Below are 112,174 nucleotides of genomic sequence, written 5' to 3' on the forward strand. Positions count from 1 at the left end.
CCAGCATTTCGCTCCAGCCGATCACACGAGAAAGCGGGCCGCTGGCACGCGGCGTGATGAAACTGCCCGAGCCGCGAACGCGCCGGATCAAACCCTGTTCGGCCAGCACCGCGATGGCCTTGCGCGCGGTGATGCGCGATACGCCGACGTATTCGGACAAGCTGCGTTCGGACGGCAGTGCTTCCCCCGCGGACCAGTTGCCGGCGTGAATGGCGGCTTCGATTCGCGATGCCAACTGGAGATAGAGCGGGGTGTCGCTCTGTTCGTCGGGCGTCAACTCCTGCCAGCGTGGGTCCATGGACTGCTCTTAAGTGCTTGAATTGGTGGCTGATTATATATCTGCCCTAATGGGGAGATGGGCAAGGCGCCGATAGCCGAGAACGGGGCGGATGGATGTCGTTCAGCCTGGCTGGGCGAGTCACCGAGCTTCGGCTATTGGCGCCGAGTGGGGCGGATCGTGAGGTGGGGGAGATCGCATCCGGGAGAGGTGAACGCTCCCGGATGAATTGCGGCTACTGCCCGATGATCTTCCTGGAGACGACGTAGACGTCGACACCGCTCATCGAGCACTCTTCAGACGAGGCTTCGCTGGATGTGATGATTTCGATCGTATTACCGGTGCGTTCCCGATACGTGATGTCGTAAACCTGTCGGTACAAATCCTTGCCGACCTTTTCCGATGCGATCAGTTTGGCCTTGGCCCTGGACTCGTCGAGCTTGGCCGGGTCTGTAATCCCGGCGTTTTTTAGATGTACCAATCCCATGTTGATCGGCCAACTCTCGCATCTCGGCGGAGCCGCCAAGGCGACAGCCGGAATCCACGCGGCGATGAGAAGAAGGGTTTTCATGGGATTACCTGCAAGGTGCGATCTCCACTAGTCCAGATGCGACGACGAATTTGTTGATTCTGGACGATGCAGCCGCTAGATGCCTGGCCAGGGTTCTGTATGCTGTCGCCGTGGATGAGCATGCCGGTTCTACCCAAGGTATCGGTGCCCACTTGGGGCGTGAGCCGCATGGTGTAGTTACCCGCATGCGGATGATGGAAGGGTGCGCCAATCGCGTATGTGCCAACAGGAATGGGGCCAATGCTACGGACATTCTGCATTGCATGGTTGTTTTTACCAGCACCCCTACCGGAATAACCGACTCCGACCTGCGTACCGTTACGTGAAATCTGGCCGGTGCTCTGACTATATGTCCAAGCATGTTTTCTCTCGAGATTGTTATTTTTGCCGGACGATATCACTGGGAGGAGGGGCCGCGACTCTTCTGGCGCCCAAGGCACTGCGTTACATCAACCATGAGCGCATGGTGGTCGAGGAGACCAGTGACGGCCTATCAGCTGGACTGGCCAGTACGATGAGCCCGCTGGTCACCACGCCGATCCAACTGAAAAGGGGCGCCAAGCCAGGCGGCATATCACCCCCCGGCAACGGCGCCCCTCAAGCACTACCACCTACTTACTTCTCCCCATCCCCGCCCGAAGCCTTCTTCCTCGACCGAGCCACAATCCCCGCGCCAACGCTCTGCTGAATCGCCCCGCCACGTTCGCGCCGAGCCTTCCCGGCCTGATAAGAAGCCCTGAGCATGGCCAACGGCAGGATATGGTGAAACGACTCACTCCCCATCCCTTTCCCGGCATGCTGAGCCAAGTCCTTCAACGCCGAAATCCCCCCCGCGCCAACCGACCCGATCTTCATCTCGATCTGCAGCAGATTGACGATCAGCGCACTCAACCTCGCATTCCAGGGCCCAGCCTCGCTATTTCCCGCCGTCTCGAACAACTGCCGAATCGACTCATGCCAGGCATTGCGCACCGCTTCCGCGCGCTGCATTTCATGCCCGGTCTCGAACTTCGCCGCAATCGCATCCAGATGGCTGGTGGGCGCCGCCTGCGCCGAAGCCGGCCGCGCGCCGCCGCTCGCTTGAGCATCGGCGCCAGCCTTGCCACCCATCGCCTCGATCTGCGTATCGTCCTGCTGTTCCTGCTCCCTTCCACGGCCGCCGCCACCGCCGCCACGGCCGCCGTTCAGCGCATCCATGTCGTTGTTCTTGACCTCGTCGCCGCCGCCAGCCCCCCGCGCCGCATTCCGCCGCGCCCGATCATTCGCCCGCCGCTTGTTGCGCTGCAAGCTGGCGAACTTCCTCGAACCCTGGTTGTTGTTCTGCGCCTGGTTGGTATTGGTGAACAAGGTGCCGTTATAGGTGGTCGCCCGCTGCGCCTGCCTGGCTCCTTCCTTGGCCGACGCATTCTGCTGCGCATCCCCCGCGCGACGCAGCTGATCCGCCGCCGCCGTGGTCTGCGAGCGAATGGTGGGAGTTCGATTCAAAGCCATGAAACACGTCTCCCGATCAAAGCGGCACGGCCGTGCGCATCATCTGGTTGGCGAAATGCAGCACCGCCGCACAACAAACCGGCGCCGCCACGATGATGGTGATGGTCACCGCGATCAGCTTGATCACCTGCGGCAAGGTCTGGTCCTGCAGCGACGTGATCGCCTGCACGAACGACACCCCCAGCCCGACCACGGCCGCCACGATCACCGGCGGCAGCGAAACCGTGAGACACAACAGCATGCCCTGCGTGGTAAACCGGATCAGCGAATCGACATCCATGTCCGAGACTCCTTACTTGTAGGTCATCACGAGACCGTGGATCAGCGTCGACCAGCCGTCCATCACCACGAACAACAGCAGCTTGAACGGAATCGCGACGTTGGTCGGCGTCACCTGGTTCAGGCCCAGCGCGAGCAGCACGTTGGCGATGATCAGGTCGACCACGATGAAGGCGATATACAGCAGGAAGCCGATCTTGAACGCATCGGTCAGCTCGGAGAGCGTGAACGAGGGCGCCAGCACGATCAGGTCGTTCTCGCTCAACTGCTGCGCCTGCTCCTTCGGCCAGACCACCGCCGCCGAGCGCAGGAAGAAGCGCTTCTCCCGCTCCGCCGTGTGCTTCACGAGAAACGCCCGGAACGGCTCCTTCGCCGCGCCGAACGCCTGTATCAAGGCCTGCGACGGCTGCGAGGCGAGCTGCTGCCCTTCCAGTGCCTTCGAGGCCTGCATCCCGATCGGCGCCATCACGTAGATCGACACCAGGATCGCGATGCCGTTCAGCACCATGTTGGGCGGCACCTGCTGCACGCCCAGCGCGTTGCGCAGCAGGCCCAGCACCACCACGATCTTCGCGTAGGAGGTGACCACCATCGCCACGAAGGGCAGCAGGCTGATCGCGATGACGACCAGCAGCAGCCCGGTAATGTCACTGAATTGAACCATGCCGATGCGCCATGCGAATGATGCGGACCCCGAGATGCTCGCCCACCGTCACGAGCTCGCCGAAACCAACCGTCTGGCCGTGCACCACCAGGCGCAGCTGCGCGTCGGCGGCGGGCACCGGCAGCTCGACGACGTAACCCGGCCCGAGCGCGGAAAGCTGGTCGAGCGGCAGCGCGACGGTATCGATCTCGAACTGCACGGGCAGCTCGATGGCGCCGACCACGATCGGTTCGTCGGGGCGATCCGTCGCCAGGCCGATATCGGCGCGTGTCGAATCGAGTTCGTCGGACATGTACCACTCCTGAGTAAGGGTAAGCGACCGGCCGTCGAGCGCCGCGCCGGCATGCACGCGCGCATGGCCGCGGGCGCCCCAGGCGGCCACCACGCGCGGCGCGGCGCCATCGGGCGCGGCGCCTTGCAACGCGGCGGCGTCGAAGGTCGGGAACAGGCAGCGCAGCAGCACGTCTCCGGGTTCGAGCGCGGCGAGCGTGTCGACCGCGTAGCTTCGCGTGCCGACGATCGCGCTGCCCGGTAGGGTCAGCGCGGGGAACGCCGTGCGCCAGGGCTCGCTCGCCGTGCGCGCGATCAGCGCGTCGAGCGTCGCGAGCACGGCGGTGCCGAGGGCCACGGTGCAATCGATGCGGGTGTCGCCGAAGGCGACCGACAGCGCCACGGGCGGCACGTCGAAACGCGCGTCGGCTCGTGGGTCGTGTCGTGGGTCGTGTCGAGCATCGGGGCGCGGCTCGCGCCGCGCGTCGGCCACGCAGTCGGCCAGCGGCCGGCGCGTCACCGAGACGATGCGCGGTGCGTCGAAGCCGAGCTGGGCCAGCGCGCCAGCCAGCGGATCGAGCAGCACGCCGGCCACGGCCTGGCGCAGCGCCAGCTCGGCGCCGCCGGGCGCGAGCATGGCCGGCGCGCCGGGGGAAAGGGACGAAGCCGCGCGATCGGGCCAGGCGACGATCGCCAGCGCAGGATGCGCATCGAGATCGAGTTCGACGAACACCGGCCGCGGCGCGCCGCCGGGCGCGGCCACCGACAACTCGATCACGGCCGGATCGCGCGCGCCGCTTCGCGCGGGCAAGCCGGCCAGCGGCTCGGCGCGCAGCAGCGCGGCGCCGGTGGCGGCCTGCACGGCGGGGCCCAGGCGCGTGTCGTGCACGGTCTGCGAGAGGCGCGCGAGGCTGGTGTCGATGCGGCGCGGCACGGCGCGCGCGATCGGCGCGGCGGGAGGCACGGCATCGACCTCGGCAGGCGCTCCGCCGCTCGCCGCTTGATCACCGGGCTGTTGCCGCTGCCACGAGGGCTCGACCTGCGCCCCCGCCGTCCCGAACGCGCCGGGCACGGGCGCGCCCGCCACGCGAGCGGAAGGATCGCTCGCGTCGTCGTCGCTGTCCGTCGCGCTGAGAAGGATGTCGGCCATGCGGGGGAAAGGGTTACCAGACGGTGAGTTCGATGTCGCGGACTTCGCCCCAGGCGCGCAGCGTATCGGCGAGTTCGCGCTGGAGCATCGTGCTGTGCGTCAAGAGTAAGTCCCGGGCGACCGGGTCCTGCGCATCGAACCGAAGCAGGAGACTGAAACGCGAAAGCGACAGAGACAGCCTGGTATGCGGCAGCAGCGCGGGATCCAGCGTCATCTGCGCCTCCCAGTTGCCGGCATTTGCGATCGCAGGATCGCCACAGAAGGCGGCGATCTCGCGCGTCAGCACGCCCAGCACCTGCAGGTACTGCTGCTGCTGCATGTAGACGGCCGACACCACCGGCACGGCGGCGCGCTCCACGCGGGCCGACAAGGTATCGAGATCCTCGGCCGCCGCGCCCGCCGCTAGCGGCGGGGCCGCGGCCGGCTCGGGCAGCGCCTCCTCGCCGGTGCCCGGTGCGTAGCGCGGATCGAAGTACAGCGCGATCTCGGCCTGCGGCGCCGCATCCTCGGGGCTGTCCTGCCCGCCGTCGCCCGATTGCGGCTGCTCGCGCGCGGGCAGCCGGTGCGGGGCGCGGCGCGAGGCCAGCGAGGCATAGTCGAAGCGGCGCTCGCGCGGCCGGTTCGGCTCGGCGGGCGCGGCGCCGGGGATGATGCGCGCATTGCGCGAGTCGATGGTGGTCATGCGGTCAGCGTCACGCGGCCCACGGGTTTGAGTTCGACGTGCTCGCCGAGCTCCTGGTACGAGTACACCGCCAGCCAGCCCAGCCGCGCCTCGATCATGCGCCGCACGTAGCGGCGGATATCCATCGAGGTCACCAGCACCACGCCCTCGCGGGGCGCCGCGCCCACGAAGGACTGGATGCGGTCGATCAGGAACGCGGCGTCGTTGGGCGGCAGCGCCAGGAAGTTGCCGGTGGGCGTCTGCTTGATGGCGGCGCGGATATGCTGCTCGGCCTGCATGTCGAACAGCACCGCCGAGAGCGTGCGCTCGCCCTTGGCGGCGCGATGCGCGAGGAAGCGCGAGAGGTCGCCGCGCACGTACTCGGTCAGCATCAGCATGTCCTTTTCCTTGGCGCCCCAGGCGATCAGGCTCTCCATGATGGTGCGCACGTTGCGGATCGAGACCTGCTCCTCCAGCAGCCGGCGCAGCACGTCGGCGATCCGCTGCGGCGGCAGCACCTTCTGCACTTCCGCCACCAGCCCCGGCGCGTCGTGGCCGAGCTGGTCGAGGATCCACTGCACCTCCTGGATGCCGAGGAACAGCGTGGCGTGACGGCGCATCGCCGCCACGCAGGCATGCGGGATGATCTGCTCGGCGCGCCACACCGGCATCTTGGGCGGGATGGTCTTGTCGTCGAGCCAGCGCGTGGGCGTGCCGTCGGCCACGATCGCCGGGCCGGCCTCGGTGCGCTCGGCCACCGACTGCAGCTTCTCGGCGGCGGCCGCGGCCACCTCGGGCGCGAGCAGGGCGGGATCGGGAATCAGCACCTTGCCCGCCGGCAGCGTCACGGTGAGGTGGGGCACGTCGTGCACCAGGATCTCGAAGCTGTTGGCCGGCAGCGGCGCGTGGATCCACATCGTGATGCCGGGGAAGGGCAGGCCGAGCATCTCCTGCAGGGCCGCGCGCTCGGTCTCGAAGGCGATGTCGAGGGTCGGCAGCGAGAGCCGCGCGGCCAGGTCCGGGGCGATGCGCACGCCCACCGCGCAGGCGAACTGCGGCGCGCGCGGCAGGATCGGCGGCACTTCCGTCTTGGCGCCCGAGCGCTGCATCGAGGCCAGCGTCTCGGCGCCGCCGTGCTCGCTGTCGCGCGAGGACGCGGGCTTCTTCGCCAGCTTGTAGCCGGCGAAGGACAGCAGGCCGGCGAGCAGCACGAACAGCAGCGAGGGGAAGCCCGGCACGATCGCGAAGCCCAGCAGCAGCACCGCGGCGAAGAACAGCGCGCGGCTGCTGGAGCCGAGCTGGTGGCCGATCTCGTCGCCCAGCGAGCGCTGCTTGGCCTGGCGCTCGTCGGCCACCCGCGTGATCATCACGCCGGCGGCCACCGACAGCAGCAGCGAGGGGATCTGCGAGACCATCGCGTCACCCACCGACAGCACCGAGAAGCGGTTGGCCGCGTCGCCGGCCGACATGCCGTGGTAGGCCACGCCCACCGCGATGCCGGCCAGGATGTTGATCAGCGTGATGATCAGGCCGGCGATCGCATCGCCCTTCACGAACTTCATCGCGCCGTCCATGCCGCCGTGCAGCTGGCTCTCCACCGCCAGCGTGGCGCGCTTGCGCTTGGCTTCCTCGGGCGTGAGCAGGTTGGCGCGCAGGTCGGCGTCGATGCTCATCTGCTTGCCGGGCAGCGCGTCCAGCGTGAAGCGCGCGCCCACCTCGGCCACCCGTTCCGAGCCCTTGGCGATCACGATGAACTGCACCGTGGTGATGATCGCGAACACCACCAGGCCCACCACCAGGTTGCCGCCCACCACCAGCTTGCCGAAGCTCTCGATGATGGTGCCGGCCTCGGCGTGCAGCAGGATCGACTTGGTGGAGGCGATGTTCAGCGAGAGCCGGAACAGCGTGGTGAACAGCAGCAGCGAGGGGAAGGCCGACAGCGCCGAGATGTCCGGCACGTACATGGTGATCATCAGCAGCGTCACGCTGATGGTGATGTTCAGGGCCAGCAGCCCGTCGATCATCAGCGGCGGCAGCGGCAGGATCATCAGCGAGATGATCGCCACCACCAGCGCGACGATCCCGATTTCGCCGCCGGCGGGGAGTTTCATGGACTTCAGCATCGTGGCTCCGGGTCGGCGCTCAGTGGATCTGCTGCGCCTGGTGCTGCTGTTGCGCCTCGCGGCTCGCGCCGATCGAGTCCACCCAGCGCAGGATCGCGGCGATGGTCTCGAACAGCACCTCGGGAATCGGCTCGTCGACGCCGACCTTGTAGAGCGCGCGCGCCACCGGCGGGTTGCCGACGATCGGCACCTCGGCCTCGGCGGCGGCGCGCCGGATCGCGGCGGCGGCCTCGTCCATGCCCTTGGCGATCACCACCGGCAGCGGATGCTCGTCGGGCGCGTAGCGCAGCGCCACCGCGTAGTGGGTGGGGTTCACCACCACCACGTTGGCGCGCGCCATGCGCGGCGGCGGGGAATTGGCCATCTCGCGCGCGATGCGCTTGCGCTCGCCCTTGATCATCGGGTCTCCCTCGTCGTTCTTGTGCTCGCGCTTGACCTCGTCCTTCGACATCTTCATCTGCTTCATGAACAGCATCTTCTGCAGCTTGACGTCGCCCGCGCCCACCACGATGAAGATCACCGCGGCGATCATCATCAGCTTGACCAGGATCCCCCAGTACATCGCCGAGAGCTCCGCCAGCGGTTGGTAGATCGAGCCCGACACCAGCGGGAACAGGCCGCGGATCACCACCCACATCACGGCGAAGATCAGCGCCGCCTTGACGATCATCTTGGCGGTCTCGATCACGGTCTTGATCGAGAAGATCTTCTTGAGGCCCTCGCCGGGGTTCAGCGAATTGAGGTTGGGCATCACCGGCTTCAAGGCGATCTGCAGGCCGACCTGCATCGCCGAGCCCATCAGCCCGGCCATCGCGGCGGCCAGCGCGAGCGGCACCACCGCCAGCAGCGCGATGCCGCCGAAGCGGTAGAGCCGGTCGAACATGTCGGGAATGCTGTGCTCGGTGGTGACGAAGTCGAGTGCGCTCACCACCAGTTGGCGCATCGAGTCGCGCAGGTGGGCACCGGCGGCCATCACGAAGCCGATCGCCACCGTCATCGAGATCGCGTCCGCCAGGTCCGAGCTCTTCGACACCTGGCCGTCCTTGCGGGCGTCGCGCAGTTTCTTGTCGGTGGGCTCTTCGGTTTTTTCGTCGCTCATCGCTCGCTCGTCGCGTGGTCCGGAGTGGGGTGCTCACGCAGGCGCTCGCCGGGGAGGGCGGGCAGGGGTTGGCGGGCAGGCCCGGCGCGGGAGCGCGCAGCGGGCCGGTCGGACGAAGATAGCCGTGCACCGCTCCGCGCTTTCTGTCCGACGCGAATCGGGCGCTGCGCATGCGAAGTTGGGGAGGCGGGCAAGGCGGATGCGCAGCGATGGGGCCCCGGGAAACGCCGGCCGCGGCCCTGGTCGGCACCTGGAATCCTGCGCGGGACAAGGTTTTCGGCCGGCCGGCCGGCGCTCGGGCGAGCCCTGGCGCGAGCCGCGCCCCGGCTGCGTGGCTCGCGGCGGAGGGAGGGGCCGAGCCGCGTTCGCGCGCCTTCGCTTTCGGCGCGCTGGCTTCGCATCGCCGATCTCGCGGCCCCCGGCCGGTTGCTAAGGTTCCGTCGTGCGTCCGATCGACCCCGAGCGTGGCGCGAAGATATCCGCCAGGAGAATGCGCGATGACCAACGCCACACCCGATTACCTGAACTGCCGCCCGGAGATCGTCGGAGGACTGATCGAGACGGCCTCCGATGCGCTGCTGCAGACCTTCCCGAAGGTGTCGGTGGATCCCTACGACATCGAGCTGATGCTCGACGCGCTGCGCGTGCTGCGTCCCAAGGTGCCCGAGATCCAGATGCTGGACGGCATCCTGCATATGGTCCGCAACCATTGGGACGACGCGATCCTGGTGCTGCGCGAGGTCAGCGAGAGCGCGCCGCGCTTCGCCTACGCCAAGGCGCTGCTGGCCTTCTGCCTGGCCACCAAGGGCGACGGCGACTGGAAGCTGATCGCCAACGAAGTGCTGGAGAACAACCCGACGCGCGACACGCTGGCCCTGGTGAAGGCCCTGCATGCGCGCGAGGAACTGGTCGGCGCGGTGAACGCGAGCCGCAACGGCGGCGCCTTCGTGCCGCCGGCCTCGATCGAGGAACTGAACGAGGAACTGGCGAACCGCGGCGACAAGCCCGATGGCCCCACGGCACCGGTGCCGCCGGTCGCCGGCCTCGAATCCCTGCCGTTCGGCGTCGCGCTGCGCGCGTGAACGTCGTTCGCCCGCTCGACGAAGCACGACGAGGAGCCCGACGATGACTGCGATCGACCATTCCGCGGCGCTGCGCGCCTCACTCGAAGCCTTGTCCAAGCCGGAAACAGCGGCGGGCGGCGGCACCTCGCCCGCGGCCGCCGACAAGTTCAAGGCGATGATGGAGAAACCCTCGATGGCGCCGCCGCATGCGGCCGAGAGCCCGTCGATGGAAGTCGCCTCGAAGCTGGTGGCGGCGCAGGATGCCGAGCTGCAGCGCAGCGTCACCGACGCCGCCGAATTCATGCAGCGCGCGCCCGAGATGAACCTCAACGAGCTCAATGCCGGCTCGATCCGCCTGACTTACGAACTCGCCGCCACCCAGCTCGACATGGAAGCGAAGATGGGCGTGGTGAACTCGTCGAAGTCGTCGATCGAAACGCTGATGAAGAACCAGTGACACGCGGCGCTCCACGGCGCCGCGCGGTCCGCCGCGAGACTTACCTCATGTCACAGACCCGGTCCGGATGGCGGCGCGCATCCGTCGTCGGCGCCTTCGCGCTCTGCGCGCTGCTCGCCGGCTGCAAGAAGGAACTGTACGGAAACCTGTCCGAGCAGGACGTCAACGAGATGGTCGTGGCGCTGCTCGAGAACGGCGTCGACGCCGCCAAGGAAACGCCCGACGGCGGCAAGACCTGGACGCTCGAGGTGGACGGCGACCAGATGGTGCGCGCCATGGAGGCGCTGCGCTCGCGCGGCCTGCCCAAGAGCCGCTTCGACAACCTCGGCGACCTGTTCAAGAAGGACGGCCTGGTATCCACGCCGACCGAGGAACGCGTGCGCTTCATCTACGGCATGTCGCAGGAGCTGTCGTCCACGCTGTCGAAGATCGACGGCGTGCTGGTGGCGCGCGTGCAGATCGTGCTGCCCAACAACGACCCGCTGGCGCAGACCATCAAGCCGTCCTCGGCGGCCGTGTTCATCAAGTACCGCCCGAATTCCGACGTCGGCGCGCTGGTGCCGCAGATCAAGACGCTGGTGATGCACAGCGTCGAGGGCCTCACCTACGACCAGGTCAGCGTGACCGCCGTGCCGGCCGATCCGTCCGACCTGGCGCGCCAGCCGCTGCCTCCGGCGAGCAACGGCGCGCCGCTGGTGTGGATCGTCAGCGGCATCGCCGGGGTGGTGCTGATCGTGGCCGCCGCCTTGCTGGTGGTGCTGCGTCGCAAGCTGCCGCATGGCGCCGACGGCGCGCCCGAGGCGGCTGGCGACAGCGCCGGCGGCCTGCGCGGCAAGCTCGGCGCGCTGACGGCTCGGCTGCGGCCGCGTCCGGCCAACTGAACGCTGGCCCGCACGCATGGCGTCTGCCCAGTTCTATCCCCCGCAACGCGTCGCCGCGGCGCTGAACGGCTATCGCGACAACCTCGATAGCGCGGCGCTGTGGGCCGACGCCTCGTGGTCCGCGCTGCCCGACAACGGCTGGCGCGAGGCGCTGTCGCGCGCCTCGTCGGCGGCGCGGCGCGCCTGCTCGCAGGCCCTGGCGCGCGCCGCCGGGGTGCGCGAGCCGCCGTTCGGCGCCTTCGCCACGCCGGCCGTGCTCGGCACCGGCGGCGCCGGCGTGCAGCCCGCGCCGGGCGGCCCGAAACCGAACCTCGCCCTGCTCGACGCGCTGCCGGTCAGCCAGGCGCTGGCGGTGCTGCGCATGCGCTCGCTGTCGTTCCGCCGCGTCGAGGTGCGCCGCCTGATCGACAAGCAGACGCGCTCGCGCCTGGCCGACTGGACCGGCGTGCATCCCGACGCGATCGCGCAGGACGCCCACGCGGCCGACGCGCCCGACGTCGCGCATCTCGCCATGAAGACCGGGCTGCCGCCGCTGGCGCGGCTCGACGCCACCGCGATGGCCGCCGAGGGCTGGCTGCTGTTCGTGCGCGACGCCGGGGGCGCGGCCGAGGCGGCCGATTCCGCCAACCCGGCCGACCGGCGCCGTCCCTCGCTGACCCGGCTCGCGCTACCGCGCGCCTTCGCGCCGCCGGCCTCGCTGCCGGCCGCCAGCGGCCTGGACGCGGCCGGCTCGATCCGCCTGTTCGCCCGCATGCCCGATTTGCTGCCGGAGGTTGCATGGCTATTTGGTTGAGCCGTCCGCGCGACGCGCAGCACCAACCCGACGAGGAAGCGATGCGTGCGCGGCTGGGCGCGGCGAGCGACGTGCTGCCGCGCGAGCTGTTCGGCTCGCTGGTCACGCTCGAGGACGCCTATGCCGCGCTGGCCGACGATCGCGCCGCGCTGATCGAGGCCGCCCACCAGGAAGCCGCGCATATCGTCGAGGCGGGCCGCGCCGAGGCCGAGGCGATCCTCGACATCGCGCGCCGCGAGCGCGAGGCCGCCGCCCAGGCCGGCTATCGCGACGGCTACGACCGCGCGCTCGGCGACTGGATGGACCGGCTCGCCGACGTGGCCCACGCGCAGAACCAGTTGCAGGTGCGCATGCGCGAGCGGCTGGCCGACATCGTGGCCTCGGCCGTCGAGCAGATCGTCAAGACCGAGAACCGCGCGGCCCTGTTCGAGCGCGCGCTGGCCTCGGTGGAGCGCATCGTCGACGGCGCCACCTACCTGCGCGTGGCCGTGCATCCCGACGATCTCGACAGCGCCAAGGACGTGTTCGACCGGCTCGCCACGCGCTGGCGCGAACTGGGCCGGCCGATCCCCATGTCGGTGGTGGGCGACAAGCGGCTCGCGCCGGGCAGCTGCGTGTGCGAATCCGATTTCGGCGCGGTCGACGCGAGCCTCGACACGCAATTGCGCGCCATGCACGGCGCCGTCTCGCGGGCGCTCAAGCGCACCCTGGTGGACGCCGAGCAGGCACCGCCGGCCGAGGGCGATCCCTATGGCCAGCCGGGCGAGGCGCAATACAACGAGGCGGGCGAAGGCGCCGGCTACCACGACCCGAACGCCGCCCAGCCCGGCCATGATCCCTACGCCGCCCAGCCGCAGTACGAGGCCGCGCCATACGCCGACGCGCCGTATGACCCGAACGCCCACGGCGCCCAGGGAGGCCAGCCCCGATGACGATGAATGTCTCCTGGCTGTCGCGCACCGACGACTTCGAGCGCCTGACCGACGCGATCGAGCGCGAGATCCTCGCCGTGCCGGCGGTGGCGCGCACCGGCAAGGTGATGGAGGTGGTCGGCACGGTGATCAAGGTGTCGGGCCTGGACGTCACGCTCGGCGAGCTCTGCGAACTGCGCTCGCCCGACGGCGTGCTGCTGCAGCGCGCCGAGGTGGTCGGCTTCACGCGCGACGTGGCGCTGCTCTCGCCGTTCGCGCGGCTCGAGCACGTCTCGCGCGCCACTCAGGTGATCGGCCTGGGCCGGCCGCTGTCGATCCAGGTCGGCGACCAGCTGCTCGGCCGCGTGCTGGACGGCCTGGGCGAGCCGATCGACGGCGGCCCGCCGCTGGACAGCGACGACTGGCGCCCGGTGATCGTGCAGCCGCCCGACCCGATGAAGCGGCGCATGGTGGACACGCCGATGCCCACCGGCGTGCGCGTGGTGGACGCCATGATGACGCTTGGCGAAGGGCAGCGGATGGGCATCTTCGCGCCGGCCGGGGTTGGCAAGTCGACCCTGATGGGCATGTTCGCGCGCGGCGCGGCCTGCGATATCAACGTGATCGCGCTGATCGGCGAACGCGGCCGCGAAGTGCGCGAATTCATCGAGCTGATCCTGGGCCCCGAGGGCATGGCGCGCTCGGTGGTGGTCTGCGCCACCTCGGACCGCTCCTCGATGGAGCGCGCCAAGGCCGCCCACACGGCCACCGCGATCGCCGAATATTTCCGCGACCGCGGCCTGCGCGTGCTGCTGATGATGGATTCGCTGACGCGTTTCGCGCGCGCCGGCCGCGAGATCGGCCTGGCCGCGGGCGAACCGCCGGCGCGGCGCGGTTTCCCGCCCTCGGTGTTCGCCGAGCTGCCGCGCCTGCTGGAGCGCACCGGGATGGGCCAGACCGGCTCGATCACCGCGCTCTACACGGTGCTGGCCGAGGACGAGACCGGCGGCGACCCGGTGGCCGAGGAAGTGCGAGGCATCCTCGACGGCCACATGATCCTGTCGCGCGAGATCGCCGCGCGCAACCAGTATCCGGCGATCGACGTGCTCGGCAGCCTGTCGCGCGTGATGTCTCTGGTGGTGCCCGACACGCACAACCGCGCGGCCTCGCGCGTGCGCGAGCTGATGGCCAAGCATCGCGAGGTGGAGGTGCTGTTGCAGGTGGGCGAATACCAGCCGGGCCAGAACCCGGTGGCCGACGAGGCGATCGAGAAGGCCGATGTGATCCGCGAGTTCCTGTGCCAGCGCACCAGCGACTACGCGCCCTACGAGGACACCACGAATTACCTGCATCAACTCGCCGGGGTGGGCGCATGAGCGCCGAGGCGCGTTTGAAACGCGACCGCCGCGCGATCGCGCTGACGCGCGCCAGCGACCGGCGCCGCAAGCACAACGAGCAGTTGCGCATGCACCTGGTGGGCCTGCGCCGCGCGCTGGCCGAGCGCGAGGCCGAGCACGCGGCGGCGCTGGAACGCGTCGAGCAGGAGCGCGCCGCGCTGCAGTCGATCGACGACCAGGTCGAGGCCATGATGACGGGCGTCACGCCCTTCGTGGTGGACGATTTCCAGGCGCTGAAGATCGTGCGCGGGATCGCCGTCGAGCGCCTGCAGGGCGCCGAGGCGCAGGTCGAGACCGCCTGGCAGGCGGTGCAGGAGGCGCAGCAGGCGATCGTCGATACCAATCGTGCGATCGCACGCAACAACGGCAGCGTCGAGGCCTGCGAGCAGCGCGTGGCGAAGATGCGGCTCGGCTACCAGCGCGCCGAGGACGACGCGGCCGACGACGAGGCCGAGGACGGCGTGCTGGCGCGCCGCGCGCGCGACAAGGCAGGGGCGGCCGCATGAACCCGAGCTTGAACGTGCTGCCCGACATCACCCACCTGGTGATGGGCTACCTGACGCTGATCGGCGTGTCCTCGGTGCGCCTGTTCGTGATCATGACGATCTTCCCGCCCTCGGCCGACGGCGTGCTGCAGGGGCCGGTGCGCAACGCGATCGTGATCCTGTTCAGCACCTTCGTCGCCTACGGCCAGCCGCTCGCGTTCGGCGAGCAGCTGCACGGCGCGGCGCTGGTCGAACTGGGCCTGCGCGAGGGCATGATCGGGCTGGTGCTGGGTTTCGCGGCGTCCTCGGTGTTCTGGGTGGCCGAATGCGCCGGCTACTACATCGACGACCTGACCGGCTACAACAGCGTCCAGGTGCAGAACCCGCTGCGCAACGAGCAGGCCACGCCCACCGCCACCCTGCTGCAGCAGGTGGCCACGGTGGCGTTCTGGAGCCTGGGCGGCATGAGCTTCCTGCTCGGCACGCTCTACGAGTCCTATCGGTGGTGGCCGCTGACGGCCCACAGCGTGGACGTATCCAGCGTGCTGGAGGCTTTCGCGCTAAAAGAGACCGACACGCTGATGCAGCAGGTCGCCAAGCTCGCCGCGCCGGCCGTGATGATCCTGCTGCTGATCGACTTCGCCTTCGCGTTCGCCGCCAAGTCGGCCAGCAAGCTCGAGCTGATGGGGCTCTCGCAGCCGGTCAAGGGCGCCGTCGCGGTGCTGCTGCTGGCGCTGTTCGTGGGCGTGTTCGTCGACCAGGTGCGCGACCAGCTCACCCTGTCGGCCTTCACCTCGCAGTTCCGCGCCTGGGCCGACGCCGCGCACGCGGCCGATGCGAACCCGGTGGCGCATCCCGTCTCTCCGCCCGGCTTGCCGCTCTTCGGCCCCGACGCGAAGTGAGGTCGGCCCTGGCGATGTTTGGTGAGATTCATCGCACCGGGTGAGCACGATTCGCGCCTGAGCAATCGTGAGACTCGCGCGAAGCCGCGTCACGCGGGGCGCAATGCTCAAATCGGAATTATTGCTGAAGATTACTCAGTCAAACTGAGGGTTCGAAAACAGGCCGACGACTACATTGCTCGCATGGCGCCGCGCCCCGGTGCCCTGCGCAAATGCAAGGAGAGTCGCTTCATGTTTTCGATGCTCTATTTCCCGGTGGTTTCCGCGCTCGCGGCGTCCGACGAGGATGCCGGCTCCGGCATCGCGGCCCGCGCGGTCGATTCGATCCTCGACGGCGAATTCGCCGCCGCCGTGCAGCAGTCGGGGCGCCGTCTCGACGATTCCGCGGCTGCCGCCACCGCGGCCGACCTGCAGTGGCACGCCGACCTGCAACTGGTGCTGGGCTTCGACGCCGAGGCCGAGGACGCCTACCGCCGCGCCCAGCGACGGATGCGCGGCTCGAAGGCCGAGATTCGCGTCGCCACCTGCCGCAACGCGGCCTGGCAGGCGCTGTTCCGGCATCGCATCGGCACCGCGCTGGCCTGCTTCGCGCGCGCCGCCGAGGAAGCCGACGCGCCGCCGGCGCGCCGCATCGAGGCACGCATCGGCATCGCCTGCGCGCTGCACGAGCTGGGCCGCACCCGCGAGGCGCTCGACGCGCTCGACGAGGTGGTGCCCACCAACGCGCGCTGGCGCGAACTGGTGATCGCGCTGCGCTTCGACCTGATCGCCCAGCACGAGCTGCGCTGCGCCAACGCGCTGCAGGATCATGTCTACTGGCGCTCGGCCGCGCTGGCCAGCCCGGCGGCCTACCTGCCCGCGCCGCGCGTGGGTTTCGCCGAGGCGCTGCAGGCCGCCGCCGGCGTGCGCGCGCCGCTCCTTGCCGCGCGCGTGGCCTACCTGCGCGAGCTGCGCAACGTCACCAGCGGCGAGCGCGACGCGATCGCCAATGTCTGCGCCTACCTGGAGCGCATCCGCGAACAGGGTTTCGCCGACTACCAGCGCGCGGTGCGCCTGGAGATCGCGCTGGCCAGCTTCGTCGGCGACGCGCCGCATGTGGCCCAGACCATCGTCGAGCCGTTGCACCAGGGCGTGCGCGGCTCCGATACCGGCCATCGCCAGCTCGAGTATCTCTACTGCGCAGCCAAGCTGCGCGAAAGCCAGGGCCGCGCCCAGGAATCGCTGCAGTGGTACAGCCGCTACGCGCTGGTGGCGATGCAGTGCCTGCGCGAGGATTCGCACGTGCGCACGCCGGCGCTGGACCGCCAGCCCAAGGCCGCGCCCGACGACGTCAGCGCACGCCTGCCGGCCAAGTACCGCCGCGCCTATCGCTACGTGCTCGACAACCTCGACCGCGCCGATCTCTCGGTGCGCGAGATCGCCACCCAGATCGGCGTGACCGAGCGCGCGCTGCAGAGCGCCTTCAAGAGCTGCCTGGGCCTCTCGCCCAGCGAGCTGATCCGCACCCGGCGCATGGAGCGGATCCGCGAGGCGCTGATCGACCATGCCGACGCGGGCGACCAGCGCGTGCTGGAGACCGCGCGCCGCTGGGGCGTGCAGAGCCGCTCCACGCTGGTGACCGGCTATCGCAAGCAGTTCCGCGAAGCGCCGTCCGAGACGCTCGAGCGCTGAGCCGGCCGATCCCTTCTATCTTCCCGAATCGACATCCATGAGAGCGAAGAAGCTTGTTGCCGCCGCGTGCGTCGCGGCGGCGCTGTCGGGCTGCCTGTCCGATGCCGCGTTCGCGGCCCCCGTGCGCTGGCGCAGCGCCATCGTGCACGTGCAGCTCGACGGCAAGGACCTGAAGGACGTGCTGCGCGATTTCGCGGCCAGCCAGGGGATCGCCGCCTCGATCGCGCAGAACGTGACGGGCACCGTCACCGGCCGGTTCGACCTGTCGCCGCAGCGTTTCCTCGATACGCTGGCCTCCACCTTCGGCTTCGTCTGGTTCTACGACGGCAACGTGCTGTCGATCAGCAGCTCGAACGACGTGACGCGCCAGGTGCTGCAGCTCGACCATAGCGAGATCGGCCAGCTGCGCTCCACGCTCAAGCAGATCGGCCTGGACGATCCGCGCTTCCCGCTCACCTACGATTCGGCCTCGGGCACCGTGCTGGCCAGCGGCCCCGCGCAATACGTGCAGATGATCGCCGACATCGCGCAGCGGCTCGACGCCAGCACCGGGCATCGCAACGGCTCGGTGATCCGCATCTACAAGCTGAAGAACGCCTGGGCCACCGACCACGAAGTGCAGGTCGACGGCAACAAGGTCGCCGTGCCGGGCGTGGCCACCATCCTCGGCAACATGTACAGCGTGAAGTCGGGCTCGACGGGCGGCCAGCCCAGCTCGACGCCGAACATGCAGCGCGTGCAGTCGCTCAACGACGTGTCGGGCTCGTCCAACGGCATGGGCGGGGGCGGCGGCGTGCAGCCCCCGCCGCTGCCGCCCTCGATGATGGGCTCGCAATCGGTCGGGCAGGCCGGGCAGGCGTTCGGCGGCGCCTACGACAACGGCGGCGGTGGCGGCGGTTATACGCGCCGGCGCGGTGGTGGCGGAGGCGGCTCCGGCAACGACGTGGCCGTGACCGACGGCAGCGACGGCCTGCCGGTGATCCAGCCCGACCCGATCACCAACTCGGTGCTGATCCGCGACACGCCCGATCGTGTCGGCCAGTATGGCGAGCTGATCCGTCAGCTCGACGTGCGCCCGCAGATCGTCGAGATCCAGGCGCACATCATCGAGATCGACGACGACACGCTGCAGCAGATCGGCGTCGACTGGCGCGCCCACAACAGCCATGTGGACTTCCAGACCGGCAATGCGCAGCAGGCGCAGAACAGCTTCGACGGCGGCCAACTGAATCCGCTGTTCGGCACCGTGCAGCAGGCCGGGCCGGGCAACACCATCGTCAACGCGACGCCCGGCGGCGCGGCGCTGTCGGCCGTGGTGGGCGGCGCGGGGCGCTACCTGATGGCCCGCGTGAGCGCGCTGCAGTCGACCAACAAGACCAAGATCGACGCCTCGCCGCTGGTGGCCACGCTCGACAACGTCGAGGCGACCATGGACAACACCACGCGCTTCTTCGTGAAGGTGGCGGGCTACACCTCGGCCGATCTCTACAGCGTCTCGACCGGCGTGTCGCTGCGGGTGCTGCCGCTGATCGTGCGCGACCAGGACAAGACGCGCATCAAGCTGAACGTGCATATCGAGGACGGCCAGCTGACCCAGCAGAAGGTGGACGACATTCCGGTGATCACCACCAGCCAGATCAACACGCAGGCCTTCGTCGGGCTCGGCGAAAGTCTGTTGATCGCCGGCTTCACCACCGACACGCAGACCAACGGCGTGACCGGCGTGCCCTTCCTGTCGCGCATCCCGCTGCTGGGCGCGCTGTTCCGGTATCACAGCGACGACCACTCGCACGGCGAGCGCGTGTTCCTGCTGACGCCGCGCATCATCGACGCGGGCGTCTGAGCCGGGGCCCGGCGGCGGCATCGCGCGTGCCGCCGGGCCCGATTCGATGAAGGCGGATCGCGGCTGCCCCCGCCTTCCGGTTCGCTTCGCGAGAGGCAGCTTCGCGCAGCCCATGGAAGCCTTCGACCACTTCCTTATAGTGCAATGAGTCGGCATTGCCGCCGTCCATTCCAGGGGAGTCGTTCATGTCGCTGTCCATCAATTCCTTATCGACGCCGTCGATCGATCCGATGTCGCTCTGCACGGGCGGCAGCAACGGGTCGAACAGCTCGTCGCTGATCCAGATCCTCCAGCAGATCGCGCAAATGATCCAGGAGATCACCCAGGCCCTGAAGATGGCGGCCTCGTCCGATGGCGAGGATGGCCTCGGCGGCGGCGGAGGTGGTGGCGGCGGTGGCGGCATGCCCCAGTCGTTCGCGGCGGCGCCGGCCGGCGGCGGAGGCGGTGGTGCGCCGGCGGCAGGCGCGCCGGCTGCCGGTGTAGGCGACGCAGGTGCCGGCACGCCGGTCGCGGGCAGCACGGATGTGCCGAGCGGTAGTGGCAGCGTGGCGAGCCAGATGGCGGCCGTGCTCAAGCAGGGCGGTTTCAACGACACCGCGATCGCCGGGATTCTCGGCAACACGCAGCAGGAAAGCAATTTCGAGGCGGACGTCAACCAGGGTGGCCTGGGTGGTGGCCCCTCGGCGAACAATGCCGATGACAACCAGCACGGCTTCGGTCTGGAGCAGTGGGGCGGTGACCGCAAGGTGGCGCTTGAACAGTTCGCGGAACAGCAGGGCAAGTCAGCGTCGGATCCGACGGTGCAGGCGCAGTTCATCCTGAAGGAAGTCGCCGAGCGGCCGGGCCTGATGCAGCAGATGAACAATGCCGGATCGGCCGGCAACGCGGCCACCATCTGGTGCCAACAATACGAACAGGCGACCGATCCGGAAATGCAGAATCGCGTCAACTACGCGAACGCCTTCGCGCAGAAGCTCGCGCAGGGAACCGTGTAAACGGCAGATCCCGCCGGCGGCGGGATCGTATTGCTTACTTCTCGACATGGCCGGCATCGCGCCGGCCATGTGTCGTGCTGGATCGGCCGTCAGCCTTCGCCGCGCGAACCCGGCAGCGTCGGCATGCGGATCTGGTCCGAGGTGGCGCCGTCGTCGCGCACCGACTTCGCGATCATGGTCGCGCCGATGTGCCAGGGGTTGGCATACGAGGCCCAGGGCTGCGCCAGCGAGGCCGTGAGGCTGTGCCGGGCATGCACGGTGGCGCCGCCACCTGGCGCGACAACGTTTGCGCGGTCGGCTGGCAAGGGGGCCGCGTTCGGGCGTGATTGCGGCGCGCAGGCCGGCGCGAGCTCCGCCATGGCGCGCAGCGCGGCACCCGGCGCGGCTTCGAGCAGCGCCGACAGCTTGTCGTGCTGCATCTCGTCCTGGGCACTCGCCTCCAGCGCGCTGCCGTCGGTCTGCTCGATCCGGTAGCCGTGCGCGTACATGGTGCGCAGCGCCACGCCCGATTCGCCGGTCAGCTCCAGCTTGCGGCGCAGCTTGTAGATATGCTGCTCGAGCCGCCGGCCGACGATGTCTTCCGTGCTGCCCCAGATCGCGCCGGCCAACTGGCGGCGCGTGACGTATTCGCCGGCTCGCGAGAACAGCAGCCAGGCGATCGCGAATTCGCGCGTGGTGACGCGCACGGTGCGCCCCGCGATCTGCACGGTGCTGGCCTGCTGGTCCAGCGTGTACGCGCCTAGCGTGACGCGCTGCTCGTCGCGCGGGGCCGGCTCGGCCTCCACGCGGCGCATGGCGCGAAACGCGCGCGCCGCGAGTTCGTTGCGATCGAACGGCGCGAGCACCACGTCGTCGGCGCCGGCGTCGAAGGCGCGCTCCAGGCTGTCGCGATCGGTAAACGTGCCGACCACCAGCAGGGGCGCCCGGCGGCCGCCATAGAAGGCGCGTCGCGCGAACACGGTGCGCGTGCCGTCGATGCCGGTGGCGGCATCGACCAGGATCACGCGGTAATCATCGCGATAAAGGCCACGCGCCAGGGCGACGTCGTCGTCGAATTGAATGCATTCGACCGAGGCATCGAGAAAATGCTGGCGCAGTCGTTCGAACATGCTGACGTTGGGCGTTAATACGGCGAACTTCAACCTGACCTCCTCTCTACTTGTCCCGTCGTGAAATGAACCGGCAGGCTACTGGCACGGAGCGAAAGTACAGGCATCGAAAAACCAAGGATGTAACTTATTGTTAACCGGCGGAAAGAAATTGCCAGTTTTTGGGGCTTGCAGGCACATCTTTTTCGAATCATGGAATGTAATGTTTAGTTTTTCACCTAAACATAAACTTTCGATATGAAATTGTAAGCTTCGAGCGCCTGGGATCAGACAAGATCGTAAGGGGATCGTCAGATACCTAGAATCAGGTAAAAATCAGGTAACGCCAGCTTCCTTTCGATTTGTAATGTTCGCTGATATTTGGTGAGTAATTCCCGGCAATCTTTTAAATGAAGCGCGCGAACACTTGTGCAGATGCAATAAAAAATCGCATATCTTAATGGCGCGATTTAATCAAGAAATCAAAAAGATGTGTTAGCGCGCCGCGGCTGCCGGGCGGTAGACGAGATAGGTGGCGAAGTAGGGGACGTAGAGCTGGGTGCCTTCCAGGCGGCAACTGTCGCTGGCGGGGAGGCCGCCGCGCGTGTTGATCCGGATCACCGTGCTGACGCGCGTCATGCGACCGTCGCGGCCGCCGCGCGCGCGCGTGCTCGCGGCGATCGTGTAGCGCACCCAGGGTAGGGCGCTGGCGTCGACGATGGTGGCCGCCTCGGTCTTGCCGACCGCGAAGCTGCCGTCGTGGGCGAGGAAGTAGCGGCCCGGCGTGACCGCGCCGACGCTGCGGCCCCGCGCATCGACGAGGGTGGCTTCGGGACCGTAGGGCAGCCAGCGCAAGGTGTCGCCCGCGCTCGCGCCGGGTGTGTCGGCTGCCTGCGCCGGCACGCGACGGCAGCGGTAGACCTGGTCGCCCACCGCCATCAGCGTTTCCTGCCAGGCCTCGGCATGCGCGCCGCGCAGCGAGTCTGGCACGGTCGCGTCGGGCGGGCCGGGCGGGCGTGTCGCGCAGCCGGCCAGCAGCACGAGCGTCAGGCCCAGCATCAGCGAGGCCCGGCCCGCGTGCGAGGCGGGCTGGATGCCGGCGCGCGATGCGCGATGCGCACCACGACGATCGACGAACGGAAACACGTGCATGGCCGCGCCACGAAGAGTCGGTAAACCAATATCAGACAGGAAGCGGGCCCCGGTCGCGTGCCGCGATACGAAGCCGTGCGCGGCGAGCCGCAGCGACTCACCGCGGCCGTCGCGGACCGCCGACGCGCGGCTTGCATGCGCTTCGCATTTCCGGCATGGGGTTCGGATCGACGAAGTTTCGATATGCAGCGGTTGACTAGTATTGGCAACGGCATAGCGCCTCCTATGAACAGGCGGCGTGTGACGTGACACCTTGAACGTCGTACTCGGTACCCATTCATAGGAGGCCAATCATGAATCTCTCGGGCGGAATCAGCCTGCCGAACACCGCGTCGTCGCTGCTGGGCGGCGCGAACCTGTCGAGCCTCACCTCGCAGATTTCGCAACTCAAGCAGCAGGTCGATCAGCAGATCAGCTCGCTGGCCGGTTCGATCATGCAGCAACTGGTCGGCCAGATCCAGCAGAGCCTGGCGCAAGCGCAGCAGCTTGCCCAGCAGCTCGGCGGCCAGCCGGGCGCGGGCGGCCTGCCCGGCGCGGGCGGCGATGCCGGTGGCGCGGGCGGTGCCGGTGACGTGGGCGGCGACGGCGCGCTCGGCGGCATCGGCGGCGCGGGTGTCGGCGGCGCGGCGGACAGCACCGGCATGACGCCGCAATCGGCGGCCGGCGCGCTGAGCTCCTACATGTCGCAGAACGGTGTCGATCCGATCACGCCGAACCAGCTCTACCAGCTCTCGCAGAACCCGCCGGCCGGTACGCCGCCGGATGTCTCGAAGGCCGCGCAGTTCATGCTGCAGAACCCGGACGTGTTCAAGGCGATCGAGACGCACGACGTGCCGGGCGCGGACGGCAAGGCCGGCATCGGCGACATGCAGTGGGCCGCGCAGGGCGGCGCCGACGGCACGCAGGGCGCGCAGGCGCAACCGACCATGTCGGACGGCTCGCCGGTCACCATGCAGTCGGCTGCCGGCGCGATCGCGGCCTATGGTCAGCAGAACGGCGTCGGCACCACCGATCCGAACTCGCTCTACCAACTGGCGATGAACCCGCCGACCGGCACGCCGCCGGACGTGCAGAGCGCCGCGAAGTTCATGCTGCAGAACCCGAGCGCGTACCAGGCCATCGAGACCGCCGACGTGAAGGGCGCCGACGGCCTGTCGGCGATGGCGAACTTCCAGAAGGCCGCGCAGGGCGGCATCGCCGATCCGACGGCCCGGACCGCCACGGCCGGCGCATCCTCCTCTCCCGATACCAGCAAGGTCGCGTCGCAGATGATGATGCGCATGATGCTGATGAGCAGCGGCATGGGAGGCAACGGCCTGGGCATGCAGATGCCCAAGCCGAGCACCGACGACGACGACGTCTGACGGACGCGGCCTGTTCCTCGCGGAACGGGCCGTTTTGCCGTTGGCGTTCGCGTGGAGCCGCCCGAGGCTGCTCCGCGTTTTCCATTCCTATTCAATCAGCCGCGTGCCATGACATCCCTCAATTCGCTTTCGTATTCCCAGACCATGAACGTGCCGACGACGACGGACCCGAGCAGTTCGTCCGGCGGCGGGATACAGAACGCGCTCCAGATGATGGAGCAGCTCGAGCAGCAATTGCAGGCGATGGTGCGCAACCTGGCGAGCGCGGCGCAGCAGCAGGGCAGTGGTGACGACGGCGGCGACGCCGCGCCGTCCGGGCAGTTGCCGCAGATGAACGCGCCCTCGCCGATGCAGGACCCCTCGATGAGCGGCGCGGGCACGCTCGGCGGCGCCACGGGTGCGGCCGGTGCCTCGGGCGCGGCCACCGACGACGGCAAGTACGCCGCGCTCGACCAGTACAGCCAGAGCAACGACCAGTCCGACCTCGCGAAGTGGTCGGACCTGGCCTCGCCGGAGCAGGGCGTGTCGCTCGAGCGTCCGCTGGCGGCCATGCAGATCCTCAGCGGCAAGGCGGGCCCCGACGGCCAGCCGCCGACCGAGGCGCAGAAGGCCGCCGCGATGCAGTTCGTCAACGACAATCCCTCGCTGAAGACGGCGCTGCAGAACACCGGCGCGCTGAAGTCGGACGGCACGATCGACACCAAGAAGATGCAGGGCTTCATGGGCCAGGTCAGCACCAACCTCGACCAGGCCGATTCGGATATCAAGGACTACATGAAGAAGCATCCCGACGCGGATGCCGATTCGGTCAACGTGGAGCGCTCGGCCGGGCTGATGAAGGCCTACAACGCGATCGCCGGCGAATCCGAGGGCCACAAGTCCAACGGCAAGAACGGCAACAACTACACGCACGGCGGCAAGTCGGGCGGCGGCCTGACCACCCAGCAGCAGGTCGAGGACCTGCAGAAGAACTCGGGCTTCAGCTCGGCGCTGAAGTCGGCCGCGCAGGCCTTCGGCTCGGACGGCGGCTTCGACGACTTGGACCGCAGCGGCGACGACAAGGCCACCCATAAGCGCGACCAGATCTATTCGACCAAGAACCTCGACCACTTCCTCAGCGACGACGCGCCGACCACCCAGGCCGGCTCGCAGCAGTTCCTGCAGGACGCGAGCCTGCAGAACATCACCGGCAACACCGATATCAGCTCGCTGAACGGCGACATCATCCAGAACCCGCAGAACTACACGCCGCAGCAGAAGGCGGCGGTGATGGTGAAGCTGATGGAGACCCTGGTGGACGTGCAGGCCGGCGGCTCGGACAAGCTGCGCAACGTCGACAAGACGGTGGCGGCGCTGCAGCAGGACATCCAGAAGCTGGCCAGCGACCCGGCCACGGCGGCCTACCTGCAGCAGACGGTGCCGCCCGAGATGCAGAAGATGTCGGGCGAGTTCCAGGGCGGCGGCGGCGTGAGCCAGGCCGGCAGCGGCGCGGGCGATGCCGGCGGCGACGGCGCGGGCGCGGTGGGCGGCGGCAATGGCGACCAGCAGGCCGGCAACACCATCGACGACGTGCATCGCGGCCTGAGCGACGCCAAGACGGTCACCCAGACGCTGGGCGACCTTGCCAAGGGCGAGGGCTTCATGGGCATCGGCGGCGATAGCGCGGCGGCCGAGGCGGCCGGCGCGGCCGCCACCGGCGGCGCCGAAGGCGCGGCAGCCGGCGCGGAAGCGGCCGAAGGCGCGGCGGCGGGTGCCGAAGCGGGTGCCGCGGCCGGCGAAGGCGTGCTCGGCGCGGTGGGCGGCGCGATGGCGGCAGCCGCGCCGGTGATGGCGGTGGGCGCGGCCGTGGTGGGCGTGGCCGGCATCATCTTCGCGATCGTCGAGGCGGTGAAGAAGCACAACAACCAGAAGGCCTTCGCCTCCAACGTCAACCCGACGCTGCAGCAGTTCGGCATCCCGCTGCCGTCCTGATCGACGCGGCATCGAGGCAAGGCCAGCCAATAGGAGGCAGCATGCGCCGTCTGGTACTGGACCAGCACGACGAGGTCATGCACTTCGTCGCCTCGCGCACGGGCGAGCATCGCTACGACGATGCGCGCTCGATCGGGCTCGCGAAGAACGGCGAGCTGGTGGCGGGCGTGGTGTTCCAGGGGCATAACGGCCCCAACCTGCTGATGCACTTCGCGCTCGGCGAGGGCGTGTCGCAGCACGTGATCACGCCGGCCTTCGTGGCCGCCGCGTTTCTCTATCCATTCGCGATGCTGGGCTGCCGGCGCGTGACGGGGCTGGTGCGCGTCGACAACCTCGAGGCGCAGCGGCTCGACGAGAACCTCGGCTTCGTGCGCGAGGGCGTGATGCGCGGCGCGGCCGGCGACGGCACCGACTTCATCCTCTACGGGATGCTGCGCGCCGAGTGCCGCTTCATCCACGGACGCTACCTGAAGGCCTTCCTGAAGGAGACCGAATCGATTCCGGACGAGGTCGCGGGCGTGGAAGCGGAACGCGCCGCGGCCTGAGTTCGCCACGGGTTCGCCACCTCGTCGCGGTATCGTTCGATCTTCCAGCGCCCCGGGTCTTCAAGCGGCCCGGGCGCTTGCCGCCGCCTGCGCGGCGAATTCCCCCAGCATCCACTCGCGCAGCCGGCGCAAGGCCGCGCTGGTCTCGAAGCGCTCGGCCGTGTAGCAGAGATAGTGCCCCTGGTTGTCCACCTCGATCGGGGCGGCCACCGGCTGCACCAGGCTGCCCGCCTCGAGCGGCGCGCGGATCAGGAAGGCCGGCACCAGCGCCAGGCCCAGCCCCGCCTGCGCCGCCTGGATCAGCACCGCGTACTGCTCGAAGCGCGGCCCCGAGAAGGCGTTCATGCTGGTGACGCGATGGCGCTCCGCCCATTCGAACCAGACGTTCTCGGCCTGCTCGTGCACCAGCCGCGGCGCGGCCGCCAGGTCGGCCGGCGTGCGCAGGGCATGCCTGGCCGCGAATTCGGGCGAGCAGACCGGCACGAAGGTGCGCCCCGCCAGGTAATCGCAGCGCACCCCTTCCCAGCGGCCGTCGCCATAGCGGATCGCCGCGTCCAGCCCGAACGGGAACGGATCGCCGTGCGCCAGGTGGCGCCGGAAGCTCAGCGTCACGTTCGGCGCGGCGGCCAGGAACGACGGCAGGCGCGGCACCAGCCACTTGGTGGTGAAGGTCGGCACGCTGGCGATGGTCAGCAGGTCGCTGTCCTCGCGCACGCTCAGCAGCTCCAGCGAGGCATTGCCGATTTCGCGCAGCGGGCCTGTGACGCGCGCGTGATAGACCTGCCCGGCGCGCGTCAGCGACAGGTTGCGCCCCTCCCGCACGAACAGCTTCACGCCGAACAGCGTCTCCAGGTTGGCGATCTGCCGGCTCACCGCGCTCGGCGTCAGGCCCAGCTCGCGCGCCGCGTAGGAAAAGTTCAGATGTTTGGCCGAGCTCGCGAACGCATGCAGTTCGGCGATGTTCGGATACAGGTGCTTCATCGCGTGGTGTTCCGGATTCGCAAAGGACGATGCGCACTTTGTACGTTTTTTTCATGACGCTGCCATGTCGCCGCCCCACACTGGCGGCCGTCATCGCGATGCCAAGTTCCTGATTCGACTCGGTTTCGCGCCGTTCCTCCCGCTCGTTCACGGATTCGCCGATGTCTTCCTCCGCCGCCGGGGCCCAGGCCGCTGGTGTTCCCATTCGTCGTGGCAATCGCGCGCCCTCGGCCGGGCGCGTGCTGGTGCGCGCGGTGGTGGTGCTGTTCGCGCTCTACCTGCTGCTGCCGATCGCGCTGCTGCTGATCGGCTCGACCGGGCAGAGCTGGACCAACACGCTGCTGCCCAGCGGGCTGACCGGCCATTGGTATGCCGACCTGGCGGCCGACCGGAGCTTTCGCCGCGCCTTCTTCACCAGCCTCACGGTGGCGCTGGCCTGCTGCGCGCTGAACGCGCTGCTCGGCGTGCCGCTCGCCTATGCGCTGCACCACCGTGCGCGCAGCGGTCGTGGATGGGTGGCGCGGCTGGTGATGCTGCTGCCGATCGCCGTGCCGGCGCTCACGCTCGGCTTCGGCTATATCGCCGTGTTCGGCGGCGACACGCTGCCCTGGCTCGGCACGCTGTGGCTGATGATCGCCGCGCACGCGGTGCTGACCCTGCCCTACCTGCTGCAGACCCTGCTGGCCGACCTGCGCCACCTCGACCTGGCCACCCTGGAAGCCTGCGCGGCCACGCTCGGCGCCACCCCGGCGCGCCAGTTCCTCGGCGTGGTGCTGCCCAACCTGCGCCACAGCCTGTTCGCCGGGCTGGTGATGGTGGCGGCGCTGTCGATCGGCGAATTCCAGATCTCGAACCTGATCGCGGGCTTCCGCTACCGCAACTACCCGGTGGTGCTGCTGCAGGCCTTCTACGGCGCCTCGGGCTTCGCCTGCGCCGCCACCGTGGTGCTGCTGGTGCTGGCGGTGGCCGCCACGCTGACCTCGATCGCCACCGTGCAACGACTGAAGTAAGACCATGAGCCTCGAATTCGATACCGTCAGCTACACCTACCCGGGCGCCGCGCACGGCATCTCGGAGATCTCGCTGAAGGCGGCTCCCGGCGAGCTGCTGGCCGTGATCGGCCAGAGCGGCTCGGGCAAGTCCACCCTGCTGCGCCTCACGGCGGGCCTGTTGACCGGCTATCACGGCCGGATCGCGATCGGCGGCCAGGACGTGGCCGCGCAGCCGGTGTGGAAGCGCGGCGTCGGCATGGTGTTCCAGCAATACGCGCTGTTCCCGCACCTGGACGTGGCCGACAACGTCGCCTACGGCCTGAAGATGCGGGGCTTGGGCGCGGCCGAGCGGCGCCGCCAGGCGCTTGCGATGCTCGAGCGCGTCGGCCTGGCCAGCCATGCCGGGCGGCGCCCGGCGCAGCTTTCGGGCGGCCAGCAGCAGCGCGTCGCGCTGGCTCGCGCGCTGGTGATCGAGCCGCGCGTGCTGCTGCTCGACGAGCCGCTGGCCGCGCTCGATGCCGGCATCCGCCATCAACTGCGCGACCAGATCCGCACCTTGCAGCGCGCCTGCGGCGCGACCACGCTGTTCGTCACCCACGACCAGGACGAGGCGCTCAGCATGGCCGACCGCGTGGCGATCGTGGAGGGCGGGCGCGTGCTGCAGGTGGGCACGCCGCGCGAGCTCTACGAGCAGCCGGCCTCGACGCGCGTGGCGCGCTTCATCGGCCATTCGACGATCCTGCCGGGACGCGTGATCGCCACCGATCGCGTCGACGTCGGCTTCACCACCTTGTGCGCGCCCACCGGCGCGGCGCGCGAGGGCGAGGCCGTCGAGCTGCTGCTGCGTCCCGAGCACGTGCAGGCCGACCCGGAGCAGGGCTGCGCCAATCGCATCCACGGCGCGCGCGGCGAGGTGCGCTACTTCGGCTCGACCCATCGCTACGACTTCTTCCCGCATGGCGCGGCCACGCCGCTGCTCGGCGAGGGGCGCGTGGTGGCCAGCCACAGCATCGCGATCGAGCCGCGCCACCTGCGCGTGCTGCCGGCTTCGCCGGGCGCGTGACATGAAGCCGTTCCGATTCGACTCGATGGCGCGGCATGAACCGGCGCCGCTTCGCACTACCGATCAACCCACGCTCGTCCGCCTCGGCGGAACACAGCCAGCACCCCGGAGAACCACGATGTCCGCAGGTCCCACCCTGATCCAACGCCTGCGCGCCGGCGCGCTGGCCCTCGCGCTCGGCACGCTCGCCGCCGGCGCCGCGCACGCGGCCCCGGCCGCGCCGCTCTACCCCGGCGAGGACGCGCTCTACGAGCAGGCCGCCGACGAAGGCCTGGTGGTGTCGTTCGACACCGGCCCCGAGTGGGCCAACTGGAAGGCGCTGTTCGCCGAATTCCGCAAGCGCTACCCGAAGGTCGAGATCACCTACAACGACATCGGCTCGGCCGCCACGGTGGTGGCGCTCGACAAGTCGCGCCGCCGCCCGCAGGCCGATACCGCCTACTACTTCGCGGCTTCGGCGCTGGACGCCAAGGCCAAGGACGTGGTCGCGCCGTTCAAGCCGATCAACTTCGACAGGCTGCCGCCGGTGTTCCGCGATGCCGATGCGCGCTGGTTCACGGTCCACTCGCTGAACATCGCCTTCCTGGTCAACCGCAAGCTGGTGAAGGAGGTGCCCAGGCGCTGGGCGGACCTGCTCAAGCCGGAATACCGGAACGCGGTGGTCTACCTCGATCCGCGCTCGACCGGCCAGGGCCAGGTGGACGTGTTCGCGGCCGCCTACGCGATGGGCGGCAGCGTCGACGATCCGAAGCCGGGCGCCGACTTCTTCGGCAAGCTCAAGAACGCCGGCAACGTGCTGCGCGTGGAGGGCACCACGCCCTACGCGAAGTTCGTGAAGGGCGAGATCCCGATCCTGATCGGCTACGAGAACGACGGCCTGAAGGCCAAGTACAGCGACGGCATGGGCGACGCGGCCGAGGTGGTGATCCCGCAGGACGGCAGCGTCTCGGCGCCTTACGCGATGAGCCTGGTGAAGAACGCGCCGAACCCGTCGGCGGCCCGGCTGTGGCTGAACTTCGTGATGAGCGACGCGGGCCAGGCGCTGTTCGCGCAGGGTTACGTGCGGCCCGCCGTGCCCGGCGTGACGCTGGCGCCGGAGGTCGCCGCGAAGATGCCGAACGCGCCGCAGGTGCATCCGCTCGACGTGGCCAAGGCGGCCGCGAAGAAGGCCCAGGTCGACCAGCTGTGGTCGCAGGCCACGCTCGGCCAGTGATGCTCGCGATCCTGCGCCACGCTCCGAGCCGCCCGCGATGAATCCGCGCTCGACTCCCGCCGCCCGCGACGCGGGCCTGCTGCGCCGCTTCGGCGCGCTGCCGGCCGGCCTGCTGTTCGCGATCGCCTTCGCGCTGCCGCTGGCGGCCCTGGTCGGCGCCGCCTTCGACGGCGGCGGCCATGCCTTCGCCGCCGTGTTCGGCGATCCACTGGTGGCCGACGCGATCGGCCGCTCGCTGGGCCTGGCCGCGGCCACCGGCACGCTGTCCACGGCGATCGGCACCGTGCTGGCGATCGCGCTGGCCGGGCAGGCGCCGGCCCGGCGCCGCCTGTCGCTGGCCGTGCTGGGCGTGCCGCTGGCCTTCTCGGGACTGGTGATCGCCTACGGCTTCATCCTGAGCTTCGGGCGCGCCGGCTTCGTCACCATGCTTCTGGCGAAGCTCGGCGCCGACCCGGCGCGGCTCGGCGGGCTGATCTACACCAGCGCGGGCCTGGCGATCGCCTATGCGTATTACCTGATCCCGCGCGTGGCGCTGATGCTGTACCCGGCCTTCGCCAACTTCGACCGGCGCCCGCTGGACGCCGCGCTCACGCTCGGCGCACGGCCGTGGCGGGCCTGGCTCGACGTGGCCTGGCGCGAGCTGTGGCCCTCGGTGGCGGCGGCCTGGTGCCTGGTGGCGGCGATCGCGCTGGGCACCTACGGCACGGCGGTGGCGCTGGTCGGCACGCAGATCAACATCCTGCCGCTCCTGATGTACCTGAAGCTGTCCGACGGACAGACCGATTTCTCGCAGGCAGCCGTGCTGTCGATCCTGCTGACGGCGCTCTGCACCTGCGTTCTTGCAATGGGGGAATGGATTGTCAGACCAAGGCAACACTGAAGGCGCGTCGCTGGTCGAGCGCTCGCTCGCGGATCTCGCCGCGCGCCAGCGAGGCGCGAACCGGCACCTGATGCCGGTCGGCGTGATCGGCCCGCGCGCGGCCACCGACGAGCAACTGCGCGCGGCCGAGCAGGTCGCGCATGCGCTGGCCCGGGCCGGCATGGCGATCGTCGGCGGCGGCAAGGGCGGCGTGATGGAGGCCGCCGCGCGCGGCGCGCATCGCGCCGGCGGCATCGCCATCGGCCTGCTGCCCGAGGACGACGCGGAAGGCGCGAACCCCTACCTGAGCGTGGCCCTGCCCACCGGGCTGGGCATCACCCGCAACGCGCTGATCGCGCGCGCCTCGCTGTGCCTGGTGGCGGTGGGCGGCGGCCTGGGCACGCTGTCCGAGATCGCGCTCGGGCTGCAATGGGGCAAGCCGGTGTTCGCGGTATGCGATGCGCCGCAGGTGGCGGGCATCGAGAGTTTCGATTCGGCGGACGTGCTGCTCGTTCGCGCGGCGCGCTGGCTGACCACGCTCGCCTGACACGGGGAAGGCGAAGCAGCGACCCTTTCGTTTTTCAAATTAATAGGATTACTGAAAATGAACCAGACCATCATCGCCGCCTGCGTGCTGGGCGGAGCCTGCGCGGCAGCGCAGGCGCAGAGCAGCGTGACGCTGTACGGGATCGTCGACAACGGCATCGCCTGGCAGAACAGCGCCGCCTCGCTGGGCTCGACCGCGGGCGGCCATTCGCTGGTGAAGATGACCTCGGGCGTGTGGGCCGGCAGCCGCTTCGGCCTGAAGGGCAGCGAGGACCTGGGCGGCGGCACCAAGGCGATCTTCACGCTCGAGGCCGGCGTGAACAGCGCCAACGGCAGCTCGCAGTTCAGCGGCGGGATGTTCACGCGCCAATCCTGGGTGGGCCTCGCCAACAACCGCTTCGGCACCTTGACGGCGGGCCGCCAGTACACGGCCTACTACACGATCCTCTCGCCCTGGAGCCCGACCACCTGGCTGACCGGCTTTTTCGGCGCGCATCCGGGCGATATCGATTCGCTCGACAACATCTACCGCGCCAACAACTCGCTGGTCTACCAGTCGCCGACGCTGGGCGGTTTCAGCTTCGGCGCGTCCTATGCGTTCGGCGGCGTGCCGGGCAGCGTCGATGCCGGCTCCACCTGGAGCGCGGGCCTGCAATACAGCAACGGGCCGTTCGGGATCGGCGCGGCCGTCCAGCGCGTCAACAACTCGACGCCGGGCGGCGGCGCCTGGGGCGCGTCCTCCACCACCTCGAACGGCGGCGCGCAAACGGCGGTCTCGGCGATCAACAACGGCTACCAGAGCGCGCAGGCGCAGCAGCGCTTCGCCGTGACGGGCGGTTATCGCTTCTCGGATGCCTGGGACGTTTCGGCATCCTATTCGAACGTGCAGTACATTCCCGGCACGGGTTCCAGCTTCCGCAACACGGCCACCTTCAACACGGCCGGCGCGGTGCTGCATTACCACCCGGCCGCGTCCTGGGACTTCGCCGGCGGCTACAGCTACACGCGCGCCACGCTGTCCAACGGCATCAGCCATGCCGCGCAGTACCAGCAGTTCACGCTCTCGCAGTACTACAGCCTGTCCAAGCGCACCGGGCTGTACGCGGTCGAGTCCTGGCAGCGCGCCAACGGCGACACGCTGTCGAGCAACGGCAAGGTGATCGTCGCCACGCCTTCGCTGGGCGACGGCTTCAGCGGCACGCCCTCGTCATCGCGCAGCCAGGTGGCGCTCGGGGTGGGCGTGGTGCACCGTTTCTGAGCATCGGGGCGGAGTGCGGCAGGGGCGGGGGCTGGGGGCGGGGCGCGCGTCGCGGCGTCCGCCTCGCTCCGGGCTCGCCCCGGCCGGATCGGCTTCGCCCCGGCGCAGCCGATTGCCGGGCTGCGTTCCAAAGACCGGCCGAAGCTGCTAGATTGCGGGTTCGGCGACGTTGCACGGTGCGGGCAACGTCCTTCATACGCCTGTCAAAAAGAGAACGCAGCATGACCCACATCCCCTCTTCGCCTTCTTGCGCGGCGGCAGCCGCGGTCCATCCGTCACGACATGACTGACAGGCAGGCCGCGATGCAGACACGTCCCCCGCTTTCCCAGGCCGTCCACGCCACGGTCACGCGCAGCGCGATCTTCCTCGTGGCGACGATCAATCCCGGCGCGGCCCACGCCGATACGATCCGTTCATGGTGCGGCGACATCGCGGCGCTGGTGCGCTCGGTCGGCAAGCGCGTGCCGGCCGGCAATCTCAGCTGCGTGTGCGGCTTCGGCGCCGAGGCATGGGATGCGCTGTTCGGCGCGCCGCGCCCGGCGTCCCTGCATCCGTTCCGGGAGTTCGGCGCCGGCCAGCGCCTGGCGGTGGCCACCCCGGGCGACATCCTGCTGCACATCCGCGCCGAGGCGATGGACCTGTGCTTCGAACTGGCGACGCAGTTGCTGAACGCGCTCGGCGATGCCGTCACGGTGGTCGACGAGGTGCATGGCTTCCGCAATTTCGACCAGCGAGCGATGATCGGCTTCGTCGACGGCACCGAGAACCCGGAAGGCCGCGAGGCGGTCGACTTCACCGTGATCGGCGACGAGGACGCGGCCTTCGCGGGCGGCAGCTACGTGATCGTGCAGAAGTACCTGCACGACATGGCCGGCTGGAATGCGCTGGCCGTCGAGACGCAGGAGCGCATCATCGGCCGCACCAAACTGTCCGACATCGAGCTGGCGGCGGACGTGAAGCCTTCGTGCTCGCACAGCTCGCTGACCACGCTCGACGAGGACGGCCAGGAAGTGAAGATCCTGCGCGACAACATGCCGTTCGGGCGCCCGGGCGCCGGCGAGTTCGGCACCTACTTCATCGGCTACGCGCGCTCGCCGCGGCCGATCGAGCAGATGCTCGAGAACATGTTCGTCGGCCGCCCGCCCGGCAACTACGACCGCCTGCTCGACTACAGCCGCGCGGTCACCGGCTCGCTGTTCTTCGTGCCGTCGGCCGACCTGCTCGAGGCGCTTGCCGAGCGCGCGGCACCGGCCGACGCCGCTGCCTTGCCCGAATCCTCGCCGCCCGCGCCCCGTCGCGACGGCTCGCTCAATATCGGCTCGTTGAAAGGAACCCCATCCCATGAATAACCTGCATCGTGAACTCGCCCCGATCTCGTCGTCCGCCTGGGCCCAGATCGAGGAGGAAGTGGCGCGCACCTTCAAGCGCTCGGTGGCCGGCCGCCGCGTGGTCGACGTCGAAGGCCCCGCCGGCTCCGAGCTATCGGCCGTCGGCACCGGCCACTTGCGCGAGGTCGCCGCGCCGCGTGAGCACGTGAACGCGCGGCTGCGCGAGGTGCGGACCATCGTCGAGTTGACCGTGCCTTTCGAGCTGAGCCGCGAGGCGATCGACAGCGTCGAGCGCGGTGCGCGCGACGCCGACTGGCAGCCGGCGAAGGAGGCGGCGCAGCGGCTCGCCTTCGCCGAGGACAACGCGATCTTCGACGGTTACCCGGCCGCCGGCATCGTCGGCATCAGCGAGGGCACCTCGAACCGCAAGCTCGGCCTGCCGAGCGACGTCGCGGCCTACCCGGACGCGATCAGCGATGCGCTCGAGGCGCTGCGCCTGGCCGGCGTCGACGGCCCGTATTCGGTGGTACTCGGCTCGCACGCCTACACCGCGCTGAGCGAGGCGCGCGACCAGGGCTACCCGATCCTCGACCATATCAAGCGCATCGTCAGCGGCGAGATCATCTGGGCACCGGCGATCGCCGGCGGCTGCGTGCTGTCCACGCGCGGCGGCGACTACGAGCTGCATCTTGGCGAGGACGTCTCGATCGGCTACACCAGCCATGACGACCAGGTCGTGCGCCTGTACCTGCGCGAGACCTTCACCTTCCTGATGCTGACCAGCGAGGCCTCGGTGGCCGTGGTGCCGCAAGGCGACACGGCGGCCTGAACGCGCTGGCCACCGCGCGCGGCGGTGTCGTCGCGCGCGGGTCGGGTTGCCCGTTGCCGCATCCATCTCGCCGTGCCGCCCGCCGGCAGGCTTCGTCGAATTCGGCTACAGTCGTCGCGCCCGGCCGCGACTCGCACGAGCGCGGCCGGCCGACCTTTCGACACATGAATGCAAGGAGACGGTAATGCGGATTCTGGTAGTGGGCGCGGGCGCGACCGGCGGTTATTTCGGCGGGCGGCTGGCCGCGGCCGGGCGCGATGTGAGCTTCCTGGTGCGCGAGGGCCGGGCCCGCGCGCTGGCGCGCGACGGCCTGGTGATCCGCAGCCCGCATGCGGGCGACCTGACGCTGCCCGGCGTGAAGACCGTGCAGGCCGGCGACGCCGACCGCGCCGGCGGCTTCGACCTGGTGTTCCTGAGCTGCAAGTCCTACGGCCTGGACGACGCGATCGCCTCGTTCGCGCCCTTCGTCGGCCCGCGCACGCTGATCCTGCCGGTGCTCAACGGCATGCGCCACCTGGACGTGCTGAAGGCGCGCTTCGGCGACGCCAACGTGCTGGGCGGCCTGTGCATGATCGCGGCCACGCTCGACGACCAGCAGCACATCGTCCATCTCAACGATGCGCAGGCGGTCGGCTTCGGCGACCTGGCGGGCGGGCTCACGCCGCGCGTGCAGGCGATCGCCGACACCTTCTCGGGCGCCGGCTTCGACGTGCTGCCGGCCGAGAACATCGTCGCGAAGATGTGGGACAAGTGGGTGTTCCTGGCCACGCTGGCGGCGGCCACCTCGCTGTTCCGCGGCTCGGTGGGCGACATCCTCGCCGCGCCGGACGGCCATCGGCTGCTGGAGACGCTCTATGGCGAGACCAGCGCGATCGCCGCGCACCACGGCTACGCGCCCGGCGAGGCGATGAACGAACGTTCGCGCCGGATCCTGTTCACGCCCTCGGGCATGACGGCCTCGATGCTGCGCGATGTCGAGAACCGCTCGCGCGTCGAGGCCGACCACGTGATCGGCGACCTGCTGGCGCGCGCGCCAGCGGACGTCGACGGCCAGCCGTCCCTGCTGCGCATCGCCTACAACCACCTGAAGGCCTACGAGGCGCGGCTCGCGCGCGAAACCGCGAGCGCCTGACCCTCATCCCCGGCCGTTGCCCGACACGGCGGCGGCTTGCCTTGCCGGCTTCCTGCGATCGCACGGAAGCCGGCATTTCATTTTCCGGGCGACGTTCCTACCGCGCATGCCCGGCCGTTTCCGCGCGGTTTTCCCGCAGCCGTGCGCCGAGGTCGACCGTCCCTGGACGATACCGGCTCGGCCATCACGCAATTTCTCACACCATTTTCCGGTGACTCGATTGGGTTTCGCGCATTCGATTCGCGCCGGACGCGGGATTTGCTCGTCGCCTTTGATAAAAAATGGGATTTTGGCGTGGCTGAAAATCGACGCGAATAATCGTCTGGAAAACCGCCCTCGCGTGCCGCGAGGCCTGCTGCAGCGGCCGGCCGGGATTCCCTTCCGGCCCCGCGTGCATTGCTTTTCCGGGCGATCGCGCTGATCGGAAAAACCACTTTGTGGCGATATTCTCCACTTCAATAACACCGCCCGCGATTTTTGAAAATCGGGGCGATTCCCGCTCTATCTCGGCGCCTGCCGAATTGATACGATCACCGTCGAAGCGTGCGACAAAATCAAACGTGGAGATAAGCGAAATGAGCCAATACGGGCCATTGAAATTGCATGTACCGGAGCCAACCGGGCGACCGGGCTGTAAAACCGATTTTTCCTACCTGCTGCTGTCCCCGGCGGGCAAGCTGCGCAAACCTCCGATCGACGTCGCGCCGGTCGATACCAGCGACCTCGCCTATGGCCTGGTGCGGGTGATCGACGACGACGGCCGCGCGGTCGGCCCCTGGGCTCCCGAGCTCGATCGCGACCGGCTGCGCGCCGGCATGCGCGCGATGCTCAAGACGCGCGTGTTCGACGCGCGCATGCTGATCGCCCAGCGCCAGAAGAAGATTTCCTTCTACGTGCAGAGCCTCGGCGAGGAGGCCATCGGCACCGCGCATTCGTTCGCCCTCGACAACGGCGACATGTGCTTCCCGACCTATCGCCAGCAGAGCATCCTGCTCACGCGCGAGGTGCCGCTGGTCGACCTGATGTGCCAGTTGATGTCCAACGAGCGCGATCCGCTCAAGGGCCGCCAGTTGCCGGTGATGTATTCGAACCGCGCGGCCGGCTTCTTCACCATCTCGGGCAATCTCGCCACCCAGTTCATCCAGGCGGTGGGCTGGGCGATGGCCTCGGCCATCAAGGGCGACACGCGCATCGCCTCGGCCTGGATCGGCGACGGCGCCACCGCCGAGGCCGACTTCCATACCGCGCTGACCTTCGCGCACGTCTACCGCGCGCCGGTGATCCTCAACGTGGTCAACAACCAGTGGGCGATCTCGACCTTCCAGGCGATCGCCGGCGGCGAGGGCTCGACCTTCGCGGGCCGCGGCGTGGGCTGCGGGATCGCCTCGCTGCGGGTGGACGGCAACGACTTCCTGGCGGTCTACTCGGCCTCGCGCTGGGCCGCCGAGCGGGCGCGCCGCAACCTCGGCCCGACCCTCATCGAGTGGGTCACCTATCGCGCCGGCCCGCACTCGACCTCGGACGATCCGTCGAAATACCGTCCCGGCGACGACTGGGCGCATTTCCCGCTGGGCGACCCGATCGAGCGCTTCAAGCGCCACCTGATCCGCGAGGGCCACTGGTCCGAGCAGGAGCACGCCGACCTGAAGGGCGAGCTCGAGGCCGAGGTGATCGCGGCGCAGAAGGAGGCCGAGCGCTACGGCACGCTCGGCGACGACCGCGTGAACGTCGCGAGCTTCTTCGAGGACGTCTACAAGGACATGCCGGAACACCTGCGGCGCCAGCGCCAGCAACTGGGAGTCTGAGCGATGACCACCGCACAACCCAAGGGCCAGTCGGCCGCCACCATGACCATGATCCAGGCCCTGCGCTCGGCCATGGACGTGATGCTGGAGCGCGACGGCAACGTCGTGGTGTTCGGCCAGGACGTGGGCTATTTCGGCGGCGTGTTCCGCTGCACCGAAGGCCTGCAGGCCAAGTTCGGCAGCTCGCGCGTGTTCGACGCGCCGATCTCCGAAGGCGGCATCGTCGGCGTGGCGGTCGGGATGGGCGCTTACGGGCTGCGGCCCGTGGCCGAGATCCAGTTCGCCGATTATTTCTACCCGGCTTCCGACCAGATCGTCTCGGAAGCCGCGCGGCTGCGCTACCGCTCGGCCGCCGAGTTCACCGCGCCGCTGACCATCCGCATGCCCTGCGGCGGCGGCATCTACGGCGGGCAGACCCACAGCCAGAGCCCCGAGGCGATGTTCACGCAGGTCTGCGGGCTGCGCACGGTGATGCCGTCGAACCCCTACGACGCCAAGGGCCTGCTGATCGCCTCGATCGAGAACGACGATCCGGTGATCTTCCTGGAGCCCAAGCGGCTCTACAACGGCCCCTTCGACGGCCACCACGAGCGCCCCGTCACGCCCTGGAGCCAGCACCCTGCCAGCCTGGTGCCGGAGGGCTACTACACGGTGCCGCTCGATTCGGCCGCCGTGGTGCGGCCCGGCAGCGAGCTGACGGTGCTGACCTACGGCACCACGGTGCACGTCTCGCTGGCCGCCGCCGAGGAAACCGGCCTCGACGCCGAGGTGATCGACCTGCGCAGCCTGTGGCCGCTCGACCTCGACACCATCGTCGCCTCGGTGCGCAAGACCGGGCGCTGCGTGGTGGTGCACGAGGCGACCCGCACCTGCGGCTTCGGCGCCGAGCTGATCTCGCTGGTCCAGGAGCATTGCTTCCACTGGCTCGAAGCCCCCGTCGAACGCGTGACGGGCTGGGACACGCCGTATCCGCATGCGCAGGAGTGGGCGTATTTTCCGGGGCCGAGCCGGGTGGGCGAGGCGATGCGGCGTGTGATGGAGAGCTGAGATGGGTATTCATGTGATCAAGATGCCGGACATCGGCGAAGGCATCGCCGAGGTCGAGCTGGGGCTCTGGCATGTGCAGGTGGGCGACCAGGTCAAGGAGGACCAGGCGCTGGCCGACGTGATGACCGACAAGGCCTCGGTCGAGATTCCCTCGCCGGTGACGGGCACCGTGGTGGCGCTGGGCGGCAAGGCCGGCGACATGATGGTGGTGGGCTCGGAGCTGATCCGCCTGGAGGTGGCGGGCAGCGGCAATCATCGCGGCGAGGCGCCGGCAACGCAGGCCGCGCCGGCGAAGGCGACGGTCGATGCGGCCGCAACCAAGGCCGCCGAACCGGCGCCGGTTGAAAAGAGCGCGCCGCGCGAGGCGCCCGCCGAGGCACAGCCGCGCAAGCAGGCGGCAGCCGGGCCCGCCGAGGCGCCGGGCCGCCGCGAAGCCGCGCATTCGACATCGAGCGCCGCCGCGGCGCCGGTCGCGCGCCAGCCCGGCGAGCGGCCGCTGGCCTCGCCGGCGGTGCGCAAGCGCGCCTGGGATCTCGGCATCGAGCTGCGCTTCGTGCGCGGCTCGGGCGAGGCGGGCCGGATCCTGCACGAGGATCTCGATGCCTGGCTGCAGGGTAGCGGCGCCGCCGCGGCGCCGGCCGGCGCGCGCGCGGCCTATGCCGAGCGCCACGACGAGGAGGCGGTGCCGGTGATCGGCCTGCGCCGCAAAATCGCCGAGAAGATGCAGGAAGCCAAGCGCCGCATCCCGCATTTCAGCTACGTCGAGGAGATCGACGTGACCGAGCTGGAGACGCTGCGCGCCGAGCTGAACCGCCGTCACGGCGAGACGCGCGGCAAGCTCACCATGCTGCCCTTCATCGCGCGCGCGATGGTGGTCGCGCTGCGCGACTTCCCGCAGATCAACGCGCGCTACGACGACGAGGCCGGCGTGGTGACGCGCCACGGCGCCGTGCACCTGGGCGTGGCCACCCAGAGCAAGGGCGGGCTGATGGTGCCGGTGGTGCGCCATGCCGAGGCGCGCGACGTCTGGGCGCTGGCCGCCGAGGTGGCGCGGCTGGCCGAGGCGGCGCGCGCCGGCAAGGCCTCGCGCGAGGAGCTGAGCGGCTCGACCATCACGCTGAGCAGCCTGGGGCCGCTGGGCGGGGTGGTATCCACGCCCGTCATCAACCATCCCGAGGTGGGCATCGTCGGCGTGAACCGCATCGTCGAGCGGCCGATGATCCGCAACGGCCTGGTGGTGGCGCGCAAGCTGATGAACCTGTCGTCCTCGTTCGACCATCGCGTGGTGGATGGCATGGACGCGGCCGAGTTCATCCAGTCGGTGCGCGCGCTGCTCGAACAACCCGCCCTGCTATTCGTGGACTGAGCCGATGAGCGAACCCATCAACACCACCTTGCTGGTGATCGGCGGCGGGCCCGGCGGCTACGTGGCCGCGATCCGCGCCGCGCAACTGGGCGTGCCGACCGTGCTGGTCGAGCGCGCGCGGCTGGGCGGCACCTGCCTGAACATCGGCTGCATCCCCTCCAAGGCGCTGATCCACGCGGCCGAGGAATTCGACAAGGCCCGCCATTACGCGAAGGAATCGCCGCTGGGCATCAGCGTGGCCTCGCCGGCGATCGACATCGGCCGCACCGTGGCCTGGAAGGACGGCATCGTCAGCCAGGCTGACCGGCGGCATCGGCACGCTGATGAAGCGCCACGGCGTGGAGGTGCTGCAGGGCGAGGCGCGGGTGATCGACGGCAAGACCGTCGAGGTCGCGCGCGAGGGCGGCGAGCCGCTGCGCGTGCGCGGCGAGCACCTGCTGCTGGCGGCCGGCTCCGAGCCGGTCGCGCTGCCCTCGATGCCGTTCGGCGGCATCGTGCAATCGTCCACCGAGGCGCTCTCGCCGAGTAGCCTGCCCCGGCGCCTGGTGGTGGTGGGCGCCGGTTATATCGGCCTGGAGCTGGCGATCGCCTATCGCAAGCTCGGCGTCGAGGTGGCCGTGGTCGAGGCCCGGGCGCGCATCCTGCCGGCCTGGGACGAGGCGCTGACCAAGCCGGTCGCCGCCTCGCTCGGCAAGCTCGGCATCGCGCTGCACCTGGAGCGCAAGGTACTGGGCCTGAATGCGGGCGGCGACGCCGTGCGCATCCAGGACGCGGCCGGCGCGGAACACGCGCTGCCGGCCGATTGCGTGCTGGTGGCGGTCGGCCGCCGGCCCCGCACCCAGGGCTGGGGGCTGGAGGCGCTGCAGCTCGATCGCGAGGGCCATGCCCTGAAAATCGACGACCAGTGCCGTACCTCGATGCGCAACGTCTGGGCGATCGGCGACCTGACCGGCGAGCCGATGCTCGCCCATCGCGCCATGGCGCAGGGCGAGATGGTGGCCGAGATCGTCTCGGGCAAGCGGCGGCGCTTCATGCCGGCGGCGATCCCGGCGGTCTGCTTCACCGATCCCGAGGTGGTGTCGGTCGGCCTCGCGCCGCACGACGCGGCCACGCCCGAGGACGCGCTGGTGGCCAGCTTCCCGCTGTCGGTCAACAGCCGCGCCATGACGCTGGAGAGCAGCGACGGTTTCGTGCGCGTGGTGGCGCGCCGCGACGATCACCTGATCCTCGGCTGGCAGGCCGTGGGCCGCGGTGTCTCGGAGCTGTCCGCCGCCTTCGCGCAGTCGCTGGAGATGGGCGCGCGGCTGGAGGACGTGGGCGGCACCATTCACGCCCATCCGACGCTCGGCGAGGCGGTGATGGAGGCCGCCTTGCGGGCGCTCGGCCACGCCCTGCATATCTGAAACGAACCGGTCGTCGCGCGCGACGGCGCGTGACGACCGGCCGCGGCAAGCCTTGAACAACAAGGCCGGGACGCCTGGCGGACCCGGCGATCAGGCATTCGACGACGAGAGAGTGCGAAGTCTGAACTGACGACCAAGGAACGGCGGGGCGAGCAGGCTGGCGCGGGCAACCGCGCTCACGGCCGGGCTCGCACCCGCCGTCATCGTCTCTGCAATCCGGCCCGAGTCCAGGAGACGCCTCGGGCCGCCCGAGCGAACCGGCACCGTGTGCCGCGGCCCCAGGCTGCGGCCGCGCGTGTCGCGCGCGGCGCCGTGCCGCCGCGTTCCATTGGTTCGCCGCCTGACGTTCGCCGCATGCGGGCCGCCCTGGCCATCCATGCGGCGGCGGTGCCCGGCCTCGGCCGCGGCGCCGCTGCGTCGCGTGCCGCCTTCCCGGCGGCCCACCAGTGCGTTTCGATCGGCTCGCATCCCGGCCAGGACGAGGCAGCGCCTCGCCCGCGCCGGTTTCGCGATCCGCCTTTTCTCGTCGCCCGAGATCCCCTGCGCGCGTCGGCACGCCCGCCGCGCGGTTGATCCCACCGATGGCCGTCGGTGCGTGTGACGCGGAGCGAGGCTTGCCGACCCACCTATTCGTCCCCGTCGTTCGAGGCGTTCACGCCCGTACGCAAACCGCTCCCGCCGCGATGCCGGCGGGACGGCCCGCCATCGCCTTCCACTCCCTGCACAGGTGGTCCGGCGCTCATGGCTCGACACTCCGCTTTGCCTTCCTATCTCTCCCCTGATCCCGATTACGACGATGCCCTGCAGATCCGGCACGGCGTGGTGGGCGGGGTTCGTCTCTCGCTGGTCGCGCGCGGCGACGCCGAACGCGGCTTCGTGTTCGAGCGGCATCGCCGCGCGCCCGGCGAACCGGTCTCGATCCAGCGTCTCGACGCGGGCGAGCGCGCGGCGCTGGCCGCCTTCGTCGCGCATGACCCGTTCGCCGCGCCGCTGGCCAACGAATATCGCGCGGTGCTCGACGCGCTCGAGACGGCTCTCGCGCGGGCCGGCGCCGCGCCGCGCCTGGACGAGCCCGCCTACGCCTCCGAATGCGAGAGCGACGCCGAGCTGATCGCGCTGATGCGGCGCGTCACGGCCGCCTGCGATGCCGCGCAATGCTTCTTCCACTGGTTCGTGTTCGACGAGCCGAGCGGCGAACCCGCCGTCCATCACCTGCTGGTGGGCGGCGATCCGGCCTGGGCGCAGCGCTACACGGGCGGCCACTGGTACCTGAACGACCCGGCGCTGGCGGCCGCGCGCGAGGACACGCGGCCGATGCGCGGCAGCGCGCTGGCGCTGCCGGCCGGCCACTGGCTGCCGCGTCACGGCGCGGCGCACGGCATGGGCAGCCACCAGTTCCACCCGGCGCACCGCCGCGACGTGGCCACCGTGGGCGTGCTGCACGTAAGCACGCCGCATCCGCCACCGGCCGGCGAGGACCGGCTGTGTGCGCATCGCCGCCAGTTGCGCGGGCTGGCCAACGAGCTGCTCGAATGGCAGGTGCTGCGCCGCCGCCGCGAGCTGGCCGACACGCTGGCGCTGGAGCCGCGCGAGGTGCAGGCGCTGCGGCTGGTGGCGCGCGGCGGCAATGCGCGTCACGTGGCCGAGGAGCTCGGCGTGGGCGAGCGCGCGGTCTATCAGCTGTTCAGCGCGATCAACCGCAAGCTCGACAGCGAGCACATCCGCGTCAGCGCCAACAAGGCGCGCCAGCTCGGCCTGCTCGGCGACGGTTATATCGCGGAGCGATAACAAAATGCATGCATATGCAGTAAACGATCTAAGTCCTTACGCACGGCAATCCCGTTACTGTTCGTCTCAGCAGTCGAACACCAGAAACGCGATAGACACGAGAGATACGACCCCGCCGCGAGGGGCCGCCAGGAGAGAGGCGGCCGAGGCTCGTGGCGGGGGCGACACGACAAACCGAGGGGCCGGTCGCGGCCGCGAGCCATGGCGCATGCAATCCAGCCTGCGCGCTCGTAGCGAACCGGCGCGCGTTGCCGCCCGCCTTGCTGCCGAAGGTGCCCGCAGAGACACATCGGAGAAGGCTATATGGAGCAGCCAGGACACATCGTTCACGCGATCCAGACCCACGCGCTCGGCACGCCGTATCGACCGGCGCTGACCGACAGCCGCGACGATTTCAGCTATGCCGAACTCGACAGCTTCAGCACGCGTTTCGCGCTGCGCCTGCAGTCCTACGGCTGCGCGCCGGGCGATCGCGTGGTGATGGCGGCGAGCCGCCGTGCGCTGCTGGTGGCGGCCATCGTCGGCAGCTTCAAGGCCGGCTGCGTGCACGTGCCGCTCGATCCCAAGATGCCCGCCGAGCGGCTGCGCTACATTCTCAACGACATCGCGCCGGCATTGGTGATCGTCGACGACGAGCTGGAGGCCGAGGCGCGCGCGGTGCTGCCCGGCGCCATTCCGGTGCTGCGCCTGGCCGACCTGGAGCGGCTGCGCGACCACGACGAGGCCACCCCCAGCGACGCCTGCGTGCGCGCGCTGCCGCTGCCCGAGCTGGACGGCTCGGCCACCGCCTACTGCATCTACACCTCGGGCTCGACCGGGCGGCCCAAGGGCGTGCTGATCAATCATCGCAGCATCGTCGATTTCTTCGAGGGTACGCGCGAGGTGTACGACGTGAAGATGGCCTCGCGCTGCGCCAGCTTCTCGCCGCTGCACTTCGACGTCTACCTGATGGACATGCTGTTCCCGCTCGCGCAGGGGGCCCACCTGTACGTGCACGACGACGTGATCGTGCCGGACATCATGCTCGACGCGCTGGTGGCGCACGACGTCACCCACTTCTCGGCCTGGGGCATGATGCTGGGCCTGATCGCCCAGGCCGAGGGTTTCGAGGCGGCGCGCCTGCCGGCCTTGCGCCGGATCCTGACCGGCACCGACGTGCCCGACATCAAGACCATCCAGCGCTGGCTGCGCAAGACGCCCGGCATGCAGGTGATCAACGCCTACGGGCCCACCGAGGTGACCTGCGCGTCCACCGCCCACCTGATCGGCGAGATCGAGCCCGAGCGCCGCACGCTCTACCCGATCGGCAAGCCGCTGGCCCACGTGCGCGTGCTGCTGGTGGGCGAGGACGGCCGCGCGATCGACGCGCCCCACGTGCCCGGCGAGCTGCTGATCGGCGGCAGCCAGGTGATGGAGGGCTACTGGCACCTGCCCGAGGAAACCGCCGCGCGGCTGCTGCGCATCGACGGCGTGCCCTTCTATCGCACCGGCGACCTCTGCCACTGGCTCGAGGACGGCAGCCTGTTCTACCAGGGCCGCCGCGACAACGAGATCAAGCTCGGCGGCTATCGCATCCATCTCAACGAAATCCAGCGGGTCATCAACAGCGTGCCGCACGTGCACGCCAGCGAGATCGTGCTGCTCGACACGCGCCACGGCGAGAAGGTGCTGGCCGCCGGCGTGCTGTTCGAGCAGGGCAGGCCGGTCGACGCCGAGCGGCAGACCGACACGATCCGGCAGCGCCTCGCGGGCGAGCTGCCGGCCTACATGGTGCCGCGCCATCTGGCGGTTCTCGACCGGTTTCCGCAGCTCTCGTCGGGAAAGACGGATCGCAAGGCGCTTCTGTCGATATTGCAGCAACGCATCAACGCAAGCCACCAGGAGGAAGTCAATTCATGAAGACCGTAGATATCTTGATCCAAGTGCTGGAGAACGTGATCGGCGCGAAGCACGTGACGCCCGAGACGCGCTTTCTCGACATCGGCGGCAATTCGCTGAACCTCGTCGAAGTGCTCAAGCAGCTCAAGGCGAAGCTCGGCATCACGCCGCCGCCGCGGCTGTTCTTCGACCGCACGCGCTCGACCGTCGCCGAGCTGGCCGCGGCCACCGACGCGCTGCGCGAGGCCAGCCGCAGCCCCGCCGAGGCGGCCGGCTGAGCTGCGCCGGCCGCGGCTCCCGGCATCGATACCCAGCAACCCGTAGCGACACGTAACGAAACACGCCAGGGCGCGAGCCCCGACCCCATGCAGTGAGCCGTGACGACCCGAGCGAGCCCGCGACGGTCTTCCCTATTGATCAGGAGAACTGAGATGCAGAAGCGTTTCCATCTGTCCGAGGAAGAAAAGAAGTTCTTTTACGAGAACGGTTATGCCGGCCCGTTCACGCTCTACGAGCCGGAGGAGATGACGCGCGTGTGGGAGGAGGTCCGCATGGACCTGCTGGACACCACCAACGCCGCCTTCCCGAACAGCAAGCTGAACTACGACCGGCACCTCGACATGCCGAACCTGAATCGCATGATCAGCCACCCGGCGATCGTCGACCGGATCTCCAGCATCCTCGGGCCGGACGTGCTGAGCTGGCGCACCGAGTGGTTTCCGAAGTACCCCGGCGACGAGGGCACCGACTGGCACCAGGCCGAGAGCTTCGTCGAGTTCGAGGGCACCGAGAAGCTGGAGCCCACCGCGGCCGAGGAAGGCCGGCCCTGGGAGCTGACCGCCTGGGTGGCGATGAGCGAGGCCACCAAGGCCAACGGCTGCCTGAAGCTGATGCCGGGCAGCCACCGCACCTGGTACTTCGACGAGAAGCGCAACATCCCCTTCGAGCCGGAGAACTTCAACCAGCGGGTGCTCGACGACGGCCAGAAGTCCGGCTTCTACGGCTACGACTACGAGAAGCTCAAGCTCGACCCGAAGTGGAAGCCCGACGAGGCGCGCGCCGTGCACATGGAGGTCAAGCCGGGCCAGTTCTTCATCTTCACCTCGCGCTGCATGCACGGCTCGAACCCGAACTCGACCAAGGATTCGGTGCGCTTCGGCTGGGCCACGCGCTTCGTGCCGACCCACGTGAAGGTGTACTCGGGCCAGGACTCGTTCCACCACTTCGGCGAGGTGCTGCCGCTCGATCGCTACTCCACGGTGCTGGTGGCCGGCGAGGATCGCTACGGCCATAACCGCGTGACCCGGCCGCTCGCCGCGAAAGCGGCGGCCACGGCCTGAGCGATGGCCGGCGCCGAGATGGCCAGGCCCCGTTCCGACTGGCTGCTGCCCGGCGCCGGCCAGCCCCGGCCGGCCGGGGGCCCCGCGCCGCGCGCGCGGCTGGTGTGCTTCCACTACGCGGGCAGCGGCGCCTCGATGTTCGCGCCGTGGGCGGCGGCCCTTCCCGACGAGGTGGAGCTGCTGGCCGTGCAGCTGCCGGGCCGCGAGACCCGGCTCGACGAGCCGCTGCGCCACGCGATGGAGGAGGTCGCGCCGCCGCTGGCCGAGGCGCTCGCGCCCTGGCTGGACCTGCCCTACGCGATGTTCGGGCACAGCACCGGCGCGCTGATCGCCTTCGACGTGGCGCGGCGCCTGCGCCGGCGCGCGCTGCCGCTGCCGCGCGTGCTGATCGCCTCGGCGCAGAACGCGCCGGACGTGAAGCCGCCGGTGATCCGCCACGTGCTCGACGACGCGGCCTTCGTGGAGGTGCTGCGCGGCTGCCGCGGCACCCCCGAGGCGATCCTCGACGATCCGGTGCTGCTCGACCTGCTGCTGCCGCGCATCCGCGCCGACGGCGCGGTGTTCGAGACCTACCGCTACCTCGAGGAGGCGCCGCTCGACTGCCCGATCGTGCTGTTCCACGGCACGCGCGACGCGATGGTCGACGAGGCGGGGCTGGCACGCTGGGCCCGCGAGACGCGCGGCGGGTTCCGGCGCCGCGAGTTCGGCGGCGGCCACTTCTTCGTCCACGAGCAGCAGGCGGCGGTGCTGGACGAGATCAACCGGGAGCTGGCCGTGCTGCTCGACGAGCCCAGCGCCCTTCCTATCGGATGAGACACACCATGACGCAATGGAATACGGATGAGGAGCTGTTCGCGCTGCTGCGCGCCGAGCTGGCCACCTGCCCCTTGAGCGACGTGCTCGAGCAGCTGGGCTTCGGCCATCCGATGCTGCCGCCCGAGATCCGGCCGCTGTCGCCCGGGATGGTGATGGTGGGCCGCGCGATGCCGGTGCAGGACGATCCGCCGGTGCCGCATGGCGGCCTCAGGCGCTTCGACGCCAAGCCCTTCGGCCTGCTGTTCGAGTCGATCGAGGCGCTGCGCCCCGGCGAGGTCTATATCGCCAGCGGCGGCCCGGTGGACGCGGCGCGCATCGGCGACCTGCTCAGCGCGCGCGTGAAGAAGATCGGCGCGGCCGGCGTGGTGCTCAACGCCCGCGTGCGCGACGCCAACGCGATCGGCGAGCTGGGGCTGCCGGTGTTCTCGCGCGGCACCTATGCCTACGGGCTGCAGGGGCGCCACAACGTGGTCGACTACCGCTGCTCGATCCAGGTCGGCCAGGTGCGGGTGCGCCCCGGCGACCTGCTGTTCGGCGACAACGACGGAGTTTGCGTGATCCCGCGCGAGGTCGAGCGCGAGGCGGTGACGCGCGCGCTGGCCAAGAACCGCCTGGAGCGCAAGGTGCGCGAGGCGGTGGGCGCCGGGCGCAGCGTGGTGGATGCCTTCAACGAATACAGCGTGATGTGAGGAGACGGCCCGTGAGCCAAACCAGCAAGCAGGCAGGCATGATCTGGAAGAACGGCGAGATGCTGCCGTGGGAGCGCGCGCAGGTGCACGTGATGAGCCATGCGCTGCATTACGGCACCAGCGTGTTCGAGGGGATCCGCGCCTACGCGATCGGCGACAAGGCGGCGATCCTGTGCGGCCGCGAGCATTACGAGCGGCTGCTTTTCAGCTGCAAGGTGGCGCGCATTCCCTCGCCGCTGACGGTCGAGCAGTGGATGGCGGTGAGCGCCGACACGCTGCGCGCCAACGGGTTGCGCAGCGCCTATCTGCGCCCGCTGGTGTATCGCGGCGCGGGGCCCTCGCTCGGGCTCGACGCGCGCCAGCACCCGGCCGAGGCGCTGCTGGCCGCCACGCCCTGGGGCGCCTACCTGGGCGAGGAGGCGCTCACGCTGGGCGTTGACGTGCAGGTCAGCAGCTGGCGCCGCAACGGCCCCGGCGCGGCCAGCACCATGGCCAAGATCGGCGGCCAGTACATCAACGGCCAGGCGATCGTGATGGAGGCGCGCGAGAACGGCATGAGCGAGGGCATCGCGCTCGACGGCAACGGCTTCGTCAGCGAGGGCAGCGGCGAGAACGTGTTCCTGGTGCATCGCGGCGAGATCTTCACGCCCTCGGTGGGCAGCAGCATCCTGAGCGGGATCACGCGGCAGTGCGTGATGCGCATCGCGCGCGACCTCGGCTACACCGTCACCGAAGCCAGCATTCCGCGCGAGATGCTCTACCTGGCCGACGAGATCTTCTTCACCGGCACCGCCGTCGAGATCTGTCCGGTGCGCTCGGTCGATCGCATGCCCGTGAGCAACGGCGTGCGCGGGCCGGTGACGCGCGCGATCCAGGACCGCTACTTCGGCATCGTGCGCGGCACCCATGCCGACAAGTGGAACTGGCTTACCACCGTGCCGGTGCCGCTGGCCGGCGAGGCGGCCGCCGGCCAGCCGGCACGCGCCGGGGTGGCCTCATGAGCGCGCCGCGCGAGACGCCCTGGCTGATTCCCCAGCCCGCGCCGAACGGCCGGCCGGCGCGCTTGCGGCTGTTCTGCTTCCACTACGCGGGCGCCACGGCCTCGATCTTCCGCAACTGGCGCGCGGGGCTGCCGGACTGGGTCGAGCCGGTGGCGGTGCAACTGCCGGGCCGCGAATACCGGCTCGCCGAGCCGCTGGTGGAGGACGCGCAGCCGATCGCCGCCGCGCTGGCCGAGGAGATCGAAAGCTGGCTCGACCTGCCGTTCGCCTTCTTCGGCCACAGCATGGGCGCGCTGATCGCCTTCGACCTGGCGCGGCGGCTGCGCGAGCGCGGCCACGGCGAGCCGGCGCTGTTCGTTGCCTCGGGCCGCAACGCGCCGCGTTTCCGCTGGCGCGACGCGGGCATCCAGGCGCTGCCCGACGAGCCCTTCATCGCGGCGGTGCGCGACTACAACGGCACGCCCGACGCGCTGATCGACGAGCCGGCGATGCGCGATCTGTGGCTGCCCCGGCTGCGCGCCGACCTGACCATCTCGGCCTGCTACCGCTACACGGATGCGCCGCCGCTGGCCTGCCCGCTGCTGGTGCTGCACGGCACCGACGATGGCCTGGTCAGCGACGAGGGGCTGGCCGGCTGGCGCGAGGAGAGCCGCGGGCCGATCCGCTACGTGTCTTATCCCGGCAACCACTTTTTCCTGCACGGCGACGAGGCGCGCGTGCTGGCCGAACTCGGCCGCGCGCTGGCCGAGCTGGTGCCGTCCGGATCGTCCGGATCGCCGGCATCGCCCGCGCAGGACGCGCAGGACGCGCAGGACGCGCAGGACGCGCAGGACGCGCAGGACGCGGCTCGCGCTCCGGCGCGCGTCGCCCAAATGATGGAGGAGAACGGCAGATGAAGCAGCGAACCCCACGCACCCGCGTCGCCATCCTCGGCTCGGGCAGCATCGGCATCGACCTGATGTTCAAGGTGAAGGCGTGCGAGCAGTTCGAGCTGGCCTGGGTGGTCGGCCGCAACGCCGACAGCGACGGCCTGCGCCTGGCGCGCGAATGCGGCGTCGCCACCTCGAGCGACGGGCTCGATTTCATGAAGGACCAGGTCGACGGCTACGACCTGGTGTTCGACGCCACCTCGGCCGCGGCCCACACGATCCACAACCGCTTCTTCGCCGAAGCCGGCAAGTTCGCGATCGACCTCACGCCGGCCAAGCTCGGGCGGCTCTGCGTGCCCTGCATCAACCTGCCCGACACGCAGGCGGTGCAGAACGTCAACCTGATCACCTGCGGCGGGCAGGCCAGCCTGCCGCTGGCCTGGGCGCTGCGCCAGGCGGTCGATTCGATCGACTACCTGGAGGTGGTGTCGGCGATCGCCTCGCGCAGCGCCGGCATGGCCACCCGCGAGAACATCAGCGAGTACCAGGCCACCACCGAGTACGCGCTGGCGAAGTTCAGCGGCGCCAAGCGCACCAAGGCGATCCTCAACATCAACCCGGCCGAGCCCGGCATCCGCATGCAGACCACGCTCTATGCGCAGGCGCGCTACCGGGATTTCGAGCGGGTGCGCGAGCGCGTCGAGGCGATGGCGGCCCGGGTGCGCGAATACGTGCCGGGCTACCAGCTGGTGGTGGCGCCGCTCGAGAGCCAGGGGCGCATCACCATGAGCCTGACCGTGCGCGGACGCGGCGACTACCTGCCCGAATACGCCGGCAATCTCGACATCATCAACTGCGCGGCGCTGGCGGTGGCCACGCATCGGCATGCAACCCTCAGCACGGGAGTCCCATCATGAACCTGATCAGCGACGCCACCCTGCGCGACGGCAATCACGCGATTCGCCACCAGCTCGGCCGCGAGCAGATCGCCGACTACGCGCGCGCGGCCAACGCGGCCGGCATCGACATCGTCGAGGTCGGCCACGGCAACGGGCTGGGCGGCTCGTCCTGCCTGCTCGGCCAGACTCCGATCGACGATGTCCTGATGCTGGAGACGGCGCGCGCGGCGCTCACCACCAGCTGGCTCGGCGTGCATTTCATCCCGGGGCTGGGCAAGGCCACCGACATCGAGTTGGCGATCGAGGCCGGCGTGGACGTGGTGCGGGTGGCCACCCACTGCACCGAGGCCAATGTCTCGCGGCGCTTCATCGAGCAGACGCGGCGCGCGGGGCGGGTGGCCTACGGCGTGCTGATGATGTCGCACATGGCGCCGCCCGAGGTGCTGCTGGCCCAGGCGCGGCTGATGCAGGACTACGGCGCGCAGGCGGTGATCCTGATGGACAGCGCCGGTTATTCGACGCCGAACCTGGTGCGCGAGAAGGTGCGCCTGCTGGTAGAGGCGCTACGCGTCGACGTGGGTTTCCACGCGCACAACAACCTCGGCCTGGCGGTGGCCAACAGCCTGGTGGCGCTGGAGCAGGGCGCGCGCATCGTCGACGCCTGCGTGAAGGGCTTCGGCGCCGGCGCCGGCAATACCCAGTTGGAGACGCTGGTGGCCGCGATGGAGCGCGAGGGGCATGCCGCGAACACCAGCTTCGAGCGCGTGACGGCGCTGGCGAGCGAGAGCGAGGCCTTCCTGAGCCCGAAGACGCCGCATATCGCCGCCGCCAACATCGCCAGCGGCTTGTACGGGCTGTTCTCCGGCTACGTGCCGCATATCCAGAAGGCCGCGCTCGAATTCGGCGTGAACGAGTTCGAGCTGTACCGGCGGCTGGCCGAGCGGCGGCTGGTGGCGGGGCAGGAGGACATCATCACCGAGGAGGCGAGCCGGCTGGCGCGCTCGCCGGAGGCAGGCGGGGCGAGTGGGGCGGGTGGTGGGGCGGCGGCCGGCGAGGTGGCAGCAGCGACAGCGAGCGGGGCCGCCGGCGCAGCCGGCGCCGGTCCGGCCGCCCGGCGCCGCGAGACGGCCGGCGAGCTGTCGGCCTGAGCCGCGCGCTCGCCGCGCATCGACACAAGACGAACAGCATGGAGACAGGCACATGACAGGACTCAATCCGCAAGGCCAGGGCCACTGGGAGGGCATCGAGCGCGAGGTGCTGACGCCCGACATCGAGCGGCAGGTGGTGAACGGCGACGCGCTGATGATGGCCCGGCTGTTCCTGAAGAAGGGCGCCTTCGTGGCCACCCATTCGCATCCGAACGAGCAGTTCACGCTGATCCTCTCGGGGCGCCTGCTGTTCCGCTACGGCGAGCGGCTCGAACACGAGGCCGAGGTGGGCCCCGGCGGCATCCTGCACCTGCCGGCCAACCTGCCCCACAACGCGCTGTGCCTGGAGGATGCCGTCGATCTCGACATCTTCACGCCGCCGCGCGCCGATTGGCTGGAGCCCGACGGCAACCGCTACTTCGCGGGCGCCAGGGCCTGAGCCTCGCGCCCCCGGGCGAACCCGAACGAACCTGAGAGAGAAAACAAGGAGAGACATCGTGCTGCTCGAAGCCGCGCTGATGAAGATGGTGATGTACGTGTCCCTGGTGCTGGTGGTGCCGGGGCCGACCAATACGCTGCTGCTGTCCTCGGGGCTGAAGGTGGGCCTGCGCGGAACCTGGCCGCTGGTGATCGCCGAGGCGCTCGGCTATACCGTGGCGATCTCGGTGTGGGGCTTCTTCCTCTGCACCTTCGCGGCCACCCGGCCCTGGCTCTACGACGCGGTGAAGCTGGCCAGCTCGGCCTACATCTTCTACCTGGCCGTGAAGATGTGGACCCGCAGCCGCGTGATGGAGGACCTGTCGATCCGCCCGATCAGCTTCCGCGACCAGTTCGTGGCCACGCTGATGAACCCCAAGGCGCTGCTGTTCGCCAGCACGCTGTTCCCGATCGAGGCCTTCCGTTCCTCGCAGGTCTACTTCACCGCGTTCGCGCTGTTCCTGGTGGTGCTGGCGCCGATCGGCCTGGGCTGGTCCTGCCTGGGCGGGCTGATCACCTCGCGGCGCGCCTGGGCCGAGCGCACCTCCACCCTGCTGCGCGGCGCCTCGCTGGTGCTGCTGATGTTCTCGGGGACGCTGATGTACTCGATCCTCAAGAGCTGAGCCCGACGAATCGACACGACAAGGAGAGATGATGGCAAGCCCCTGGATGGATGACACGGCGCTGGCCGCGCGTGCGAGACGCGCGGCGGGTGGCGAGGCGAAGGCCGCCGTCGAGGCCGAGGTTGCGGCTCGTGACGTCGATCGCGATGCCGCCGCCGGCCGCGAACTCGCGCAGCAGTTCCGCCACGCAATGCGGCGGCTGACGGCCTCGGTGGCGATCGTGGCGACGCGCGAGCACGGTTCGCGCTATGGCATGACGGCCACCGCGCTCAGCGCGCTGTGCACCGAGCCGCCCTCGATCGTGGTCTGCATCAACCGCAACGCGAGCCTGTACTTGCCGCTGTCGCGCACGCGGCGCTTCGCGGTCAGCCTGCTGAACGCAGGGCAGCACGAACTGGTGGCGCCGTTCAGCGGCAAGCTCGAGCACGCGGCGCGCTTCGGCTTCGGCGATTGGCGCGAGGCACGCGGGCTGCCGGTGCTGGCCGGCGCGCAAGCCACCTTGCTGTGTCGCGTCGATGCGCTGCACGCCTATGGCAGCCACGACCTGGTGATCGGGCGCGTCGAGGCGGTGACGGCCGCGCAGGCGGTGGCGCCGTTGCTCTGGCAGGACGGCGCGCCGGCCGCCGCGCGGGCGATCGGCGCATGAGCGGCGGCGCGCGAGGGTTCGGGCTGGGGCGCGAGGCGGCGGCCGGGCGGCGTGGCGCGCGTTGGTCGTCGCGTCGGCATCTCGATCGCGTCGACGTGCCCGTCGAGGCGAGCTCGCCGACGCGCCGATATGCCGGCGGCATCGAACGCTTCTCGCTGGCCGTCGATCGATCCCGGCCCGTGCCGCTGCCCGATAACGAAGCTCATATCTGGATCGCGCGTGCCGCCGGCAGCGATACACCGCGTCGCCGCGCGCGCTACCTCGCGCTGCTCGACGCGGCCGAGGCCGAGCGCCACGCGCGGCTCGCCACCGACGCGCTGCGCTTCGAATACCTGCTCACGCGCGCGCTGTGCCGCTCGGTATTGTCGGCCTACCAACCCGCCGTCGCGCCGGCTGCCTGGCGCTTTCGCACGGGCGAGCACGGCCGCCCCGAACTGGCCGGCACGGGCGAGCCGCCGCTGCGTTTCAACCTGTCGAACGCGGGCGGGTTGGTCGCCTGCGTGATCACGCGCCGCGTCGATGCCGGTATCGACATCGAGGACAGCCATCGTCGCGTGGATATCGACGGCATCGCCGCCGCCTTCTTCACACGCGACGAACGACGCGCCCTGCGCGCGTTGCCGCCGCCGCTGCGCCGCGAGCGTTTCTTCGCGCTCTGGACGCTCAAGGAGGCGTATCTGAAGGCGCGCGGCGTCGGCCTGTCGGCGCCGCTCGACGCTTGTTCCTTCAGCTTGCCGCGCCACGCGCGCGGCACCTCGCGCCCGCGCTTTGCGGCAGCAACCGGCGATACCGCGTGCGACTGGCAGTTCGAACGCTTCGCACTCGACTCGCGCTACCGGCTCGCGCTCGGGCTGCGTCGCGGCCCGGCGCCGCCGATGCGCCTGCGCTGGCGCGAGTGCGTGCCCGAGCCGGGCCGCTGAATCGATCATCCGCGCCCGCCGGCTCCGCGTCGGTCGCGCGCGGCCCATTCCCATCCCGCGAGGAAGCATGGCCATGCAGAACAAACGCAAGATCAACTTCGGCGTCCTGATCCAGGGGCCCGGCGCCAACATGAACGCCTGGAAGCACCCGAGCGTGCCGCCCGATGCCAGCGTCAACTTCGATTTCTACGTCGATCGCGCGCGCCGCGCCGAAGCCGCCGGCATCGCCTTCGCCTTCATCGCCGACGGCCTGTTCATCACCGAGAAATCGGCGCCGCACTTCCTGAACCGCTTCGAGCCGATCGCGCTGCTCTCGGCGCTGGCCGCGCTGACCACCAAGATCGGCCTGGTCGGCACGGTGTCCTCGCCCTACAGCGAGCCCTACAACGTGGCGCGCCAGTTCGCCTCGCTGGACCTGATCAGCCGTGGCCGCGCCGGCTGGAACGTGGTGACCTCCTCGCTGGAGGGCACCGCGCGCAACTACGGCCGCGCGCATCCCGACCACGCCGAGCGCTACGAGATCGCCGCCGAGCATCTCGACGTGGTGCAGGGCCTGTGGGACAGCTGGGACGACGACGCGCTGATCCGCGATCGCGCCAGCGGCCGTTTCTTCGACCCGGCCAAGCTGCATCGGCTCGATCATCGCGGGCGCCATTACACGGTCGACGGCCCGCTCAACATCCGCCGCTCGCAGCAGGGCCAGCCGGTGATCTTCCAGGCCGGCTCCTCGGGCGACGGCGTGGCCTTCGCGGGCCGCTACGCCGACGCGGTGTTCTCCAACGGCGGCAGCTTCGAGGACGCGCGCAACTTCTATCGGCGCGTCAAGGCGGCCGCGGCGGCGGCCGGGCGCGATCCGGACCACGTCAAGGTGTTTCCCGGCATCGGCCCGATCGTCGGCGCGAGCCAGGCCGAGGCCGACGACAAGTATCGCCAGGTGCGGGACCTTCTCTCGCCGCAGGAGGCGCTGGCCTATCTCGGGCACTTCTTCCAGCAGCACGACTTCAGCGTCTATCCGCTCGACGGGCCGTTCCCCGAGATCGGCGAGCTCGGCAACGACGGCTTCCGCTCCACCACCGACAACATCAAGAAGCTCGCGCGCGAGCGCGGCCTGACGCTGCGCGAGGTGGCCTACGAGGTGGCCACGCGGCGCTCCAACATCGGCACCTCGGAAGCCTTCATCGGCACGCCAGGCCAGGTGGCCGACGAGATGATCCGCTGGGTGGAGGAGGGCGCCGCCGACGGCTTCATGCTGGGGCTGCCGGTGGTCGGCTTCGGGCTCGACGACATGATCCGCCACGTGCTGCCGGTGCTGACCGAGCGCGGGTATTTCGACCCGGTGCTGCGCGGGCGCACGCTGCGCGACCACCTCGGCCTGCCGTATCGCGAGAGCCGCCACGCGGCGGCCGCACAGGTGGCGGCGATTTAGATACACTGGGCGGCGCGCGCGGCCGATCGCCGCCGCCCGAGCGGGGAGGCAAAGCGGGGACACACCGGGCCGTACCCGGGGCAACCCGCCCGCGCTCGACCGCTTCCCGCCGTTCCCCGCCATCACCACCTGAGCGCCGCCACGAGCGGCGCGCATGATACGGAGACATTCCATGAAAGTCGGATTCATCGGCATCGGCGTGATGGGACAGCCGATGGCGCTCAACCTCGCCCGCGCCGGCATCGAACTCGTGATCTGGAACCGCTCGCCCGAGCGCTGCGCGCCCTTGCGCGAAGCCGGCGCGCAGGTGGCCGACACGCTCGACGAGGTGTATCGGCAGGCGCGCATCGTGATCCTGATGATGGCCACCGACGAGGCGCTCGATGCCGTGCTCGGCCGCGGCACGCCGGCCTTCGCCGCGCGCGTGGCCGATCACCTGATCGTGCACATGGGCACCGTGTCCGCCGAGTATTCGCGCGGGCTCGATGCCGATATCCGCGCCGCCGGCGGCCGTTACGTGGAAGCGCCCGTGTCGGGCTCGCGCAAGCCGGCCGAGGCGGGCCAGTTGGTGGCGATGCTGGCCGGCGAGCCGGCCGACGTGGAGGAAGTGCGGCCGCTGCTCAAGCCGATGTGCCACGAGTCGGTGGTTTGCGGGCCGGTGCCGACGGGCCTCTTGATGAAGCTCTCGGTCAATACCTTCCTGATCCCGATGGTCACCGCGGTGGCCGAGGCCTCGCACCTGGCGCGCCGCTACGGGCTCGACATGCAGCAGTTCCAGAAGGTGCTCGACGCGGGCCCGATGGCCAGCGCGGTGTCGCGCGTGAAGATCGACAAGCTGGTGAGGGAGGATTTCGAGGTGCAGGCCTCGATCGCCGACGTGCTGAAGAACAACCGGCTGGCCGCCGAGGCCGCGCGCAACGCGAACCTGGCCTCGCCGCTGCTCGATACCTGCTTCGAGCTCTATACCGAGACGCTGAAGCTCGGGCACGGCGGCGAGGACATGGCCGCCGTGGTGCGCGCGATCGAGGCGCGCACGGACAAGCGGCAGGGCTGAGTCGGCAGGCGGCGCCGGCTGTGCATGAGCAGCCGGCGGGGGCGGCTTCGCGGGGTGAGCGCTGTCGCCGCCGAGCCGTGGCGTGGTGGCCCTCAGCGCGCCGCGCCGCCGGCCGTCTCGCTTTCGCGCCAGGCCGCGTCGAACGCGGCCATGTCGGTCCACACCGGAATCTCCGGCGGGAACGGGTTCTCCTCGCCGGGCGCGACGATGCCCGCGAAGGGCATGCCCAGCTCGCGCGCCGCGTCGTATTCCGTGAACGAATCGCCGATCGCCAGCACTTGATCGCTGGTCCAGTCGCCATGGCGCAGCACCTTGGCGAAGGCCACCGGCTTGGTGGTCGGCGAGCCGGTGATGGTCTGGAAGTAGCGCGCGAAATCGCGTTCGCGCGTGATGCGCCGCAGGTCGTCGTCGGTGGTGCCCGAGATCAGGTGCAGCGACAACCGCGCCTGCATCCGCTCCAGGAAGGCGCGCGCGCCGGGCAGCTCGGGGCAGTCACCGATGCGCGCCATCAGCAGCTCGCTGTAGCGGCGCGCCCGCGCCTCCACCACCGCCGGATCCGGCTCGCGATTGAAGATCGCGCGCTCGTAGTAGGCCATCTTCGCGACGCGGCCGACGCCGCCGTGATGCGTCAGGTGCGCCAGCATCTCGGCCTTCTGCGCCTCGCTGATCGGCTCGTCGTAGCACTCGAAGAACAGGTGGACCTTCATCCACACCGAATCGAGGATCACGCCATCGAAATCGAAGGCGATCGCGCGGATCGTGTCGAACGGGATCGGGGTAGACATCGGCGGGCTCCGGAAACGAGAAGGTCAAATGCGGGTGGGACGGGGGACTGCATGGCGCGTGGCGCCGGCAAGGCGGGACAGCGGGGAAGGACGGCGCGGCAGCCCGGCTTTCAGGCTCCCGACAGGGTCATGGTCTCGAGCTGGCGCACGATCTCGTCGCGCAGCCCGCTCGGCAGGTTCTGGTAGCCGAGCAGCTCCGAGATCCACAGCCCGTCGGCGGCGAGCCGGCAGATCATCAGCCGCGCGGCCTGCTCGAGCGGCAGCGGGTCGGGCCGCGCGATCTCGCGCATCGGCTGGGCCCAGCGTTCGCGCGCCTCGGGATCGGTCATCATCGACGAGACCAGCACGCGCAGCAGGTTGGTGCTGGCGGCCGGCGAGGTTTCGGTCATCGCCGCGTGCAAATAGGCGCGCGCGTTCGCGCCTTGCGGATGCGGATCGCCCGCGAGGTGCGCCTGCATGGTCTGCTCGAAGCGCTCCAGGGTCTGGCCGAACAGCGCGTCGAACAGCGCCTGCTTGCTGCGGAAATGGTATTGCAGCCCGCCCTTGCTGACGCCGGCCCGCTCGGCCACCGCGTCGAGCGTGACGGCCTGCACGCCCAGCTCGGTGGCGATCTCGGCGGCGGCCTGCAGCAGTTGCGCGCGCACGTGCGCCGGGGCTTTCTTGCGGCGGTTGCCGCGCGCGTCGTCGCCGGCGGCCGCGCGCGGGTCGGCGGCGCAGGCAGCGGCTGCGCTGGCGGAAGCGGCGGGGCTGGAGGCGGAAGCCGGGGCGAAGACGGCGTCGTCGGACGCGGCGGCGGATGCAGGACCCGGCGCTGGCGAGGAGGAGGCGGGCGCGGCGGCGCGGCTGTCGGGCGGCGTGCCGGGCGCGGAAGGCCGGATGGGATTCATCCGCGCATCTTAGCATCGTCGTTCCCATCCAAACAATCCGGCCGGATGGTATGATCCGGCCGATGAAAAATTCCGATCTTCCCCTTCCATCGATGCTCGATGCCGCGATCCTGCGCGGCCGGGATGCGCTCGCGCAGCGCCAGAATGCCGACGGTAGCTGGTGCTTCGAGCTCGAATCCGACGCGACGATCACCGCCGAATACATCCTGATGATGCATTTCATGGGGAAGATCGACGATGCGCGCCAGGCCCGCATGGCGCGCTACCTGCGCGAGATCCAGCGGCTGGCCACGCACGGCGGCTGGGACCTGTACGTGGACGGCGCGCCCGACGTGTCGGCCAGCGTCAAGGCCTATTTCGCGCTGAAGGCGGCCGGCGACAGCGAGGACGCGCCGCACATGGCGCGTGCTCGCGACACCATCCTGCGCCTGGGCGGCGCCGCCAAATGCAATGTGTTCACGCGCATCCTGCTGGCCACCTTCGGCCAGGTGCCGTGGCGCGCCACGCCCTTCATGCCGATCGAATTCGTGCTGTTCCCGAAGTGGGTGCCGATCTCGATGTACAAGGTCGCCTACTGGGCGCGCACGACCATGGTACCGCTGCTGGTGCTCTGCTCGTTGAAGGCGCGCGCGAAGAATCCGCGCGGGATCTCGATCCGCGAGCTGTTCGTGACCGCGCCCGAGCACGAGCGCAACTACTTCGCGCGCGGCGGTTTCGTGCGCAACCTGTTCCTCGGCATCGACCGCACGCTGCGCCCGCTCGACGCGCTGATCCCGAAGGCGCTGCGCCGCCGCGCGATCCGCCATGCCGAGGCCTGGTGCGCCGAACGCATGAACGGCGAGGACGGCATGGGCGGCATCTTCCCGCCGATCGTCTACAGCTACCAGATGATGGAGGTGCTCGGCTACGCCGAGGACCATCCGCTGCGCCGCGATTGCGAGGACGCGCTGGAGAAGCTGCTGGTCGAGCGCCCCGACGGCAGCATGTACTGCCAGCCCTGCCTGTCGCCGGTCTGGGACACGGCCTGGGCCACCATGGCGCTCGAGCAGGCGCGTGCGGTGCCCGACACGCGCGATCGGCCGGCCGTCTCCGAGGCGGACTTGCAGGCCGGCATCACGCGCGCCTACGACTGGATGGCCGGCAAGCAGGTGACCGAGCTCAAGGGCGACTGGATCGAGAACGCGCCGGCCGAGACGCCGGCGGGCGGCTGGGCCTTCCAGTACGAGAACCCCTATTACCCCGACATCGACGACAGCGCCGTGGTGGCCGCGATGCTGCACCAGCGCGGCCGCGCGATGGCGCGCCTGACCGGCACCGATCCCTATGCCGAGGTGGTCACGCGGGGCTTGGACTGGATTCGCGGGCTGCAGTCGCGCAACGGCGGCTTCGGCGCCTTCGATGCCGATTGCGATCGCCTCTACCTGAACCTGATCCCCTTCGCCGATCACGGCGCGCTGCTCGACCCGCCCACCGAGGACGTCTCGGGCCGCGTGCTGCTGTGCTTCGGCGTGACCGGCCGCGCCGAGGACCGGCCGGCGCTGGCGCGCGCGATCGACTACGTGAAGCGCACCCAGCGCGAGGACGGCAGCTGGTGGGGCCGCTGGGGCACCAACTACATCTACGGCACCTGGAGCGTGCTGGCCGGGCTCGCGCTGGCCGGCGAGGATCGCTCGCAGCCCTACATCGCGCGCGCGATCGACTGGCTGCGCGCGCGCCAGAACGCCGACGGCGGTTGGGGCGAGACCAACGACAGCTATGTCGACCCGGCGCTGGCCGGCACCAATGGCGGCGAGAGCGCCTCCAATTTCACGGCCTGGGCGCTGCTGGCGCAGATGGCCTTCGGCGACTGGCAATCGGAATCGGTGCAGCGCGGGATACGCTACCTGCTGTCGGTGCAGCAGGGCGACGGCTTCTGGTGGCACCGCTCGCACAATGCGCCGGGTTTCCCGCGCATCTATTACCTCAAGTACCACGGCTATACCGCCTACTTCCCGCTGTGGGCGCTGGCGCGTTACCGGCGCCTGTCGCAGGCGCGCGTGGCGGCCAGCGATGCGCCTGCCGCCGCGGCGGCGTTGCATTGAGCCGGCCTTAGGCGGCACTGCGCCTCGAATTGAAAATCGGGCATCCAGCTCAGGCTGGATGCCCGATTTTCATTTGGGCTGCGAACGATGGCGCGAGGGTGCCGCGAGCCTCAGCTCGATGCCGGGCGCGTGGCCGGTTTGACCGGCACCGCGCAGGGCCGGTAGCGCGGCTTGGTGCTCGCCACCGCCACGCAGGCCGTGACGTTCGAGGCGGGGCCGGCGCGATGGCCCGTCACCTGCACGGTGCCGTCCAGGCGGTTCCAGCGCAGCTCCGGCTTCGGATCGCCGGCGAAGGTGACGCTGCCCACGCCGACATCGCCGTCCACCGCCAGCGTGCCCTGCCATGACTGCAGCGCGTGGGCCTGGTCGTAGTCGGCCGACATCGAATCGACGTCGAAGGAGAAGCCCTTGGCGCGCTCGACCTGCGAGAACGTGCCGCGATACCAGAGCAGCGACCAGCCGCGCGAATCGGCGGCGCGCGTGACCACCGTGGCGGGCGGCCAGGCGATGTCGCCGATCGTCACCGTCTTCGCGAGGCGGCACTGGATCAGGTGCGGGGTGGGCGCATGCGCGTCGCCGATGTCGATGCGCGTGCCGATGTCGGTGACGGCCGCGCAGGGCCAGCCGTCGATGCTCTGTTCATAGGCCAGCGCGACATCGAAGGTGCTGTCGTCGTCGCTGTCGCGATGCTCGATGCCGCGGATCGACAGCGTGCCGAGCGCGACCGGCTGGTCGCTGCTGATCGCGCTGGGCTGCGAGGCCTCGCCGTGATCGTCGACCGGCGCGTACTGCACGTGGCTGCCGGCGGGGAAGGTCGCGCCGCCCATCAGCACCGGTGCCTCGGCCGTGCGCGTGGTGGCCGAGCCCTGCGGGGTGAGGCCGCGCGGCTCGGTCATCATGAACCAGCCGAAGGTGACGGCGAGCCAGAGGAAGGGCGCGGCCAGGAACAGGCCGCTGGCCAGATAGCGCGTGCGCGGCCGCACGCGCCGCAGCATCGTGAACAGGAATAGCGTCAACAGCACCCAGCCTGCCGCCAGCGCGACGATCGCGACCATGCCGACGCCGCCCAGTTCGCCGGCTTCGGCACGACAGAGCAGCGGCGTGGCGCCGGTCGCGAGCGCGACGGCCGCGCGCGCGGCATGGCGCCGGAAGGCGCGACGCGGGATGGCGTGGGCCGGATTCGATCTGCTCAGGTTCGTGCTGGATACCGCTTCGGACAGCTTGGAATGGGTCGTCGATGTCGTATCGATCTTTGTCATCGGTGTTCCGGAATGGCCTGTTACGTCGCCACGATACACGAGCGGGGCTCCGGCATATACGTGAGGCGGGCCCGCGATTCGCATGCGAGGCGGCCGGCGCCGCCGCGACGGCCCGCGTAAACGATACCGACCGCGGCGATTGTTGCGGCCCGCGATTCGCTGTCCCGCCTGAAGTTGGCGAATTGCGCGAATTAGCGGGAAATTCACGCATCACGGGCGTGAATCGGCGCGCGGGCACGAGTGTGTTACTGAAAATTACCCGTGGCCCTGTTGCGGTATGAAATTCCGCCATCTGTGCAGGTCGGCGAGAAATCTTCGCGAGCGGCGGGCCGTTTGTCCCGGTATCGCGGGTCAGGCGGCGAGCCAGTCGCGCAAGGCCGCGTTGACCGCTTCGGGACGTTCGAGCGGCGAGGTGTGGCCGCACTCGGGCACGATCACGAGCTTCGCACCGGGAATCGCCTCGGCCATCTCGCGCGCGAACTCGGGCGGCGTGACGGGATCGCTGTCGCCCACCAGCACCAGGCTCGGCACCGCGATCGAAGGCAGCTCGCGTCGCGAGTCGGGCCGGCCGATCACGGCCGCGGTCTGGCGCGCGAAGGCCGCGCGTCCGATGTCGGCCGCCATGCGCCGCTTGGTGGCCGCGAACACCGGATCGCGGCGTAGCGAGACATGGGCGGTGTTGAGCGTGGCGTTGGCCAGCACGGTGTCGTAATCGCCATGCGTGGCGGCTTCCAGCAGCGCCTGGCGCATCTCGACCTGGATCGGCTGGTCGGCGCGCGCCGAGGTGCTGAGCAGCGCGAGGCGCGTCACGCGCTCGGGCGCGCGGCGCAGGATCTCGTGCGCGAGATAGCCGCCCATCGAGAAGCCGGCCAGGGCGAAGCGCGGCGGGGCGCTCGCCAGGATCGCGGCGGCCATCGCGGCGATGCTGTCGCCCTCCAGCGTCGAGGCGACCGTCACCGGGCCATATGGCCAGAGCGCGGGAATCTGCGGCGCGAACACCTCGGCCGTGCAGAGCAGGCCGGGGATGAGGACGATCGGGGTCATGCGGGGCTCCGGGGCGGGTTCGGGGAAGGAGGATTATCGCGCGGCCGGCTTCGCCGCGTCTTCCGATCGCGCCGGCAGGTTCATCGCCCCGACGAACAGCAACGCGTACATCGCCGCCAGCATCGCGAAGCCCCAGGCATAGGCGGGCGCATGCGCGCCCGACGATAGCGCCGAGACACCCGCCAGGCGCCACGCGACCAGCGTGGTGCAGAGCGTGGTCAGCACCGGGCCGCCCAGCCGCTGCACGATGTTGAGCGCGGTGGTGGCCATCGGCAGCGATTCGCGCGGCACGGCGGCATAGGCGGCCGTGATGGTCGGCACGCCGATCGCGCTCTGTCCCATTCCGCGCAGGAACTGCGTGACCAGCAGCAGGCCGAGCTGGAAGCCTTGCAGCGGCATCCAGATCATCGGCAGCGTGGCCGCCAGCGCGAGCAGCGCGCCGCTGGCCGAGACGCGGCGCAGCCCGAAGCGCGAGGTCAGCGCGCCCATCGCGGGATAGGTGACCAGCATGCCGAGCCCCGTCGGCGCGAGCAGCCAGCCCATCTCGCCCGGCGTGCGGCCGACGCCGTCGATCAGGTAGAGCGGCACCAGCATCTGGCCGACGAACAGCGCGCCGTTCCAGACGAATTGCGTGACGGACGCGGTGGCGAACACGCGTCGGCGGAACAGCGCGAGATCGATCAGGGCACGTTGACCGATGCGCCGCGCGCGCCAGAGGAAAGCAGCCAGCATCACGGCACCGGCCGCGATCGAGGCGATGCCTTCAGGGCGCGCCAGGCGCTCGCAGCCGAACAGCAGCAGGGCCAGCGAGGGCGACAGCAGCGCGAAGCCGATCCAGTCGAGCCTTCGCGGTTCGGCGCCGCGCACGTCGATGGGCAGGAAGCGCACCGCCAGCGCCAGGCCGAGCAGGCCGATCGGCAGGTTCATCAGGAACAGCCAGCGCCACGAGGCGTAGTCGAGCAGCGCGCCGGCCAGCACCGGCCCGACGATCGGCGCGAACAGCACCGGCACCGCCGTGTAGCCGACCACGCGTGCCATCTGCTTGCCGGCCACGCGCGCGATCGTCATCTGCGCCATCGGCGCGAGCAGGCCGCCGCTCACGCCCTGCAGCACGCGGAACGCGATCAGCGAGCCGGCCGACCAGGCCAGGCCGCACAAGGCGGAAGTGAGCGTGAAGGCCGCGAAGCAGCCGAGATAGACGCGCTTCGTGCCGAGCCGGTCGACCAGCCAGCCGCTCAGCGGCAGGGCCAGCGTGAGCGCCAGCAGGTAGGCGCTGGTGACCCACTGGATGGTCGACAGGCTGGTGTGCATCACACCGGCCAGGCTCGACAGCGAGACGTTGACGATGGTCGCGTCGAGCTGCGCGAGCAGGCCGCCGAGCATCGCCACCGCGCAGATGCGCCAGACCGAGGGATCCAGGCGCTCGGGCGGTTCGCGCCGCGCGGGCGAGGCGGCGGCGCGCGACGGCCTTGCCGTGTCGGCGGAGCCGCCGCCGGAAGCGCGATCAGGCACGACGGGCGTCGAGCAGGGCGACGATTTCCTGCGCGGTGGCGGTTTCGCCGAGGCGCGGGAAGATGCGCTCGAGGCTGTTGGCATGCGCCTCGGGCTTCAGGTCGGTCATCGCGTCGACGGCCAGCGTGACGTTGTAGCCGAGCGCATGCGCGACGCGCGCGGTCGATTCCACGCCGATGCTGGTGGCGATGCCGCACAGCACCACCTGGGTGACGCCGGCCTGCTTCAGTTGCGCGTCGAGATCGGTACCGGTGAAGGCGCACCAGCTGCGCTTGGTGACCAGCAGGTCGTCGGGCTGCTGCTTCAGCTCGGGCAGCAGCTCGGCCCAGTCGGCCGGCAGCGCGCCGCCGCTGTGCGGCTGCTCGTTGCGGCCCGGCGCCATGCCGGCGACGTTGACCAGCACCACCGGCAGGTGGTGCGCGCGGAACGCATCGATCAGCTTGACCGATTGCTCGACCACGCCGGCCGGCGAGTGCGCGACGGGCAGCGCGACGATGCCCTTCTGCAGGTCGACGACGATCAGCGCGGTCTTGGAATCGAGGACGGTGGCGGTCATGGGGAAGCTCCTTCGGCCTGGGGCCGTTGACGGGGCGAGCCGGCGGCTCGGGGGAACGACGCGGCGTGCATGCGCCGCGCCTCGGGGGGATAGGTGGCGCGATTGGCGCGCCGTGCGTGTGGCTGCGTCAGCGTTCGGCGAGCCGGCGCAGTAGCGGAGTGGCCGCGCGCAGCGCGCTGCGCTCCTCGTCGCTCAGCTGGCGCACCGCTTCCAGCAGCCAGGCGCGCTTGGCGCTGCGCCGCTGCTGCGAGACGGCCGCGCCGGCGGGCGTGAGCGCGATCAGCCACTGGCGGCCGTCGCTCGGATGCGGCTGGCGTTCGACCAGCCCCGCCTGTTCGAGCCCGACCACCAGCGCGCCCATCGACTGCGGCTTCATCGATTCGGCGCGCGCGAGATCGGCGGTGGTCAGCGCGCCATGCCGCTCGATGCGCGAGAGCACGCTGAGCTGGGACAGGTTGTAGTCGCTCGGGTCGACTTCGGAACGCACGCGGCGCACCAACTGACCGATCGCCAGCGTGAGATCGGCGACGGCGGCTTCGAGCGAGCGTTCGGATTCGGCGGAGGTCGTCATGGGCGGTATCGTATAAAAAGGAAGGCAAACTTGCAAGGTGGACTTCTAATATTTCATGGGGAAAGGTTTTGTATGGGAAATCGAAGGTGACGGAAGGGGAAACGAAGGAGGGAACGGTGCGCTGGGAACAGTGTGAGTCGGGGGCAGGCCTACGGCGGGATATCCAGGTTGGCGAGCCGCTGGCTGGCCGGCGCTGGCTGCCTAGCCGCAGTGCCTGTCTACTGGATGTTCACCTGTTCATGCCGGCGCTGCAGGGCTCATTACGCGGCGCGTCGGCGAATCGGAGGATAGGGCGGCTGCAGCGGCTGACCGGGCGCGCTTCGCTGTTTGGGCTGTTTGTCCATGGGCTCGGCTTCGCGTGGTCGATCGACCAGCGCGTGTCGCGGCCGCTGGTGGTGCGAACCGCTGCGGTACTCACCGCGTCCGCGTCCGCACCCCGCCGCCGTCGCTCAGTCCGCGGCCGCCGCGCTGGCGGCACGCGAGCGCCCGTGCAGCCAATTCATGCAACTGAACAGCGCGATCGCGAACGCGATCAGCACGGTGGCTACGGCCAGGATCGACGGATCGATCTGGTCGCGGATGCCGCTCCACATCTGGCGCGGCACGGTACGTTGGTCGGGGCCGCCGATGAAAAGAATCACGATCACCTCGTCGAACGAGGTGGCGAACGCGAACACGCCGCCAGTGGCCACGGCCGGCGCGATGAGCGGCAGCGTCACGCGCCGGAACGTGGTCCACGGCCTCGCGCCGAGCCCGGCCGAGGCGCGCAGCAGGCTCTGGTCGAACGACAGCAGCGAGGCCGTCACGGTGATCACCACGAACGGCGTGCCGAGCGCCGCGTGCGCGAGCACCACGCCCAGGTAGGAATTGACGAGCCCGAGCGGCGCGAAGATCAGGTAGAAGCCGGCCGCCACCACCACGATCGGGATGATCATCGGCGAGATCAGCAGCGGCATGATCAGCGAGCGGTACGGAAAGTTCTCGCGCGCGAGGCCGAGCGCGGCGAGCGTGCCGAGGCTGGTGGCGATCAGCGTGGAGACCGCGCCGATGCCGAGGCTGTTGGCGAACGCGCGCTGCCAGTCGGGGCTGCCGAACGCCTGCGCGTACCAGCGCAGAGAGAAACCCTCCATCGGATACGAGAAGTACGATCCCGAGTTGAACGAGAGCGGAATGATGACGAGGATCGGCGCGACCAGGAAGGCCAGCACGAGCGTGCAATGCACGCGCAGGCCGAGCTTGGCGAGCCGGATCGACGGAATGCTGTTCGTCAGTTGCACGGTGGGGCTCCCGGGTGGCGCGCTCAGCCGAAGCGCAGCCGGTCGACGCCGACCAGCCGGTTGAAGATGAAATAGAACACGGCCGTGAAGATCACGAGATAGGCCGACAGCGCGCCGGCCAGCCCCCAGTTCAGCAGTTCGTTGGTCTGCGCGGCGATCAGCTGGCTGATCATCTCGTCGCCGGCGCCGCCGAGCAGCGCGGGCGTGATGTAGTAGCCGAGCGCGAGCACGAACACGAGGAAGCAGCCGGCTCCCACGCCGGGCAGTGTCTGCGGCATGTACACGCGCACGAACGCCACCGCCGGATGCGCGCCGAGCGACTGCGCCGCGCGCAGGTAGATCGGCGGCACGCCCTTCATCACCGAATAGATCGCGAGGATCATGTACGGCAGCAGCACGTGCGTCATGCCGATCAGCACGCCGGCGCGGTTGAAGATCAGCGGCAGCGGCGCGTCGACGAGGTGCAGCGACAGCAGCAGGCGGTTGATCACGCCGCCCGGCTGCAGCAGCACGTACCAGGCGGTGGTGCGCACCAGCAGCGAGGTCCAGAACGGGATGATCACGAACAGCATCAGCCGGTTGCCCTGCTTGGGCGGCAGGTTCGCGAGCAGCCATGCCACCGGGTAGGCGAGCACGAGGCACAGCAGCGTGACCGTCGCGCTGATCGACACGGTGCGCGCGAACGCGGCGCGATAGACCGCGCTGTCGGGCGGCACCGCGGCCACCCGGCCATCCGGCGTGACCCGCGCGTCGATGCCGTTGAGCAGATAGTCGGGCGTCCAGGCCGACGAGGCGCGCTTGAGTAGCCGCCAGGTATCGGGCTGGTCCCAGCGTGCGTCGGCCTGCACGAGCAGCGGCCGCCATGGGCCGCCGTCGTCGTGGGCGCGCACCGTGCGTGCCGTCTTGAGCAGGAGGCTGCGGAATTCGGACTGGTAGAAGTTCATGCGCCGCGCCGCCTCGCCGAGGCTGCCGGCCTCGGCGGACGCGCGCAGGCCGGCGGCGAGCGCCGCGAAAGCGGCCTCGTCGGGCACGCCCCGGCCGTCCCACTGGCGCAGCACGCGTGCCAGTTCGGGCATCGCGCCCGGCACCTCCGGGTTGCGCACGCTGCGCGCGAGCAGGATCGCGATCGGCGCGATGAAGGTGGCGAGCAGGAACACCAGCAGCGGCAGCGCGAGCAGCAGCGCCTGGATGGCGGCCTTGCGGCGCGCGCGCCGATAGTTGGCCGCCTGGGCCGCGAGCCGGTGTGCCCTGGGTGCGGCCTGCGCCGCTGGCGCCGGTTGCGGAAGGATCGTCATGAGGCGGAACTCCTGCGCGCCGCTGCCGGGCGGATCGACCGCCCAGGCCGCCGGCGCGCGTGATGGCGTGGCACGCGGCTTACTTGGTCAGCCAGACCTGGAAGCGCTTGCTGATCTCGTCGCCGTTGTCGGCCCAGAAGCCCGCGTTGATCTGCAGCGGCCGCTTGAAGTTGGCCGGCGCGGTCGGCAGATCGGCCAGGCGCTCCTTCGCGACGAGCGGCAGCGAGTCCTTGCGTGGCGGCGCGTACGCGATGTACTTCGTCAGGTCCGCGTAGGCCTTCGGCTGCGCGGCGAACGCGATGAACTGCTTGGCCGCGTCGGCATGCTTTGCGCCCTTGGGCACGGCCCACCATTCGTAGTCGTAGAGCTGGCCGTCCCAGACGATGCGGAACGGCTTCTTGTCCTGGTGCACGGCGCTGTCGATGCGGCCGTTGTAGGCCTGCACCATCGTCACCGCGCCGTCGGCGAGCAGCTGCGGCGCCTGCGCGCCGGCCTCCCACCAGACGATGCTCGACTTGATGGTGTCGAGCTTGCGGAACGCGCGGTCGAGCCCGGCCGGCGTGGCGAGCGTCTTGTAGACGTCGGCGGGCGCGACGCCGTCGGCGATCAGCGCCCATTCGAGCGTCACCTTCGGCGACTTGCGCAGGCCGCGCTTGCCGGGGAATTTCTTCAGGTCGAAGAAGTCGGCGATGGTGGTGGGCGGCGTCTTCAGCTTGGTGGTGTCGTAGGCGTAGACGGTCGACCAGACCATCGCCGCCACCGAGCAGTCGCGCAGCGCGCCGGGCAGGAAGTCGCTGGTCTTGCCGATCGCCTTGGGGTCGAGCTTTTCGAGCAGGCCCTCGTCGCAGGCGTTGATCGCGTCGTTGGTCTCCATGTCGACCAGATCCCAGGTCGGATTCTTGGCCTGCTCCATCGCCTGCAGCTTGGCGAGGCCGCCGTCGTAGGACTCGGTCGCGAACTTCGCGCCGGTCTGCGCGCTGAACGGCTCGAACCAGGCCTGGCGGGCGGCCGTCTCGTAGGCGCCGCCGAAGGTGATGACGGACAGCGTGTCGGCCGCGTGCGAGAGCGCGGGCAACAGGGCCAGGGCCGCGACAGCCGCGGCGGCGATGCGTGGGGTGGACGTTTTCATCGGGTGACTCCGGAAGCGAGAGGCGGGGCGGAAGGGGAAAGGGGCGAGGCGCCGGGTTCGGACGGCGCGGGCGCGGCGGACGAGCTGGCCGCGGCCGATTGAGCGGATGCGCTCGAGTCGGTGGCGCGCGGCGCGGTGGCGGCCAGCACCTTGCAGTCGTCGCGGCGCCAGATCACGTGGGCCGTCGCGCCCACCGGCGGCAGCTCGACGAGCCGCGTGTTGGCGACCTTGACGACCATCGGCTGCCCGTCGGGCAGGCGCAGGTGGACGCGATGATGGTCGCCGCAGTAGACGAGTTCGTGGACGCTCGCCGCGAGCGTGTTGAAGTCGGCCGGCGCGCTGCCCGCGTTCGGCGCGGCCACGCCGGCGCGCTCGGGGCGCAGCGCGAGCGTGGCGGCGTCGCCGACGCGCAGCCCGGGGCCGAGCCGGCCGACCACGGTCGCGCCCGCCGTGCCGACGGCGAGCGTGGCCAGCTCGCCGTCGATCGCCGCGACGCGGCCGGCGAGGCCGTTGTTCTCGCCGACGAAGTTCGCCACGAACGCGTTCTGCGCGTTCTCGTAGAGTTCGGTGGGCGTGGCGGCCTGCTGGATGCGTCCGTCCGAGAACACGGCGACGCGGTTCGACATGGTCAGCGCCTCGTTCTGGTCGTGCGTGACGTAGACGATGGTCAGCGCCAGCTCGCGGTGCAGCCGCATGATCTCGTACTGCATGGTTTCGCGCAGCCGCTTGTCGAGCGCGCCGAGCGGCTCGTCCATCAGCACCACGCTCGGCTCGAACACCAGCGCGCGCGCCAGCGCCACGCGCTGCTGCTGGCCGCCCGAGAGCTGGGCCGGACGCCGCGCGGCCAGGTGCGAGAGCTCGACCATCTCGAGCGCGCGCGCGACGCGCCGCTTCTGGTCGGCACGCGAAACCTTGCGCACCGACAGCGGGAACGCCACGTTCTGCGCGATCGTCATGTGCGGGAACAGGGCGTAGTTCTGGAACACCATGCCGATGTCGCGCTGGTGGGGCAGCTTGTCGTCGAGGCGCCGGCCATCGAGCAGGATGGTGCCGTCGGTCGGCGTCTCGAAGCCGGCCAGCATCATCAGCGTGGTGGTCTTGCCGGAGCCGGACGGCCCGAGCAGCGAGACGAACTCGCCGCGCGCGATCTCGAGGTCGAGGCCGTCGACCACGGCGTGCCGGCCGTCGTAGGACTTGCTGACGCCGACGAACGAAATGAAGGGTGGGCTGGCCATCGTGGTGCGCTTGCGGGAACGGTGAATCGGGAACGGGCGCGGGCTCAGTCGCCCACGCGCGCGGCGAGGTAACGCGCGAAGTCGTAGTTGGGCCGCTCGAGGTGGCTCAGGTGGCCGGGCGCCGCGAGCGGCGCGTGCACGCCGCGGAACACCGCCTCCACGCCGCGCCGGTCCTCGGCGTTGACCTCGTCGAGCAGCGCCTTGAGCGTGGCCATGTGGCCGGCCGCGTCGGCGTCGTCGATGAACTCGGGCGAGAGCCCGCCGCCGAAGCGGATCGCGACGCGATCGACGCCGAGCGGCTGCAGCACGAGATACCAGAAATAGCCGGGCGTGAGCGTGACGAGGTGGTTCGGGTAGATCGCGAGCAGCGCGGTGGTGCGGCGCCAGTGGCCCTCCAGGCGACGGTTGTCGGGATGCGCGTTGCCGATCGGCAGCGTCGCTTCCTTGGTGATCCAGTGATAGTTGAAGGCGGGCAGGCCGGGCGGGCATTCCATCTCGTCGAGCTTCGAGTGCGGGCCGACCGTGGCCCGGTGCAGCATCGGCAGGTGGTAGCTCTCCATGAAGTTCTCGGCGAGCAGTTTCCAGTTGGTGTTCCAGACGTGTTCCTCGTGGAAGGTCTCCACGTAGTCGCCCATGCCGTAGCGGTCGATCAGCGCGTCCAGCTCGGCCAGCCGGGTGGCCACCGGCGGCGCGGCCTGGTTCAGCGTCAGATAGATCCAGCCCTGCCAGACCTCGCAGCGCACCGCCGGCAATGCATAGCTATCCTTACAGAAGCCGGCCTGCCGATCCATCATGGGGGCGCCTTGCAGCCGGCCGTCCAGCGAATAGTTCCAGGCGTGATAGGGACAGACGATGCGGCGCACGTTGCCGCGTCCTTCCAGCAGGACCGACATGCGGTGCAGGCAGACGTTCGAGAACGCGCGCAGCGTGCCGTCCTCGGCCCGCAGCACCGCCACCGGCTGGCCGCCGAGGTCGGCCGTCAGATAGTCGCCCGGGTTGGCGAGCGCGCCGGCGCGGCCCACGCAGAGCCATTCGTCGCGGAAGATCGTCTGCTGCTCGCGCTCGAGGAAGGCCGGCGAGGTGTAGACGGCGGGCGGCATCGCGCGCGCGTCGTCGAACTCGCGTGCGCAGTTCGACTGCAGTTGCCGGACGATTTCGTCGATGCCGGACGCAGTGGGGTGGGAACGGCTCATCGGACCTCCGAAGCAACTGCGCTATGCAATGGTCACGAATCTAACAAGTCAAATTACCAGTCAAAATATTCTTTTCGGATGTAACGGCCAGTTTTTTCCTATGCAGTCGCGGGTACCTGGCCGTGCAGTTCCGGGATGCTCTGTTCGCAGAACTTCGCGAAGCGCGTGACGAGCTGGCGCGGCTTCATGCTGCGCGACATGGCGATGCCGAGCGTGGTCGCCGTCACGCTGCCGCGGAACGGCCGGATCACGAAGGTCGCGCCGTCGACGGTGCTGGTCGAGCGCAGCGGGAAGTTCAGGATGCTGAAGCCCAGGCCGTTCGCCACCATCCCGCGCACCACCTCGGGCTGCGAGGAGCGGAACGTCGGCACGGGGCGCCGGCCCAGCGGATCGAACAGCGCGGCGAAGTATTCGCGGCTGTGTGGCAGGTCGAGTTGCACGTAGGGTTCGTCGAGCAGGTCGGCCAGTGCCACCTGCTTGCCGCGCGCGAGCCGGTGTTGCGGCGGCAGGATCGCGTAGGGCGGTAGCGAGACGAGCGGCGTGAACGCGACGTCGTCGGTCAGGTCGAGGCTGTAGGTCAGCGCGATGTCGAGCGTGCCGTCGGCCAGCGCGGTCAGCAGGTCGTCCTGGTGCGCCTCCGAGGTGCGAAAGCCGACGCCGGCGTGGCCGGCCACGAAGCGGCTCATGATCGCCGGCAGCAGCGGCGGCGCGAGCGACACCAGGCAGCCGAGCGAAATCGTGCCGGACATGCCGCCGTCGATCTCGCGCGCGGCCGCCTGCAACTCCTCGGCGTTCTTCAGGAGATTGCGCGCCTGGCCGAGCATGTCGCGGCCGGCCGGCGTCAGCGACAGGCCGCTCGCGTGATGGCGGATGAACAGCTGCACGCCGAACGAGGCTTCGAGTTCGGCGATCGAGGTCGAGATCGACGGCTGCGAGATATGCAGCTGCCGCGCGGCCGCCGTAAACGACAGCGTTTCCGCCGTGACGACGAAATAGCGCAACTGGCGCAGCGAATATCGCAGCGGGATGGTTTCCATGACGCCGGCTCCGGTCGGGAAAGCGGGAGGAGGGCGCGCCGACCGAGCGGCGACAGCGTCATTCTGCATAGCCAAAAACCATGCGGTGCATATTTGAAATGTGTTTTTCGCCGGGCCGCGCGCGACGTACATTTTTCGGGGGGCGGCGGCCGGTAGTTCGGGAGGTCGAATTCAGCCGACGAATGGAAACAGCGGTTCCGGCAGCGGATCGCCGTGCCGGAGCGTGGCCGCCAGCTCCGGATACGGCGGCGAGGTTTCGCCGCCGCGCTCGACGTAGACTGCCTCGTCGCCGAGCCAGCGCCATGACACCACGCGTCGCGAGCGCTGCGACGAGGCATTGCCGGGGGCGCCATGCACGGTGTGGAAATCGAAGGCGATCGCGTCGCCCGGCTCGAGATCCCAGCCGAGGATGGTGTAGGCCGCGCGGTTGCCGTCAATGTCGGGCATCGGTTCGAGCTGCGCCGAATCGTGGTCGTAGTCGACGCCGCTGAACTTGCGCGGCCGGAACAGCTTGCCCCAGCGATGCGAGCCGGCGACGAATTCCACGCAGGTGTCGCGCGGCACCGGGTCCAGCGGAATCCACAGGCTGACCGACTGCGCGGCGCTCACGCAGTAATAGGGTTCGTCGTGGTGCCACGGCGTGACGCGCTCCGCGCCGGCTTCCTTGACGAGCACGTGCTCGTGGAAGATCCGCGCGCGGCGCGAGCCCATCAGCGTGCGCGCCACGGCCGCCGCCGGGCCTTGCTCGACGAAGCGGCGGAACGGCGCGATGCGCTGCCAGTTGGCGTAGTCGCCGAAGAAGCGGCCCTGCTCGCGGCCCGGCGAATAGTTGCGGAAGTAGGGGCCGGGTTCGCGTTCGTTTTGCGCCACGCCGTCGCGCAAGGTGTCGATCCAGTCGGCAAAGGCGCCACGCACCACCACGGCGCCGTCGCGCGCGAAGGCCTGGCGGGTGTCATCGGTCAGCATCGGATTCGCTCCGCGGAAGAAAGGTGATCGGTGAGAGGATCGTGGCACGGAACATTCGGGAGGACCGACGATGAAATTTATCGACGATGACGACGAAAATCATGGCTTGCCGATCGATGCGTCGGCCGGCCCGTGGGTGGCGGCCGGCGCGAAGTTCACGCTGCGCCAGCTCCGCTACTTCGTGGCGGCGGTGGCGCACGGCGGCGCCGCGCAGGCGTCGCGGCGGCTGTTCATCGCGCAGCCGTCGATCGCCAGCGCGATTCGCGGGCTCGAGGAGCACTTCGGCGTGCAACTCTGCATCCGCCACCACGCGCAGGGCATCACGCTGACGCCGGCCGGCGAGCGCTTCCATCGCGACGCGGTGGCGCTGCTGCGCCGCGTGCATGCGTTCGAGCAGAGCGCGCTGGCCGGCCACGAACTGGCGGGCGGCGAGATCAGCGTCGGGTGCTACGAGCCGATGGCGCCATGGCTGCTGCCGCGCCTGATCACCGGATTTCGCGCGCGCCATCCCGGCGTGCGGTTCCGGATCGGCGACGGCGAACAGCCCGAACTCGTCGACGGATTGCGCCGGGGCCGATACGACCTCGCGATCGTCTACGACCAGGCGCTCGGCGACGATCTCGACCGCACGCCGCTGCGTGCGAGCGCGCAGCCTCACGTGTTGCTCGCGGCCGGGCACCCGCTCGCCGCGTGTCCCACGCTGACGCTCGCGCAGCTGAGCGCCGCGCCGATGATCCTGCTCGACGTGGAGCCGAGTCGCCGCTATTTCCTCGGCCTGTTCGAGGCGGCCGGGCTCACGCCGTCGGTGGCGTTCGCCTCGCCCTCGATCGAGATGGTGCGCGGCCTGGTCGGGCACGGCGCGGGCTTCGCGCTGCTCGTCACTCGCCCGGCCGCGGACCTGACCTACGACGGCATGCGTGTGGTGGCCCGGCCGCTGGCCGGCCGGCTCGCGACCACCACGATCGTGGCCGCGACGCTGGCCGGCGCGCAGCCGACGCCGCTTACGCGCGCCTTCGTGGACCACTGCGTGGCGGCGCTGGCCGAGGACGGCGACGCCGGTGATGGCGAGGGGGTGGGCGAGGCCGTGGCCGGCCCGCGCGCTGCATAGCCAAAAACTTGCGCCTGCATCGGAAAACCATATTTTTCTCGGGATATTGGCCGAATAGATTGGTTTCGCGGCCGGCACGCGGCCGCGCTTCGGCGCGGCGCGGCACGGCTTTCGCCCATTCATCCGGAGAGCGTCCATGTTTCGTTTCAGTCATTGGAAGTCGATGTTGCTCGCGCTGGCGCTGAGCGTCGGCGCGGCCGCCGCGCACGCGGACGATCTGCTGGCGCGCGTGAAGCAGCACGGCGAGCTGGTGGTCGGCACGGAGATGCAGTTCGCGCCGTTCGACTTCCTCGAGAACGGCCAGCAGGCCGGCTTCAACAAGGACCTGTTCGCCGAGGTCGGCAAGCTGCTGGCCGTGAAGGTGCGCTTCGTCGACCTGCCCTGGGAAAGCGTGTTGCCGGGCCTCGACGCCGGCAAGTTCGACATGGTGGCCGGGCCGTTGACCGTAACGAAGGCGCGCATGGGCCGCTACGCGTTCACGCTGCCGATCGCCGACGGCACCGACGCGCTGCTCAAGCGCGCCGGCGACGCGAGCCTGAAGCAGCCCGCCGACATCGCCGGCAAGGTGGTGGGCGCGGGCAAGGGCAGCGCGCAGCTCGACCAGTTGAAGGCCTATGTGGCGACGCTGCCGAAACCGCCGACCGTGCGCGAATACGTCGACAACAACCAGGCCTACGCGGATCTCGCCGCCGGGCGGCTGGCCGCGGTCGCCAACTCGCTGACCAACGTCGCCTACGTGGCCAAGCAGCGCCCGGCGATGTTCGCGCTGGTGCAGCCGGCGTTCGGCGCGAAGGTCTACTTCGCCTACTGCATGCGCAAGGATGCCGACAGCGCGTCGCTGAACGCCGCCTTCAATGCGGCGCTGGTCAAGCTGAACCAGAGCGGCACGCTCGCGACGCTGCAGAAGAAGTGGTTCGGCGTGGCGGTGGACTTGCCGCCGGCGATGCCGACGCCGAATTTCTGAGCGTGACGGGCAGCCGGCCATGTTCAGCCTGAGCGCCTTCCTTGCGGGGCTGCCGCTGCTCACCCACGCCGCGTCGATGACGCTCGCCGTGTCGGCGGCGGGCCTCGTGCTCGGCTTCTTCATCGGGCTCGCCGTGTGCTGCGCGCGGCGCGCGCCGTGGGCCGCGCCGCGCGTGGCGGGCACGCTCTACGTGCGGTTCTTCCGCGGTGTGCCCTTGCTGGTGCAACTGCTGCTGGTGTTCTACCTGCTGCCGTTCGTCGGCATCAACGTGTCGCCGGTCGTGGCGGCCGTCAGCGCGGTGTCGCTGTGCTCGGCCGCGTACGTGGCCGAGATCCTGCGCGGCGGCTTCGAGAACCTGCCGCCTGGCCAGATCGAGGCCGCCCGCATGCTCGGGCTGTCGGCCGCCGATCGGCTCTGGCGCATCCAGGTGCCCCAGGTGCTGCGTCTCACGCTGCCGTCGCTCGCCAACGAGATGGTGTTGCTGATCAAGGCCTCCTCGCTGATCTCGGTGGTCGGCGTCGCCGAGATCACGCGCACCGCGCAGAACCTCGCCGCGAGCACCTATCAGCCGCTGGAAGCGTACGCGGCGGCCGGCCTGATCTACTTCATCCTGTGCGGCGCGCTCGCGCTGGTCGCGCATGGCGCCGAGCGGCGCCTGCGCGCCGGTTGAGCGCCGCGCCCCGTCCGGAAGCCCGCGCATGTCGAATTTCGATCCCGCCGTCATTACCCACAACCTGCCGCAGATCGGCGGCGGCCTCGCGCTCACGGTCGGCAGCTGGGTCGCGAGCGTCGCGCTCGGCCTCGCGATCGGCTTCGCCGCCGCGTTGGCGCAGCAACTGGGCGGGCGGGGCGCCCGGGCCGCGATCCGGGTGTACATCGAACTGTTTCGCGGCACGCCGTTTCTGGTACAGCTGTTCCTGCTGTATTACGGCGGCCCGGCGTTCGGGCTGACGCTCGATCCGCTGCCGGCCGGCATCGCGAGCCTGTCGCTGTACGCGGGCGCGTATTTCACCGAGGCGTTTCGCTCGGGCTTCGCCGCGATCCCGGCGGGCCACCTGGAGGCCGCGGCCTGTCTCGGCCTGACGCGCTGGCAGACGATCGCGCGGATCCAGCTGCCGCAGATGCTGGCGCTGATCCTGCCGGCGCTGACCAACCTGACGATCGTCTTGAGCAAGGAGACGGCGGTGCTGTCGATCGTGACGGTGCCGGAGCTGACCTTCGTGCTGACCGGGATCGGCTCGGCGAGCTTCGCGTTCGTCGAGACGCTGCTCGCGCTGTCGGTCTGTTATCTGTTGCTGGTCGAACTCGCGACGTGGGCCGGCGCGCTCGCCGAGCGGCGCGTCGGCCGGCTGTTCGCCTGACCCCGGAGCCACGCATGGGCATACCCGATTCCTCCCGACCCGCCAGCGCGCCGCTGATCGCCGTCGAGGGGCTCTACAAGCGCTTCGGCCACACCGACGTGCTGCGCGGCGTGGATCTGTGCATCGCGAAGTCGGAGGTGGTCTGCATCGTCGGGCCGTCCGGTTCGGGCAAGAGCACGCTGCTGCGCTGCCTGGCCGGGCTCGAGACCTACGATCACGGCGCGGTGCGCATCGAAGGCGAGCTGCTCGGCTATACCGAGCGCGGCGGGGGGCGCGTGCGTGCCTCGCAGGCCGAGATCAACCGCGTGCGCCGCAACGTCGGCATGGTGTTCCAGCAATTCAACCTGTGGCCGCACATGAGCGCGCTCGGCAACGTGCATGAAGCGCTGCTGCGCGTGCGCCGGCTCTCGCGCGACGAGGCCGCGCGCCGGGCCGGCGCCATGCTCGAGATGGTGGGGCTGTCGCATCGCGCCGACGCGCGCCCGGCGCGGATGTCGGGCGGCCAGCAGCAGCGCGTGGCGATCGCGCGCGCGCTCGCGATGGAGCCGACCATCATGTTGTTCGACGAGCCCACCTCGGCGCTCGATCCCGAGCTGGTGGGCGAGGTGCTGCAGGTGATGAAGCAGCTCGCGCGCGACGGCATGACGATGGCCGTCGTCACGCACGAGATGGGCTTCGCCGCGCAGATGGCCGATACCGTGGTGTTCATCGACCAGGGGCGTATCGCCGCGCAGGGCGCGCCGCGCGAGCTGTTCCGCCGCTCGGAGAACCCGCGGCTGCGTCAGTTCCTGCAGAACTATCTCGACCGCAACGCGTTCTGGGCGGCCGACGATGCCGATTCTGCCGTACAGGCCGTGGCCGGCGGCGCATGAGCGCCGCACCGCCGATTCTTCCGTTTCCCTACCGTTCCCCGCCATGACCGAAACCCAGCTTCGTATCGATCTCGCCGCCGCGTTCCGCTGCTTTGCCCGCCTGGACATGCACGAGGCGGTCGCCAATCATTTCAGCGTCGCCGTCTCCGACGATGGCCGCCGCTTCCTGATGAACCGAAAATGGCAGCACTTCTCGCGGATCAGGGCCAGCGACCTGGTGCTGCTCGACGCCGACGATCCGTCCTGCGTGGCCGACGGCAGCGTCGATCCGACCGCCTGGGCGATCCACGGCCAGTTGCACCGGCGCCTGCCGCAGGTACGCGTGGCGATGCACCTGCATCCGATCCATGCGACCACGATCGCCACGCTGGCCGATCCGACCATCCTGCCGATCGAACAGAACACCGCGCGCTACTTCCGGCGCGTCGCGCTCGACACCTCGTTCTCGGGCATGGCCGATTCGGACGACGAGGGCGCGCGCCTCGTCGCGCTGCTCGATGGCAAGTCGCGGCTGATGATGGGCAATCACGGCGTGCTGGTCACGGCGGAAACCATCGGCGAGGCATTCGACGACATGTACACGCTGGAGCGCGCCTGCCAGATCCTCGTCAACGCCTATGCCACCGGCAAGCCGATCAACGTCTTGTCGGATCAGGTGGCCGAGCGCACCGCGCGCGACTGGGAGGGGATTCGCGATTTCTCGATCGCGCATTTCGAGGAGATGAAGCGTGTTCTTGACGAGGCGTCGCCGTCTTATCGCGACTGAGGCAGGGCGGCCGAGGCGGCACGCATCAAGTACGGAGATCGGCTCAGGCGACCGGCAGCGCGATGCTGCGAGCTGGCCGTCCCCGAGTCGTCGCCTTGCCAGCAGCCTTCGTGTTCGCCCCGACGGTCTCTTCCACGATCAGGAGCCGGCCGGTTCGGCACGAAATACGAATTCAGCCCCCCAGTGGTGGGTCGGTTTATTCGCGTATGAAAAACCGCGCCTCTCCCCGTGAGCGGCAGGTTCCGCGCATCGGCGGCGCCCACGCTTTACTACCGGACGGCGTGTGAGCTTGCGCGGAAAAAACAAGGCGCGAATCGAAAATCGGACCGATCGCGATCAATGCCACATGCCCAGGATCTCGCGCACGGCGCTCATGTCTCGACCTTCCCGAGCCCCCGCAGCGACGCAGTCCTGAAGCAGAAGCTTGTCCGCCGCCTTTACCCGTTTGCCGTGCTGGTAAGCGTTGAACTGCTGCCAGTTCAAAGGCAGGGACGTCTGTTCCATATGCTTCCACATCGCGATCAGCGTCTGCCCGGTCAGTTCGGCCGCCGCTTTTTTTCCCGCCTCGCCATGCTCGTTCAAGCCTTGAATCGCTCGCACCGCTTCTACAGTGAGCGACCATAGCTCGACGTTTTTGGTCAGTGCATCGGCCGCTGGCCATCCAAGAATTTCACTGAGCGCGAACAGCGGAAATATCGCCCGGCTCTGGAGGCCAAACTGCTCAGGCGTCACGACGATGCATCTGGCGATGGCCGATCGATCGAAAAGCCTCGCAAATTCGTGCGCCACGGCGTTGCGATCTTCCATAGCAAAACAAACGTCGCTGAGATGACGCATTGCGAAATCTGCTCCGGCGATGTCTGGTCGTGAAATGGCGTCGTGCGCGGGCACGAAGTCGGGAGAGACCCTGTGGCAAAGCAGGCCTAGTCGACCACAGAGTACTTTTTCAGCGTCGAGACAACTCGCGTCGCTTACGAGTTCACGCATGCCGAAGCCAATGCCGCCGACGATCAGCGCCGTATCGCGTTGCCGAACAGCGTCTCCGGTCTTCGCCAGCAACAGGCGGCCTTCGTCGCTCGATAGCGATGCGCCATCGAGCGCGAGCACGACAAACGAGTAGTCCTTCCTTGAAAGCTGCTCGGGTTCCGTCAGCACGCCGAACCGGTCGAGCGTGTGGATTGCTCCATCGTCGTAGGAGTAAATTTGATAGGCGGAAGGGATGTCGGGAGCACGCTCAGGACGGACGAGCAGATCGATGTCGATTGACTCGTGGCTGAGATGATAGGCGGTCGTGACGCCCATCGCGCCTGCGCCGATTATGGCGACGCGCTGCCGTGTAGTCGAGGTCATATTGGAAGACAGTGAACGTTAAGCGTTGATTCTATGGCGCGAGACCGGCAATTCGGTAGACACATACTCGCAAATCATTGCCTGATCTTCTCGCGAGAACGATGAGAAGATCCGTTGTTATCATTGGCGACATCGCCGCATCCAGGCGGCGGGCCTTCATCCAGAGGAGTTCCGTGAAACAGCTCGATCGACGCCTGCGGGAACTGCATGCGCGTATCGCGCGAGGCGTCGCCGCTTACCAGCACCTCCGCGAGGACGGCGCCACGCATGTACCTCATCTTAGGGTCGGACGTATCACGCAGCCGCTGGTCGCCAGGCCTTACCTCTACGAGCCGAGCATCTGCGTTTGCGCGGAGGGCGAGAAGCATGTGCTGCTCGGCAATCAACGGTACACCTACGATCCAGGTCGCTTCCTGTTTACGTCGATCGGCCTGCCAACGATCATTGAAGTGCCTGATGCGAGTGCGCACGCGCCCTATACGGCGTTGCAGGTTCGCCTTGATCTCGCCGTGGCTCGTCAAGTACTCGCCGAGATGGAAAACACGGCGCGTGACGCAGGGTCCGTGAGATCGGGGTTCGCGATCGCGCCGTTGGACGAAGGTTTGCTCGACGCGTTGGCGAGGTTGGTCGCGCTTCTCGCGCAGCCGGACGATGTGCGCGTTCTCGCACCGCTGTTGCATAAGGAGATCGTGTACCGGCTGCTGGCGGGACCGGCTGGTGACTATCTGCGGCACACGCTGCGGGACGGATCGCCATCGAACAAGGTCTCGGAGGCGGTCGCCTGGCTGAGGATTCACTATGCAAAAGCGTGCCGGGTGGAAGAGCTGGCCCGAATCTGCGGTGTCGGTGTGGCAACGCTTTATCGTCAGTTTCGCGACATGACGACGATGACACCGATCCAGTATCAGAAGCTGCTTCGGCTGCACGCGGCCCGTCGGCTGATGCTAAGCGAGGAACTGGACGCCGCTAGCGCGGCCATGCGGGTTGGTTATGAAAGTCCGACGCAATTTAGCAGGGAATACCGGCGCCTGTTCGGCCAGCCCCCGGGGCGTGATATCTCAGCCATGAGAAACGGCAGACTAATGGCCGCCGCGCGTCTCCATGGGAACAGGTCGTGAAGTGTCGATGCTCGGCGCAGCCGGGGCAACTCTTACATATCGCCAACGCGTCGGCATCAACTTAAACCAACAAGCCGGCGAAATTCCCGGCGCGGTTCAGCGTGATTGGCCTCACCGCTGGCGCAGCACGGTGCCGATCCGACTCGAACCTCGTCACGACAGGTTCCACCTGTACTTGCCATCGAGTCGCCGCGCGGATATTCCACCGCTACGAAGGCTCCTATAAGATTACCTATTCGACAACAAGCAGCCCTTGCGGACGCGCGCCATGGACGTCTTGAATGCGATGCGGGCTTTCGAACGGGTGGCCGAGGCAGGAAGCTTCAGCCGCGCGGCCGAACAACTCAACAGCTCGGTCCCAACCATTACGCGTTTAATCGGCCAGTTGGAGGAGCGCCTGAATATCAGGCTTTTCCAGCGGACGACGCGACGCATTTCATTGACTGACGCCGGCGCGACGTATCTGGAAGGATGCAAACGCGCGCTCGAGCTGATAGACGACACCGAGAACCAGGTCACGTCGGCCAACGATGCCCTGCGCGGCCGCCTCAAGGTGATGTCCGGAAGTGCCGTCGCGTTCTCTCACATGGCGCCTGTCGTCGCGGACTTCGTGCATCGCTACCCGTTGATCCAGTTGGATTTCTTCACGATGGACGACGGTTTCAACCTCGTCGACGAAGCCGTCGAAGTCGCCCTCCTTGCCGACTACCTGATTCCGACGGAAACGGTCGTCGCCCGTCAATTGATCACATACTCGTACGTGATCGCCGCCGCGCCTCGTTACCTGTCCAATGCAGGCCGGATATCGACGCCTTCCGATCTCCAGAAATTGGTGTTTCTCGGCCGGCCTGGTGATCGTCGAGGCATGAGCCTTCGCCTCGCCGCGGCGGAGGGCGCAGAGGACGACGAGATCATCGATCTCGTACCCCAGGTCATCTGCAACAACGCACAGATGCTCCACGAACTCACGTTGTCCGGATGCGGCTTCTCCGTGCTCCCTCAGCGGCTCGCGCAGACAGCCATCGCCGGCGGCAAACTGATCCAGTTACTTCCCGAATATCGACTGCGCGATCTCAATGTCGACGTCTGTCTCGTCTACCCGACCAGAAAGAGAAACAGCCGCATCGCCACGGCTTTTATCGATCACGTTATCCAATGGTTCGATTCGCCGGACGGTCCCGCAAAAACCTGAAACAATCTTTTAGGATTTCTTCCGTGGTTGGGCGCCCGCTCAAAAGCTAGACTGGCCTCACTCTTAGCGCCCAAGGGCTCCAACCAAGGAGAAGAACATGCAAACCGCCAGCGGCCTTCCCCAGCCGACCTACACGACGATGGCCGAGTCGACGCTGTCCGACGTGGAACGCATCGTGCAAGGCCTCAATCACTATACGGATCCGGAATACCTGACGAATCTGTACAGCAATTTTCTTGTCCAGCTTCGGCATAGCACCGAAGGCTTTCCGATCGATCGGCTGGAGCACTCGCTTCAGTCGGCGTCTCTGGCATTGCGAGACGGCCGCGACCACGAATACGTCGTCTGTGCCCTGCTGCACGATGTCGGCGAACTCTTCGATCCATTCAGTCACGATGCCGTAATCGCGAGCCTTCTGAAGAACTACATTTCCCCCAGCAACCACTTTATCCTGCAACACCACACCACGTTCCAGGGCTACTACTACTGGGACAAGATCGGTCTCGACAAGAATACGCGAGAGAAATTCATCGAAAGTCCGTACTACGACGATGCCATCCAGTTCGTCGATCTCTACGACGACAAGGCCTTCAACACTTCATACGAAAGCCTCACGCTGGAAGCGTTCAAACCGCTGATGCGGGAATTCTTCGCGAACCGTAGGAAGAACCCTGCCGTCTTCGCTTAGCGTGGCTGACCCAACCTGGACAGGATGCTGTCGACGTCGCATCGCCGTGCTGCATGGCAAGACGCAAAATCGGTAAGGAGTCGATGATGGCGCCGGAACCGCTGATTCCGCGGTTCACGCCATCGCCCGAGGGCGGACGGCGGCGCACGCTCAATCCGCGTTGCAAAACAATTGCACGACCAGGCTCCGCAGCCAGCGGTTTCCCGCTTCGTGATGATACCGGGCGTGCCAGTGCTGCCTTACCGCGAAGCCGTCCACCGGAACCGGACAGGCATGAACCGCCAGATCATTGAGTTTCGCCAGGGTTTCGCCGATGTGCCGCGGCAGCGTCGCTATCAGGTCGGTGCCCTTGATGATCGCCCCAAGTCCGAGGAATCCCGGCAATTCCAACACCACGTCGCGCTCGATGTGCTCACGCACCAAGGCCTGCTCCAGAAGCTGCGCGCCTGTTCCCGCCGCGATGGCGACATGCCCCTCGGCGCGGTATTGCTTGAGGCCGAGCTTGTCTTTCAACCGCGGATGACGACGATTCGCCAGACAGATCCAGTCTTGCATATAGAGCTGCTGTTGATAGATTCCGCCTCCAAGCCAGGGCACATGACCGATTGCAAGGTCCGCCTCGCCTGATTCGAGCGCCCGTTCGGTGTTGCCGTCTATGCGTGTGGCTTCCAGGCGTAGGCCAGGCGCCCGCATGCGCACGTGCGCCAGCATGCGTGGCAATAGCGTGATATGGCTGGCGTCGGTCATGCAGATCCGGAAACGCCGCTTGGCCGTGGCGGGATCGAATGCGATTTCCCAGGCAGTGAAGCGTCGCAGCGACTCCAGGATTTCGCGGCAAGGCCCGATCAATGCGTCGGCTTGCGGCGTCGGCGCCATGCCGGCAGGAGTCCGGACGAATAGCGGGTCCTGCAGATGCTCCCGCAAGCGCCCCAACCAGATGCTGATCGTCGGCTGACTCTGGCCAAGCTGCTCGGCCACGCGGGTGACGCTGCGGACGTCGTAAAGAAGATCGAACAGCTGCAGCAGCTTCAGATCGGGTAGTTCGGTCGGGTTCATGGAGCTATTGTGCAGTGCAATGACGTGATGGAAATCATAGCATCGCGCGAATGAGGGCCGGCTCGTCGCTTGCGTTCCAGGCCGGGACGAAATCGCCGTCGATCGACGCTCGCTTTCCCCAGCCCGCAGCTCGTGGTTGCGACGCTGCGCAACTGGGTGCGCCCTGCCAAGAGCCCCGATCGGCGACCCATAAAAAGGTTTCGGTGGATGCACCGTTATTGCGCCAAGCAATGACGCTATTTATTCCATTGAATTGCCGGCATGGTTTGCGACTTGTATCGTGATCTCCCTGTCAAGGAGGTGGCGGTGAAGATTGCAATTCTGGGTGCGGGGGCGCTGGGCTGCGCGATTGGCGCGGCGCTGAGCGAAGGCGGCAACGAGGTCTGGCTGCTGAATCGCTCGGCGGCCCATGTCGACGCAATGGTGCGTGACGGTCTGCAGGTCGACGATGCGAGCGGTTCCCGTCGCGTGAAAGTCCACGCCACGACGCGCGCCGCCGAGGCCGGTGTTGTCGATCTGGTCATCGTGCTGGTCAAGTCGTTCGACACCGACGCGGCGATGCGCGGCTCACTCGCCCTGCTGGGTCCCGACACGCTGGTCCTGTCATTGCAGAACGGGCTGGGACACGAAGACATGCTGGCCGACATCGTCGGGCGCGAACGGGTGCTGGCCGGCAAGACCTATGTCGGCGGCGTGATGCGCGGCCCGGGGCATATCGAGTCCGGGGTCGTCGGAAAGGCCACCCATATCGGCGAGCTGGACGGGCGGATCAGCGCTCGCGTGAATGCCATCGCCGCAACGTTCAACGCATCGGGACTGGACACGAGCGTCAGCGCCAATATCGTCGGCACGATGTGGGACAAGTTGCTGGTCAACGTCGCCACCGGCGCACTGACGGGCACCACTGGGCTCACCTATGGGCAGCTCTACGACGAACCGCTGCTGAAGAAGGTCGCGCTCGCGGCGGTAGCCGAAGCGATGACGGTCGCCGATGCCGCTGGCGTCAAGCTCTCGACCACCGAACCCGAGCGTGCCTGGACGCTGGCCGGCGCGGGGCTTTCGTCGGGCTTCAAGACATCGATGCTGCAAAGCCTCGAAAAAGGATCCATCACCGAAATCGACTTCATCAACGGTGCGGTGGTGCGCTGGGGGCAACGTCACGGCGTGCCGACTCCGGTCAACGCGACCCTCGTTGCCTGTATCAAGGGCATCGAACGCTGCATGGCCGATCGAAAAAGAAGGGAGACAAGCGCATGAACGGCAGCAAGGCTTATCTGGAACACGTGGCCATCTGGGTGAAGGACATCCACTGGCATATCCGGTTTTTCGAGGACGTGCTGGGCATGACGATGCGCGAGGTCGACGGCACGCTCGACGCACCTCGCCAGTATTGGACGCTCGGCGGCCTGCAATTCATGCACGACCCGAACCATGATGCGCCCGAGGGGCGGCTCGGCCACCTCGGCGTGATGTGCGAAGACATGGAGGCCGCGCTGGCCGCGGCGCAGCGCTACCAGGTCAGCGAGATGCCGCAGGGCCGCAACTGGTTGCGCCTGCCCGACGGCCTGGCTGTCGAACTGATCCAGGCTAGGCCCGCCTCCTGCGTGGCGCGTGCACTGGATATCAACCCGCGCGCGGAGGCCTGAGATGACGATTGTCGATAAATACTGGGACGACGCCCGCGAGGGCGACGCGTGCACGAGTCCGACTTATACGGTGACCAGGGAGCGCATTCTCGCCTATGCCGACCTGACTGGCGATCACACGCCCGTCCATGTCGATGAGGAGTATGCCAATGCCAGCCATTTCGGTTCGATCGTCGCGCACGGCCTGTTCGGCCTGTCGATTGCGGACGGCCTCAAAACCCAGAGCGAATACCGTTTCTTGCCGGGCATGTCGCTCGGGTGGACGTGGGACTTCAACCTGCCGATCAAGGTGAACGACGTGTTGCACGTGAAGTTTCGCGTCGGCATGATGCGGGCAAGCAAGAGCCGCCCGGATTGGGGCATCGTCGTGCTGCCATCGGAGTTGATCAACCAGGACGGCCAGGTCGTCCAGCATGGCGAGCATCGTCTGATGGTGCCGCGCCGCCCGGGAGCATTGTGATGCAGGCACGTCCCCTCGAGGGTATTCGCGTTGTCGACTACAGCCATTTTCTCGCTGCTCCCTACGTCGGACGTTGCCTCGCGGCGCTCGGCGCCGACGTGATCAAGGTGGAGCGCCCAGGCAGCGGCGATCCGGGGCGCCAGCACGCCACCATATTGGACGACGAGCAAAGTGCTTATTTCCTGCAGTTGAACATGGGCAAGCGCGGCGTCAGCGTCAACATGCGCGATCCTCGTGGAAAGGACTTCATGCTGCGCCTGTGCGACTCGGCCGATGTATTCGTGGAGAATTACCGCCCGGGTGCACTGGCCAGGCTCGGGCTCGGTTACGAGGAACTGTCGGCGCGCAATCCCAAGCTCGTCTACTGCTCCATCTCCGCCTACGGCCATACGGGACCCGACGCGCATCGGGCCGGCTTCGGCCTGATCGCCGAAGCGAAGAGCGGCATCATGCAGATGATCGGCAACCCGGGGGAGCCGCCGCCGCTGATGCGCATTTCCCTCGGCGACATGTACACCGGCATTCACGCGGTGGCCGCGATCAACGCCGCGTTGCTGGGGCGCATGAGGAGCGGTCGTGGCCAGCATATCGACATGGCCTTGTACGACACCCTGGTGTCGATGCACGAGTACGCCGTGCAGTGCTACACGATGCAGGGCATCGTCCCCGAGCAGACCGGTCACGACATGCCCTCGTCCACGCTTTACGGCGTGTTCCGGGCCGCGGACGGCGACCTGGTCATCGCCGCGCAGGTGGACGACGCGTGGAAGCGCTTTGCCGCGCTTGTCGAGGCACACGGCGGACCTGCCGGTTTCGGCACGGACGCGCGGTTCCACAGCCTGAACGGCCGCAACGCCAACCGCCTGGACATCCTGTCGGTCGTGAAGCCGTGGGTGGCGGGGCGCCCAGTTGCCGAGGTGCTCGAACTGCTCGACGGCATCGACGTGCCTTGCGCGAAAGTGCAGCGCATCGACGAGGTGCTGGCGGACCCGCAGATCGTCGCGCGAGGCATGGTGATCGAGCAGGAGCATCCGCGCTTCGGCAAGCTGCGCCTGCCTGACCTGCCGTTTCGCTTCTCCGACTGCGACACGAGCATCCGCGATGTCGGACCGGACCTCGGTCAACATAACGCGGAGGTGGCCGCGTCGCTCGGGTTCGGCGCGGCCGAGATCGATGCGATGCAGGCCGATGGCGTGCTGTATTCGAAAGCGAGGCCTTGATGAGCGACCAGTACGCCGTGATCGGCAATCCGATCGGCCATACAAAGTCCCCGTTGATTCATGGACTGTTCGCCGAAGCATCGAAACAGGACATGGTGTACACGGCCATCGAAGGACCCTTGCATCCGGACGGCGCGTTCGAGGCCACCGTCCGGTCGTTCATTGCCGGCGGGGGCAAGGGCTTGAACGTGACCGCCCCGTTCAAGCTGAAGGCGTTCGCGATGGCCGACGAACGCAGTGAACGGGCAATGCTCGCCGGCGCGGCGAATGCTCTGAGTTTCAGGGACGGCCGGATCATCGCCGAGAACTTCGACGGCGTTGGCCTCGTCCGCGATATCGAAGTCAACCTTGAGCTGCCGATGGCCGGCAAGCGCGTGCTGCTGCTCGGCGCGGGAGGCGCGGTGCGGGGTGCCTTGCTGCCGTTCATCGCCGCGCGGCCCGCCGAGCTGGTCGTCGCGAACCGCGACGTCGGGAAGGTCGAAGGGCTCCTGGCGCAAGTCGAGACGCAGGACTCGCTCGTCGCCTGCGGGTATGGCGAGCTCGCCGCGATGGGCGGCTTCGACCTGGTGGTCAACGCGACATCGGCGAGTCTCACGGGCGAACTGCCGCCTGTACCGCCGAGCGTGTTCGGTGCAGGCAGCACGGCTTACGAACTCGCCTATGGAAAGCGCCTCACGCCTTTCCTGCGACTCGCACGCGATGCCGGTGTCCTGGGTATCGCCGACGGCGTCGGCATGCTCGTCGAACAGGCAGCCGAGGCGTTCTCGTGGTGGCGCGGCGTGCGTCCTCGAACCCGGGCGGTGATCGACCGGCTCACCTTTCCTCTCGATTGACGCATTGGGAAGCTGTCGGCGTGATGGGGGGAGCTCGAGTGGAGCGCGGATGTTTAGCACAGACGCCCTCCGCCGAGAGACGCTCTTTTCGAGCGTCTTCGACCCTGCACTCGATGAACTGTTCGTCGCGGTCGCCAATGAGGGCGCAACGCTCAATGGCCGTCCCGTTCGGGTCTCGCTGAAAGCGGAATTGCCGGCGGCCGTGGTCGGTACCGCTGTCGCGCCGCGCATTCAGGTCGGCCCGGAAGCACAGGAAGCGGCCATTCGGTTGTTTGGAGCGCTCGCTCGCGAAGTGTTCGTGATGCGGCCGATGGCGGCCACCTCGTTGCAGCTCGCCTACGTGGCGGCGGGACGGCTGGATGCCTACCTTGAAACGGGCGATGACGCCGCCGACTGGCTTGCGGGAGCCTTGCTGATCCGCGAAGCCGGGGGAACCGTGACCGATCTTCGAAACGAACGATTCGGTTGGTCGGGAGACGGCGTGCTCGGCACCAACGCGAAGTTGCATCGCGCGCTAGTTGCAATGATCGCGCGCGCCACCGCGGCCGAAGGCGATGCGGCCACGTCGGCGGCTTGAAACGCTCGGTCTCGCCGCGCTCGACGTGGTCGATTGCGGTTTTTACCTTCGCCACGCATGGTCGTGCTGACGATCACTTTCCGTTAGCGGCAGCCAAGTAGCTATTCGACCGCCGGGGCAGGATTTGTCCGGAAACCCTCCGTCATGCTGGGCCGTTCCGACCTGTTATCGCCGCTTGCCGGGTTCGGTACTTCCGTGCGATGCCGGCAGGATTCGGCGCATCGCCTGCAGTGTTCGTGTTGATGCTCGTTGCATTCGGAAGCGCACCCAAAATCCTGAGCGCGGCGTGGAGCGAGGAGAATCTACATTTTTTCCTTCATTCCCGAATGGATCAGCCACCAGTTAACCGGATAGCTGGTGGCGAACCCTGCCAGCATCCCCAACTGCATGGCGAACCAGAATTCAGGGCTCGCAACGTTCGCGATACCTCCGTAGGCCGGCTTGAACCATAGGAACTGGATGATGGCCATGAGGCCGTACATGCCCACCTGCCAGGCCGCAATCGACGCGATATCCGCCTTGACGGCCGCAATCACACCCGCGCCTGCCGAGAGTCCCCGCATCGGTTTGATGGTGAAGTACTGAAAAATTATGCCGAACAGAAAAGCAAGGAGGAAATCGGCGATCCAGACGGCGAACGTTTTTTCATTAAACACGGTATGCCACCCGAACCAGACCGCCAAGGCGGGGAAGGCGAAAGCCAGCCATTCGACAAGGATGTCTCCCAGCGTACAGCCCGCGCCGCAGTGGCTCGTGCCTTTCATCACCATTGCGACGAACGGCTGCTCGTCGGTCTCGTGTCCCGCGTCAGTAACATTCCGTCCCCACACGTAGTAGGCGGCGACCCAGAAAATCGTTCCAAACAATGCGGTCAGGGGCCAGACGAGGTTCATGATCCACATTTTTTGTGGGCGGCGAACTTCGTCAAAGACGATCACAAGGGCACAGAACGCCCCCAAGACGATCCATGCGGCCGATAGCTTGTCCAACCAGGCAGGGAAGGTTCCGTAGGTCATCGCTGCTCCTGTCGGCGAGTCCAATACCAGGCAGCCAGCAAGACACGTTCCATTCGGAGAACCGATTTTTTGTCGTTCGATCGGTCGATTCATCTGGCCGAGTGTTGCCTTCAGGCTAGCCGCGTCACTGACCGAACCGGTACCGCCGCGACTGGGCACGGCTTCAGGTAGGCGTCAGCGCAAACACGAATCCATCATTCCCATTCGATGGGAATCGTATTTTTGTCCAGCGGGAGCGTTGTGGCATTCTGAGTCATCGGAATCGCATCTCTTCGGGCAAGGCTCAGGGTGAAACAGGAATCCAGCGTCATCGGCGCCGAGCGCCTGCTGCTCGTGCTTACCGCGCTCGCGAGCCACGGTAAGGCCATGTCCGTGAAGGACATGCTCGGCGTGACGGGCCTCGCGCAAAGCACGCTCTATCGCCAGATCACGCTGCTCAAGCGCTGGGGCTTCGTGACGGAGGACGCGGGCTGCTATGCCCCCGGCCCCGTGAGCCTGCAGCTCGCGCTCGGCTTCGACATCAATTCGATGCTGGTCGAGGCGAGCCGCGACGGCATGGCGGAGCTCTCGCGCGCGACGCAGGAGAGCGTCGGGCTGATCGTCGCCGTGAACGACCAGGTGATCTGCCTCGAGATGGTCGAGAGCACGCACTCGCTGCGTTGCTCGTTCGAAAAGGGCCGCGCGGTGCCGTTGCGCGCGGGCGCGTCCGCCAAGTCGCTGCTCGCCTTCATGGCGGAGAAAACGCGCAACGAAGCGCTGGAGCGCCAGTTCGCCGGCGACGACACGGCGCGGGCCGCCCTTGAAATGGAACTCGAGCGCATTCGCGCGCGCGGTTACGCCGTGAGCGACAGCGAGGTCGACCCCGGCGTGTGGGGCGTGAGCGCGCCGGTGTTCAGGCGGATGTCGCGTGGCGCCGGCGCGAGCGCGTCGATCACGCTGATGGCCCCGTCCTCGCGCGCGGCGGGGCGCGAACGACAACTCGCCGACTGGACCGTGCGAACGGCCAACAGCATTTCGGGCCGACTGCAATCCGCCTGAGCCTCACCCACTCAACGACGACCACACCCTCTGGAGCCCACACCATGAAACTGAAAGCCCTTCTCTGCGTGGCAAGCCTCGGCATGACGCTGCTGACGGCGATCGCACCCGGCACGGCGTCCGCGCAGGCTTCGAACGTGCTCGACGTTGCCACCGACGCGACCTTCCCGCCGATGGAATTCGTCGACAAGGGGCAGCGCACCGGCTTCGACATCGACATCATGAACGCGCTGGCCAAGGCGATGGGCAAGCAGGTCCAGTGGACGGACATCGACTTCAAGGGGCTCGTCCCGGGGCTCGTGGCACGGCGGTTCGACGCGGCGATCTCGGGCATCTACATCACGCCGGAACGCGCGCAGGTGGTGGATTTCACTCAGTCGTACTTCGCGGGCGGCCTGTCCGTGCTCGTCAAGGCGGACTCGCCGATCAAGACCCTCGCCGATCTCAACGGCAAGAAAGTAAGCGTTCAGGTCGGCACGAAGTCGGTCAACTTCCTGCGCGACAACTATCCCCAGGTGCAGCGTGTGGAGGTGGAAAAGAACCAGGAGATGTTCGATCTCGTCGGTATCGGCCGTGCCGACGCGGCCGTCACCGGCAAGCCCGCGGCGTACCAGTTCGCGCGAACGCGCCCAGGTTTTCGCGTGCTCGACAAGGAGCTGACGACCGAGGCGTACGGCATCGCGGTGCGCAAGGACGAACCACAACTGCGCGACCAGATGAACGCCGCGCTCGCGAAGATCAAGGCGGACGGCACCTACGACGCCATCGTGAAGAAGTGGTTCGGCGCGAGCGCCAGCAACACCGCGAACGCGAAGTAATCCGGCGGACCTGACTCATGCAACTCGACTTCACGCCGGCGTTCGCCGGTTGGGCCGATATCGCGCACGGCGCGGCAGTCACGGTGGAAGTGACCGCCGCCGCGCTCGTGCTCTCGTGCCTGCTCGGCCTGCTGATCGGCATCGGCCGGCTTTATCCGCATCGGCGGCTCGTCTACGGCTTTTGCACCGGCTACCTGATCTTCTTTCGCGGCACGCCGCTGCTCGTGCAACTGTTCCTGCTGTTCTTCGGCCTGCCGCAGTTCGGCATCCTGCTGCCTGCGTTCGTTTGCGGCGTGCTCGGGCTCGGCCTGTATTCCGCGGCCTATGTGTCGGAAATCGTTCGCGGCGCGATCCAGTCCGTGGATCGCGGACAGATGGAAGCGGCGCGTTCCATCGGCATGTCGTCGGGACAGGCCATGCGCGCGATCATTCTGCCGCAGGCCATCGTGCGCATGATTCCGCCGCTCGGCAACGAGTTCATCGCGCTGATCAAGAACTCGGCCTTGGTGTCGCTGCTGACGATCGACGACCTCATGCACGAAGGCCAGAAGATTATCAGCGTGTCCTACAGATCGCTCGAAGTGTATATCGTGATCGCTCTCGTGTATCTCGTGCTTACGCAAACGACCAACTTCATTCTTCATCGCGTCGAGCGTCGGTTACGCGCAGGAGGCATGGTGCAATGAGCAACGCCCAAGCTATCGTCAGCATTCGCGAGCTTACCAAGTCGTTCGGCGCGCATCGCGTATTGAACGGTATCGACTTCGACATCCGGCCGAGCCAGGTGGTGGTCGTGATCGGGCCGAGCGGTTCCGGCAAGAGTACGTTTCTGCGCTGCTGCAATGGGCTGGAGCAGCCCGAGCGCGGCACGATCGATATCTGCGGCCAACGGCTCGTCGAGCACGGCACGATGCTCGAGGACCGTCGACTCAACGCGCTTCGCACCGAAGTGGGCATGGTGTTCCAGTCGTTCAACCTGTTCCCGCATCTGTCGGTACTGCACAACATCACGGTGGGTCCGCGCATGCTGCGCGGTGCCTCGAAAGCCGACGCCGAAACCGCTGCGCTTGCCCTGCTCAAGAAGGTCGGGCTCGAGCACAAGGCGGATGCGATGCCCGCGAGCCTCTCGGGCGGCCAGAAGCAGCGCGTCGCCATCGCCCGGGCTTTGGCGATGCAGCCGCGTGTCATGCTCTTCGACGAACCGACTTCCGCGCTCGACCCCGAACTCGTGGGCGAAGTGCTGCAGGTGATGAAGCTGCTCGCGGCCGAAGGCATGACCATGCTCGTCGTCACGCACGAGATGGGCTTCGCGAAGGAAGTGGCGGATGTCGTGGTCGTGATGGACGGCGGCGAGATCGTCGAAGCGGGGCCGCCCGCGCAGATTTTCTCGGCCCCCACGCAAGCCCGCACGCGCTCGTTCCTGCAGGCGGTGCTCTCGCGCGCGTGACCCCGACCTTGCTGCCTTGCGCGCAGGGATCGATCGCGGTGCGGGCTGGTCTGGCGCGCACCGCGCTGACGCCACTCGACACGCCGCGCATCGTCCGGGCGAATCCCGTCGAGATCGCCTTGGAAGAAGACGGCGTGCTGATGTGCGCGTCGCTGGATACGGAAGCTGACTCTTGAATTCATCCCCGAAATCGCTCTTCGCGGCGCATGCGCTGCTGCCGGGCGGCTGGCGCACCAATGTGCTGATCGAGTGGAACGACGCGGGTGCCATCGTCTCCGTTACGCCGGACACGACTGCCGCGCCGGCGGATGCCGGGCTGGCGGCGGGACCGGTCATGCCAGGCATGCCCAACCTGCATTCGCACGCGTTTCAGCGAGCCATGGCCGGCCTCACGGAATACCGCGCCAATCCCACGGACAGCTTCTGGAGCTGGCGCGAGCTGATGTACCGCTTCGCCGCACGCATCACGCCCGACACGCTCGGTGCGATAGCGCGCTGGCTGTATGTCGAGATGCTCAAGGCGGGCTATACGTCCGTCTGCGAATTCCACTACGTGCACCACGCGCGGGACGGCGGCCCTCACTCGCATCCGGCCGAACTCGCGCAGCGCGTCGTGGATGCCGCCAGCGAGACCGGCATCGGCATGACGATGCTGCCGGTGCTCTACCAGTACAGCGGCTTCGGCGCACAACCGCCGCGCGCCGACCAGCGCCGCTTCATCAACGCGACCGATGCCTTTCTGGCGCTGCTCGACACCTTGCGCGCCGCCCGTCCGGAACACGGCGCGCTGCGTTATGGAATCGCGCCGCACTCGCTGCGCGCGGTATCGGAGGATTCATTGCGAGCCGCGCTGGAAGGGCTCGACGCGATGTCGCCAGGCGCGCCGGTGCATATCCATGTTGCGGAGCAGACGGAGGAAGTCGATGCCTGCGTCGCGGCGCTCGGCGCGCGCCCCGTGCAATGGCTGCTCGAGCGTTTCGACGTCGACGCGCGCTGGTGCCTCGTGCATGCGACGCACGTCGACGAACGCGAAACGCTCGCACTCGCGAGGAGCGGCGCGATCGCGGGCCTATGTCTGACGACCGAGGCAAATCTCGGCGACGGCTTGTTCCCCGCGAGCGACTACCTCGATGCGGGCGGTGCGTTCGGCGTCGGCTCGGATAGCCATATCGGCGTGGACTGGCGCGCGGAACTGCGCCTGCTCGAATATGGCCAGCGGCTCGCGCGGCGTCAGCGCAACGTGCTGGCTTCGCCGCGGGCACCGCATGTCGCCGATCGCCTGTTCCAAGCCGCGCTCGCGGGCGGCGCCCGTGCGACCGGCCGCGCGGCCGGCGCTCTCGAGCAGGGCGCGCGCGCGGACTGGATCGTGCTCGATCCGGACCATCCGGATCTCGCCGAGCAGACCAGCGCGACGTGGCTGTCGTCCGCCGTCTTCTGCGAGCATGGCGAGACGCCGGTGCGGGACGTCTTCGTCGGCGGCGAGCGCGTGATCCACGCGCGCCGTCATCGTGACGAAGCCCGGCATTACGCCGACTATCGTCGGGCGCTGGCGCAGCTACTCGCCGACGCCTGAGCGCAGCCGCCAACCGATCGCGGTGACCATGAACGATCTCTTCTCACTCGAACGCGGCGATGCGCCGCTGATGATTTCCCTTCCCCACCTGGGCACGCACATCCCGGATGCGCTGCGCGACCGGTACACCGACATCGCCTTGACGGTCGCGGACACCGACTGGCATCTGGACCGCCTCTACGGATTCGCCCGCGCGCTGGGCGCGACGATACTCGGTGCGCGCGTGTCGCGTTACGTGATCGACCTGAACCGGCCGCCGAACGACGCAAGCCTGTATCCGGGGCAGACCACCACCTCGCTGTGCCCGACCGAAAGCTTTCGCGGTGAGCCGCTGTATCGCGAGGGGCGCGCGCCGGACGAGGCCGAGCGCAACCGCCGCGTGGCAACCTACTGGCAGCCGTATCACGACGCCTTGCGTGAAGAATTGGCGCGCCTGCGCCGCCGGCATCGCAACGTGCTGCTGTGGGAAGCGCACTCGATCGCGAGCGTCCTGCCACGGCTTTTCGACGGCAAGCTGCCGGACTTGAACATCGGCACGCAGGATGGCCGCACCGTCGCGCCTTCCGTGCAGGAAGCGGTACAGCGCGCCGCCGCGGCAAGTCCGTTCAGCTGGGTCGCGAATGGCCGTTTCAAGGGTGGCTTCATCACGCGGCACGCCGGCGCGCCGCGGGACGGCTTGCATGCGGTGCAACTCGAGATGTGCCAATCCACCTACATGAGCGAAGACGCGCCGTTCACCTACCTGCCTGAATTGGCGGAGAAAGTGGAACCGGTGGTACGCGGCATGGTGAAGGGTGCGCTCGACGCAGTCGTCGAGCTGACCCGGGAAGACTCGCGGGCACGATGAGCTCGATACTGCCCTTGTCGTGAGCGCCGGGAACGCGTCCTCACGACGCGCGTGTGGAGGTGATCCAGCGCTCGGAGCAGGCGCGGGGATTCCCGATATGCAAAATGGATGCCCCGGCAGCGTCGAGGCGAGTGACGCGCATTGAAGCGTGCCGCGACGCCTGACCGGGTTGGCTCGGGCCGGCGGCGCCGGTCCCCCTGGCGCCCCGAGGTCACATCGCGACGCCTCAGCGATCGAGTTCGAGATAGTGACGGAAGATCCCTTCCTGGTTGAACGCAATACGCCGATCCGATCCCAGATAGCGGGCAATCGGCGGATGCCCGGCAACCCGATCACGAATCTCCACCAGCCCCGGATACTTCTTTTCCGCCCGCGCCATCGCCTTCGGAAACGCGTAGCGCAATCCCTCGATCAACTGAAAGATCGACAGATCGACATAACTGAGCTGCCCACCCACCATGAAGCCGCCTTTATGCGGATTCTGTTCGCGCACGCGCTCGAAATAACCGAGAAACTTCGGCAGGCGATGGCGGATGAAGTCTTCCGAGCGCATCGCGGCCTCGGCCTTCTGGTCCTCGTAGTAGAGGTTGGAAGCGATCGGGTGATGCGTGTCGTGGATCTCGGTGACGAAGTCGGCCACCGTCAGTTGCAATTGATGTGCCCACAGGCGGCCGGCTTCGTCCTTTGGCGCGAGGTGCAGCTTGGGGCCGAGGAATAGCAGGATGTTCGCGGTCTGGCCGATGATCTGCTCGCCGGCCTTCAGGAAAGGCGGCGCGAACGGCGGCGTGGGCAGCTCGGCGTCGAGCAGTTCCATCATCGCCGACATGCCGTCGCCCTGGCGGCCGTGCTGGCGGGCCACGTCGGTGTAGTCGGCCTCGGCGGCCTCGAGGGCCAGGCGGACGTATTCGCCCCGGCCCTGGATGCTGGGCCAGTAATAGAGTTCGTAATGCATCGTGTGCGTCTCCGTCGAGTGAGAACCTCGACAGTGTAGGGCGGGATGCGGATCGCCGTCGCGTTCGTGTCGCTGCATTTGCGCAGGACAACGTGACGATCCCGCCTCAGCGCCCCTTGATCGGCAGCTCGATCTCGAACACGGCCCCGCCTTGCGCGGAGGTGCGGTACTGCACCCAGCCGCCGTGCGCCATCGCGATGGCGCGCACCACCGACAGCCCCAGCCCCGAGCCGCCGAGCTGCCGCGAGCGCGAGGCGTCGGCGCGCGTGAAGGGCGCGAAGGCCTGCTTGGCGAATTCCGCGGCAAGGCCCGGCCCCGCATCCTCCACCGACAGCACCACCAGCTCGCCGGCCCGCGCCACGGCCACCCGCAGCGGCCCCGGCGTGGCGTAGCGACGGGCATTGTCGAGCAGGGCGATCAGGGCCTGGCGCACGCGCGCGCCATCGCAGCGCGCCACCGCCGAGGCCAGCCGCAGCTCCAGCACGAAGCCGGCTTCCTCCAGCGCGGGCCGGATCGATTCCACCGCGCGGCGCGCCTCCTCGCCAAGGTCCGTGCTCGCGCTTCGGAGCTCGAAATGTCCGCTGTCCTGCAGGGTCACGATGCGCAGGTCGTCGACCAGCCGCGAGAGCCCTTCGACATGCGAGAGCAGCCCGCGGATCAGTGCGTCGTCGGGCTTGAATACACCGTCGGCGAGGCCCTGCAGGCGCCCCTGCAGGATCGTCAGCGGGGTGCGCAGCTCGTGCGCGATCGCGGCGTTCCATTGCGCCATGTCGGCCGCCATGGTCTGCAGCTTGCCGGCCATCGAGTTGAAGTCGTCCACCAGGTGGGCGGTCTCGCCGAGCGTGCGATCGCCGGGGATGGCGCGCGCGGCCAGGTCGCCGGCCGCGATGGCGCGCGCGCTCTCGGCCAGCGAATTGAGCGGCGCCAGGATGCGCCGCGCCAGGCGCAGCGCGATCACGATCGCGGCCACCAGCGCCACCAGCAGCGTGCCGGCGAAGATCAGGTAGTCGGGCGTGCGCGGCACCCAGGAATCCTCGGGCTGCTGCAGTTGCGGCAGGTAGGTGAACAGCAGGCCGTAGATCAGGTACGAGCCGACGAAGGCGATCAGGGTGGTGATCACCGACACCAGCCCCATCGACCAGACGATCTGGCGGCCGAGGCGCCGGCGCGGGTTCATGCGCCGTTCTCGAGCCGGTAGCCCACGCCGCGCACCACCGCCAGCAGCCCGCAGGCGCCGGCCTGTTCGAGTTTCTTGCGCAGGTTGCTGACGTGGCTGTCGACGGTGCGCTCCAGCGCGTCGCCGCCGGGCAGGCAGGCATCGACCAGCTCGCCGCGGCTGAACACGCGTTGCGGCGACTTCGCCATGTGCGCGAGCAGGCGGAACTCGGTCAGCGTCAGCGCCAGCGTGACGTCGCCCGCGTTCGCGGCGGCCCCGGCTTCCGCTGCGCCCGCGCCGAGCACGCGCGCCACGTAGCTCTCGGTGTCGATCTCGATGCGCCCGGCGCGGATCACCTGCGAGCGGCCCTGCGTGCCGGCGCGGCGCAGCACGGCCTGGGTGCGCGCCACCACCTCCACCGGGTTGAAGGGCTTGACGATGTAGTCGTCGGCGCCAAAGCGCAGGCCTTGCAGGCGGTCGATGTCCTGGTCCATCGCGGTCAGCATGATCACCGGCGTGGCGCCGCGCCGACGCAGCTCGGTCAGCACCGCCCAGCCGTCCAGGCCCGGCATCTTCACGTCGAGCAGCACCAGGTCGGGCTTGAGCACCGGTTGGACATCGAGCGCGGTCTGGCCGTCGGCCACCCGGTAGGTGCGAAAGCCCTCGCGCGTCAGGTAGGCATCGAGGATCTCGGCGATTTCGGGTTCGTCTTCGGCGATCAGGATCAGCGCGTTCATGGTGGTCGTGCGGGGGCGGGAAGCCATGGGAGGATGGCCGGCACATGATAGCGCGGCCCGTCGCGGCCTCGCGCGGGCGCGAGGCGCGGGTCCATCGAACCTCCATCGCTTCTCCACAAACGCTGAATCGTGGGGCCCGATGATCGGCAGCCTGGCGGCATCGCCTCCTTGCGCCCGACGCGGCGCAGCCGGCGGCCAGCGTGGCCAGCCCGCCTCACCCACCGTGTCCCGATCATCATGAATCGCCTGCGTTTCCTTTTTCTCGCCGCGCCCGCGCTGGCCCTGCTGCTGGGCGCCGCCGCCTGCCGCGACCGGCATCCCGCCGCCGGCGCCGCCGCCGCGCCGGCCACCCCGGTCAGCGTGATCGCGCTGCACCGCCAGAGCGTGCCGCTCAGCACCGAGCTGGCGGGCCGCGTGGTGGCCTCGCTCGAATCCGAGGTGCGCCCGCAGATCTCGGGCGTGGTGCGCGAGCGCCTGTTCGTCGAGGGCAGCGACGTGCAGGCCGGCCAGCCGCTCTACCGGATCGATCCGGCGCCCTACCAGGCCGCCTACGACAGCGCGAAGGCCGCGCTGCAGCGCGCCGAGGCGGCCGTGCCGACGGCCCTGGCCCGCGCCGATCGCAACGCGATCCTGTCGCGCGCCCAGGCGATGAGCAAGCAGGAGTACGAAACCTCGGTGGAAACGCTGGCGCAGGCGCGCGCGAGCGTGGCGTTGGAGCGCGCAGCGCTGGAGACGGCGCGCATCAACCTCGCCTACACGACGATCCGCGCGCCGATCTCGGGCCGCATCGACAAGTCCTCGCTGACGCCGGGCGCGCTCGTCACCGAGAGCCAGGGCACCGCGCTGACCACCATCCGCCTGATCGACCCGATCAACGTGGACCTGACCGAATCCAGCGCGAACCTGCTGAACCTGCGCCAGGCGATCGACGCGGGCCGCGTGAGCCCCTCGGGCGGCAAGGTTCGGGTGCGCCTGCGGCTGGAGAACGGCGCGAGCTACCCGCTGGAAGGCACGCTGCAGTTCTCGGAATCGAGCGTCAACGCGGCCACCGGCACGGTCACGCTGCGCGCGGTGTTCCCGAACCCGCAGCGGCTGCTGCTGCCCGGCATGTACGCGCGCGCGGTGCTGGAGACCGGCGCGGTGCGCGACGCCTTCCTGGTGCCGCAGCGCGCGATCGGCCGCAATCCGCGCGGCGAGGCCACCGCGCTGTTCGTGCGCGACGGCAAGGTGGTCGAGCAGGTGCTGGAAGGCGCGCGCGAGCACGGCAACGACCTGATCGTCGAGCGCGGCGTGCATGACGGCGACCAGGTGATCGTCGAGGGCAGCCTGGCGGTGCGCGACGGCGACGCGGTGAAGGCCAGCCTGGTGGCGATCGACCCGGCCACGGGGCGCGTCACGGCGGTGGCGCAGGCCGAGACGGCGGGCATCAAGCCGGCGGTGGCCACGGTGCCGGCCGCCGCCGAGCCGGCCAGGCCCTTGCCGAGTCCGAGCGCGAGCCCCGGCGCGAACCCGGGCGAGCAGCCCGTGCCGCGGGCCGGCACGACAGCCCCGCCCGTCGCGCATGCGCCGTCGGCGGCACCGGCCGCCACGGCCACGGCCGCCGACGAGAAGCTTTATCACCCGGTGCCCACGCGCCAGATGATGACCCTGCTGCCGTTGCCGTTACCCTACGCGATGGCGCGCGGTACCTCGGCCATCGCCGTCAGCTGAGGCCGCGTTGATGTCGGAATTCTTCATCCGCCGCCCGATCTTCGCCTGGGTGCTGGCGATCACGGTGATGCTGGGCGGGCTGCTCGCGCTGCGCACGCTGCCGGTGGCGCAGTACCCCGAGATCGCGCCCACCACCATCTCGATCTTCGCCACCTATCCGGGCGCCGATGCGCGCACGGTCGAGAACTCGGTCACGCGCGTGATCGAGCAGGGCATGACCGGGGTGGACAACCTGCAATACATGTCGGCCTCGTCGGAATCGACCGGCGAGGTCGAGATCCGCCTGACCTTCACCAACCGCGCCGACCCGGATGTCGCGCAGATGCAGGTGCAGAACAAGCTGCAGCTGGTCACCTCGCAGTTGCCGACCATCGTGCAGACCTCGGGCCTGACCGTCACCAAGTCCTCGGCGAGCTTCCTGATGGTGGTGGGCTTCGCCTCGACCGACGGCAAGCTCGATTCGGCCGACCTCGACGACTTCGTGGTCAGCGCGATGAACGACACCATCAAGCGCGTGCCGGGCGTGGGCAACACGCAGTTGTTCGGCGCCGCCTACGCGATGCGGATCTGGCTCGACCCCGCGAAGCTGCATCGCTACGCGCTGATGCCGGGCGACATCGAGGACGCGCTGCGCGCGCAGAACGCGCAGGTGGCGGTCGGCCAGCTCGGCGCGCAGCCGGCCGTGCCGGGCCAGCAGCTCAATGCCACCGTCACCGCGCAGAGCCGCCTGCAGACGCCGGCGCAGTTCGGCAACGTGATCGTCAAGAGCGGCGCGGATGGCGCGATCGTGCGGCTGCGCGACGTGGCGCGCATCGAGCTGGGCGCGGAAACCTACACCTACGAATCGCGCTACAACGGCATGCCGGCCTCGGGCCTGGGCGTCAATCTCGCGCCCGGCGCCAACGCGATCGACACCGCGCGCGCCGTGAAGGCCGCCATCGCCTCGCTCTCGGGCACCATGCCCAAGGGCGTGCAGGTGTTCTATCCCTACGACACCACGCCCTTCGTCACGCTGTCGATCGAGGAGGTCGTCAAGACCCTGATCGAGGCCGTGGTGCTGGTGTTCATCGTGATGTTCGTGTTCCTGCAGAGCGTGCGCGCCACGCTGATCCCGGCGCTGGCGATCCCGGTGGTGCTGCTCGGCACGCTCGGCGTGCTGGCGCTGGCCGGCTACTCGATCAACACGCTCACCATGTTCGCGATGGTGCTGGCGATCGGCCTGCTGGTGGACGACGCGATCGTGGTGGTGGAGAACGTCGAGCGCGTGATGCACGAGGAAGGGCTCTCGCCGCGCGAGGCCACCCGCAAGTCGATGCGCGAGATCACCGGCGCGCTGGTGGGCATCGCCACCGTGCTGTCGGCGGTGTTCGTGCCGATGGCCCTCTTCTCGGGCTCGACCGGCATCATCTACCGGCAGTTCTCGGTGACCATCGTCACCGCGATGCTGCTGTCGGTGCTGGTGGCGATGGTGCTCACGCCGGCGCTCTGCGCGACCCTGCTCAGGCGCGGCGAGGACCATGCCGCCAAGCGCGGCCTGGCCGGCTGGTTCAACCGCAGTTTCGACCGCGGCGCGCTGGCCTACCGGCACGGCGTGCAGGGCGTGCTCGCGCGCGGCCGGCGCTTCCTGCTGCTGTTCGTGCTGCTGGTGGCCGTGACCGGCTGGATGTTCGTGCGCCTGCCCGGCTCGTTCCTGCCGGTCGAGGACCAGGGCACCCTGATCACCGCCGTGCAGCTGCCGGCCGGCGCGATGCGCGATCGCACCGAGCAGGTGCTCTCGCGGGTCACCGATTACTACCTGAAGGACGAGAAGCATGCCGTGGAAGGGGTGATGACGGTGGCCGGCTACGGCTTCGGCGGCTCGGGGCAGAACGTCGGCATTGCCTTCATCCGCATGAAGGACTTCAAGGATCGGCGTAAGGCGGATTGGTCCGCGCAGGCCGTGGCGCAGCGCGCGCAGGCCGCGTTCTCGGCGATCCGCGACGCGCAGGTCTATGCGCTGCTGCCGCCCGCGATCGACGGCATGGGCACCTCGAACGGCTTCGACTTCTTCCTGCAGGACGTGAACGGCGCCGGCCACGAGCGGCTCAACACGATCCGCGACCGGCTGCTGGCCGCCGCCGGCAAGAGCCCGCTGCTGGCCAACACGCGGCCCAACGGGCAGGAGGACACGCCGCAGTTCGCCGTCGAGGTGGACCAGTCGAAGGCCAGCACGCTGGGCCTGAACCTGGCCGACGTGAACACCACGCTGTCGGTGGCCTGGGGCAGCGACTACGTCAACGACTTCATCGACCGCGGCCGCGTCAAGCGCGTCTACGTGCAGTCCGACGCGGGCTTCCGCATGCACCCGGGCGATCTCGATCACTGGTACGTGCGCGGCTCGGGCGGCGAGATGGTGCCGTTCTCCTCGTTCGCGGCGGGTCGCTGGAGCTTCGGCGCGACGCGCCTGGAGCGCTACAACGGCATGTCGGCGCTGGAGATCCAGGGCGAGGCCGCGCCGGGCGTGAGCTCCGGCGACGCGATGCGCGAGATCGACCGGCTGGTGGCCTCGCTGCCGGCGGGCTTCCGCCACGAGTGGACCGGCTTGTCCTTCGAGGAGCGGCTGTCGGGCAACCAGGCCACGGCGCTGTACGCGATCTCGGTGCTGGTGGTGTTCCTGTGCCTGGCCGCCTTGTACGAGAGCTGGTCGATCCCGTTCGCGGTGATGCTGTCGGTGCCGGTGGGCATCGCCGGCGCGCTGGCGGGGGCCTTCCTGTTCGGGCAGACCAACGACGTCTATTTCAAGGTCGGCCTGTTGACCACCATCGGCCTGGCGGCCAAGAACGCGATCCTGATCGTCGAGTTCGCGCTGGAACGCGAGGCGCGCGGCGCGAGCCTGCTGGAAGCCACGCTCGACGCCGCGCGGCAGCGCCTGCGGCCGATCCTGATGACCTCGTTCGCCTTCATCCTCGGCGTGCTGCCGCTGGCGCTCGCGAGGGGCGCGGGCTCGGGCGCGCAGAACGCGATCGGGGTGGGCGTGCTGGGCGGGATGATCGCGGCCACGGTGCTGGGGATCTTCTTCGTGCCGCTGCTGTTCGTGAGCGTGCGGAGGGTGTTCAGGGGGCAGGCGCGGGAGGAATGAGCGGCGCGCGCAGCAATCAGAAGCGCCAATCCTGCTGGTGCATGAACTCCTCGAGATCGATGCAGGGAATGCGGAAGTAGGCACAGACGTTGGGAATCTTGGCGGCGTGCTGCTTCGGCATCAATGGGCCGCCGGGCCGTGCCCATCCCTCTTCGGTCACGAGGGTTCCATCACGAACTTTCGCGCATGCGATGAGAAACGGATCGGCGACCGGCATGCCTTTCAGGCTCTGCTGCTGCCCGATCAACGCTTGAAAATGGCGCACCCTAAAAATCTCCGCGACGAAGCGGAGTTCGTCGGCACTGGGCGTCGTGAAGATCGCGGCGTGATCCTTGACCCATTTCAGCACGTCGTCGCTGACGGCTTGACGTTCGAGTTCGCGCTGCACCTCGCGCGTCGAAATCAGCCGGCGCTGCGATACGAGTTCTTCCAGTCCATCCCAGATGCTCCTGAACACGCGCGGGTAGAAGTGTTGCAGCGATCGGATGGAACTCGTGTCGAACACATAGATCATGTCTCCGCCCCTTGAAGAACACGTTCTTCAAGGCCGGCGAAGCGCTTCGGTTTGATATCGAGGAAATTCGCGGCTTGTTCCAGCGTCAATTGCTGACGGTAATGGCGGCCGACCACTTCGCGGGCAAAACGATCGCTCAGGTAGACGCCCTGGTTCAGGTAGTAGTTGCCGCCGGCGCCTTTCCTTTGCTGCGACGCCCATCGCGCGGCCTGCTCGCGGTAGAACGTCGGCGTGACGCGGCCCTGGTCGAGCAGGCGGCGCAGCACGGCTTCCCGGCTCACGCCATAGCGGCTGGCAAGCTCGGAGAACGCCTGCTCCGGCGCCGATTCCGCATTGCGCGGCAGACGCGCCGCGTGTTGCCCGAAGTCCGCGGCGGGGATCAGCACCTCGGCGGCGACGGCGTTGCAGAATCGCTCGATGTTCTGTTCGGCCTGCGGCAGGTGCTCGATGTAGTCCGGATCGAACTTGCTGAGCCCGTTCATGCCGAGCAGGATGTGAGCCAGTTCGTGCAGCATGCTGAAGGTCTGCCGCGTCTTGGTCGTGCCGTTGTTCAGGTAGATCAGCGGGAAGGTTTCGTCGACCAGGCAGAAGCCCGAGATATCCGCTTGCTTGAACGAGGACTTGAACACGAATACGCCGAGCTCCTCGATGGCCTTGCGCCAATGCTTCAAGGCCAGCTCGTCGTTTTTCCATGTGGATTGCGCGTGCAGGCTGATGCCGAGGGCGTCGCGCATGCGCCGGGCCTGCTCAGTGACCGGCACCGGCAGCGACAGCGCCAGTTGTTTCCAGATACGGATGTCGGCGGGATTGCGGCCGGCGAATACCTCGGCGAGCGAGAGCTGGAACGCGTGCGCGCGACGAATCTGGAGGTAGGTGTCGCGCGAGAGGGCGCGCATGTCGCGATCCGGAAGCGTGCGGAATTCGCGTTGCGGTACGTGTTCCTCGGGCGGCGCCGGCAGGAAGAATACGGCTAGCGGGCGCTTGTAGACCTGATACGCGAGTTTTTCCAGCTGGGCATAGCTTGGCGCGTCGCTGCCGGCTTCCCAGGCCGCGAGGTCGGCCGCCGTGAGCTTGCCGATATGGGCGGCGTCCTCGATCGACAGGCCGACGGTCTGCCTGGCCCATCGAAGCAGTTCCGGTTGCACGCCCGCCACGGGCTCGCGTTTCGTCATGTTTCCTCCAGCGCCCGGGGAGCCGCATTGCCCGCTTCGGCGCGAAGCAGCCATCTTACTCGCGGCGCCGAGCGATCGGAACCTGATGCGCCCGCGTCGCTTTGACCGTGCGATCGAGTCGATTGCCAGGCGGAACGGCGCCATTTTCCACCTGCATGCGCGTTTTGTTTCGCACCACGCAACAACCCCCGCCAAAGCCAGCACCCACTTACCTCACTCGTCCGATCACTCAGGGTATCCGCCGATGCCCGGAGCCTCCACGGCGCTCCCCGGATTCGTGTACGCTGCGACCACCCGCAGCCTCCGCCCGCCGAGGAGCCTCGCATGAACGGAATCGAGACCATCGCCCGCTACGAAGCGGCATTGCGCGACGCGATGCTGGCCAACGACGTCGTGACGCTGTCCGAGCTGATCGACGACGACCTGGTGTTCACGGCGCCCGACGGGCAGGTGCTGTCGAAGGACGACGACCTGGACGCGCATCGCGCGCGGCTGCTGCGCCTGCATCGGCTCGACATCATCGAGACCCGCTCGCGGCGCGTCGGCGAGATGGTGGTGACGGTCACCAAGGCCGATCTGGCGGGACATTTCGGCTCCACGCCGATCGACGGGCAGTTCGCCTATACGCGGCTCTGGCGTGCCTCGGGGGCGCGCTGGCGGGTGATCGCGGGGCACGCCTCGCGGATCGGCTGAAGCGCGTGCCGGTGCCGCCGCCGAGGCGGCAGCCCGAGGATGTCGGCCATTGCCGAATGTGGATCGGGATCAGGCCGCAAGCGCGTTGCGGATTGCCGCGGAAAGCTCGGCCGGCGAAAACTTGGCGATATAGCCGTTCGCACCGGTATTTCGAGCATGGGTCTCGTTCGCTTCCCCGGTCAGGGAGGAATGGATCAGCACCGGAATATGTCTCAGACGGTCATCGGCCTTGATTTTCCGCGTCAAGGTAAAGCCGTCCATCTCGGGCATCTCGAGATCGGTGACCACCAGGGAAACCTTGTCGCGTACCGGCACGCCTTCCTGCTCGGCCTGCTCCGTCAGCTTGAGCAGCATCTGCCAGGCCATTTCCCCGTTCGACGCCATCATGTGAGGCGCCTGCAGGGCGGTCAGCGCCTGGTCGAGCAAGGCCCGCGCGAAGCCCGAATCGTCCACCGCGAGAATGCTCCCGCTCGATGCGCGCACGGCCGCACCCACGTCCGCCGGCTTGACGTCCTCGTGCTGCTCGGGGAACACGTCGCGCATCACCTGCTCGACATCGAGGATCTGCGCGAGCCGGCTTTGTCCGTCCGCGCCGCCGAGTCGCGCGATGCCGGTCACGTAGCCGGAAGTGCCGCTCGATTCCGCGCTCAGCACCTGGTTCCATTCGAGGCGCACGATGTCCTCGACCTCCTCGACGGCAAATGCCTGCGTGCCGCGCGAGAATTCCGTGACCAGCAGGATGGCTGGCGCATTCTCGGTCCGGGTGCCGATCAGGGAGGCCAGATCGATGACGGGGATGATCTGACCACGAATGTCGACCGCGCCGAGGATGTGAGCGGCCGAGCCCGCGATCGGCGTGACCTCGGGCATGGTCGCGATCTCGCGGATCTTGAACACGTTGATGCCGTACAGGGCGCGTGGCGCATTGGGGCGCACGCTCCCCAGGCGAAACAGCAGGAGTTCGAGCCGATTGTTGCTCGTCAGCGTCGTGCGTTCGTCAATGTTGCCGTCGATGGTCTTCATGAGATCTCCTGGTTTCGCGGATCGAGTCCGATCTGGGGGGAGCGGGGTCAGCGCCTGGCATGCCGCGCTGGCGAAGGGCTGCCTGGGCGTTCACGTCATGGTCCTCGCGGCGGGAACGATCAGCCCAGGGCCGGCACGCAATCGCCCGGCGAGAAGGACTGTTCCAGTTTCGTCGCCGCGATCAGCGCGTTGCCGAGCAGCCCTTCCTGCAGTACGAGGGCGCGCTTGATTTCCGGTTCGAACGAAATCGGGCGCCACAGCTCGGCGGCGGAAACACCCTGGCTGATATGGAGCAGGGACAGCAGTCCCACCAACCGGCCCTTGTTGCACGTTTGGGCCGTGGCGCCCCGGGAAGCCAGCCAGTCGCTTATCCGGTCGGCGCGTTGCCGAGCCAGGTCGGTAAGCGGGTCGGCCGTCGCGTCGGCCCCGCCTTGATACAGTTGCAGCGCGCACCACGTGAGCAGCATCTGGGTGCCGGCCAGCGAGACGGCATGCGCGATCGACGAGATTCTTAACCTCGACGGGTTGCCGACGATGCAACTGTTCGCCAGATGCAGCAATTGCACGCATAACCCAGGGCTTCGCTCGATCTTCTCCGCCAGTTGAGGCAGGCTTGCCTCGTCGAGCAGAGCCTGTATCAACTGGGTGACGACCTCGAGGTCCGGCAGGACCTTCTTCTTCGATATGACTTGAGGTCGGCTGAAATAGAACCCTTGCATCAGCGCGCAGCCGGATGCCAGGGCGCATGCCCGCTCGGCGACCGTTTCGATTTTCTCCGCGAGCGCCATCTTGCCGTGCTCGACGACGGTATCGATCAGCCGGTCGCGCTGCTCGGGATCGGTATAGGGCCAATCCACTTTCACGATGTCGATCAAGGGAAGGATGTTCAGCAGGTCGGGCGACACCGTGCGCACGTCGTCGAGCGCCAAGCGGAAGCCGAGCGATTTCAGCTGCTCGCAACGGCGTATGAGCTGTCGGTCCAGCTCGCATGTCTCGAGAATCTCGAGCACGAAGCGGCGCACGGGTAAGGTGTGGATCACCGGCGACATCAGAAAGGCCGCCGAGCAATTCAGGAAAAAGGTACGGACCGGCGAGACATTGTTGAGACCGACGTGGCCCATCGCGGCCTCGATCACGGTCATCGTTGCGCGGGAGTGGTCGGTGACGGATGTCACGGAGCCCGCCGCGTCACGAAACAGCAACTCGTGGCCGTATATCTTTCCAGCGCGATCGACGATCGCCTGCTTGGCGAAGATCGCCAGGCCGTGCTCGCGATCGGCAGTGCCGGCTTGCATCTCAACCATCCTCCACGCGAATTGAAAACCATCGAGCCGGCCGGCATCGCCGAAGTGGCGAGCGCCCGCGCTTTCATCCCATCGCTCTTTTGTCGGCCCGATATCCTTGCGGGCGGGCGAGCGGCAACATTCTCCAATGGCGTTCGGCATCGCCGATGCCGCCTTCAATCCTCAGACCGATTGATTTCGGCACGGCGCGTTCCTCATATGGCAATGCAGGGCACGACAATGAAAATGTAATAACGACACCGGCTCGATTTGCTTGAGTGGTTCGGGTGTTTATCCCGATGCCGCATCGGGGAAAATCGCGTCGCGGCGCCCGTGACTGGCGGGTGTCGATGGCGAGCCGTCGGGCCCGGCCTTGCCCGTGGCGGGACGGCAAGCGGCTTCACGGCCCGGACAGTTCGACGAATAGTGCTTGCAGCACCTGGATTTCGTGCTCCGCATTACCCAGCAGTTTCGACAGGGCGACGGCATTTTCGTCGCAATGGTGGACGAGATCCGCCATGGCCGAGCCCACGATCCGGCATGACGATTCGCGAGAGGTGTCCGCGTCCGGCAACTCGCGCAGGCTGGCGATGGCCTGTTCCAGGATGCATCGCATCTCGACGGCCAGGCGGCGCGCCATGCTCAGGTGGGCAGGGGCCGTCAGCGCGAACGTCGCCTCCAGCAAGTGCGCCACCTCCGTCATGTGCGGTCGCCGTTTGCCGAGGGCGCGAGCCGACTCGCACACCGCCCGGCGCAGGGCGATGATTTCACCGTACTGCTTGTCGATGGCGACAAGCGCCCCGCAAAGCGAATCCAGGGCCGTGCCCAGGCGGGCGATCTGACCGGATTTCCAGGCCGGGCCGCTGCCGTGCTGCGTGGGGATAGCGCTCATCTTGGTGTTTTCGTGCATGGCGGGTGGCGGAGGTTCGCTCGCAGATGGCACCGCCTCGGGACTGGACGAGGCATGCCGCGACAACGGTTCTCGTCTGGACAATGGAATCGTCCATCGCCAGGCGCCCGATTTTCATTCGGGCAGGTTTTGCCTGTTGGCGGAAGCATCGCGAATGTAGCGTCCGTGCTCGAGCCCCAACGATTGCAAGCGGTGCAGTTGTTCCTGGCTCCACTTGGAGCCGTCGGAAGGCGGCGACGATGCGAAGCTCCGCCGCGCTTCGACACCATAGAAGCCGATCGCCACCCCCGTAGCGTACGAGCGCAGTGCTTGCGCATCGTCCGAGCCGGGGGCATCGTCCCAGTCCGCACGACCGATCATCCCCGCCGCCTGCGCGATGCAGCGATGCGCCCAAGCGAGCGGATCGAACGATCGGCAATGACGCGGATGTTGCCGCGCCAACTGCCGCAGTCGATTTTCCGTGTTCGAAAAGACGACCGACCGGATCCCCATCACCAACCCGCGCCAATATTTCTCGATGCTGCTCATGTCCGTCCCATGTTCGTTGCGCGGCTGCCCCAAGCGACTCCGATTCGCCCGCGCTCAGGCGGCGCTCGGGCGATGATCCGTGCCCGGCCCGCGATGGGTTTCGCCGGCCACCTGCCTGGCAAGCCGGCAAGTCCACCCGGCTAGACGCGAAACGATGCGACCGCACCATGCAACTCGCGTCCCTGGCGTTCCAGGGAACTCGATGCAGCCGCGGCCTGTTCGACGAGCGCCGCGTTCTGCTGTGTCACCTGGTCCATCTGGACGATGGCCTGGTTGACTTGCTCGATGCCGCGGCTTTGCTCGTCCGACGCGGCCGCGATCTCGCTGGTGATGTCGGTGACGCGCGCCACCGCGTGCACGACCTCGGCGATGGTGTCGCCGGCGTCGTTTGCCTGCTGTGCGCCGTCACGGATCTTCTGTACCGACGCGCCGATCAAGTCCTTGATCTCCCTTGCCGCGCTCGATGAACGCTGGGCGAGACCGCGGACCTCGCCCGCCACCACTGCGAAGCCTCGTCCCTGCTCGCCGGCGCGGGCCGCCTCCACTGCCGCGTTCAGTGCCAGGATGTTGGTCTGGAACGCGATGTCTTCGATGATGCCCGTGATGTCGGCGACCTTCGTGGAGCTCTGGCTGATGTCGTTCATCGTTTCAACCACACGGCCGACCACCTCGGTTCCCTTGCGGGCGACATCGGACGCGTTGGCCGCCATGGCGCTGGCTTGCCTGGCGCTCTGCGCGTTCTGCTTCACCGTGGCGGTGAGTTCTTCCATGCTCGAGGCGGTTTGCTGCAGGGAGGACGCCTGCTGTTCCGTCCTCGAGGACAGATCCTGGTTTCCGGAGGCGATCTCGCTCGTCCCGGTGGCGATGAATCCCGCCGAGACCTTGACTTGCCCGATCAAGCTCACGAGGTTCGACTGCATGGCGCTCATCGCGGCGAATACGCTTCCGGCCGGGGCTTGCGCGGCGCCGGCAACCGGGCTCAGGTCGCCGCCCGCGATCCGCCGGGACACCTCCCTCAAGGCGGCGGGTTCGGCGCCGAGGGCGCGCAGGAGGCCGCGCGTGATCAGCAGCCCCGACACCGTCGCCGTCGCGACAGCGAGCAGGCAGATGACGACCAGCAAGGCACGCTGCCGCGCGAATCGATCCTCCGACTCCCGCACCATGTCGTCGGCACGCGCGCGATTGGCGCGTGCATAGTCGTTCGACGCCTTGATCAGGGCCGCAAGCAGCGGCCTGCACTGGCTGACGATCTCGGCGCCGGCGGCGTCGTTGCGATGGTCGATGGCCAGCCTGGTGATTTCCAGGGCGACCGGGCGATAGCGTGTTTCGACTCGTCCTATTTCGGCCGCCAGGCTCCGCTCCTCGTCGGAAGCATCCTGGGCGGCGGCCACCATGGCATTGAAACGGGCGAGAGTCGTCTCGACGCGGCGCTCGGCATCGAACACGGCATTCCGTTCGAGTTCGATATCGGCCGGGGACGAGACCAGCACCAGGTTGCGTACCGCCATGGCCCGGTCGTCGACCGCCGCCCGTATCGCCTGTGCCATCGCCGCGCGCTCCTGGACGCCCGAGACAAAGCTCGAGAAACGGGTGTTCGCGTTGTTCAGTGCATGGATCGAAATGGCCGATGCAATCAGCACGATCGCCGTGAGCGCACCGAAGGTCGTGGAAAACCTGGTGCGCATGCTCAGGCTGTCAAAACTCATATCTAGCTCCGTCGTTGAATCGCGATCCGGGCCCTTCGGCCTGGCTCTTGCCGAGGGGTTTCGGATGGGTTGCCCGGGTTCGGCACGACACGTCTCTCGGAATGCGGAAATATGTCGTATTCCTAATCAGGCGAATGGTGGCGATGAATTGTTTTCCCTGTCTCGGTCGATACTTCTTCGGGATGCCTCGGCGGCTGGCGGCCTAAGGCAATCGAGGCGCCGCTTCGATTCGCTTGCCGAGCCAGTCCTCGTGGGGCGCGCGCTCGCGCAGTGCCCCACGCGGCTGGGCGGGCTGAGGTCCGCTGTCGATGGAGGGCGCGCGCGGGTCCGCTTCCGCGTCGCCGAGATCCCCGTCGATCAGCTTGTGAGTCAGCGCATAACGCGTCAGGTCGGT

At 68.5% G+C, this 112,174-nt stretch carries 110 protein-coding genes and 1 pseudogene (2 of these 111 running past the window's edge); 69 read left to right on the top strand and 42 right to left on the bottom strand.

The genetic code is table 11. The features are described 5' to 3' along the window. From BM43_RS15495 to sctU, 10 genes are all read right to left on the bottom strand, one after another. Nucleotides 1-298: the beginning of a GntR family transcriptional regulator gene (locus tag BM43_RS15495; protein WP_036054817.1), read on the bottom strand. Its footprint begins 440 nt before the window's first position; 298 of the gene's 738 nt are visible here — the first part of the coding sequence; its start codon is at nucleotides 296-298; its stop codon lies off the left edge, out of view. A 214-nt stretch (nucleotides 299-512) separates the two neighbouring features. Beyond that, entirely contained in the window at nucleotides 513-848 is a 336-nt protein-coding gene (locus BM43_RS15500; protein WP_036054815.1) for a hypothetical protein, read from the bottom strand. Beyond that, nucleotides 845-1,288, bottom strand: a complete 444-nt coding sequence (locus tag BM43_RS38920; protein ID WP_308729317.1) for a tlde1 domain-containing protein — start codon at nucleotides 1,286-1,288, stop codon at nucleotides 845-847. The genes BM43_RS15500 and BM43_RS38920 overlap by 4 nt, the downstream gene beginning before the upstream one ends. Nucleotides 1,289-1,463: 175 nt before the next feature. Next, on the bottom strand, nucleotides 1,464-2,339 hold the full coding sequence (locus BM43_RS15505) for a hypothetical protein (protein ID WP_036054812.1): 876 nt from the start codon (nucleotides 2,337-2,339) through the stop codon (nucleotides 1,464-1,466). A gap of 16 nt (nucleotides 2,340-2,355) precedes the next feature. Continuing rightward, a complete protein-coding gene (sctS, locus tag BM43_RS15510) occupies nucleotides 2,356-2,619 on the bottom strand; it encodes a type III secretion system export apparatus subunit SctS (protein WP_013689080.1) in 264 nt (87 codons plus the stop codon). Between the two features lie 12 nt (nucleotides 2,620-2,631). Next, complete coding sequence (gene sctR / locus BM43_RS15515; protein WP_013689081.1) at nucleotides 2,632-3,282, bottom strand: type III secretion system export apparatus subunit SctR; 651 nt, start codon at nucleotides 3,280-3,282, stop codon at nucleotides 2,632-2,634. Continuing rightward, the gene (gene sctQ / locus BM43_RS15520; RefSeq protein ID WP_052409176.1) at nucleotides 3,266-4,702 is read right to left on the bottom strand and encodes a type III secretion system cytoplasmic ring protein SctQ; all 1,437 of its coding nucleotides are present in this window, start codon (nucleotides 4,700-4,702) and stop codon (nucleotides 3,266-3,268) included. Before sctQ ends, sctR begins: the two co-directional genes overlap by 17 nt. A 13-nt stretch (nucleotides 4,703-4,715) precedes the next feature. Continuing rightward, a complete protein-coding gene (gene sctP / locus BM43_RS15525) occupies nucleotides 4,716-5,384 on the bottom strand; it encodes a type III secretion system protein SctP (protein ID WP_036054808.1) in 669 nt (222 codons plus the stop codon). Then, on the bottom strand, nucleotides 5,381-7,486 hold the full coding sequence (gene sctV, locus BM43_RS15530) for a type III secretion system export apparatus subunit SctV (protein WP_036029544.1): 2,106 nt from the start codon (nucleotides 7,484-7,486) through the stop codon (nucleotides 5,381-5,383). Before sctV ends, sctP begins: the two co-directional genes overlap by 4 nt. A gap of 19 nt (nucleotides 7,487-7,505) precedes the next feature. Further along, nucleotides 7,506-8,585, bottom strand: coding sequence for a type III secretion system export apparatus subunit SctU (gene sctU / locus BM43_RS15535; RefSeq protein WP_017921746.1), 1,080 nt, complete (start codon nucleotides 8,583-8,585; stop codon nucleotides 7,506-7,508). Nucleotides 8,586-9,082: 497 nt separating this feature from the next. On the opposite strand from sctU, the gene BM43_RS15540 reads away from it, so the two are divergent. From BM43_RS15540 to BM43_RS41360, 11 genes are all read left to right on the top strand, one after another. Next, nucleotides 9,083-9,667: an HrpB1 family type III secretion system apparatus protein gene (locus tag BM43_RS15540; RefSeq protein WP_013689086.1), complete on the top strand. Its 585-nt coding sequence runs from the start codon at nucleotides 9,083-9,085 to the stop codon at nucleotides 9,665-9,667. Between the two features lie 43 nt (nucleotides 9,668-9,710). Further along, nucleotides 9,711-10,106 carry a type III secretion protein HrpB2 gene (locus BM43_RS15545; RefSeq protein WP_036054806.1) on the top strand — a complete coding sequence of 132 codons (396 nt, stop codon included), beginning with the start codon at nucleotides 9,711-9,713 and terminating at the stop codon, nucleotides 10,104-10,106. 47 nt (nucleotides 10,107-10,153) lie between these two features. After that, nucleotides 10,154-10,987, top strand: a complete 834-nt coding sequence (gene sctJ / locus BM43_RS15550; RefSeq protein WP_025097507.1) for a type III secretion system inner membrane ring lipoprotein SctJ — start codon at nucleotides 10,154-10,156, stop codon at nucleotides 10,985-10,987. Between the two features lie 16 nt (nucleotides 10,988-11,003). Then, nucleotides 11,004-11,780, top strand: a complete 777-nt coding sequence (locus BM43_RS15555; RefSeq protein ID WP_036054805.1) for a type III secretion protein HrpB4 — start codon at nucleotides 11,004-11,006, stop codon at nucleotides 11,778-11,780. A gap of 41 nt (nucleotides 11,781-11,821) precedes the next feature. Continuing rightward, nucleotides 11,822-12,712: a type III secretion system stator protein SctL gene (gene sctL / locus BM43_RS15560; RefSeq protein ID WP_230676458.1), complete on the top strand. Its 891-nt coding sequence runs from the start codon at nucleotides 11,822-11,824 to the stop codon at nucleotides 12,710-12,712. 2 nt (nucleotides 12,713-12,714) lie between these two features. Then, a complete protein-coding gene (gene sctN, locus BM43_RS15565) occupies nucleotides 12,715-14,067 on the top strand; it encodes a type III secretion system ATPase SctN (RefSeq protein WP_036054803.1) in 1,353 nt (450 codons plus the stop codon). A 14-nt stretch (nucleotides 14,068-14,081) separates the two neighbouring features. After that, nucleotides 14,082-14,594, top strand: coding sequence for a type III secretion protein (locus BM43_RS15570; protein WP_226285099.1), 513 nt, complete (start codon nucleotides 14,082-14,084; stop codon nucleotides 14,592-14,594). After that, nucleotides 14,591-15,475: a type III secretion system export apparatus subunit SctT gene (sctT, locus tag BM43_RS15575; protein ID WP_036054799.1), complete on the top strand. Its 885-nt coding sequence runs from the start codon at nucleotides 14,591-14,593 to the stop codon at nucleotides 15,473-15,475. Before BM43_RS15570 ends, sctT begins: the two co-directional genes overlap by 4 nt. A gap of 231 nt (nucleotides 15,476-15,706) precedes the next feature. Next, nucleotides 15,707-17,146: a helix-turn-helix transcriptional regulator gene (locus BM43_RS15580; RefSeq protein WP_036033688.1), complete on the top strand. Its 1,440-nt coding sequence runs from the start codon at nucleotides 15,707-15,709 to the stop codon at nucleotides 17,144-17,146. 37 nt (nucleotides 17,147-17,183) lie between these two features. Further along, nucleotides 17,184-18,989, top strand: coding sequence for a type III secretion system outer membrane ring subunit SctC (gene sctC / locus BM43_RS15585; protein ID WP_036054795.1), 1,806 nt, complete (start codon nucleotides 17,184-17,186; stop codon nucleotides 18,987-18,989). A 155-nt stretch (nucleotides 18,990-19,144) separates the two neighbouring features. Further along, a complete protein-coding gene (locus BM43_RS41360) occupies nucleotides 19,145-19,984 on the top strand; it encodes a phage tail tip lysozyme (protein WP_155296556.1) in 840 nt (279 codons plus the stop codon). 89 nt (nucleotides 19,985-20,073) lie between these two features. Here BM43_RS41360 and BM43_RS15595 read toward each other — a convergent pair whose 3' ends face one another. Continuing rightward, complete coding sequence (locus tag BM43_RS15595) at nucleotides 20,074-21,093, bottom strand: response regulator transcription factor (RefSeq protein ID WP_230676373.1); 1,020 nt, start codon at nucleotides 21,091-21,093, stop codon at nucleotides 20,074-20,076. A gap of 474 nt (nucleotides 21,094-21,567) precedes the next feature. Continuing rightward, nucleotides 21,568-22,224, bottom strand: coding sequence for a DUF3455 domain-containing protein (locus BM43_RS15600; protein WP_036054789.1), 657 nt, complete (start codon nucleotides 22,222-22,224; stop codon nucleotides 21,568-21,570). Nucleotides 22,225-22,517: 293 nt separating this feature from the next. On the opposite strand from BM43_RS15600, the gene BM43_RS15605 reads away from it, so the two are divergent. The 3 genes from BM43_RS15605 (at nucleotide 22,518) to BM43_RS15615 (ending at nucleotide 26,104) form a co-directional block, all read left to right on the top strand. After that, nucleotides 22,518-23,588, top strand: a complete 1,071-nt coding sequence (locus tag BM43_RS15605) for a hypothetical protein (protein ID WP_042287147.1) — start codon at nucleotides 22,518-22,520, stop codon at nucleotides 23,586-23,588. A gap of 243 nt (nucleotides 23,589-23,831) precedes the next feature. Then, nucleotides 23,832-25,559 (top strand): type III effector HrpK domain-containing protein, encoded by a 1,728-nt coding sequence (locus BM43_RS15610; protein ID WP_370448956.1) that lies wholly within the window; start codon nucleotides 23,832-23,834, stop codon nucleotides 25,557-25,559. Nucleotides 25,560-25,600: 41 nt separating this feature from the next. After that, a complete protein-coding gene (locus BM43_RS15615) occupies nucleotides 25,601-26,104 on the top strand; it encodes a GNAT family N-acetyltransferase (protein ID WP_013689101.1) in 504 nt (167 codons plus the stop codon). A 60-nt stretch (nucleotides 26,105-26,164) separates the two neighbouring features. Here the strand turns inward: BM43_RS15615 and BM43_RS15620 are convergent, their stop codons facing one another. After that, on the bottom strand, nucleotides 26,165-27,085 hold the full coding sequence (locus BM43_RS15620; RefSeq protein ID WP_036054784.1) for a LysR substrate-binding domain-containing protein: 921 nt from the start codon (nucleotides 27,083-27,085) through the stop codon (nucleotides 26,165-26,167). Nucleotides 27,086-27,246: 161 nt separating this feature from the next. Here BM43_RS15620 and BM43_RS15625 point away from each other — a divergent pair, with 161 nt between their 5' ends. The 29 genes and pseudogenes from BM43_RS15625 to BM43_RS15765 all read left to right on the top strand — a co-directional run bounded on the left by BM43_RS15625 (nucleotide 27,247) and on the right by BM43_RS15765 (nucleotide 57,501). Beyond that, complete coding sequence (locus BM43_RS15625; RefSeq protein ID WP_036054783.1) at nucleotides 27,247-28,095, top strand: ABC transporter permease; 849 nt, start codon at nucleotides 27,247-27,249, stop codon at nucleotides 28,093-28,095. 4 nt (nucleotides 28,096-28,099) lie between these two features. Beyond that, the gene (locus tag BM43_RS15630) at nucleotides 28,100-29,140 is read left to right on the top strand and encodes an ABC transporter ATP-binding protein (RefSeq protein ID WP_036054782.1); all 1,041 of its coding nucleotides are present in this window, start codon (nucleotides 28,100-28,102) and stop codon (nucleotides 29,138-29,140) included. Between the two features lie 118 nt (nucleotides 29,141-29,258). Next, on the top strand, nucleotides 29,259-30,353 hold the full coding sequence (locus BM43_RS15635) for an extracellular solute-binding protein (protein ID WP_036054780.1): 1,095 nt from the start codon (nucleotides 29,259-29,261) through the stop codon (nucleotides 30,351-30,353). 37 nt (nucleotides 30,354-30,390) lie between these two features. Then, the gene (locus BM43_RS15640) at nucleotides 30,391-31,233 is read left to right on the top strand and encodes an ABC transporter permease (protein ID WP_036054778.1); all 843 of its coding nucleotides are present in this window, start codon (nucleotides 30,391-30,393) and stop codon (nucleotides 31,231-31,233) included. A 70-nt stretch (nucleotides 31,234-31,303) separates the two neighbouring features. Beyond that, nucleotides 31,304-31,759, top strand: coding sequence for a TIGR00725 family protein (locus BM43_RS15645; RefSeq protein WP_088555611.1), 456 nt, complete (start codon nucleotides 31,304-31,306; stop codon nucleotides 31,757-31,759). 57 nt (nucleotides 31,760-31,816) lie between these two features. Then, nucleotides 31,817-33,016 (top strand): porin, encoded by a 1,200-nt coding sequence (locus BM43_RS15650; protein WP_036054777.1) that lies wholly within the window; start codon nucleotides 31,817-31,819, stop codon nucleotides 33,014-33,016. 282 nt (nucleotides 33,017-33,298) lie between these two features. Then, nucleotides 33,299-34,366 carry a Dyp-type peroxidase gene (locus tag BM43_RS15655; RefSeq protein ID WP_036054775.1) on the top strand — a complete coding sequence of 356 codons (1,068 nt, stop codon included), beginning with the start codon at nucleotides 33,299-33,301 and terminating at the stop codon, nucleotides 34,364-34,366. Then, on the top strand, nucleotides 34,359-35,174 hold the full coding sequence (locus BM43_RS15660; RefSeq protein WP_013689110.1) for a family 1 encapsulin nanocompartment shell protein: 816 nt from the start codon (nucleotides 34,359-34,361) through the stop codon (nucleotides 35,172-35,174). The genes BM43_RS15655 and BM43_RS15660 overlap by 8 nt, the downstream gene beginning before the upstream one ends. Before the next feature lie 184 nt (nucleotides 35,175-35,358). Continuing rightward, nucleotides 35,359-36,306, top strand: a complete 948-nt coding sequence (locus BM43_RS15665; protein WP_036054772.1) for a ketopantoate reductase family protein — start codon at nucleotides 35,359-35,361, stop codon at nucleotides 36,304-36,306. Nucleotides 36,307-36,881: 575 nt separating this feature from the next. After that, nucleotides 36,882-38,111 carry a 3-methyl-2-oxobutanoate dehydrogenase (2-methylpropanoyl-transferring) subunit alpha gene (locus tag BM43_RS15670; RefSeq protein WP_025101026.1) on the top strand — a complete coding sequence of 410 codons (1,230 nt, stop codon included), beginning with the start codon at nucleotides 36,882-36,884 and terminating at the stop codon, nucleotides 38,109-38,111. Nucleotides 38,112-38,114: 3 nt separating this feature from the next. Further along, nucleotides 38,115-39,158 carry an alpha-ketoacid dehydrogenase subunit beta gene (locus BM43_RS15675; RefSeq protein WP_025101027.1) on the top strand — a complete coding sequence of 348 codons (1,044 nt, stop codon included), beginning with the start codon at nucleotides 38,115-38,117 and terminating at the stop codon, nucleotides 39,156-39,158. Nucleotide 39,159: 1 nt separating this feature from the next. Beyond that, nucleotides 39,160-40,524 carry a dihydrolipoamide acetyltransferase family protein gene (locus BM43_RS15680; protein ID WP_036054770.1) on the top strand — a complete coding sequence of 455 codons (1,365 nt, stop codon included), beginning with the start codon at nucleotides 39,160-39,162 and terminating at the stop codon, nucleotides 40,522-40,524. A 4-nt stretch (nucleotides 40,525-40,528) separates the two neighbouring features. Beyond that, a pseudogene (lpdA, locus tag BM43_RS15685) lies at nucleotides 40,529-41,927 on the top strand (dihydrolipoyl dehydrogenase). A 741-nt stretch (nucleotides 41,928-42,668) separates the two neighbouring features. Continuing rightward, nucleotides 42,669-43,715: a helix-turn-helix transcriptional regulator gene (locus tag BM43_RS15690; RefSeq protein WP_036054766.1), complete on the top strand. Its 1,047-nt coding sequence runs from the start codon at nucleotides 42,669-42,671 to the stop codon at nucleotides 43,713-43,715. Between the two features lie 303 nt (nucleotides 43,716-44,018). After that, the gene (locus BM43_RS15695) at nucleotides 44,019-45,614 is read left to right on the top strand and encodes an amino acid adenylation domain-containing protein (protein WP_036054765.1); all 1,596 of its coding nucleotides are present in this window, start codon (nucleotides 44,019-44,021) and stop codon (nucleotides 45,612-45,614) included. Beyond that, nucleotides 45,611-45,871, top strand: coding sequence for an acyl carrier protein (locus tag BM43_RS15700; protein WP_013689118.1), 261 nt, complete (start codon nucleotides 45,611-45,613; stop codon nucleotides 45,869-45,871). The genes BM43_RS15695 and BM43_RS15700 overlap by 4 nt, the downstream gene beginning before the upstream one ends. Nucleotides 45,872-46,024: 153 nt before the next feature. Beyond that, nucleotides 46,025-46,933: a chlorinating enzyme gene (locus BM43_RS15705; RefSeq protein WP_013689119.1), complete on the top strand. Its 909-nt coding sequence runs from the start codon at nucleotides 46,025-46,027 to the stop codon at nucleotides 46,931-46,933. 3 nt (nucleotides 46,934-46,936) lie between these two features. Next, on the top strand, nucleotides 46,937-47,746 hold the full coding sequence (locus BM43_RS15710) for a thioesterase II family protein (protein WP_036054764.1): 810 nt from the start codon (nucleotides 46,937-46,939) through the stop codon (nucleotides 47,744-47,746). A gap of 8 nt (nucleotides 47,747-47,754) precedes the next feature. Beyond that, nucleotides 47,755-48,438 (top strand): RraA family protein, encoded by a 684-nt coding sequence (locus BM43_RS15715; RefSeq protein WP_013689121.1) that lies wholly within the window; start codon nucleotides 47,755-47,757, stop codon nucleotides 48,436-48,438. Between the two features lie 11 nt (nucleotides 48,439-48,449). Further along, entirely contained in the window at nucleotides 48,450-49,439 is a 990-nt protein-coding gene (locus BM43_RS15720; RefSeq protein WP_255222483.1) for a branched-chain amino acid transaminase, read from the top strand. Continuing rightward, entirely contained in the window at nucleotides 49,436-50,335 is a 900-nt protein-coding gene (locus BM43_RS15725; protein ID WP_036054763.1) for a thioesterase II family protein, read from the top strand. The genes BM43_RS15720 and BM43_RS15725 overlap by 4 nt, the downstream gene beginning before the upstream one ends. Further along, nucleotides 50,332-51,225, top strand: coding sequence for an acetaldehyde dehydrogenase (acetylating) (locus tag BM43_RS15730; protein WP_013689124.1), 894 nt, complete (start codon nucleotides 50,332-50,334; stop codon nucleotides 51,223-51,225). The genes BM43_RS15725 and BM43_RS15730 overlap by 4 nt, the downstream gene beginning before the upstream one ends. Continuing rightward, nucleotides 51,222-52,355 (top strand): 4-hydroxy-2-oxovalerate aldolase, encoded by a 1,134-nt coding sequence (gene dmpG, locus BM43_RS15735; protein ID WP_036054762.1) that lies wholly within the window; start codon nucleotides 51,222-51,224, stop codon nucleotides 52,353-52,355. Before BM43_RS15730 ends, dmpG begins: the two co-directional genes overlap by 4 nt. A gap of 52 nt (nucleotides 52,356-52,407) precedes the next feature. Continuing rightward, the gene (locus tag BM43_RS15740; RefSeq protein WP_025101663.1) at nucleotides 52,408-52,794 is read left to right on the top strand and encodes a cupin domain-containing protein; all 387 of its coding nucleotides are present in this window, start codon (nucleotides 52,408-52,410) and stop codon (nucleotides 52,792-52,794) included. A 58-nt stretch (nucleotides 52,795-52,852) separates the two neighbouring features. Then, nucleotides 52,853-53,455: a LysE family translocator gene (locus BM43_RS15745; protein WP_013689127.1), complete on the top strand. Its 603-nt coding sequence runs from the start codon at nucleotides 52,853-52,855 to the stop codon at nucleotides 53,453-53,455. Nucleotides 53,456-53,486: 31 nt separating this feature from the next. After that, complete coding sequence (locus tag BM43_RS15750; RefSeq protein WP_036054760.1) at nucleotides 53,487-54,101, top strand: flavin reductase family protein; 615 nt, start codon at nucleotides 53,487-53,489, stop codon at nucleotides 54,099-54,101. Beyond that, the gene (locus tag BM43_RS15755) at nucleotides 54,098-55,021 is read left to right on the top strand and encodes a 4'-phosphopantetheinyl transferase family protein (protein WP_080742045.1); all 924 of its coding nucleotides are present in this window, start codon (nucleotides 54,098-54,100) and stop codon (nucleotides 55,019-55,021) included. Before BM43_RS15750 ends, BM43_RS15755 begins: the two co-directional genes overlap by 4 nt. Nucleotides 55,022-55,094: 73 nt before the next feature. Continuing rightward, a complete protein-coding gene (locus BM43_RS15760) occupies nucleotides 55,095-56,447 on the top strand; it encodes an LLM class flavin-dependent oxidoreductase (protein ID WP_036054758.1) in 1,353 nt (450 codons plus the stop codon). Between the two features lie 154 nt (nucleotides 56,448-56,601). Then, nucleotides 56,602-57,501 carry an NAD(P)-dependent oxidoreductase gene (locus tag BM43_RS15765; protein WP_326494097.1) on the top strand — a complete coding sequence of 300 codons (900 nt, stop codon included), beginning with the start codon at nucleotides 56,602-56,604 and terminating at the stop codon, nucleotides 57,499-57,501. Between the two features lie 92 nt (nucleotides 57,502-57,593). Here the strand turns inward: BM43_RS15765 and BM43_RS15770 are convergent, their stop codons facing one another. Both BM43_RS15770 and BM43_RS15775 read right to left on the bottom strand, forming a co-directional pair. Next, the gene (locus BM43_RS15770; RefSeq protein ID WP_036036085.1) at nucleotides 57,594-58,286 is read right to left on the bottom strand and encodes an HAD family hydrolase; all 693 of its coding nucleotides are present in this window, start codon (nucleotides 58,284-58,286) and stop codon (nucleotides 57,594-57,596) included. A 110-nt stretch (nucleotides 58,287-58,396) separates the two neighbouring features. Further along, a complete protein-coding gene (locus BM43_RS15775; protein ID WP_036054756.1) occupies nucleotides 58,397-59,173 on the bottom strand; it encodes a TetR/AcrR family transcriptional regulator in 777 nt (258 codons plus the stop codon). Nucleotides 59,174-59,223: 50 nt separating this feature from the next. Between BM43_RS15775 and shc the strand changes: the two genes are divergently transcribed. Next, nucleotides 59,224-61,254, top strand: coding sequence for a squalene--hopene cyclase (shc, locus tag BM43_RS15780; protein ID WP_036054754.1), 2,031 nt, complete (start codon nucleotides 59,224-59,226; stop codon nucleotides 61,252-61,254). 110 nt (nucleotides 61,255-61,364) lie between these two features. Here shc and BM43_RS15785 read toward each other — a convergent pair whose 3' ends face one another. From BM43_RS15785 to BM43_RS15840, 12 genes are all read right to left on the bottom strand, one after another. Next, nucleotides 61,365-62,513 (bottom strand): hypothetical protein, encoded by a 1,149-nt coding sequence (locus BM43_RS15785; protein WP_230676370.1) that lies wholly within the window; start codon nucleotides 62,511-62,513, stop codon nucleotides 61,365-61,367. Between the two features lie 351 nt (nucleotides 62,514-62,864). Then, the gene (locus tag BM43_RS15790; RefSeq protein WP_036054752.1) at nucleotides 62,865-63,557 is read right to left on the bottom strand and encodes an alpha/beta fold hydrolase; all 693 of its coding nucleotides are present in this window, start codon (nucleotides 63,555-63,557) and stop codon (nucleotides 62,865-62,867) included. A 33-nt stretch (nucleotides 63,558-63,590) separates the two neighbouring features. After that, nucleotides 63,591-64,976 (bottom strand): DHA2 family efflux MFS transporter permease subunit, encoded by a 1,386-nt coding sequence (locus BM43_RS15795; protein WP_036057000.1) that lies wholly within the window; start codon nucleotides 64,974-64,976, stop codon nucleotides 63,591-63,593. An 85-nt stretch (nucleotides 64,977-65,061) separates the two neighbouring features. Next, nucleotides 65,062-65,625, bottom strand: coding sequence for an isochorismatase family protein (locus BM43_RS15800; protein WP_013689138.1), 564 nt, complete (start codon nucleotides 65,623-65,625; stop codon nucleotides 65,062-65,064). A gap of 127 nt (nucleotides 65,626-65,752) precedes the next feature. Further along, a complete protein-coding gene (locus tag BM43_RS15805) occupies nucleotides 65,753-66,196 on the bottom strand; it encodes a MarR family transcriptional regulator (protein ID WP_036033114.1) in 444 nt (147 codons plus the stop codon). A gap of 449 nt (nucleotides 66,197-66,645) precedes the next feature. Beyond that, nucleotides 66,646-67,473: an ABC transporter permease gene (locus BM43_RS15810; RefSeq protein WP_036033113.1), complete on the bottom strand. Its 828-nt coding sequence runs from the start codon at nucleotides 67,471-67,473 to the stop codon at nucleotides 66,646-66,648. 23 nt (nucleotides 67,474-67,496) lie between these two features. Beyond that, on the bottom strand, nucleotides 67,497-68,768 hold the full coding sequence (locus BM43_RS15815; RefSeq protein ID WP_036054751.1) for an ABC transporter permease: 1,272 nt from the start codon (nucleotides 68,766-68,768) through the stop codon (nucleotides 67,497-67,499). A 79-nt stretch (nucleotides 68,769-68,847) separates the two neighbouring features. Next, on the bottom strand, nucleotides 68,848-69,897 hold the full coding sequence (locus tag BM43_RS15820) for a polyamine ABC transporter substrate-binding protein (protein WP_036054749.1): 1,050 nt from the start codon (nucleotides 69,895-69,897) through the stop codon (nucleotides 68,848-68,850). Continuing rightward, nucleotides 69,894-71,132 carry an ABC transporter ATP-binding protein gene (locus BM43_RS15825; protein WP_036054748.1) on the bottom strand — a complete coding sequence of 413 codons (1,239 nt, stop codon included), beginning with the start codon at nucleotides 71,130-71,132 and terminating at the stop codon, nucleotides 69,894-69,896. Before BM43_RS15825 ends, BM43_RS15820 begins: the two co-directional genes overlap by 4 nt. 44 nt (nucleotides 71,133-71,176) lie before the next feature. After that, nucleotides 71,177-72,325 (bottom strand): aromatic ring-hydroxylating oxygenase subunit alpha, encoded by a 1,149-nt coding sequence (locus BM43_RS15830; protein WP_036033107.1) that lies wholly within the window; start codon nucleotides 72,323-72,325, stop codon nucleotides 71,177-71,179. A gap of 98 nt (nucleotides 72,326-72,423) precedes the next feature. Continuing rightward, nucleotides 72,424-73,362: a LysR family transcriptional regulator gene (locus tag BM43_RS15835; RefSeq protein ID WP_013689145.1), complete on the bottom strand. Its 939-nt coding sequence runs from the start codon at nucleotides 73,360-73,362 to the stop codon at nucleotides 72,424-72,426. Nucleotides 73,363-73,533: 171 nt separating this feature from the next. Next, nucleotides 73,534-74,328, bottom strand: coding sequence for a phytanoyl-CoA dioxygenase family protein (locus tag BM43_RS15840; RefSeq protein WP_013689146.1), 795 nt, complete (start codon nucleotides 74,326-74,328; stop codon nucleotides 73,534-73,536). Between the two features lie 70 nt (nucleotides 74,329-74,398). Between BM43_RS15840 and BM43_RS15845 the strand changes: the two genes are divergently transcribed. The 6 genes from BM43_RS15845 (at nucleotide 74,399) to BM43_RS15870 (ending at nucleotide 79,399) form a co-directional block, all read left to right on the top strand. Continuing rightward, on the top strand, nucleotides 74,399-75,436 hold the full coding sequence (locus tag BM43_RS15845) for a LysR substrate-binding domain-containing protein (protein ID WP_013689147.1): 1,038 nt from the start codon (nucleotides 74,399-74,401) through the stop codon (nucleotides 75,434-75,436). A 136-nt stretch (nucleotides 75,437-75,572) separates the two neighbouring features. Beyond that, nucleotides 75,573-76,400, top strand: a complete 828-nt coding sequence (locus tag BM43_RS15850; protein WP_036054747.1) for a transporter substrate-binding domain-containing protein — start codon at nucleotides 75,573-75,575, stop codon at nucleotides 76,398-76,400. Nucleotides 76,401-76,419: 19 nt separating this feature from the next. Next, nucleotides 76,420-77,070, top strand: coding sequence for an amino acid ABC transporter permease (locus BM43_RS15855; RefSeq protein ID WP_036054746.1), 651 nt, complete (start codon nucleotides 76,420-76,422; stop codon nucleotides 77,068-77,070). A 28-nt stretch (nucleotides 77,071-77,098) separates the two neighbouring features. Continuing rightward, on the top strand, nucleotides 77,099-77,761 hold the full coding sequence (locus tag BM43_RS15860) for an amino acid ABC transporter permease (protein WP_036054745.1): 663 nt from the start codon (nucleotides 77,099-77,101) through the stop codon (nucleotides 77,759-77,761). Between the two features lie 14 nt (nucleotides 77,762-77,775). After that, nucleotides 77,776-78,633, top strand: coding sequence for an amino acid ABC transporter ATP-binding protein (locus BM43_RS15865; protein WP_036054744.1), 858 nt, complete (start codon nucleotides 77,776-77,778; stop codon nucleotides 78,631-78,633). 43 nt (nucleotides 78,634-78,676) lie between these two features. Beyond that, on the top strand, nucleotides 78,677-79,399 hold the full coding sequence (locus BM43_RS15870; protein WP_036033098.1) for a class II aldolase and adducin N-terminal domain-containing protein: 723 nt from the start codon (nucleotides 78,677-78,679) through the stop codon (nucleotides 79,397-79,399). A 336-nt stretch (nucleotides 79,400-79,735) separates the two neighbouring features. Here the strand turns inward: BM43_RS15870 and BM43_RS15875 are convergent, their stop codons facing one another. Next, on the bottom strand, nucleotides 79,736-80,701 hold the full coding sequence (locus BM43_RS15875) for a hypothetical protein (RefSeq protein ID WP_126240255.1): 966 nt from the start codon (nucleotides 80,699-80,701) through the stop codon (nucleotides 79,736-79,738). A gap of 221 nt (nucleotides 80,702-80,922) precedes the next feature. Here BM43_RS15875 and BM43_RS15880 point away from each other — a divergent pair, with 221 nt between their 5' ends. The 3 genes from BM43_RS15880 (at nucleotide 80,923) to BM43_RS15890 (ending at nucleotide 83,747) form a co-directional block, all read left to right on the top strand. Beyond that, nucleotides 80,923-81,867 carry an AraC family transcriptional regulator gene (locus BM43_RS15880; protein ID WP_036056999.1) on the top strand — a complete coding sequence of 315 codons (945 nt, stop codon included), beginning with the start codon at nucleotides 80,923-80,925 and terminating at the stop codon, nucleotides 81,865-81,867. A 268-nt stretch (nucleotides 81,868-82,135) separates the two neighbouring features. Beyond that, nucleotides 82,136-83,059: a LysR family transcriptional regulator gene (locus tag BM43_RS15885; protein WP_036054742.1), complete on the top strand. Its 924-nt coding sequence runs from the start codon at nucleotides 82,136-82,138 to the stop codon at nucleotides 83,057-83,059. Between the two features lie 97 nt (nucleotides 83,060-83,156). Beyond that, nucleotides 83,157-83,747 (top strand): HD domain-containing protein, encoded by a 591-nt coding sequence (locus tag BM43_RS15890; RefSeq protein WP_036054740.1) that lies wholly within the window; start codon nucleotides 83,157-83,159, stop codon nucleotides 83,745-83,747. Between the two features lie 150 nt (nucleotides 83,748-83,897). Here BM43_RS15890 and BM43_RS15895 read toward each other — a convergent pair whose 3' ends face one another. After that, entirely contained in the window at nucleotides 83,898-84,803 is a 906-nt protein-coding gene (locus tag BM43_RS15895) for a LysR family transcriptional regulator (RefSeq protein ID WP_036054739.1), read from the bottom strand. 306 nt (nucleotides 84,804-85,109) lie between these two features. On the opposite strand from BM43_RS15895, the gene BM43_RS15900 reads away from it, so the two are divergent. The 6 genes from BM43_RS15900 to BM43_RS15925 are packed head-to-tail and all read left to right on the top strand — an operon-like array spanning nucleotide 85,110 to nucleotide 89,539. Then, complete coding sequence (locus BM43_RS15900; protein ID WP_036033096.1) at nucleotides 85,110-86,060, top strand: ketopantoate reductase family protein; 951 nt, start codon at nucleotides 85,110-85,112, stop codon at nucleotides 86,058-86,060. Further along, on the top strand, nucleotides 86,057-86,449 hold the full coding sequence (locus BM43_RS15905; protein ID WP_036054738.1) for a VOC family protein: 393 nt from the start codon (nucleotides 86,057-86,059) through the stop codon (nucleotides 86,447-86,449). Before BM43_RS15900 ends, BM43_RS15905 begins: the two co-directional genes overlap by 4 nt. Before the next feature lies 1 nt (nucleotide 86,450). Further along, nucleotides 86,451-86,909 (top strand): MaoC family dehydratase, encoded by a 459-nt coding sequence (locus BM43_RS15910; RefSeq protein WP_013689160.1) that lies wholly within the window; start codon nucleotides 86,451-86,453, stop codon nucleotides 86,907-86,909. After that, on the top strand, nucleotides 86,909-88,129 hold the full coding sequence (locus BM43_RS15915; RefSeq protein ID WP_036054737.1) for a CaiB/BaiF CoA transferase family protein: 1,221 nt from the start codon (nucleotides 86,909-86,911) through the stop codon (nucleotides 88,127-88,129). The genes BM43_RS15910 and BM43_RS15915 overlap by 1 nt, the downstream gene beginning before the upstream one ends. Beyond that, nucleotides 88,129-88,962, top strand: coding sequence for a shikimate dehydrogenase (gene aroE / locus BM43_RS15920; protein WP_036054735.1), 834 nt, complete (start codon nucleotides 88,129-88,131; stop codon nucleotides 88,960-88,962). The genes BM43_RS15915 and aroE overlap by 1 nt, the downstream gene beginning before the upstream one ends. Nucleotides 88,963-89,011: 49 nt before the next feature. Beyond that, a complete protein-coding gene (locus BM43_RS15925) occupies nucleotides 89,012-89,539 on the top strand; it encodes an inositol monophosphatase family protein (protein ID WP_052409139.1) in 528 nt (175 codons plus the stop codon). Between the two features lie 101 nt (nucleotides 89,540-89,640). Here the strand turns inward: BM43_RS15925 and BM43_RS42815 are convergent, their stop codons facing one another. Together BM43_RS42815 and BM43_RS15930 are read right to left on the bottom strand one after the other, a co-directional pair. Beyond that, nucleotides 89,641-89,841, bottom strand: coding sequence for a four-helix bundle copper-binding protein (locus BM43_RS42815; protein WP_464149502.1), 201 nt, complete (start codon nucleotides 89,839-89,841; stop codon nucleotides 89,641-89,643). Further along, nucleotides 89,842-90,555 (bottom strand): DUF4396 domain-containing protein, encoded by a 714-nt coding sequence (locus tag BM43_RS15930; protein ID WP_036054733.1) that lies wholly within the window; start codon nucleotides 90,553-90,555, stop codon nucleotides 89,842-89,844. 288 nt (nucleotides 90,556-90,843) lie between these two features. Here BM43_RS15930 and BM43_RS15935 point away from each other — a divergent pair, with 288 nt between their 5' ends. The 7 genes from BM43_RS15935 to hutG are packed head-to-tail and all read left to right on the top strand — an operon-like array spanning nucleotide 90,844 to nucleotide 96,278. Continuing rightward, complete coding sequence (locus BM43_RS15935; protein ID WP_013689164.1) at nucleotides 90,844-91,593, top strand: IclR family transcriptional regulator; 750 nt, start codon at nucleotides 90,844-90,846, stop codon at nucleotides 91,591-91,593. A 44-nt stretch (nucleotides 91,594-91,637) separates the two neighbouring features. After that, complete coding sequence (locus tag BM43_RS15940; protein WP_036054732.1) at nucleotides 91,638-92,411, top strand: transporter substrate-binding domain-containing protein; 774 nt, start codon at nucleotides 91,638-91,640, stop codon at nucleotides 92,409-92,411. 17 nt (nucleotides 92,412-92,428) lie between these two features. After that, complete coding sequence (locus BM43_RS15945) at nucleotides 92,429-93,097, top strand: amino acid ABC transporter permease (RefSeq protein WP_013689166.1); 669 nt, start codon at nucleotides 92,429-92,431, stop codon at nucleotides 93,095-93,097. Then, entirely contained in the window at nucleotides 93,094-93,858 is a 765-nt protein-coding gene (locus BM43_RS15950) for an amino acid ABC transporter ATP-binding protein (protein WP_036054730.1), read from the top strand. Before BM43_RS15945 ends, BM43_RS15950 begins: the two co-directional genes overlap by 4 nt. Continuing rightward, a complete protein-coding gene (locus BM43_RS37820) occupies nucleotides 93,855-94,034 on the top strand; it encodes a hypothetical protein (protein ID WP_063769142.1) in 180 nt (59 codons plus the stop codon). Before BM43_RS15950 ends, BM43_RS37820 begins: the two co-directional genes overlap by 4 nt. Beyond that, the gene (locus tag BM43_RS15955; protein WP_036054729.1) at nucleotides 94,031-95,431 is read left to right on the top strand and encodes a formimidoylglutamate deiminase; all 1,401 of its coding nucleotides are present in this window, start codon (nucleotides 94,031-94,033) and stop codon (nucleotides 95,429-95,431) included. Before BM43_RS37820 ends, BM43_RS15955 begins: the two co-directional genes overlap by 4 nt. Nucleotides 95,432-95,459: 28 nt before the next feature. Beyond that, complete coding sequence (gene hutG, locus BM43_RS15960; RefSeq protein ID WP_036054726.1) at nucleotides 95,460-96,278, top strand: N-formylglutamate deformylase; 819 nt, start codon at nucleotides 95,460-95,462, stop codon at nucleotides 96,276-96,278. A 226-nt stretch (nucleotides 96,279-96,504) separates the two neighbouring features. Here the strand turns inward: hutG and BM43_RS15965 are convergent, their stop codons facing one another. The 3 genes from BM43_RS15965 to BM43_RS15975 all read right to left on the bottom strand — a co-directional run bounded on the left by BM43_RS15965 (nucleotide 96,505) and on the right by BM43_RS15975 (nucleotide 99,123). Continuing rightward, complete coding sequence (locus BM43_RS15965) at nucleotides 96,505-97,230, bottom strand: glutathione S-transferase (RefSeq protein WP_036054724.1); 726 nt, start codon at nucleotides 97,228-97,230, stop codon at nucleotides 96,505-96,507. 106 nt (nucleotides 97,231-97,336) lie between these two features. Beyond that, nucleotides 97,337-98,407, bottom strand: a complete 1,071-nt coding sequence (locus BM43_RS15970) for an ATP-binding protein (RefSeq protein ID WP_013689172.1) — start codon at nucleotides 98,405-98,407, stop codon at nucleotides 97,337-97,339. Then, nucleotides 98,404-99,123 (bottom strand): response regulator, encoded by a 720-nt coding sequence (locus BM43_RS15975; RefSeq protein WP_017921641.1) that lies wholly within the window; start codon nucleotides 99,121-99,123, stop codon nucleotides 98,404-98,406. The genes BM43_RS15970 and BM43_RS15975 overlap by 4 nt, the downstream gene beginning before the upstream one ends. 237 nt (nucleotides 99,124-99,360) lie before the next feature. Here BM43_RS15975 and BM43_RS15980 point away from each other — a divergent pair, with 237 nt between their 5' ends. Beyond that, entirely contained in the window at nucleotides 99,361-100,833 is a 1,473-nt protein-coding gene (locus tag BM43_RS15980) for an efflux RND transporter periplasmic adaptor subunit (protein WP_042284733.1), read from the top strand. Nucleotides 100,834-100,843: 10 nt separating this feature from the next. Then, complete coding sequence (locus BM43_RS15985; protein WP_036054722.1) at nucleotides 100,844-103,951, top strand: efflux RND transporter permease subunit; 3,108 nt, start codon at nucleotides 100,844-100,846, stop codon at nucleotides 103,949-103,951. Between the two features lie 16 nt (nucleotides 103,952-103,967). On the opposite strand, the gene BM43_RS15990 is transcribed toward BM43_RS15985, so the two are convergent. Next, a complete protein-coding gene (locus BM43_RS15990; protein WP_036054720.1) occupies nucleotides 103,968-104,465 on the bottom strand; it encodes a PIN domain-containing protein in 498 nt (165 codons plus the stop codon). After that, entirely contained in the window at nucleotides 104,462-105,637 is a 1,176-nt protein-coding gene (locus tag BM43_RS15995; RefSeq protein ID WP_036054718.1) for an XRE family transcriptional regulator, read from the bottom strand. The genes BM43_RS15990 and BM43_RS15995 overlap by 4 nt, the downstream gene beginning before the upstream one ends. 324 nt (nucleotides 105,638-105,961) lie before the next feature. Between BM43_RS15995 and BM43_RS16000 the strand changes: the two genes are divergently transcribed. Continuing rightward, nucleotides 105,962-106,330, top strand: a complete 369-nt coding sequence (locus BM43_RS16000) for a nuclear transport factor 2 family protein (protein WP_036033088.1) — start codon at nucleotides 105,962-105,964, stop codon at nucleotides 106,328-106,330. Nucleotides 106,331-106,399: 69 nt separating this feature from the next. Here BM43_RS16000 and BM43_RS16005 read toward each other — a convergent pair whose 3' ends face one another. From BM43_RS16005 to BM43_RS16030, 6 genes are all read right to left on the bottom strand, one after another. After that, complete coding sequence (locus tag BM43_RS16005; protein ID WP_013689179.1) at nucleotides 106,400-107,353, bottom strand: chemotaxis protein; 954 nt, start codon at nucleotides 107,351-107,353, stop codon at nucleotides 106,400-106,402. A gap of 119 nt (nucleotides 107,354-107,472) precedes the next feature. Further along, complete coding sequence (locus tag BM43_RS16010; RefSeq protein ID WP_230676368.1) at nucleotides 107,473-108,798, bottom strand: EAL and HDOD domain-containing protein; 1,326 nt, start codon at nucleotides 108,796-108,798, stop codon at nucleotides 107,473-107,475. Nucleotides 108,799-109,036: 238 nt separating this feature from the next. Beyond that, complete coding sequence (locus BM43_RS16015; protein WP_226285085.1) at nucleotides 109,037-109,528, bottom strand: hypothetical protein; 492 nt, start codon at nucleotides 109,526-109,528, stop codon at nucleotides 109,037-109,039. Nucleotides 109,529-109,660: 132 nt separating this feature from the next. Continuing rightward, nucleotides 109,661-110,074 (bottom strand): hypothetical protein, encoded by a 414-nt coding sequence (locus BM43_RS16020; RefSeq protein WP_036054715.1) that lies wholly within the window; start codon nucleotides 110,072-110,074, stop codon nucleotides 109,661-109,663. A 140-nt stretch (nucleotides 110,075-110,214) separates the two neighbouring features. Beyond that, nucleotides 110,215-111,780, bottom strand: coding sequence for a methyl-accepting chemotaxis protein (locus BM43_RS16025; protein ID WP_036054714.1), 1,566 nt, complete (start codon nucleotides 111,778-111,780; stop codon nucleotides 110,215-110,217). A 202-nt stretch (nucleotides 111,781-111,982) separates the two neighbouring features. Beyond that, a protein-coding gene (locus BM43_RS16030) for a LuxR C-terminal-related transcriptional regulator (protein WP_036054711.1) crosses the window boundary here: on the bottom strand, nucleotides 111,983-112,174 show its 3' portion. 588 nt of this gene lie beyond the right edge of the window; 192 of the gene's 780 nt are visible here — the last part of the coding sequence; the start codon falls outside the window, past its right edge; the stop codon is at nucleotides 111,983-111,985.

This window comes from Burkholderia gladioli, from assembly GCF_000959725.1.
GTDB lineage: Bacteria > Pseudomonadota > Gammaproteobacteria > Burkholderiales > Burkholderiaceae > Burkholderia > Burkholderia gladioli.

Bases quoted from the DNA above. Each gene is read 5' to 3' on its own strand.
- BM43_RS15500 (WP_036054815.1), bottom strand. From the start codon at position 848: ATGAAAACCCTTCTTCTCATCGCCGCGTGGATTCCGGCTGTCGCCTTG.
- BM43_RS15505 (WP_036054812.1), bottom strand. From the start codon at position 2,339: ATGGCTTTGAATCGAACTCCCACCATTCGCTCGCAGACCACGGCGGCG.
- sctS (WP_013689080.1), bottom strand. From the start codon at position 2,619: ATGGATGTCGATTCGCTGATCCGGTTTACCACGCAGGGCATGCTGTTG.
- sctR (WP_013689081.1), bottom strand. From the start codon at position 3,282: ATGGTTCAATTCAGTGACATTACCGGGCTGCTGCTGGTCGTCATCGCG.
- sctQ (WP_052409176.1), bottom strand. From the start codon at position 4,702: ATGGCCGACATCCTTCTCAGCGCGACGGACAGCGACGACGACGCGAGC.
- sctP (WP_036054808.1), bottom strand. From the start codon at position 5,384: ATGACCACCATCGACTCGCGCAATGCGCGCATCATCCCCGGCGCCGCG.
- sctV (WP_036029544.1), bottom strand. From the start codon at position 7,486: ATGCTGAAGTCCATGAAACTCCCCGCCGGCGGCGAAATCGGGATCGTC.
- sctU (WP_017921746.1), bottom strand. From the start codon at position 8,585: ATGAGCGACGAAAAAACCGAAGAGCCCACCGACAAGAAACTGCGCGAC.
- BM43_RS15540 (WP_013689086.1), top strand. From the start codon at position 9,083: ATGACCAACGCCACACCCGATTACCTGAACTGCCGCCCGGAGATCGTC.
- BM43_RS15545 (WP_036054806.1), top strand. From the start codon at position 9,711: ATGACTGCGATCGACCATTCCGCGGCGCTGCGCGCCTCACTCGAAGCC.
- sctJ (WP_025097507.1), top strand. From the start codon at position 10,154: ATGTCACAGACCCGGTCCGGATGGCGGCGCGCATCCGTCGTCGGCGCC.
- BM43_RS15555 (WP_036054805.1), top strand. From the start codon at position 11,004: ATGGCGTCTGCCCAGTTCTATCCCCCGCAACGCGTCGCCGCGGCGCTG.
- sctL (WP_230676458.1), top strand. From the start codon at position 11,822: ATGCGTGCGCGGCTGGGCGCGGCGAGCGACGTGCTGCCGCGCGAGCTG.
- sctN (WP_036054803.1), top strand. From the start codon at position 12,715: ATGAATGTCTCCTGGCTGTCGCGCACCGACGACTTCGAGCGCCTGACC.
- sctT (WP_036054799.1), top strand. From the start codon at position 14,591: ATGAACCCGAGCTTGAACGTGCTGCCCGACATCACCCACCTGGTGATG.
- BM43_RS15580 (WP_036033688.1), top strand. From the start codon at position 15,707: ATGTTTTCGATGCTCTATTTCCCGGTGGTTTCCGCGCTCGCGGCGTCC.
- sctC (WP_036054795.1), top strand. From the start codon at position 17,184: ATGAGAGCGAAGAAGCTTGTTGCCGCCGCGTGCGTCGCGGCGGCGCTG.
- BM43_RS15595 (WP_230676373.1), bottom strand. From the start codon at position 21,093: ATGTTCGAACGACTGCGCCAGCATTTTCTCGATGCCTCGGTCGAATGC.
- BM43_RS15600 (WP_036054789.1), bottom strand. From the start codon at position 22,224: ATGCACGTGTTTCCGTTCGTCGATCGTCGTGGTGCGCATCGCGCATCG.
- BM43_RS15605 (WP_042287147.1), top strand. From the start codon at position 22,518: ATGAATCTCTCGGGCGGAATCAGCCTGCCGAACACCGCGTCGTCGCTG.
- BM43_RS15610 (WP_370448956.1), top strand. From the start codon at position 23,832: ATGGTGCGCAACCTGGCGAGCGCGGCGCAGCAGCAGGGCAGTGGTGAC.
- BM43_RS15615 (WP_013689101.1), top strand. From the start codon at position 25,601: ATGCGCCGTCTGGTACTGGACCAGCACGACGAGGTCATGCACTTCGTC.
- BM43_RS15620 (WP_036054784.1), bottom strand. From the start codon at position 27,085: ATGAAGCACCTGTATCCGAACATCGCCGAACTGCATGCGTTCGCGAGC.
- BM43_RS15625 (WP_036054783.1), top strand. From the start codon at position 27,247: ATGTCTTCCTCCGCCGCCGGGGCCCAGGCCGCTGGTGTTCCCATTCGT.
- BM43_RS15630 (WP_036054782.1), top strand. From the start codon at position 28,100: ATGAGCCTCGAATTCGATACCGTCAGCTACACCTACCCGGGCGCCGCG.
- BM43_RS15635 (WP_036054780.1), top strand. From the start codon at position 29,259: ATGTCCGCAGGTCCCACCCTGATCCAACGCCTGCGCGCCGGCGCGCTG.
- BM43_RS15640 (WP_036054778.1), top strand. From the start codon at position 30,391: ATGAATCCGCGCTCGACTCCCGCCGCCCGCGACGCGGGCCTGCTGCGC.
- BM43_RS15645 (WP_088555611.1), top strand. From the start codon at position 31,304: ATGCCGGTCGGCGTGATCGGCCCGCGCGCGGCCACCGACGAGCAACTG.
- BM43_RS15650 (WP_036054777.1), top strand. From the start codon at position 31,817: ATGAACCAGACCATCATCGCCGCCTGCGTGCTGGGCGGAGCCTGCGCG.
- BM43_RS15655 (WP_036054775.1), top strand. From the start codon at position 33,299: ATGACTGACAGGCAGGCCGCGATGCAGACACGTCCCCCGCTTTCCCAG.
- BM43_RS15660 (WP_013689110.1), top strand. From the start codon at position 34,359: ATGAATAACCTGCATCGTGAACTCGCCCCGATCTCGTCGTCCGCCTGG.
- BM43_RS15665 (WP_036054772.1), top strand. From the start codon at position 35,359: ATGCGGATTCTGGTAGTGGGCGCGGGCGCGACCGGCGGTTATTTCGGC.
- BM43_RS15670 (WP_025101026.1), top strand. From the start codon at position 36,882: ATGAGCCAATACGGGCCATTGAAATTGCATGTACCGGAGCCAACCGGG.
- BM43_RS15675 (WP_025101027.1), top strand. From the start codon at position 38,115: ATGACCACCGCACAACCCAAGGGCCAGTCGGCCGCCACCATGACCATG.
- BM43_RS15680 (WP_036054770.1), top strand. From the start codon at position 39,160: ATGGGTATTCATGTGATCAAGATGCCGGACATCGGCGAAGGCATCGCC.
- BM43_RS15690 (WP_036054766.1), top strand. From the start codon at position 42,669: ATGGCTCGACACTCCGCTTTGCCTTCCTATCTCTCCCCTGATCCCGAT.
- BM43_RS15695 (WP_036054765.1), top strand. From the start codon at position 44,019: ATGGAGCAGCCAGGACACATCGTTCACGCGATCCAGACCCACGCGCTC.
- BM43_RS15700 (WP_013689118.1), top strand. From the start codon at position 45,611: ATGAAGACCGTAGATATCTTGATCCAAGTGCTGGAGAACGTGATCGGC.
- BM43_RS15705 (WP_013689119.1), top strand. From the start codon at position 46,025: ATGCAGAAGCGTTTCCATCTGTCCGAGGAAGAAAAGAAGTTCTTTTAC.
- BM43_RS15710 (WP_036054764.1), top strand. From the start codon at position 46,937: ATGGCCGGCGCCGAGATGGCCAGGCCCCGTTCCGACTGGCTGCTGCCC.
- BM43_RS15715 (WP_013689121.1), top strand. From the start codon at position 47,755: ATGACGCAATGGAATACGGATGAGGAGCTGTTCGCGCTGCTGCGCGCC.
- BM43_RS15725 (WP_036054763.1), top strand. From the start codon at position 49,436: ATGAGCGCGCCGCGCGAGACGCCCTGGCTGATTCCCCAGCCCGCGCCG.
- BM43_RS15730 (WP_013689124.1), top strand. From the start codon at position 50,332: ATGAAGCAGCGAACCCCACGCACCCGCGTCGCCATCCTCGGCTCGGGC.
- dmpG (WP_036054762.1), top strand. From the start codon at position 51,222: ATGAACCTGATCAGCGACGCCACCCTGCGCGACGGCAATCACGCGATT.
- BM43_RS15740 (WP_025101663.1), top strand. From the start codon at position 52,408: ATGACAGGACTCAATCCGCAAGGCCAGGGCCACTGGGAGGGCATCGAG.
- BM43_RS15750 (WP_036054760.1), top strand. From the start codon at position 53,487: ATGGCAAGCCCCTGGATGGATGACACGGCGCTGGCCGCGCGTGCGAGA.
- BM43_RS15755 (WP_080742045.1), top strand. From the start codon at position 54,098: ATGAGCGGCGGCGCGCGAGGGTTCGGGCTGGGGCGCGAGGCGGCGGCC.
- BM43_RS15760 (WP_036054758.1), top strand. From the start codon at position 55,095: ATGCAGAACAAACGCAAGATCAACTTCGGCGTCCTGATCCAGGGGCCC.
- BM43_RS15765 (WP_326494097.1), top strand. From the start codon at position 56,602: ATGATACGGAGACATTCCATGAAAGTCGGATTCATCGGCATCGGCGTG.
- BM43_RS15770 (WP_036036085.1), bottom strand. From the start codon at position 58,286: ATGTCTACCCCGATCCCGTTCGACACGATCCGCGCGATCGCCTTCGAT.
- BM43_RS15775 (WP_036054756.1), bottom strand. From the start codon at position 59,173: ATGAATCCCATCCGGCCTTCCGCGCCCGGCACGCCGCCCGACAGCCGC.
- shc (WP_036054754.1), top strand. From the start codon at position 59,224: ATGATCCGGCCGATGAAAAATTCCGATCTTCCCCTTCCATCGATGCTC.
- BM43_RS15785 (WP_230676370.1), bottom strand. From the start codon at position 62,513: ATGACAAAGATCGATACGACATCGACGACCCATTCCAAGCTGTCCGAA.
- BM43_RS15790 (WP_036054752.1), bottom strand. From the start codon at position 63,557: ATGACCCCGATCGTCCTCATCCCCGGCCTGCTCTGCACGGCCGAGGTG.
- BM43_RS15800 (WP_013689138.1), bottom strand. From the start codon at position 65,625: ATGACCGCCACCGTCCTCGATTCCAAGACCGCGCTGATCGTCGTCGAC.
- BM43_RS15805 (WP_036033114.1), bottom strand. From the start codon at position 66,196: ATGACGACCTCCGCCGAATCCGAACGCTCGCTCGAAGCCGCCGTCGCC.
- BM43_RS15815 (WP_036054751.1), bottom strand. From the start codon at position 68,768: ATGACGATCCTTCCGCAACCGGCGCCAGCGGCGCAGGCCGCACCCAGG.
- BM43_RS15820 (WP_036054749.1), bottom strand. From the start codon at position 69,897: ATGAAAACGTCCACCCCACGCATCGCCGCCGCGGCTGTCGCGGCCCTG.
- BM43_RS15825 (WP_036054748.1), bottom strand. From the start codon at position 71,132: ATGGCCAGCCCACCCTTCATTTCGTTCGTCGGCGTCAGCAAGTCCTAC.
- BM43_RS15830 (WP_036033107.1), bottom strand. From the start codon at position 72,325: ATGAGCCGTTCCCACCCCACTGCGTCCGGCATCGACGAAATCGTCCGG.
- BM43_RS15835 (WP_013689145.1), bottom strand. From the start codon at position 73,362: ATGGAAACCATCCCGCTGCGATATTCGCTGCGCCAGTTGCGCTATTTC.
- BM43_RS15840 (WP_013689146.1), bottom strand. From the start codon at position 74,328: ATGCTGACCGATGACACCCGCCAGGCCTTCGCGCGCGACGGCGCCGTG.
- BM43_RS15845 (WP_013689147.1), top strand. From the start codon at position 74,399: ATGAAATTTATCGACGATGACGACGAAAATCATGGCTTGCCGATCGAT.
- BM43_RS15850 (WP_036054747.1), top strand. From the start codon at position 75,573: ATGTTTCGTTTCAGTCATTGGAAGTCGATGTTGCTCGCGCTGGCGCTG.
- BM43_RS15855 (WP_036054746.1), top strand. From the start codon at position 76,420: ATGTTCAGCCTGAGCGCCTTCCTTGCGGGGCTGCCGCTGCTCACCCAC.
- BM43_RS15860 (WP_036054745.1), top strand. From the start codon at position 77,099: ATGTCGAATTTCGATCCCGCCGTCATTACCCACAACCTGCCGCAGATC.
- BM43_RS15865 (WP_036054744.1), top strand. From the start codon at position 77,776: ATGGGCATACCCGATTCCTCCCGACCCGCCAGCGCGCCGCTGATCGCC.
- BM43_RS15870 (WP_036033098.1), top strand. From the start codon at position 78,677: ATGACCGAAACCCAGCTTCGTATCGATCTCGCCGCCGCGTTCCGCTGC.
- BM43_RS15875 (WP_126240255.1), bottom strand. From the start codon at position 80,701: ATGGGCGTCACGACCGCCTATCATCTCAGCCACGAGTCAATCGACATC.
- BM43_RS15885 (WP_036054742.1), top strand. From the start codon at position 82,136: ATGGACGTCTTGAATGCGATGCGGGCTTTCGAACGGGTGGCCGAGGCA.
- BM43_RS15890 (WP_036054740.1), top strand. From the start codon at position 83,157: ATGCAAACCGCCAGCGGCCTTCCCCAGCCGACCTACACGACGATGGCC.
- BM43_RS15895 (WP_036054739.1), bottom strand. From the start codon at position 84,803: ATGAACCCGACCGAACTACCCGATCTGAAGCTGCTGCAGCTGTTCGAT.
- BM43_RS15905 (WP_036054738.1), top strand. From the start codon at position 86,057: ATGAACGGCAGCAAGGCTTATCTGGAACACGTGGCCATCTGGGTGAAG.
- BM43_RS15910 (WP_013689160.1), top strand. From the start codon at position 86,451: ATGACGATTGTCGATAAATACTGGGACGACGCCCGCGAGGGCGACGCG.
- BM43_RS15915 (WP_036054737.1), top strand. From the start codon at position 86,909: ATGCAGGCACGTCCCCTCGAGGGTATTCGCGTTGTCGACTACAGCCAT.
- aroE (WP_036054735.1), top strand. From the start codon at position 88,129: ATGAGCGACCAGTACGCCGTGATCGGCAATCCGATCGGCCATACAAAG.
- BM43_RS15925 (WP_052409139.1), top strand. From the start codon at position 89,012: ATGTTTAGCACAGACGCCCTCCGCCGAGAGACGCTCTTTTCGAGCGTC.
- BM43_RS15930 (WP_036054733.1), bottom strand. From the start codon at position 90,555: ATGACCTACGGAACCTTCCCTGCCTGGTTGGACAAGCTATCGGCCGCA.
- BM43_RS15940 (WP_036054732.1), top strand. From the start codon at position 91,638: ATGAAACTGAAAGCCCTTCTCTGCGTGGCAAGCCTCGGCATGACGCTG.
- BM43_RS15945 (WP_013689166.1), top strand. From the start codon at position 92,429: ATGCAACTCGACTTCACGCCGGCGTTCGCCGGTTGGGCCGATATCGCG.
- BM43_RS15950 (WP_036054730.1), top strand. From the start codon at position 93,094: ATGAGCAACGCCCAAGCTATCGTCAGCATTCGCGAGCTTACCAAGTCG.
- hutG (WP_036054726.1), top strand. From the start codon at position 95,460: ATGAACGATCTCTTCTCACTCGAACGCGGCGATGCGCCGCTGATGATT.
- BM43_RS15965 (WP_036054724.1), bottom strand. From the start codon at position 97,230: ATGCATTACGAACTCTATTACTGGCCCAGCATCCAGGGCCGGGGCGAA.
- BM43_RS15970 (WP_013689172.1), bottom strand. From the start codon at position 98,407: ATGAACCCGCGCCGGCGCCTCGGCCGCCAGATCGTCTGGTCGATGGGG.
- BM43_RS15975 (WP_017921641.1), bottom strand. From the start codon at position 99,123: ATGAACGCGCTGATCCTGATCGCCGAAGACGAACCCGAAATCGCCGAG.
- BM43_RS15980 (WP_042284733.1), top strand. From the start codon at position 99,361: ATGAATCGCCTGCGTTTCCTTTTTCTCGCCGCGCCCGCGCTGGCCCTG.
- BM43_RS15985 (WP_036054722.1), top strand. From the start codon at position 100,844: ATGTCGGAATTCTTCATCCGCCGCCCGATCTTCGCCTGGGTGCTGGCG.
- BM43_RS15990 (WP_036054720.1), bottom strand. From the start codon at position 104,465: ATGATCTATGTGTTCGACACGAGTTCCATCCGATCGCTGCAACACTTC.
- BM43_RS15995 (WP_036054718.1), bottom strand. From the start codon at position 105,637: ATGACGAAACGCGAGCCCGTGGCGGGCGTGCAACCGGAACTGCTTCGA.
- BM43_RS16000 (WP_036033088.1), top strand. From the start codon at position 105,962: ATGAACGGAATCGAGACCATCGCCCGCTACGAAGCGGCATTGCGCGAC.
- BM43_RS16005 (WP_013689179.1), bottom strand. From the start codon at position 107,353: ATGAAGACCATCGACGGCAACATTGACGAACGCACGACGCTGACGAGC.
- BM43_RS16010 (WP_230676368.1), bottom strand. From the start codon at position 108,798: ATGCCGAACGCCATTGGAGAATGTTGCCGCTCGCCCGCCCGCAAGGAT.
- BM43_RS16015 (WP_226285085.1), bottom strand. From the start codon at position 109,528: ATGAGCGCTATCCCCACGCAGCACGGCAGCGGCCCGGCCTGGAAATCC.
- BM43_RS16020 (WP_036054715.1), bottom strand. From the start codon at position 110,074: ATGAGCAGCATCGAGAAATATTGGCGCGGGTTGGTGATGGGGATCCGG.
- BM43_RS16025 (WP_036054714.1), bottom strand. From the start codon at position 111,780: ATGAGTTTTGACAGCCTGAGCATGCGCACCAGGTTTTCCACGACCTTC.